Source organism: Dokdonella fugitiva (assembly GCF_014138265.1).
In the GTDB taxonomy this organism is placed as follows: Bacteria; Pseudomonadota; Gammaproteobacteria; order Xanthomonadales; family Rhodanobacteraceae; genus Dokdonella_A; species Dokdonella_A fugitiva_A.
The window spans coordinates 1-114,890 of the sequence record NZ_JACGXL010000007.1; the positions used below are offsets into that span (position 1 = coordinate 1).

Below are 114,890 nucleotides of genomic sequence, written 5' to 3' on the forward strand. Positions count from 1 at the left end.
TAGACGCGGCCCATGCCGCCTTCGCCGAGCACCGAGCGGATGAGGTAGGGACCGAGCTGCATGCCCGGTTCGAGCGCCGTGGCTTCGCCGCCCGGTGCAGGGCGGCCGAGGAATTCGGTGGCGTCGTTCGCGCCGGGTTCGTCGCCGTGCATGTCCGCCCCTGTCCGGAACCGCCGTGCGCGCAGTGTAGTCAGTGCCGGACGGAATGCCACCGCCGTCCGCCACGCTGGCGGCGAGTCGCGTAAACTCGCGTCCGGCGACGGCGCCCGCAGCGGACTCGCATGACTTCCCGCCACAACGATTCCAGCACCACCCAGCGACGCACGATCCGCCCGGCACGCGGTTTCGAGGCGCGCAGCGGTTCCGCCGCCTGCCTGGTCGTCCTGCAGGGGCAGCGCCTCGGCCAGCGCATCGACATCGGCGAGCAGGTCGTCACGCTCGGTCGCGCGCCCGAATGCGATTTCCAGATCATGGAGCGCAGCGTGTCGCGCCAGCACGCGCGGATCTGGAAGGAGCCGAACGGCTACCGCATCAAGGACCTCGACTCGACCAACAAGACGCTGCTCAACGACCAGCCGATCATCGAGGCCGAGCTCAAGGACGGCGACCACGTTTCGATCGGCGGCTGCGTGCTCAAGTTCATGGAGCGTTCGTCGGTCGAGGCGCGCTACCACGACGAGATCTACCAGCTCGCGACGATGGATCCGCTGACCGGCCTGTACAACCGCCGGCACTTCCTCGAGCTGCTCGAGCGCGAACTCGCGCGCACCGCGAGCCATCGCCGCATGTTGTCGCTGCTGATCATCGACCTCGACCACTTCAAGTCGATCAACGACCGCTACGGCCATCCCGCGGGCGACATCGTGCTCAAGCAGGTCGCCGCGACGCTGCAGGTGCTCGCGCGCGGCGAGATCCTCGTCGCGCGCATCGGTGGCGAGGAGTTCGCGGCGATGCTGCCCGAACAGGGCGTCGTCGACGCGAGCGCGTTCGCGCAGCACCTGTGCGAGTCGATCGCCGCACTCGACCTCGGCGAACAGGCCGGCGTGCGCAACGTGACCGTGAGCATCGGCGTCGCCGGCTGGAACGCCGAGGCGGCGACCGTCGCGGAACTGCTGCGCGCGGCCGACGCCGAGCTCTACCGCGCCAAGCAGGCCGGCCGCAACCGCGTCTGCGTCGCGGAACAGAGCGGCGCGTAGGGCGGGCTACAGCCCGCGCAACGCCATGATCGACGGAGCGGTGGGCCAGGGCCGACCTACGCCCACTCGGTCAGTCCCTCGATGTCGTACAGGCGCTTCCAGCTCGGGCGCGTCTTCACGCGTTGCGCCAGCGCGGCGACGTGCGGCCAGCTCGTCGCGGGCTTGGGCATGTTGCGCGACCAGCGCATGAGCATGGTCGCGTAGAAGTCGACGATGCCGACCGCGTCGCCGAGAATGTGCGGCCCGTTCGCGACGAGGTGCGCCTCGAGGCGGTCCCAGGTCGCTTCGATGCGGCGGCGCGCGAACTCCTTCGATTCCTTCTCGTGCTCGGCCGGCGCGAAGTCCTGTGGGTAGAACCACTGCCGGTACGCCGGCTGCAGCGTGTTGGCGAAGTGCACCATCCACTGCAGCCAGGTCGCGCGCTTCGCGTCGCCGGGCGGCGGCGCCAGCGCGGCTTCGGGATGGCGCTCGGCGAGCAGCATCAGCAGCGCCGCGCATTCGTACACCGGCGCACCGTCGACGATCAGCGTCGGCACCGTGCCGTTTGGGTTCAGGCGCAGGTACTCGGCGCTCTTCTGCGCGTTCGCATCGAGGTCGAGCTTGCGCAGTTCGTGCGGCGCGCCGATCTCGAGCAGCGCCTGGTGCACCGCCATGCTGGCGGTGCCGGGGGAGTAGTAGAGGATGTACATGCGAGGCTCCGGTCGACGCGAGGGCCGGCGGATTCTACCCGTGTGCGCGGCGCCTGCCGTCGTGCATGACGGCGGCCCTCGAAATCGGCGAAACTTGCACTCCTGCCTCACGATCCGGAGCAAGCATGGCCGTCCAGGAAGCGAAGGTGCCGGACATCGGCAACTACACCAACGTCCCCGTCATCGAAGTGCTGGTGAAGGTCGGCGACACGGTGACGCGCGACCAGGGCCTGGTCACGCTCGAGTCGGACAAGGCGACGATGGAAGTGCCTGCGCCGTTCGACGGCGTCGTGCGCGAGATCAAGGTCAAGGTCGGCGACGAGATCTCCGAAGGCACGGTCGTCGCGCTCGTCGAAGCGGCTGACGCGGGCGCGGCCAAGCCTGCCGCAGACGCGCCCAAGCCTGCGGAAGCGCCGAAGCCGGCCGCAGCCGCCGCGCCTGCACCGGCAGCGAAGAGCGAGCCGGTCGCGGCAGCACCCGCTGCGGCGGCGCCCGCGAGGAGCGACGCGGGCATGCCGCGCACGCCGCCGGTCGCGTTCGACGCGAGCGCGGTGATGCCGGACCAGGTGCCGTACGCGAGCCCGGCCGTGCGCGCGTTCGCGCGTGAACTCGGCGTCGACCTCGCGCACGTGAAGGGCACGGAGCGCAAGGGTCGCATCGCTAAGGAGGACGTGCAGAACTACGTCAAGGCCGCGCTCGCGGGTGGCGCGCCGCGCACGGCGGCCAGCACCGGCACCGGCGGTGGCGGCCTCAACCTGCTGCCGTGGCCGCAGGTCGACTTCGCCAAGTTCGGCGAGATCGAGACGAAGGCGCTGTCGAAGATCAAGAAGATCTCCGGCGCCAACCTCGCGCGCAACTGGGTGATGATCCCGCACGTCACGCAGCACGACGACGCCGACGTGACCGAGCTCGAGGCGCTGCGCGTCGCGCTCAACAAGGAGAACGAGAAGGCGGGCATCAAGCTGACCATGCTCGCGTTCCTGATCAAGGCGGTCGTCGCCGCGCTGAAGAAGTACCCGGATTTCAACGCTTCGCTCGACGCGAGCGGCGAGAACCTCGTGTTGAAGAAGTACTTCCACATCGGTTTCGCCGCCGACACGCCGAATGGCCTCGTCGTGCCCGTACTGCGCGATGCGGACAGGAAGGGCGTGATCGAGATCGCGCAGGAGACCGGCGAGCTCGCCAGGAAGGCGCGCGACGGCAAGCTCGGCCCGGCGGACATGTCCGGCGGCTGCTTCTCGATCTCCTCGCTCGGCGGCATCGGCGGCACCGCGTTCACGCCGATCGTCAACGCGCCCGAGGTGGCGATCCTTGGCGTATCGAAGTCGTCGATCAAGCCGCATTGGGACGGCGCCGCGTTCGTGCCGCGCCTGATTCTGCCGCTGTCGCTCAGCTACGACCATCGCGTCATCGACGGCGCGTCGGCCGCGCGCTTCACGACCTATCTCGGCCAGGTGCTCGCCGACATGCGACGCGTCTTGCTGTAACCATCCACGAAGGAGAAGGACACCATGTTGCGCACGTTCGCGATCCTGTTCACCGGGCTCTGTATTGCGGCGACCGCCTTCGCGGAGGCGCCGGGCAAGGTCGACGCCAAGACCGATCTCGCGATGCAGCTGATGGCCGTGACGAACCTCGATCGCACGATGCAGCAGATGGCCGATCAGGTGCAGGCGATGATGGAGAAGCAGTTCGAGTCGTACGGCAGTTGCCCTGCATCGAGCGCCGTCGTGCACGAGATGTCCGCGAAGATCGGCGAAAAGGTCACGGGCGTGCTGAAGTCGGACGCGATGAAGGTCGATATCGCGTCGGTGTACGCGGAGGTATTCAGCGAGGACGAGTTGCGCGAGACGATCGCCTTCTACAAATCGCCGCTGGGCCGCAAGCTGCTCGAGCGCATGCCCGACCTGATGCAGAAGTCGATGCAGATTTCGCAGGACCGCATGAGGGAGGTCATGCCCGAGATGCAGAAGCTCGGTGAGCAGTACGGCGAGCGGATCCGCGAAGCCGCGGCGACATGCGACGCCGAGGACACGACCGGCAAGGCGAGCAGCGACAAGAACTGAATCGATCCGGCGGCGCGTGCCGCCGGCGAACCACCGCGCGGCCTCGTTGGGCGCGACGCATGGGAATCCGCATGGCAAACACGATCGAAGTCAAAGTCCCCGACATCGGCAATTTCAGCGGCGTACCGGTCATCGAGATCCTGGTAAAGCCGGGCGACACGGTCGCCAAGGACCAGGGCCTCGTCACGCTCGAGTCGGACAAGGCGACGATGGAAGTGCCGTCGAGCGTCGCGGGCGTGGTCAAGGAAGTGCGCGTCAAGCTCAACGACGAAGTCGCCGAAGGCACGATCGTCGCGGTGATCGAGGCCGCCGACGCCGGTGCCGCGAAGACGGCGACGCCTGCGCCGGCGGCACCTGCCACGGCGGCAGCTGCGCCCGCACCCGCGAGTGCGCCAGCCCTTGCGTCGTCCGCGCCGGCGCCGAAGGCGTCTTCGGCGAGCGGCCGCAAGGCCGACGTCGAATGCCAGGTCGTCGTGCTCGGCTCGGGTCCGGGCGGCTATACGGCCGCGTTCCGTGCCGCCGACCTCGGCCAGGACACCGTGCTGGTCGAGCGCTACGCCGCACTCGGCGGCGTCTGCCTCAACGTCGGCTGCATCCCGTCGAAGGCGCTGCTGCACGCGGCGCGCGTGATCGACGAGGCCGCGCATGCGGCGGACTACGGCGTCGCGTTCGGCGAGCCGAAGATCGACCTGGAGAAGCTGCGCGCGTACAAGGACAAGGTCGTCGCGCAGATGGTCAAGGGCCTCGACGGCATGTCGAAGCAGCGCAAGGTGCGCGTCGTCGAAGGCACGGGCACGTTCGTGTCGCCGAACGAGATCGAGGTCGCGACGAAGGACGGCAGCAAGCTCGTGCGCTTCGAGAAGGCGATCATCGCCGCCGGTTCGCAGGCGCTGAAGCTGCCGGGCTTCCCGTGGGACGACCCGCGCGTGATGGATTCGACCGACGCGCTGCTGCTCGCCGACATCCCGAAGAAGCTGCTCGTCGTCGGCGGCGGCATCATCGGCCTCGAGATGGCCTGCGTCTACGACGCGCTCGGCAGCGAAGTCACCGTGGTCGAACTCATGGACCAGCTCATGCCGGGCGCCGATCCCGACCTCGTGCGACCGCTGCAGCAGCGCCTGTCGAAGCGCTATGCAGGCATCCACCTCAAGGTGAAGGTCGCGAAGATCGAAGCCGAGAAGAAGGGGCTCAAGGCGACGTTCGAAGGCGAGAAGGCGCCGGAACCGCAACTGTACGACCGCGTGCTCGTCGCGATCGGCCGCACGCCGAACGGCGCGAAGATCGGCGCCGACAAGGCCGGCGTCGTCGTCACCGATCGCGGCTTCATCCCGGTCGACCGCCGGATGCGCACGAACGTGCCGCACATCTTCGCGATCGGCGACCTCGTCGGCCAGCCGATGCTCGCGCACAAGGCGACCCACGAAGGCAAGGTCGCGGCCGAAGTCGCCGCGGGCGAGAAGAGCGAGTTCGTCGCGCGCGTGATCCCGTCGGTCGCCTACACCGATCCCGAGATCGCCTGGGTCGGCCTCACCGAAACCGAGGCGAAGAAGCAGGGCATCAAGGTCGGCGTCGGCAAGTTCCCGCACGCGGCTTCGGGGCGCGCGGTCGGCATCGGTCGCACCGAAGGCTTCACCAAGCTGCTGTTCGACGAGGCGACGCATCGCGTCGTCGGCGGCGGTATCGTCGCGCCGAACGCGGGCGACCTCATCGCCGAAATCGCGCTCGCGATCGAGATGGGCTGCGAAGCCGCCGACATCGGCCTCACCGTGCACCCGCACCCGACCCTGTCGGAGTCGGTCGGCATGGCGGCCGAGGTCTACGAAGGCACGATCACGGACCTGTACCTGCCGAAGAAGAAGTGACGTCCGTGCGGCGTGTCGCGCATGGCATGCTGATCATGCTGTTCGCGAGTGCTTCGGCGCGCGCGGAATGTTCGCACGCGTCGTATGAGGCGCTGCGCCCGCCCAAGTATCCGGCCGCAGCCGCAGCCGCCCATATGGAAGGCCGCGTGCTGGTGAGCATCATCGTTCACGCCGACGGCCGCGCGACGGATGCGTCCGTGCGCGAGAGCAGCGGCCACGACGAACTCGATTTCGCGGCGATGGACGCCGTTTCGTCCTGGCGCTACACGCCGCGCACCTGCGACGGCAAGACCATGGCCGAGGAGGTGTGGGTGCCGATCGAGTTCGACCTCGGCCGATCGCCGACGGTGGACGCGCCTCGCGACGCCGGCGGATCACCATCCACTACACGCGGCGCCCGCGGATACTCGCTCGAGCGGGACGAAACGCCGTTGCCGGGGGTGACGGCTCGGGCGACGCTTCAGTCGCTCCGACAGGACGCGGGGGTCGAGAGGGCGTTCACGCGAATGTTCGACTTGGAAACCACGAAGACCGTGTACCTATTGCGTCGCACGCGCGAAATGTACGAGGTGTTCGAATCGACCGAAGGAAACTGGAGTGTCGCGAACGGCGGGTCCCTGTTCGTCCTGCGCCTGCGCGATAGCGAGACGCATACGCTGTTGTATCGCGTGGCGTGCGAAGGTTCGAGCGTGTGGTGCGAATACGTAGAGCGGCGAGAGGTGGATTTCCTCGCCCGGAATCCACCACCACCGATGCCGCCGGCTCCCGATGAGGATGCGCACTGAGCGTGGGCTCGATCGGCGCTGCAGCCCGCGGAGTCGAGCACGCACGCGACCGTCCCTGCGAACTGCCGGCCACGCGGCGCGTGCCCGACCTACGAAGTCCTGCGCGGTTCGCTGTGCCGAGCCTGTCGAGCGTCAGCTCCGCGCCGGCGCGTACTTCGCGAGCTCGGCGTTGATCTTCGCTTCGTCGAAGCCGTTGATCTTCGCGCTGCCGATCAGGATCAGCGGCGTGCCGACGCCGCCGGCGGCCTTCCATTCCGCCGCGGCCGAGGCCGACTTCTCGATGTCGCGTTCGTCCCATTGCACGCCGTGCGCGGTGAACCAGCTGCGCGCCTTCGCGCAGTAGCCGCAGGTCGCAGTCGCGTACATCGTCACCTTCGGTGCGTGGATATCGCTGAGCGCTTCCTGCGCACCGACGCCGAACGTTCCGGCGCCGGCGACGAGCGCCAGCGCGAGCAGGGTTCTCCGCAACATCGCATTCCCTCCTGAGGGCGGCGCCGGCCGGCGCCGCTGCGCTTCTCAGAGGATGGACGCGGGCGATAGTTCCCGCGCACGCGTCAGCCGGTCTTGTCCTTGTCCTTGCCTTGATCCTTGTCGCGCGGGGCGGGCGCGGGACGCGGCGTCGGACGCGCCTCGGGGCGTGCCGGCGCCGGTGCCGGCCGCGTCTGCACCGGCGGACGTTGCGCGGCGGGCGGGCGCGTCTGCGCGGGCGGCCGCGCCACGGGCGGGCGTGGTTGCGCCGGCGGGCGCGTCACGGGCGGACGCGGCTGCACCGGCGGGCGCGGCTGCACGGGTGGGCGTGTCACCGGCGGCCGCGGCTTCGGCGGCGTGACCGGCGGCTTCGGGCGTTGCGGCGGCCGATGGCCGATCGGCGGTCGCGGCCGCTGCGGCGGGCGGTACACCGGCCGCCAATGGCTCCAGCGGTCGCGATAGCGGTACCACGAGCGCGTGCGGTAGTAGCTGTCCCAGTAGCTGGCGAACGTGAACGTGATGATCGGGATGCCGATGCGCGCACCGTATTCGGGCAGGTAGACGCGGCGGCCTTCGTAGTCGAAATCGAGATAGTCGCCGGCGACCCAGCCGCGATCGCCGTAGGCGATCACGTCGCACCAGAGGAAGTCGTCGATGCAGCCCTGCACCGCGAGCGGCGTACCGGGTGCGAGCGTGCGGATGCGTGGATAGCCGCTGTCGGGACCGGTGCGCAAGGTCATGCGCGTGGTCGTGTACGCATCGGCGGCGAGCGCCGGGACGGCGGCGATGCCGAGCAGCGCGAGGACGAAACCGAGCAGGCGTTTCATGCGCGAAACCCTCCAGGACGTCGAATACGGCCCGCCCACGATGCGCCGCCGCGCCGCCGCCGGCAAGCGGCGGCGCGCCAAATCAGCGTGCCGCGGCGTCGAACCCGTTGGCGAAGATCGCGTCGCCGCCGATCGTGCACGCGCCGGGCACCTGCGCGTGGGTGAGCGCGATGTCGTCGACGAACCAGCCCTCGCCGGTCTGCGCGGTGTCGGTGCGATAGAGCCAGCGCAGCTTCACGCTCTGGCCCGCGTAGACCGACAGGTCCACCTGGCGCTGCGTGAACGTGAACTGCGCGGTGCCGGTGAACGCGCCCGAACCCTGCGTGATGCCGCACAGCGAGCCGCCGTTGGTGATCGTGCCCGGATAGCCGCCCGCGGGGGTGAGGCGCGTCCAGGTGGTGCCGGCGTCGGTCGAGATGTCGACCACGCCGCCGTCCCAGCCCTGCTCGATGTCCCACGCGGTCCAGAACGAGAGCTGCGGCGACGTGCCCGCGCTGAGGTCGAGTGGCGGCGTGACGAGCGTGACGCAGAGGTTGTTCGCCGCGGTCGACCAGAAGCTCTGCACGCCGTCGTGCTTGCGCGCGGTCGACATGTGCCAGCCGGCGTGGTCGATCTGGCCGGGCGCGAGGCCCGTCGGCGAACCGACGCCTTCGGCGTCGAACACGGGATCGCCGGGCTCGGCGCCCGATGCGAACGTACCGTCGTGGTTGGGTCCGGTCGGCGTCGCCGACAGGCGGACGAGGTTGCCGTCCTCGCTGCCGTTCGCTGCGTCGCTCGCGCGCACGACGTAGTACTGCGGCGCGCCGCCGGCGACGACGTCGTCGGCGAAGGCGAGCGCATCGACATCCGCGGCGATGCGATGCGCGAGGTCGGGCACGAAGTCGGACTGGTCGGAGCGGTACACCGAGTACGACGCGGGTCCGCCACAGGCCGGCTGCGCGCCGGTCCAGGCGAGATCGACGCGGCACTGCGAGGTGCCCGCGTTGGTCGCTGCGGCGATGCCGGCGAACAGCGGCGGCGCGGTGCAGCTGCCGCTCGTCTGCGCCTCGACGCAGGTCGAGGCCGGTGCGGCGCAGCCGCCGGTCGCGTCGAGCGCGACGACGCGATAGCCGTAGGTGACCGCACCCGACGCACTCGTGTCGGAATAGCTGCCCGCGGCGAGGTGGTCGGCGATCGTCTCGAAATGGCCGCCGCAGCCGCCCTGCGCGCGCTCGACGCGATAGCTCGCGTCCGGCGCGGAGCCGCTCCAGGCGAGGTCGATGCGATGGTCGCCGTTCGGCGTAGCGCCGAGCGTCGGCACCGGCGGAGCGGTGCACAGGTGCGGATCGAGCACGAAGAAGCCTTCGTCGATGCCGGTCGCGATGACGTGGCCGCTGGCGGGGAAGCGGTAGTTGTTCCAGCTGCCGTTGAACGCGGCGCTGTTGCTCGCCGGGTACGTGTCGAAGTACGCGACTTCGCTGAGCCCGGCGGCGGACAGGTTGTCCATGCGCAGGATGCGCACGCCCGCCTCGTAGTTCGACTGGTAGACGTACTGGCCGTGCACGTACTGGTTGTGGTCGATGACGTCGAGCGCGCTGTCGTGGTGGCCGACCAGCACGGGCGCTTCGAGGTCGGACACGTCCCAGACGTAGGTGCGCGCGGCGTGGCCGAAGTTCGACTCGTCCAGTTCGTCGTCGACGAGCAGGTAGCGGTGGTCCTCGGTCAGCCAGCCCTGGTGCGGATAGGCGGCGCCGTCGTAGGTCACCGACGACAACGTCACCGGCGCGCTCTTGTTGCTCACGTCGACGATCGCGATCTTGTGCGTCGGTCCGTTCGAGTCGACGCAGATCTCCTTGCCGACGTGCGCGGTGTCGGGCCCCGCGTAGACCCAGCACTGCGATTCGTGCGTGTAGCCCGCGTCGTTGATGCAGCCGGCGAACGTCGGCGAATCGGGCACGTGGATGTCGATCATCTGCAGGCCGCCGGTGTGCGAATCGCCGGGGCAGGTGAGATTGCTGCCGGGCACGTAGGCGAAGCCGGTCGCTTCGTTGATCGAGATCGTGTGGCTGCTGCCGAAAGCGCCGTACCAGGCCGTTTCGGCGAACGTCTGCGCGGTCGTCACGCCACGCAGGGCGGCCAGGTCGAACACCTGCATGCCGTGGCCGGGGTTGTTGTCGCTGACCACGAACGCGTGGTCCTGGTAGACGCGCACGTCGCGCCAGATCGAACTGCCGGTACCCGCGTGCGTCGGCAGCTTGCCGAGGTAGGTCGGATGCGTCGGGTCGGTGAGGCGGTAGAAGGCGACGCCGTTGTCGGCGCCGATCAGCGCGTATTCGCTGCCGTCGGTGTCGGTCCAGCCCCACAGGCTGTTGGTGTTGCTCGCGGCGAACTCGGCCAGGGGGACGAACGCGAGCAGGTCGATGTTCGAGCACGGATAGGTGCCGGCCATGCCGTTCACGCACGGCGTCGCATGCATCGGCGCGAGCGGGCGCGGCGCCGACGGGCGTGCCGCACGGATCGCGGCCATCTCGCGTTGCGCGGCATCGGGCGCGGCGGCGGCCGTGGCGAGGGCGAACGGCAGCAACAGGAAGGCGCAGGATGCGCGCGGCGTGGACATCGGCTTACTCCCCAGCAAGGTCGGTCCGTGCCGGTCGTCGCGACCGGCGCAAGCGCGGGAGTCTAGCAGGCGCGGCCGCGGTCGACGTTCAGCGCGGTCGGCGCTTGTCGCCGCGCTCGGGCGCGACCGTGCTGTCGACCACGTCGTAGTGGCGCACGAGCGGTTCCATCTCGAGCAGGTAGTTCTCGTCCTCGGGGTAGTACACCGAGCGCTCGGGGTTCTCGCCGGCGAACGCGCGCACCGCGTCCATCGAATCCCACAGCGAGATCAGCACGATCTCGCTGTGCTCGCCCTGCAGGCGCCGCAGCACGGTGACGCCGCGGTTGCCCGGCGTCGCGGCGACGTCCTTGAGCAGGGTCTCGTCGAGATGGGCGATGTAGGCGTCCGCCCGTTCGGCCAGCGTGATGCCCCGCCAGATGCGCGCGATCATGTGCCGTCTCCGATGACGTCGCCGCCATCTTCGCACGGTCCGGGCGCTTTTCGTGACCGAGCCCGGACGACGACGCTAGCGACGTCGGGCGCAACTGCGGCCATAATGCGGTGGCCCGCCCCGCGGGCGCGGTGGAGGATCGGGATGGAATGGCTCGGCTGGGTGGTAGCGGTGCTCGTGGCCGGTGTCGCGGCATGGCTGTTGCGTGCATTGCGCACCGAACGCGGACGCAGCCACGAGCTCCTGTACGAGAAGATCGACCTCGAGAACGAGCTCGACGCCGCGCGCAGCAGCGCGCCGTCCGACAGCGCCGCGCACGCCGCCGCCCACGACGCGCTCGTCGCGGTCGCCAATCGCCTCGACGCGCCGCTCGGTTCCGCGCGCGCGCACCTCGAGGACGTCGACGCGCAGATCGCCGACTACCGCGAGCGCGTGCGCCAGTTCGACGCGGCCGTGCAGTACTGCCTGCAGCCGGTCGAGATGATCTTCGGCGCCGACAAGGCGACGCTCGACCAGCTCGTGAGCCACGTCGAGGGCGCGCGCCGCAAGCTGTTCGAAGCGCGCGCAACGCTGCAGAAGAGTCCGCTGCACCTCGCCAAGGGGCCGCTCGACGGCGGCCTTGGCGAGATCGACGTGCTCGCCGACTACGCGCGCGCGTTGCGCATCCCGCCCGCCGACGTCGCGCCGGCCCCGGCGCCGGCGCCTGCCGCCGACGAACCCACGCTCGCGTCGTCCTGAGGCGATGGCGGTCGCGCTGGTCCTCGGCGCGAGCGGCGCGATCGGCCGTTTCCTGCTGCCGCGGCTGGTGGTCGCGGGTGACGACGTGCTCGCGCTGAGCCGCGCCGTCCGCACGTCCGATGCGCCGCGATTGCACTGGCTGCGCGGCGACCTCGAGCAGGCGTTGCCGCCGTTGCCTGCGCTCGACGTGCTCTATAGCTGCGGTCCGCTCGACGCGTTCGCGCGTTGGTACGCGCGCGCGCCGATGCAGGCGGCGCGCATCGTCGCGATCGGTTCGATGAGCATCGAAAGCAAGCAGGCATCGGCCGATCCGCACGAACGCGCGCTCGCCGCGCGCCTGCACGACGCCGAACGATCGCTCGCCGCGACCGCGCGCGAGCGCGGCGCTGCATGGACCGTGCTGCGGCCGACCCTCGTCTACGGCGCCGGCGTCGACCACAGCCTGACGCCGCTCGTGCGCCGTGCGCGACACTGGCGCGTGTTCCCACGCGTCGCCGGCGCGCGCGGGCTGCGCCAGCCCGTGCATGCGGACGACCTTGCCGCGGCCTGCGTCGCGGTCGCCGCGCAGCCGCACTGCGCCGGCCGCGCCTACGCGCTCGGCGGTGGCGAGCGGCTCGCATTCGCCGCGATGCTCGAGCGCGTGCGCGCCTCGCTGCCGTTCCGCACCGTGCCGTTGCCCGTGCCGTTGCCGCTCGTGCGCGGCGTGCTCGCGCTCGCGCGCGCGGCCGGGAGCACGCGCCTGTCGCCCGCGCTCGTCGATCGACTCGGGCACGATCTCGTCGCCGACGATAGTGCGGCGCGCGTCGATTTCGGCTACGCGCCGCGGCCGTTCCGGCCCGATTCGGCGTGCTGGGACACGACCGTGCCGTTCAGCGGGGATTGAGACCATGTCGGTTATCGCTGCATCCCGGGGGTTTCCGATGAAGCAGTCCATGCGGTTCCTGTTCGCCCTGCTCGTCGTCGCGTGCGCGACCGCCGCACGCGCGAGCGACCTCGAAGACACCTGCGCGGCGAGCAGCAGCTACGACCTCGTCGTCGGCGCCGACGCGCTCGTGTTCGAACGCGGTGCCCCGGTGCCGCGACGGATCGAATGGCGCGACGGCCGCCTGCGCGTCGATGGCGCGGGCGTGACCCTCAACACCGAGGATGCCGATCGCCTCGCCCTGTTCGCGCGCGAGCTGCGCGCGCTGGTGCCGAAGGTGAAGGCGATCGCGCTGCGCGGGCTCGACCTCGCCACCGGCGTCGTGCGCGACGAGACGCGCCGGCTCGCCACGTCCGCCGCGACGCGCGCCGAGCTCGACCGGCGCATCGGCGAGCACGCGGCCGAACTGCGCCGGCGCATCGCGTTGAGCAACAGCACGCGCGACTGGCAAGCGGACGCGTTCGAGCGCGACGTCGCGGCATGGTCGGCCGACCTCGCGCCGCTGCTCGCCGCCGACGTCGGCCGCGGCGCGGTCACCGCCGCGCTCGACGGCGACCTCGACGCCGCGGTCGCGCTGCAGGTGCGCGCGAGCGAACTCGGCAACGGCCTGCAGCCGAAGATCGAGCGCCGCCTGCGCGAGCTGCGGCCGCAGATCCAGACGCTGTGCCCGGCGATCCGCCGCCTGCACGAGCTGCAGGACGGCGTGCGCGACGGCAACGGCCGCGCGCTCGACCTGCTCGAGATCGGCGCGGTGCGGCGCTGACCGCCCGCGCGGGCTTCGTCGCTACGCAACGGTATGCACGCGCGCGGCGCACGGCGCCGCGCATGCGCTTGTTGCAACGCAGCGGGTCGGATGCGCGCGTTTTTCGCCGCAGTGCAGCGTTGCCAACGCTCGTTTGAACGACCTAAGATGCGGAGCGCTTCACGCACCACTCGAGCAATCCAGGACGCCAGCCAGAAGGGGCATGCCCATGCAGGTTCGATCGATCACGACCGCGGCCGTCGCCGCGGCGTTGTTTGGCAGTTTGGCGGCGCACGACGCGCGGGCCTACGACTACACCGCGCCGGTGGTGTTCCACGGTACGGCGAGCTTCGACCCGGCCAACAGCGTCATTCCGTTCCCGAACAACCTGCTGCTGCTCGGCACGACCGACCTCACGCTCAACATCCCCGTCGCCGACCCGAACGACTACAGCGATCCGAAGGTCGCGATGAACGCGCTCGACGGCTTCGGCACGTCCACGCCGTGGTCGACCACGTTCAGTGCGCCGATCGACGCGGCCTCGCTCGCCGGCAACGTGCGCATGTTCGAGGTCACGTTGAGTGGCCCTGGCGGCGCCGTCACCGGCGTCGTGCGCGAACTCGCCTCGCCGGGTGAATTCGTCGCCGCGCTGTCGCCGTCCGACGTGACCCACAAGACGCTCGCGATCGTGCCGACCAAACCGCTCAAGCAGCGCACGTCGTACATGGCCGTGCTGACGAACGGCATCACGGCCGGCGGCAACGAGATCCGCGGCACGCTGACCTACCTGCTCTCGACCAGCCCGCACGCGCTCTGCGCGGGCGGCCACTCGACCAACCCGGCGCTGTCGGACGCGCAGGCGTGCCAGCTCGAGCCGCTGCGCCAGCTCAACAGCTCGCAGGCCGCCGCCGCGGTGTCGGCCGGCGTGCCCGCCGGGCAGATCGCGCTGTCGTGGGTCGCCACGACGCAGAGCATCACGCCGACGATGCAGGCGCTGACCGCGATCACGCAGGCGTCGCCTCCCGCGCCGACGCACGTCGCGCCGACCGGCAAGACGCTCGCCGACCTCGGCCTCGGCCTGCCGCCGGTCGCCGACATCTACATCGGCACGATCAGCCTGCCGTACTACCTGTCGGCGCCGAGCGCGTCGAACCCCACGGCGGCGCTGACCGGCTTCTGGCACGCGGCCGCAGGCGCATACATCGACCAGTGCGCGGGTTTCGGCCTCGATCCGACCTCGACCAACCTCACCGCGTGCAACCCGATCCCGGTCGCGACGACGACCGAGACCGTGCCGCTGCTGATGACCTATCCGAACGCGCATTCCGGCCGCACGATGCCCGCCGGCGGCTGGCCGCTCGTGATCTTCCAGCACGGCATCACGCGCAACCGCACCGACATGTTCGCGGTCGCCGGCACGCTCGCCGCGCAAGGTTTCGCGGTCGTCGCGATCGACCTGCCGCTGCACGGCCTGACCAGCACGACCAACCCGTTCTACGTCGGCAACACGCCGTTCGGCGCGATCGCGCACGAGCGCACGTTCGACCTCGACCTGTCCAACAACACGACCGGCGCGCCGGGTCCTGACGGTGTCATCGATCCGTCGGGCAGCTACACGATCAATCTCTCGAGCCTGCTCACCTCGCGCGACAACCTGCGCCAGGGCGAAGCCGACCTGCTGCAGCTCTCGCACGCGGCGTCGACGTTCCCGAACGTCGATGCGAGCCATGTCAGCTTCGTCGGCCAGTCGCTCGGCAGCATCGTCGGCACCGTGTTCCTCGCCAACGATCCGACCGTCGACGTCGGCCTGCTCAGCGTGCCGGGCGGCGGCATCGCGCGCATGCTCGATGCGTCGCCCGCGTTCGGTCCGCGCATCCACGCCGGCCTCGCCGCGGCGGGCCTGCAGCAGGGCACGCCCGACTACGACGCGTACTTCGTCGCGACGCAGACCATCATCGACTCCGGCGATCCGATCAACTTCGCCGGCAACGATACCTTGCTGGCCGGCAAGCGCCTGCTCGTGCACGAAGTCGTCGGCGGCGGCGACGTGCTGCCCGACCAGGTGATCCCGAACAGCGTGCCGGGCGCGCCGCTGTCGGGCACCGAGCCGCTGATCGCCGCGCTCGGCCTCGCGCCGATCGTCGGCACCACGCAGGATGCCGACGGCATCCGCGGCGCGACGCGCTTCCTGCAGGGCGAACACGGTTCGTTGCTCGATCCGACCGACTTCCCGGCCGCGACGGTCGAGATGCAGGGCGAGATGGCGAGTCTGCTCGTCACCGGCGGCGCTGCCGTGCAGGTGGCCAACCCGTCGGTCATCGCGACCTCGCCGTAAGGCGTCGCGCGATCGGGCGATCACGCAAGGGCGCGCTGCGAGGCGCGCCCTTGTGCTTCGTGGAGGCAGCATGCGCAGCGTCAACGACTGGTTCGGCAGCTACAGCGCGGACCACCAGAACCCGACCAACCGGCTCATCCACTGGATCTGCGTACCGGCGATCCTGTGGGCGGTCGTCGCGCTGCTGTGGCTGCTGCCGGTGCCGGCGTCGATCGGTCGCGCCGGCCTCTGGTGCGCGCTGATCATGGTCGGCGCGCTCACGTTCTACTGGCGCCTGTCGCGCCCGCTCGGCGCGGCGATGTTCGTCGTGTTCGTGCTGCTCGCACTGCTGACCGAGTGGCTGTACCGCGCCTTCGGCGGCCAGCAACTGCTGTGGCTCGCGATCGGCGTGTTCGTCGTCGCGTGGGTCGGCCAGTTCATCGGCCACCTCATCGAAGGCCGCCGGCCGTCGTTCTTCACCGACCTCGCCTACCTGCTGATCGGCCCCGCGTGGCTGACCGGCAAGGTCATGCGGCGCGTCGGCATCGCCTACTGAGCGCCTCCCGCGGGAGCGGCTTCAGCCGCGACGCCTCGCTCTCGCGCCGACGAAAGCGCAGCGCGCCTTCCTGCGCTCCCGCGGCGGCGTAGGGGGCGGGCCCCGGCCCACCGTCTTTTCTCTCGCGAACACTGCCGTGATGTCATGCGGTGGGCCAGGGCCCACCCTGCGGTGCGTGGCTCGCCGTTCGCTCAGTCGAGCGTGATGCCCGCCAGCCGCTGCAGCGCTTCCGCGTACTTCGCCGCGGTGCCCGCGATGACCTCGGCCGGTACGCGCGGTCCCGGCGCGGTCTTGTTCCAGTCGAGCGTCTCGAGGTAGTCGCGCACGAACTGCTTGTCGTAGCTCGGCGGGCTGATGCCGACGCGGTACTGGTCGGCCGGCCAGAAGCGCGACGAGTCGGGCGTGAGCATCTCGTCCATCACGTACAGCGTGCCGTCGGCGTCGGTGCCGAACTCGAACTTGGTGTCGGCGATGATGATGCCGCGCTCGGCCGCGTAGCCGGCCGCGTAGCGGTAGATCGCCAGCGTCGCGTCGCGCACGCGTTCGGCCATCTCGCGGCCGACGAGGTCGACCACGTGCGCGAAGCTCACGTTCTCGTCGTGGTCGCCGACCGCGGCCTTCGTCGACGGCGTGAAGATCGGCTCCGGCAGGCGCTCGGCCTGGCGCAGGCCCGGCGGCAGCGCGATGCCGCACAGCGAACCGTTCGCCTGGTAGTCCTTCCAGCCCGAACCGATCAGGTAGCCGCGCGCGATCGCCTCGACCGGCACCGGCTTCAGGCGTTTGGTGATCACGCTGCGCTTCGCGTAGAGCGCGACGTCGGTACCCGCGGGCAGCACGCTCGCGACGTCCTTGCCGGTCAGGTGGTTCGGCACGAGGTGAGCGGTCTTGCCGAACCAGAAGTTCGAGATCTGGCAGAGCATCTCGCCCTTGCCCGGGATCGGGTCGGGCAGTACGACGTCGAACGCGGACAGGCGATCGCTCGCGACGATCAGCAGTTCCGTCGGCGACAGCGCGTAGACGTCGCGCACCTTGCCGCGATGGACGAGGTCGAGGCCGGGCAGGTTCGATTGCGAGAGGACGGTCGGCACGCGCGCGTTCCACGGGTCGAAAGACGCCATTGTAGCGGCGCGCAGCGGCGGTCGGCCGGCCGCGCCGTGATCCGGCGGCCGCGCCGGGCAGCGCGCCGGCGCCGGTGGCGGCCAACGGTGCGCGCCGGCCCCGGCGACGCGTGCTGGTAGAATCGCGCCGTCCTTCCGCGCCGCCTTCCGACGTGCCGACACCCGTTCCGTTCCTTCCGAGCGCGCCCGCCGCGCAGCGAGCCGCGCGATGAGCTTCATCGGCAAACTGCTCGGCGCGCTGATCGGCTGGGGCCTGTTCCACAACCCGATCGGCATCGTCATCGGCCTGCTGCTCGGCCACTTCTACGACAGCGCGGTCGCACGCGCGCGCCCCGGCGCGATCGGCCGCGGCTTCGTCGAACCGCTGTTCGCGTTCGCGGGTGCGCTCGCCAAGTCCGACGGGCGCGTCTCGCAGGCGGAGATCGACGCGGCCGAGGCGTTGATCACCCGGCTCGGGCTCGATGGCGAGCACCGGCGCGCCGCGATCGAACGCTTCACTGCGGGCAAGCAGGCCGAGTTCAACGTGAATTTCGCGATCGGCGAACTCAGCGCCTGGTGCGCTAACCGGCGCGACTCCGCGTTCATCGTGCTCGACCTGCTGCTCGACCTCGTCTACGCCGAAGGGCCGCTCGCCGGTGCCAAGCTCGAGCTCGTGCGCCGCCTGTGCGCCGCGCTCGGCGTGCGTGAGCACGAACTCGCCGCACTCTCGGCGATGAAGGGCTACGGCGGCTGGCAGGGCGCGCGCGGCACCGGCGGCGCCGGCGATGCCGGACGTGCGCCGCCGCGGCCGTCACAGGTCGATCCGTACGCGGTGCTCGGCATCACGCGCGCGGTGAGCGACCGCGACGTCAAGCAGGCGTATCGCCGCCTCATGAGCAAGCACCACCCGGACAAGCTCGGCGACGTGCCGGACGAAGTGAAGCGTCGTTCCGAGCAGCGCGCGCGAGAGATCAACGCGGCCTACGAGCACATCAAGGGCGAACGCGGCATCACCTGAGCGCGCGTCGCCGCCTCCATCACGAACCAGGAAGCTCCGTCATGGCCAAGCAATCCCCGATCATCGCCCCGTCGATCCTGTCGGCGAACTTCGCGCGCCTCGGCGAGGAAGTCGACGCGGTGGTCGCCGCCGGCGCCGGCTGGATCCATTTCGACGTGATGGACAACCACTACGTGCCGAACCTCACGATCGGTCCGCTCGTCTGCGAGGCGCTGCGCAAGCACGGCGTGACCGCGCCGATCGACGTGCACCTCATGGTCAAGCCGGTCGACCGCATCGTGCCGGACTTCGCCAAGGCGGGCGCGAGCGTGATCAGCTTCCATCCCGAGGCGAGCGAACACGTCGACCGCACGATCCAGCTGATCAAGGACAGCGGTTGCCAGGCCGGCCTCGTGTTCAACCCGGCGACGCCGCTGTCCTACCTCGACTACGTGCTCGACAAGCTCGACCTCGTGCTGATCATGTCGGTCAATCCCGGCTTCGGCGGGCAGAGTTTCATCACCTCGGCGCTCGACAAGCTGCGCCGCGTGCGCGAGATGATCGACGCGAGCGGTCGGCCGATCCGCCTCGAGGTTGACGGCGGCGTGAAGCCGTCGAACATCGGCGAGATCGCCCGTGCGGGCGCGGACACCTTCGTCGCCGGCTCGGCCGTGTTCAACGAGCCCGACTACGCCGCGGTGATCGCGGCGATGCAACGCGCGATCGCCGCTGCCTGAGGAAAAAGAACCGCGCCGGGCCCGGGGGAGGGAAGGGGACGAAGCACCCGGCGCGGGGGGACAACCCGAGTTTTTTCCAGGGGAAACCGTGGTGGACGACCCTTGCGGGACGTCCGTGTTCGAGCGGCACGCATCCGTGACGCCGCCGCATCCTTGCGCTTTCCGCGGCATCGACGGCGGGTGCCGCCGATGCCGCAGGAGACCCTTCCGTGGGTCACGCGATGACCGTCGGCCGCGGCCGATGAATCAGATCGCTACCCAGGACGGCTCGGCGTCGCGTTCCGTCGCAGCGCTCGTGCAGGGCCGTTCGGCCAGGGCGGTCGGGGCGACCATCGCCTCGCCGCCGAGCCAGAGGAACTCGGCGATCGCGGCGGGGATCGGGTCGGCATGCGGTGCATCGCGGTGGCGGTCCATCGGTGTCTCCTTCGGCAAGGTGTCGGCGCGGTGCCTTCCAGGGCGATCCCGACCGGCATCGATCGGGCAGCGATCCATCCGTGGATCGCGACAGGCGGAGTGCAGGCGGAGCGGCTAGATGTGCACGGCGGCGAGCAGGCCGAGCAGCAGCGAGCCGAGCGCGAAGACGACGCGCAGGCGTTCGCGGGCATGCAGTTCGGCGTTCGGGTCGGGGCGGCGCGGGTCCATCGTCGGTCTCCGGTGCGGGTGTGCAGCTTCATTGCACCGCGCGCGCGAGGACGCACGCCGCCCGGATCGTGCCGCGATCGCGACGAGTTCTGGCAATCCGCGGGCAGCCGCGGCGCGGACGTTGCGTGTTCGCGGCGACGCTGCGTAAGCTCGCCGCGTCGAACCGGCACCGCGCCGGCGAGGTCGCTTCCAGGAGAGGAATCCATGCCGCGCAGCATCGCCATCGTCGAGGACGAACCGCTGATCCGCGCCAACTACGTCGAAGCGCTCACCCGGCTCGGCTACGAAGTGCGCGGCTACGCGTCGCGCGGCGACGCGCAGGCCGCGTTCACGCAGCGCCTGCCCGAGCTCGTGATCATCGACGTCGGCCTCGGCGACGAACCCGAGGGCGGCTTCGAACTGTGCCGCCACCTGCGCGCGCAGTCGGCGACCTTGCCGATCCTCTTCCTCACCGCGCGCGACTCCGACTTCGACGTGATCTCCGGCCTGCGCCTCGGCGCCGACGACTACCTCGCCAAGGACATCTCGCTGCACCAGCTCGCCGCGCGCATCAACGCGCTGCTGCGACGCATGGACGCGCTGCGCAAGCCGGTCGCGGCCGACAGCATCATCGAGCAGGGTCCGCTCAAGCTCGAGACCGAACGCATGCGCGTGACCTGGAACGGCGTCGAAGTCCCGCTGACCGTGACCGAGTTCTGGATGGTGCACACGCTCGTGCGCTTCCCCGGCCACGTGAAGAGCCGCGACCAGCTCATGCGCGACGCGCAGGTCGTCGTCGACGACGCGACGATCACCTCGCACATCAAGCGCATCCGCAAGAAGTTCATCGCGATCGATGCCGCCTTCGACGCGATCGACACGGTGCACGGCGCCGGTTACCGCTGGAAGCCGTGACCCGCCGCGGGCGCGCATGAACGATCTCGCCCGCGACCTCGCGTCGACGGCCCGCCTGCCGCTGCCGACGCGTGCCGGTGCGCTCTCGTTCTGGCTGCGCTCGCGCGCGTTCATCCTGCTGCGCGCGCTGCGCGACCTCGGTGACCGCTCGCACCGGGGCTGGCCGCGTGGCCACGCGCTCGCCGAGGCCGTCGTGCTCGCCGAATCGCGCACGCCGCTGTGGCGCGACGGCCGCGGCGACGAGTTCGCGCTCGTCGCCGGCAAGGTGCACAACCTGCGCGTGGCGCTGCGCGCGTTCGACGGTGTCGTCGTGCCGGCCGGCGCGACCCTGAGCTTCTGGCGCCAGCTCGGTCGCCCGAGCGCGCTGCGCGGTTTCGTGCGCGGGCGCGAGCTGCGCGGCGGCTGCATCGTCCCGGTGGTCGCCGGCGGCCTGTGCCAGCTGTCGAACGCGCTCGCCGACGTCGCCGCGCGCGCCGGCATCGCCTTCGTCGAGCGCCATGCGCACAGTGCGCGCGTCGGCGACGACGGCGCGATCGACGCGACCGTGTTCTGGAACTACGTCGACCTGCGCCTGCGCGCGGCGCACGCGTGGCGACTCGAAGTGCAACTCGGAGCCGACGAGCTCGTCGTGCGCGTACGCGCGGACATGCCGGTGCGTGCAGCGCCGGACGACGACGGTGGCGCATCGTTGCGGTCGCGCGCCGTACGCCCGCTGCGCGGCTGCCTCACCTGTGCGGAGGCGGCGTGTTTCCGCCACGAGCCGTCGCTGCGCGCCGCGCATGCGCGCGAAGCGTGGCTGCTCGACGCGTGGACGCCCGAGTTCGCTGCACATCTGGCGACGCGCACCGGCGCGGACGACGTCGATCGGCACGCGCCACCGACCGGCGCGCAATGGCGACAGCCGTGGCGATCGCAGCCGCGGACCTGGGCCGGCGCGCGCACGCTGCGCGCGGCGAGCCTGCGCCGACTCGCGTGGCTGCGCTGGAACGCGCACGCGCAAGGGCGACGGCAGGCCGCGATCGTCGACGGCGAACGCTGGATCGCCGCCGCCTTCGCGCGCCGGCTGCGACCGGAACACGACCGCCTCGTGCTCGCGCAGGGTGCGCTGCCGCACCTGCATCGGCTCGGCGTGCTCGGCGGGCGCCGCTACCGGGTGCTCGCGAACGCGTTGCCGATGGCGGAGATCGAACGTCGGCTCGACGCGGCTCGGCGCGACGCGGGCGAAGCCGCCGCGGCGACGCTCGCCGATTTCCGCGTCGACGCGGCGTTGCGCGAGGCGGAACGGCTCGCACTGCACGGCGCCGAGGCGATCGTGACCGCGCACGCGGAAGTCGCGCGCTACTGGCGCGCTCGCGGCGTGACCGTGCAACAGCTGTCGTGGAGCATGCCGGCGGTCGCGCCGCGCGGCGCCGTCGCGCGGCCCGGCGCGCCGCTCGTCGTCTTCGCGGCGAGTGCGCTCGCGCGCAAGGGCGCCTACGAACTCGCCGCCGCGCTGCGCGGCCTGCGCGTCCGCCTGCGCGTGCTCGGTTCGCGCTCGGCCGACGCGACGCTGTGGCAGGGCATCGAGGTCGAGCACGCGGGCTACGCGAGCGACTGGCTCGAGCAGGCCTGCGTCGTCGTGCTGCCCGCCCACGTCGAACACGCACCGCGTGCGTTGTTGCGCGCGCTCGCGGCCGGCGTGCCGGTGGTCGCGACGCCGGCCTGCGGCATCGATGCGACGCCGCACCTCGAGCTCGTGCCGGCCGGCGACGTCGAGGCACTGCGCCGGGCGATCATGGATCGCACCGTGGAGGCGCACTGACGATGTCGCTGCGCTTCAAGCTGCTGCTCGTCGCTCTGTCGACGCTCGCGCTGCCGTGGGCGGGCTGGCAGTTCGTGCGCCAGGTCGAACTGCTGCTGCGCCAGGGCCAGGAACAGGCGCTGCTCGCGTCCGCGGGCATGCTCGCCAAGACGGTCGAGGCGCGCGGCATCGCCTGGCCGCCGTCGGGGCCGGTGCTCTACCTGCAGCGCGCGTCCGAGCGAATCGTCGTCGACGGCTACGCCGACGACTGGAGCGGGTTGCGCCCGTACGCGCAGGCGCTCGGCCCGAGCCAGGACGCGCAGAAGCTGCGCGTGACGCTCGCACGCGACAAGGACACACTCTACCTGCTCGCCGAAGTGCGCGACGCGACGCGCGCGCGCTTCGACCCCGCCGATGCGCGCAGCGCGCTCGGCGACCACGTCGAACTGCTGCTCGTCGACGGCGGCGAGTCGCGCCGTTACCGGCTGACCAGTGCGGCGCCGGGGGCGTTCGACGCGCCGGCGGAAGGCGACGGCGAGCGGCTGCCCCCTCACCTGTCCGGCATGCTGCAGGAGGACGGCTCCGGCTATCGCATCGAGCTGCGCCTGCCGCGCGGCGTGATGCCCGAGCGCATAGGCCTCGCCGTGCGCGACTCGGCGCAGGCCGACGCGACACCGCCCGAGCCGCGCCGCCTGATCGCCTACGACGACGGCGCCGCGCGTTCGCTGCAGCCGCTCGTGCCCGCGCACACGCGCACGCGCCTCGTCGCCGCCGACGGCTGGCTCGTCGCCGACGCCGGCCGGCTCGACACCGCCGGCGTCGCCGCGCGCGACGCGCCGGGCGGCTTCGCCAACTTCGTCTACCGCGTGCTCATCGCGCCCGGCTTCGGCGGCTCCGCCGCGCTCGACGGCGAGCGGCCGCGCCTCGATGCGAGCGAGGTCTGGCAGGCGTTGTCCGGCGTGCCGGCGACGAGCTGGCGCGCGGTCGATCGCGGCGGCGCGGTCGTGCTCACCGCGTCGATCCCGCTGCAGTCGGCCGACGGCCAGCACGGCGCGCTCGTGCTCGAGCAGGCGAACCGCGCGCTGCCGCTGCTCGCCAACCGCGCACTGGTCGGGCTCGCCGGCTCGACCCTCGTCGCGCTGGCGATCGCGCTGGCCATCCTGCTCGCGTTCGGCGCTTCGCTGTCGCTGCGCATCCGTCGCCTGCGCAACGCGGCCGAGCGCGCGGTGCGGACGTCCGGACGTCTGGACGGGCCGATGCCGCTCGCCGACGCGTCGGATGAACTCGGCGACCTCGCGCGCAGCTTCGCCAAGCTCGTCGACGAAGTCGCCGCCTACACCGACTACCTGCGCACGCTCGCCTCGAAGCTTTCGCACGAACTCAACACGCCGCTCGCGATCGTCAAGTCCTCGCTCGACAACCTCGAGCACCACGACGTGCCCGCCGCCGCGCGGCCGTACCTCGCGCGCGCGCGCGACGGCGCCGAGCGGCTCGGCTCGATCGTCCGCGCGATGAGCGAGGCGAGCCGCGTCGAGCGCGCGATCGCTTCGGCCGAGGCGGAGGACTTCGACCTGCGCGCGCTCGTCGCCGGCTGCGCCGACGGCTATCGCGCGCTCTGCGACGGTCGCGAGCTGCGCCTCGAACTGCCGCCGGCGCCGGTGCCGTTCCACGGCGCGCCCGACCTCGTCGCGCAGGCGCTCGACAAGCTGTTCGACAACGCGTGCTCGTTCACGCCGCCGGGCGGCTGGATCGCGCTGTCGCTGCAGGTCGACGCGACCGGCGCGGTGGTGCGCCTCGCCAACCAGGGACCGTCGCTGCCCGCGGCGATGCAGGAACGCCTGTTCGACTCACTCGTGTCGATGCGCGAGGGCAGCACGCGCAGCGGCGGCACACCCCATCTCGGCCTCGGCCTGTACGTCGTGCGCCTCGTCGCCGAACTGCACCAGGGCCGCGCCGGCGCGGCCAACCTCGCCGACGGCGGTGGCGTCGTGTTCTCGATCGCGATGTCGGGCATGGTGCGTCGCCGCCTCGCCGATGGCGCCGTGTAGCGCCGCAGTCCTCAGCCTTCTGTGGGGGCGGCGGAAGCCGCGATGCTTTCGCAGGGCGGAACGAAGGGCATCGCGGCTTCCGCCGCTCCCACAATGCTCTGCCCGCTTCGAAGCCTCCCCCTTCAAGGGGGAGGTTTGGAGGGGGATGGTGTTTGCCATCGCGGGGTAATCGAGCGACACCGTCCCCACCCAACCCTTCCGTTGAAGGGGAGGGCCGAACACCTCGCGGCGCGCCAATGGAAGACAGTTGCTCCCACAGGGGCGGCGCGCGCGTTTGCCGCATCGCGGCGTGTCGTTTCGCGCGTTCGATGTCGTAATCACGGGTCATCCGCGGGACGGTCCCGCGCCCCTGGGGTCACCGCATGAAGCTTCCCGCCTCCGTCCTTGCCATGCTCTGCGCGGGTGCCGCCGCGAACGCGGCCGAACCCGTGACGAGCGGCGACGAGATCGACTACATGCCGTCGGTGATCCATTCGAGCGACGACGGTGCGCGCATCATCGTGTTCGAGCGCCTCGATCCGTCGACGTTCAACGGCGACCTCTGGATCACGCGCTCGACCGACGGCGGCGCGAGCTGGAGCACGCCGGCCGCGATCATCTCGAGCGCGGCGAACGAGCGCCATCCGTCGCTCGTGCAGCTCGGCCCGGCGAGCTATGCGCTGTTCTACCTCAAGGGCAGCGGCGGCCTCACCTCGCTGCGCATCTACCGCGCGACGAGCACCGACGGCGTCGCGTTCACCGAGCAAGGTGTCCTCGACCTCGGCTGGGCTGCGGGCGGCCAGTTCAACCCGCACGTGATCCGCCATCCGGGCGGCACGCTGACGATGAGCTACCAGTACAACAGCGGCGGTTCGTCGGGCTCGTACGTCGCGCAATCGTCCGACGGCGGCTCGACCTGGGACCTCCTGAAGACGCCGATCGCCTTGGGCAGCCAGCTGCCGCGCATCGCCTTCCGCGCGAGCGACGGGCTCTACCTCGCGAGCTACCAGGTCGGTGGCAGTGCGCTCTCGATGTACGTGAAGACGACCACGAGCGTGCACGACTGGAGTGCCGCGCCGCAGGATTTCGCGGTGGCGGGCAACAACCACGACTCGCTGCCGGTCGTCATGCCCGACGAGGCGTTCGCGCTGTTCTGGATCCGCGCGAACGGCAGCCAGTTCGATCTCGCCGTGCGCCGTTCCATCGACGGCGTGAACTGGGGCGATGCGATCGCGCTTTCCGACACGCCGGACGAGGACGACGTCGAACCGCACCCGCTCGTCGGCACGTCGCCGGACACGGTCGAACTCTACTGGGGGCGCGACGTGCCCGCGGGCAGCCTCACCTACGACATCGTGCGCGAGCCGCGCGCGGTCGTGGTCGACCTCATCTTCGCCGACGGCGTCGAAGCATCGTGAGTCGGTACCGTTCGATCGCACCGACGCGCGTGCGCGAATTCAAGGGGCGTAGTCGATGGCGTGGTCTTCCCACGCGGTGATGCGCCACTCGCCAGCGGACTTCGCCAGGGTCACGTCGATGCGGCGAGCGGCCATCGGTCGCTGCATCGACGCATGGTAGAGGTAGCGAAGCACGGTCGCCGTGGCCCTCACGCGTTGACCGGAGACGGTGGCGTCGCAGATGACCCAGGCGCCTTCGGGATACGAGGCTTCGAACGTCGTTCCGTTGAACATCGGCGATGCGCTCAACGCGCTGCAGGCTCCCATTCCGCTCAGCGAGGGGATGGCCCGGCCGTCGTCGCGCTCCAGTCGCGAACGGATGACGTCGTCGGGGAACGGTGGTCGCTTCGCTTTCACCTCGATGCGCAGGAGCGCCGGACCGTCCTTCGTTGCGCTCGCGTAGTCGATGTCGACGTCGACGCCGTCCTCGGTCCCCGGCATGCTCCTGGTGCCGACGCGCGCGTGCTTCCATTCGTGATCGAGGTACTTCCCGGGCGCATAGCCACCGAGGCAGGACAGGGCCGCACCGAAATTGCCGCCGGGAAACTCCGCCGACGAGTTCTGCAGCAGGTAGTCGCAGAACTTCGCGGCCGGCACGCTCCCGCCGTCCTCGCAGCGCCGCGAGGCGAGCACCGGTTGGCTCGCCGCTTCCGCACCGTCGGCGCAGCGCGGGCCCCAGTCGACGCACAGTTCGACGCGGGCCTCGTTCCCCGGCTCGATCGCATTGGCGAAGCGCGTCATTTCCGAGCACAGCGGCTCGCGCGCCGGTCGGATGCCCGTGCATCCGGATGCGAGGATCACCGACGACAACAACAGCAAGCGCGCAATCATGCGGCAATCCCCATCGTGGACGGTGGCCCCGCTGCCGTACCGGTGCGCATGCATCGGGGCCGGCGTCGCGCGGCCGCGCGCACCCTGTTATCTTCGAGGGCCGCCTTCTTCGCAGCATACATCGTGATCACGCAGGAAGAATTCGCCGCACTCGCCGAGCAGGGATACAACCGCATCCCGGTCGTGCGCGAGGTGCTTTCCGATCTCGACACGCCGCTGTCGGTCTACCTCAAGCTCGCCGACGGGCCGTATTCGTACCTGTTCGAATCGGTCGAGGGTGGCGAGAACTGGGGCCGGCATTCGATCATCGGCCTGCCGTGCCGGCGCGTGCACGTGCTGCGCGGGCGCACGCTGACGATCGAGGAGCTCGGCGAGGTGGTCGAGTCGCGCGAGCTCGACGATCCGCTCGGCGAGATCGAACGCATCCGCGCCGCGTACCAGGTCGCGAGCGTGCCGGGCCTGCCCGCGTTCAGCGGCGGCCTGGTCGGGCACTTCGGATTCGAGACGATCGGCTGGATCGAGCCGCGCCTCGCGCGCGCGGACAAGCACGACGAACTCGGCACGCCCGACGCGCTGCTCATGCTCAGCGAGGAAGTCGCGGTGTTCGACAACCTCAAGGGCCGCCTCTACCTCATCGTGCACGCCGATCCGGCGCAGCCGCAGGCGTACGCGCGCGCACGCCGGCGCCTCGACGAACTCGCGTTCCGCCTGCGCCATTCCGGTTCCGGCTATCCCGACGTGCTCGATCCGAAGGGGCTCGGCGAGGCGGACTTCGAATCGAGCTTCACGCGCGAGCAGTACGAGGCGATGGTCGAGCGCGCGAAGGAGTACATCCGTGCCGGCGACATCTTCCAGGTAGTGCCGTCGCAGCGCCTGTCGGTGCCGTTCCGCGCGCGCCCGGTCGACGTCTACCGCGCGTTGCGCGCGCTCAATCCGTCGCCGTACATGTACTTCGTCGACCTCGGCCGCACGCAGATCGTCGGCTCGTCGCCGGAGATCCTCGTGCGCCTCAAGCAGGGACGCGTGGTGGTGCGGCCGATCGCCGGCACGCGCCCGCGCGGGAAGACGCCCGAGGAAGACCTCGCGCTCGAGCAGGAGCTGCTCGCCGACACCAAGGAACGCGCCGAGCACCTCATGCTGATCGACCTCGGCCGCAACGACGTCGGTCGCGTCAGCCGGACCGGCAGCGTCAGGCTCACCGAGAGCTTCGTGATCGAGCGCTACTCGCACGTGATGCACATCGTCAGCCAGGTCGAAGGCGAGCTGCGCGACGGCCTGTCCTACATGGACGTGCTCAAGGCGACGTTCCCGGCCGGCACGGTGAGCGGCGCGCCGAAGATCCGCGCGATCGAGATCATCCAGGAACTCGAACCGCACAAGCGCAACATCTACGCCGGCGCGATCGGCTACATCGGCTGGAACGGCGATGCCGACACCGCGATCGCGATCCGCACCGCGGTGATCCAGGATGGACGCCTTTACGTCCAGGCCGGCGGCGGCGTCGTGTACGACTCCGATCCCGCGAAGGAGTGGGAGGAGACGATGAACAAGGGGCGCGCGCTGTTCCGCGCGGTCGCCCAGGCCGCCGGCGGCTTGTGAGCGCGCGCGGCGTCGAGGGCGGCGGAGGGCCGCCCTCGCGCTCGGCTGGCCTTCGATCTTCGTCGCCGCGCACATCCACGTCCCGCGGCGCCTTGTAGGTACGCCGGCAGCGGCGCACAATCGCCGCCACCTTCGCTATCGCGCGTCGCGAGACGCCGCAGGAGGTTGTGATGCACCCGAAGGAACGGCGCCTGCACGCGCAGCGACCGCCCGCGCTGCTCAAGCGCGAACTCAACGACGCGCAGTGCTTCGCCCTGACCGGGCTGGAACGATTCGGCTGGGAGCTGAAGTTCATCCGCCATCCGCTGTTCCAGGATCCGGTCGCCGTCGTCTTCGACGCCGAGCGCGGGGTCTACGCGGTGATCGAGCGCGACGGCTCGCTCAACGAGCGGGCGACGGTGGCGTTGCGGCATTGATCCGGTCCCGTCGACCGGCTTGATCGCGGCGTCGCCCGTGCGTCACGCTTCGCGCTTGCGCAGCCGCGACCGTCCATCGAAACGCTACGAAGCCCTCGCCGACGAGATCGAGGCGTCGATCCGTGCGGGCACGTTGCGCGCGGGCGACCGCTTGCCGTCGGTGCGCCAGGCCGCGGCGAGCCGCGGCGTGCACGCGTCGACGGTGTTCCAGGCCTACTACCGGCTCGAGGCGCGCGGGTTGATCCGCGCGCAGGCGCGTTCGGGCTACTATGTCGCCGCGGTGCCGCCGCCGGAGCTCGAGCACGTGTCGGCGCCGGAGGGCGAATCGATCGCGGTCGACGTCGGCGAGCGCGTGTTCGCGATCCTCAGGGCGACGATGCGGCGCGACGTCGTGCCGCTCGGCTCGGCGTTCCCGAGCCCGCTGCTGTTCCCGCTCACGCGCCTCGCGCGGACGATGGCCGCGACGGTGCAGCGGCTCGATCCGCGCGCGAGCGTCGACCACCTGCACCAGGGCAACGCGGCATTGCGCCGGCAGATCGCCTTGCGCTACCTCGTCGACGGTCTCGCCGTCGACGCAGAGGATCTCGTCGTCACCAATGGCGCGATGGAAGCGCTGCACCTCGCCCTCGCCGCGGTGACGAAGCCGGGCGACGCGGTCGTGGTCGAGTCGCCGACGTTCTACGCCGCCCTGCAGGCGCTCGAGCAGCGCGGCCTGCGCGCCATCGAGGTCGCCACGCATCCGCGCGAAGGCATCGAGCTCGGCGCACTTGCCGACGTGCTCGAACGGCAACGGCCGGCCGCGTGCTGGCTCATGACGAATTTCCAGAACCCGCTCGGCAGCCTCATGCCCGAAGCGAAGAAGCGCGAGCTCGTCGAGCTGCTCGCGCGCCACGACACGCCGCTGATCGAAGACGACGTCTACGGCGAACTGTACTTCGGCGCGCGCCGGCCGCCGCCGGCGAAGGCCTACGACCGCGCCGGCCTCGTGCTGCACTGCTCGTCGTTCTCCAAATGCCTCGCGCCGGGCTACCGCATCGGCTGGATCGCGCCGGGGCGCCATCTCGCGACGGTCGCGCGGCTCAAGCTGTCGACCACGCTGACCGCATCGACGCCGGCCGAAGCGACGATCGCGGCCTATCTCGAGCACGGCGGCTACGACCGCCACCTGCGCAAGCTGCGCCGCGCGCTCGCGCAGCAGCGCGACGCGATGCTCGCGGCGATCGCGCGGCATTTTCCCGCGGCGACGCGCGCGACGCGGCCCGAGGGCGGCTACTTCCTCTGGCTCGAGCTGCCGCCCGGCGCCGAGGCGCTGGACCTGCACCGGCGCGCGCTCGCGCAGTCGATCAGCGTCGCGCCCGGGCCGATCTTCTCCTCGCGCGCGCGCTTCGAGCGCCACCTGCGCCTCAACTGCGGCCATCCGCACGACGAACGCATCGAGGCCGCGCTGGCGACGCTCGGCCGGCTGGCGACGCTACCCTGACTGCGACAATTCGCGCAGGCTGATCCGGTCGTTTCGGCGCCAGCTGATCGGTATGCGACGCCCGCGCGCGGGTATCGTTCGCAGCAGTCCCATCGCACCGGAGCCGCCCATGGCTGGCAAGATCCTCATCGTCGCCGCGCTCGCCGCGATCCTCTACCAGCTCGGCGCAGGCCTGTATTTCATGATGGTCGACCACGGATCGACCGGCCGCACGGTGCGTGCACTGACCTGGCGCATCGGCCTGTCCGTCGGACTCATCCTCGTCGTCATGCTCGGCGTCGCCACCGGCTGGATCCAGCCGCACGGCGTCGCGCGGTAAGCGAGGATCGCGCGATGCCTCGCTGCCGGCCCGCAATCCTGTTCGCGCTCCTGTTCGCGCTGTCGCCGGCGTTCGCCGACGACGGCATCGCCGAGCGCCTCGCCGCGTGCGCGGCGTGCCACGGCGCGCTCGGCGAAGGCATGCAGGGCGCCGAGTACGTGCCGCACCTCGCCGGCAAGCCGGCCGGCTACCTGTTCGAGCAGCTGGCGGGTTTCCGCGACGGCCGGCGCGTGAATGCGTCGATGACCTGGCTCGTGCAGTTCGCCGACGACGCGTGGCTGCGCGAGATCGCCACGTACTACGCCGCGTTGCCGCCGCGCACGCACGCGGCCGACGCGGGCGCGGCACAGCTGACGCCGGAGCGGCGCGAACGCGCCGAGCGACTCGTGCGCGAAGGCGATCGCGAACACGGCGTGCCCGCGTGCAGCGCCTGCCACGGCCCCGATCTCGCCGGGCTCGAACCCGGCATCCCGGCGACGCTGGGTTTGCCTGCCGACTACGTCGTCGCGCAGTTCGGCCATTGGCGCAACGGCTCGCGCCGCGCGCGCGAACCCGATTGCATGCGCGAGGTCGCCCTCGCGCTGTCGCCGCAGGACATCCGCGCAGTGGCGACATGGCTGTCGCAGCAGTCGAATGCGGACGGCATCCGGCCCGCACCGGCCGGCGCATTCGTGCCGCCCGCGCGCTGCGGCGCGCTGGACGCGGAGGCCGCGCCGTGAGCCTGCGGCGCATCCTGTTCGCGCTTGCCTGCCTGCTGCTGCCGTGCGTGCTCGCCGCGCTCGCGCTCGCGGCCATGCTGTTCGCGCGCCAGGGCGGGATCGAGCCGTTCCGCATCCCGCACGGCGACCGCGCCGTCGCGACCGACGCGACGACGATCGCGCGCGGCGAGTACCTCGCGCGCATCGGCAACTGCCGTGCCTGCCACACCGCGCGCGGCGGCGCGCCGTTCGCGGGCGGGCGCACGTTCTCGACCGGCATCGGCACCGTCTACAGCACGAACATCACGCCCGATCCCGCACGCGGTATCGGCGACTGGTCGGCCGACGAGTTCGCGCACGTGATGCGCCACGGCGTGTCGCGCCGCGGTGCGCTCTACCCGGTGTTCCCGTATGCGCATTTCGCCAACGTCGCCGACGCCGATCTCGACGCGATCCTCGCGTACCTGCGCACGCAACCGGCGAGCGCGTCGACGCCGCCGCCGAACCGGCTCGAACCGCCCGCGGATTCGCGCCGTGCGCTCGTCGGCTGGCGCATGCTGCACTACCGGCCCGAGGCGACGCGCATCGACCCGAACGACCGTGGCCGCTATCTCGTCGATGGCCTCGGCCACTGCGCGATGTGCCACAGCGCGCGCGGCGAGCGCGGCTCGTTGCCGCCCGAAGGCCATTTCGCGGGCGGCCGCATTCCCGGTATCGGCTGGTACGCGCCACCGCTCGACCGCGTGCAGCTCGAGCGCTACTCGGAACAGCAACTGGCCGACTACCTGCGCACCGGCACGTCCGCGCACGGCAGCGCGTACGGGCCGATGGCGGAAGTCGTCTACGCGAGCCTGCGCGCGCTCACGCCCGGCGACGCGCTCGCGATCGCGCGGCACCTCAAGCAGGTCGAGCCCGCGCCGCTGCGCGCGACGGTCGGCAGCGAGGCGAACGACGACGCAGGCAGTCCTGGTGCGCAGGTCTATGCGCACGCGTGCGCCGATTGCCACGGCAAGGACGGCGAGGGCAAGCCGGGTGCTTATCCGCCGCTGCAGGGCTCGGTCGCCGCGACCGCACCCGACGCGACGAATGCGGTGCGCCTCGTGCTCTACGGCGGCATGCCGGTCACGACCGCGGGCGCGCCGCGTCCGCATTCGATGCCACCGTTCGTGCAGCGGCTCGACGCGAGCGAGATCGCCGCGGTCGTGAACCACCTGCGACGGCGCTGGGGTGCGCGCGATTCGCGCCTGACCGCGCAGGACGTCGAATCGATGCAAGGCATCGTGGTCGACTGAGCGCGCGCGATGAACGCCTTCTTCGAGACCGGCCTGTCCTTCATCCTGTTCCTGCCGACGTTCGCGATCGTCGGTGCGATCTACTGCGCGTGGCCACGCGCGCCGCGCGGCGCGATGCGCTGGCTCGCCGACCTCGCCGTACTCGCGCTCGCGGCTGCGGCGAGCATCGTCGCGATGCGCTGGGGCTTCGACGCCAGCACCGGCCGCGGCGGCCACCTGTGGCCGCAGATCGTCGCCACCTTGCTCGCCTACGGCGTGTTCCTCGCCGTGCTTGCGCTCGCCTGGCCGCTGCGTGCGCGCTGGCTGCGGCGCCGCCGGCGAATCGGCGTGCCTTAGGGCGCAAGCGACGGGTCCGGCGCTGCGCGCGTTGATTTGCCTGCCGTCCCGATCGTGCGCGGACCCCTGTGGGAGCGGCGGAAGCCGCGATGCTTCTCCCGCCCGTTCGCGCGACGAAGAGCATCGCGGCTTCCGCCGCTCCCACAGATCGCGCACCTCGCGCAGCGCGTGCGGGTTTTTCGGGCACGCCCGATGTGCTAAACATCGATCGCGCCGCGGTTCCGCGCGTCGCGGCGGCGATGCGCGCCGCCATCACGCACGCAGGAATCGCGCATGCCGCACAGCACTCCGCTCATCGCGACCCTCGTTTCCGCGTTCGTGCTCGCCTACGTCGCGGGCATGCTCGCGCAGCGGCTGCGCCTGCCGCCGATCGTCGGCTACCTGCTCGCGGGTGTCGCGATCGGTCCGTTCACGCCCGGCATCGTCGCCGACCAGGCGCTCGCGCCCGAGCTGTCGGAGATCGGCGTGATCCTGCTCATGTTCGGTGTCGGGCTGCATTTCTCGCTCGGCGACCTGCTCGCGGTGCGCGCGATCGCCTTGCCCGGCGCGGCCGTGCAGATCGCGATCGCGACCGCGCTCGGCATGCTGCTCGCATGGGCGATCGGCTGGTCGGCGGGCAGCGGCCTCGTTCTCGGCCTCGCGCTGTCGACCGCGAGCACGGTCGTGCTGCTGCGCGCGCTCGAAGAACGCGGCCTACTCGAAACGCAGCGCGGGCGCATCGCGATCGGCTGGCTCATCGTCGAGGACCTCGCGATGGTGCTCACCCTCGTGCTGCTGCCCGCGCTCGCGGGCCTGCTCGGCGGCACCGCGCAGGAGGGCGTGAACCTGTACGCCGCGCTCGGCCTCACGCTCGCCAAGGTCGCCGCGTTCGTCGCGGTGATGCTGGTGGTCGGCCGGCGCGCGATCCCGTGGCTGCTCGAGCGCACCGCGGGCACCGGTTCGCGCGAACTGTTCACGCTCGCCGTGCTCGGCATCGCCCTCGGCGTCGCCTACGCCTCGGCGATGCTGTTCGGCGTCTCGTTCGCGCTCGGCGCGTTCTTCGCCGGCATGGTGCTCAACGAGTCGAAGCTGAGCCACCAGGCCGCGCAGGAGTCGCTGCCGTTCCGCGACGCCTTCGCGGTGCTGTTCTTCGTCTCGGTCGGCATGCTGTTCGACCCGTCGATCCTCGTGCGCGCGCCGCTGCCCGTGCTCGGCGTGCTCGCGATCATCCTCGTCGGCAAGTCGATCGGTGCGTTCGCGATCGTGCGCGCGTTCGGCCGTCCGGCCGAGGTCGGCCTGACCATCGCGACGAGCCTCGCGCAGATCGGCGAGTTCGCCTTCATCCTCGCCGGGCTCGGCATCGAACTCGGCCTGCTGCCGAAGGACGGCCGCGACCTCGTGCTCGCCGGCGCGATCCTGTCGATCTGCGCGAACCCGCTGCTGTTCGTCGCGCTCGACCGCTGGCTCGCGCGACGCGATGCCGCCGCCGCGGCCGCGGCGCCGCGCGAACCCGACCTGCCGCCCGGGCCGCCGCTGCCCGAGCGCGACCACGTGATCCTCGTCGGCTTCGGCCGCGTCGGCTCGCTGGTCGGCCAGCGCCTGCACGACGAAGGCACGCCGCTCGCGCTGATCGAACCCGACGCCGACGCGGTCGAGCGCGCCCGCGCGCTCGGCATTCCCGCGCTGGCCGGCAATGCGGCCGCGGCCGAGCGACTCGCCGCCGTGCACGTCGCCGGCGCACGCGCGATCGTCGTCGCGATCCCGCAGGCGCTCGAGGCCGGCCAGATCATCCGCCACGCGCGCGAGGCGAATCCGGCGATCGCGGTGCTCGCGCGCGCGCATTCGGACGACGAAGTCGCCTACCTGCTCGGCTGCGGCGCCGACGCCGCGGTCATGGGCGAACGCGAGATCGCGCGCAGCATGTGCGAGTCGATCGACGGTCTCGCGCGCTGGTTCCAGCCGCGCGCCGCCGCCCCGGCCGCTCCCGACGCGGCCTGAGTGCGTAGCCGTCCATACCCGGGCGTGCTGCCGTTCGGCCTTATACTCGCCCTCCGGCCACCCGCCCGAGCGTGACGACCATTGGCGATGAAGGATTTCAGAATTGAGTTCCTGACGCGCGATGGGTACGTGTTCTTGGCTGCCGAAATCGCCTATCGAGAGCAAAGGATATGTCAGCTCTTTCGACGCGTGGAGGACGATGGCATCGAGATCGAAATCCTCGACGAGCGCTTCGAGCTGAAAGAGTCCGTTCTGCTGAGGTTTCCGTTGGAAGATTTTCTTTCGGTACTGGACCGTACCAAAGCGGAGCTGCTCGCTCTACGACTGGACAGACTGACGTAGTCAATGCTCGGACGCACTGACGTCGGTCGATTGAGAATGAACAAGGTGCGAGCTTTATGCTGTTGATGATCGACAACTACGACTCGTTCACGTTCAACCTCGTGCAGTATTTCGGCGAGCTCGGCGAGGACGTGCGCGTGATCCGCAACGACGAGATGACCCTGCCTGCGCTGCGCGCGCTGCGGCCATCGGCGATCGTGATCTCGCCCGGCCCGGGCACGCCCGACGACGCCGGCGTGTCGCTCGAGGTGCTGCAGCGGCTCGGCGGCGAGGTGCCCGTGTTCGGCGTCTGCCTCGGCCACCAGTCGATCGGCCAGGCGTTCGGCGGGCGGGTGATCCGCGCGAAGGAAATCATGCACGGCAAGACCTCGCCGATCCATCACGCGGGGCAGGGCGTGTTCCGCGGCTTGCCCGATCCGTTCGAGGCGACGCGCTACCACTCGCTCGTGGTCGAGCAGTCGTCGCTGCCGGATTGCCTCGAAGTCACCGCGTGGACCGAGCATGCCGACGGTTCGCTCGACGAGATCATGGGCCTGCGCCATCGCAGCCTGCCGATCGAAGGCGTGCAGTTCCATCCCGAATCGATCCTCACCGAACACGGCCACGCGATGCTGCGCAACTTCCTCGCGCAGGCGTTGCCGAAAGCGGCCTGACGCCGTCGCACCGGGGAGGGAGCGATGCACGCACGCCATGTCCTGTCCATTGCCGTCGCGAGCCTGCTGCTCGCGGCGTGCGCGACGAAACCTTCGCGCGAAGCGGCCTTCGAACTCGACGGCGACGCATCGGTGTTCCTGCCCGGGGTCGTCTCGTCGGAGTATTCGGAGATCCGCGCGGCCGTGAGCCCCGACGGCGCCAGCGTGCTCTGGGGCAGCACGAACCGGCCCGGCGGCGCGGGTGGCTGGGACATCTGGATGAGCCAGCGTCGCGACGGCGCGTGGAGCGCGCCGGTCGCGGTGGCGTTCGACACGCCCGCGAACGAATTCGATCCCGCGTTCGCGGCCGACGGCCGCAGCGTCTACTTCTTCTCCAATCGCGCCGGCGGCTACGGCGGCGACGATCTCTGGCAGGCCGCGTTCGATCCCGCGACGGCGACGTTCGGCACGCCGGTGAACCTCGGCGCGGGCGTCAACTCCGCCGGCGACGAATGGGCGCCGACGCCGTCCGCCGACGGCCGCACGCTGCTGTTCGCGACGAACGGCCGCGGCGGCGCGGGTCGCCACGACCTGTTCACGAGTACCTGGCGCGACGGCGCGTGGCAGGCGGCAGTGCCGCTCGCCGGCGAAGTCAACGGACCCGGCGACGACTTCGACGCGGCCTGGCTCGACGACGGCCGCGTGCTCGTGTTCGCGCGTTCCGACGACGTGGAGAACGCAGCGATCGCGCTCTGGTCCGCCGTGCGCGACGGTGATCGCTACGTGCGTGCGCAGCGGCTCGACGCGCGCGTCGACGTCGACGGCGGCTGGATCCTCGGCCCGTCGGTCGATCCCGCGCACCCAGGCATCCTGCTGTTCTCCGGCGAACGCGCGGGAGGGCAGGGGCGTGCGGACATCCATTCCATCCACTACCGCGTGCGCTGAGCGCGAGCAACGAAACCCGACCATGCCGATCACCCCGCAGGAAGCGCTGCAACGCGCCATCGAGCACCGCGAGATCTTCCACGACGAGATGGTCGAGCTCATGCGCCAGATCATGCGCGGCGAGGTCTCGCCGACGCTGGTCGCGGCGATCGTCGCCGGCCTGCGCGTGAAGAAGGAGACGATCGGCGAGATCACCGGCGCCGCGCGCGTGATGCGCGAGCTCGCCGCGAAGGTCGACGTCGGCGCGCCCGCGCACTTCGTCGACATCGTCGGCACCGGCGGCGACGGCGCGCACACGTTCAACATCTCGACCGCGTCGATGTTCGTCGCCGCGGCCGCGGGCGCGAAGGTCGCCAAGCACGGCAATCGCAGCGTGTCGTCGAAGTCGGGCAGCGCCGACGTGCTCGAGGCGCTCGGCGCGTCGATCGAGCTCGATCCCGCGCAGGTCGCGCGCTGCTTCGCGCAGACCGGCATCGGCTTCATGTACGCGCCGAACCACCATCCGGCGATGAAGGTCGTCGCGCCGGTGCGCAAGGAGCTCGGCGTGCGCACGCTGTTCAACATCCTCGGGCCGCTGACCAACCCCGCGGGTGCGCCGAACATCCTCATGGGCGTGTTCCACCCCGACCTCGTCGGCATCCAGGTGCGCGCGTTGCAGCAGCTCGGCGCGCGCCATGCGCTCGTCGTCTGGGGCCGCGACGGCATGGACGAGATCTCGCTCGGCGCGGCGACGATGGTCGGCGAACTGCGCGACGGCGCCGTGCGCGAGTACGTGATCGAGCCGGAGGACTTCGGCCTCGTGATGGCGTCGAGCCGCAACCTGCGCGTCGCGCACGCGCTCGAATCGAAGGCGCTGCTGCTCGAGGCGCTCGACGACACGCCCGGCGTCGCGCGCGACATCGTCCTGCTCAACGCGGGTGCGGCGCTGTACGCGGCCGACCTCGCCGGTTCGATCCAGGACGGCATCGAGCGCGCGCGCGCGGTCGTCGCGAGCGGCGCCGCTCGCGCGAAGCTCGATGCGTTCGTCGCGGCGACGCGCACGCTGGTCGCGGAGGGTCGCGCATGAGCGACATCCTGCAGCGCATCCTCGCGCGCAAGGCCGAGGAGATCGCCGAGCGCAGCGCGCGCGTGCCGCTCGCCGAACTCGCCGCGCAGGCCGCCGACCTGCCGCCCACGCGCGGCTTCGCCGCGGCGATCGAGGCGAAGCTCGAGGCGGGCCTGTCCGCGGTGATCGCCGAAGTGAAGAAGGCGAGCCCGTCGCGCGGCGTGATCCGCGCCGACTTCGATCCGGCGGCGATCGCGGCGAGCTACGCCGCGGGCGGTGCCGCCTGCCTGTCGGTGCTCACCGACACCGACTTCTTCCAGGGCAGCGAGGCGTACCTGCAGCAGGCGCGCGCGGCGTGCGCGCTGCCGGTGCTGCGCAAGGACTTCACCGTCGATCCGTACCAGGTCTACGAGGCGCGCGCGATCGGCGCCGACGCGATCCTGCTCATCGTCGCCGCGCTCGACGACGCGGTGCTGCTCGAGCTCGCGCTGCTCGCCGCCGAACTCGACCTCGACGTGCTGGTCGAAGTGCACGACGAGGACGAACTCGAGCGCGCGCTCGACGTGCCGGCGCCACTGGTCGGCATCAACAACCGCAACCTGCGCACGTTCGAGACCTCGCTCGACACGACCCTGCGCCTGCGCGGGCGCGTCGGCGACGGGCGCGTGCTCGTCACCGAGAGCGGCATCCACGCCCCCGCCGACGTCGCGCGCATGCGCGAGGCGGGCATCGACGCGTTCCTCGTCGGCGAAGCATTCATGCGCGCACCCGATCCGGGAGCGGAGCTCGCGCGCCTGTTCTTCGCACGCTGATGGGTTCGCCGATGGCCTGCATCGCGTCGCCCGCCGACGCGCCGGGCGGCGCGCGCCGCGTCGTGCTGTTCGACTTCGACGGCGTGCTCGTGCGCGGCGACTCGTTCACGCGCTTCATGCGAGCGCGCTACGCGAGCGCGTGGCCACGCGCGATTCCGTTGCTGCTCGCGGCGCCGCTGCTCGGCCTCGCCGCGACGACCCGGCGCGGCCGCCGCGCGCTCGAGCGCGGCCTCGTGCACTGGGGCCTGCGCGGGCTCGACGAGCGCGCCTACCACGCGCGCGCGCACGCGTTCGGGCGCAGCCTCGCCGACGACGCGCGCAACCTGCAGCGCGCGGCGTTCACCGCGCTGAGGCGGCATCGGCATGCGGGCGACCGCGTCGTCGTCGTCACCGGCTGCGAGCACGTACTCGCGCGCGCGATCCTCGACCACCTCGGCCTGCACGACGTCGAACTCGTCGCGTCGCGCTTCGCGCACGGCGGGGGCGGGCCGCGCATCGCCTGCCGCAACGTCGGGCGCGAGAAGCTGCGCCAGCTCGCCGCACTCGGCATCGAGCCGACCTGGGACGTCGCCTACAGCGATTCGCTGGTCGACCTGCCGATGCTCGGCGGCGCGGCCGAGGCGGTGCTCGTGAACGTCGAGACGGCGGGTTTCGAGCGCGCGCGCGCCGTGCTCGGCGAGCGTGTGCGGCGCGTCGATTGGTGGTGACGGCGCCGGCGCGTGTCGCGGACGGTGGGACTCCTGGTCGCACGCTCCGCGTCCGTGCACGTTTCCGCGAGGCAGCGTCCCGCCCTGTGCGCCGCGTCCGTTCAGGTCAAGGCCGGGGCGTGAGGTCGAGCGCGTAGAAGCGGGTACCGCTGATATGCGCGTCGCCGTAGGGCGGCGTTTCGACGAAGCCGAGGCGGCGGTAGAGCGCCTGCGCGGCGTTCATGCTCGCGAGCGTGTCGAGCCGCAGCTCGGCATAGCCCGCCGTGCGCGCGGCGTCGACGATCGCGCCGACCAGGCGCGCGCCGAGGCCGAGCCCGCGGCGCGCGTCGCGCACGTACAGCCGCTTCATTTCGCCGCTGCGCGCGTCGTGGCGGCGCAGCGCCGCGCATCCGGCGACCGCGTCGTCGACGAATGCGATGAACAGCGCGCCCTGCGGCGGCAGGTACGGCGCCGGCAGGCCGGCCGAGAAGCCCTGGTACTCGAGGTCGACGCCGATCGTCGCCGCGTATTCGCGGAACAGCGTGCGCGCGGTCGCGACGAGCGCGTCGTCGACCTGCCGCAGCACGATCGAAGGGGTCGCCATGACACGTTCCGTACGCCGGCGCGGCGGTTCGCCGCAGGGGAATCCTAGTGCGCCGCGGCCGCGCGCGGTAGTCTTGCGCGCTCGCTCCGAACGCAGTAACGTAAGCACTTACGTAATTGCCGACGGACCATCGATGTTCCTGCATGGGCAAGGCGAGCTCGCGCTCGGCAGCCGGCTCAAGGCGGTCAGCGAAAGCCTGTACGCGGCGGCCAACGTCGCGTATCGCGAAACGGGGCACGACCTCGACGCGCACTGGTTCCCCGTGCTGCGCTACCTGCAGGTGCGCGGGCCCGCCTCGGTCACCGAAATCGCCGCGGCGATCGGGCAGACACACCCGGCGGTGAGCCAGCTCGCGGCGAAGCTGCGCGCGCAAGGTTGGATCACGCGCCGCGCCGATCGCAGCGACGCGCGGCGCGGCGTGCTCGAACTGTCCGCCGATGCCGAGCGCAAGCTCGACCGTCTCGGTCCCGTCTGGTGCGCCATCCGTCGCGCGGCCGCCGCGGCGGCCGCGCGGGGCGGCGGTACGCTGCTCGACGCGCTCGGTGCATTCGAGGCGGACATCGCGAGCGGGCGCCTCGCCGCCGACATCCGCTCGCACCATGCGCGCCTGAAGAAGGCGAAGATCGACATCGCGCCGTACCGGAGCGACTGGGCGCCGCACTTCGAGCGCCTCAACGTCGAGTGGCTGCAGCGCTGGTTCACGCTCGAGGACGTCGACCGCGCCGTGCTCGGCGATCCGCAGACGCACGTGATCGAGCCGGGCGGCGCGATCCTGTTCGCGACGCTCGACGGCGAAGTGATCGGCACGTGCGCGCTGCTGAAGGAGGCGCCCGGCGTGTACGAGTTGTCGAAGATGGCGGTCGAAAGCGGCTTTCGCGGCTTCGGCGCGGGCCGCAGGCTGCTCGACGGCGTGATCGCCGAGTTCGAACGCCGGCGCGGCCGCACGTTGTTCCTCGAATCGAGCAAGCGCCTCGGTCCCGCGCTGCAGCTGTACGAGAGCGGTGGCTTCGTCCATCATCCCGCGCCGCGGCCGGGCAGCCACTACCAGCGCGCGGATGTCTACATGGTGTACGAGCCGGGGAAAACCGCCGGCCGGCGTGCGAAGGCGGCGCCGCGCAAGCACTTGCGCGTGGTGGGGCGCTGAGCCTACATATCTTCGCTACGCGTACGGCACCTGCAACGGCCGGTGCTCGAGTTGCCCTGCACGCTCCGCGTCAGAAGACGATGCGTTCGATCGCGCCGAGGTACTGCCAGGTGTCGCCGGCGCGAACGAAACGCGCGACCTCGCCGTAACCGTTCGGCCAGCCGCAGTGTACGGTCAACTGCGCGACCGCTTCGTCGGGGGAGCGCAACAGGAAGTCGCTCACATCGATGATGCAGGCCGGAGTCGCCGCCGACGTGCGCTCGCACCGATGCGTCGATTCCGTCTCGATGCATTCGCAGTCCTTCGGTCCGCCGATCGCGTGGTGAGCGGCGCCAGGGAGCCGAGCCCGCACTTCGTCACCCGGCACAGCGCCTTCGACGCCGACGCAGAGGTATGCATGCGGGAGGAGGGCGTCGGCGTCGAGCGCTGCATGCACGGCATTGCGGGCCGCTGCGACGTCGGCCGGCGTCGGCGGGTTGCGACGATCGTTGCAGCGATGGCCAGCGCGATGCCGAGCATGGGAAATCCCCGACCGACCCGTCGTGCCGGAGTCTAGCCTCCCTCGGAATGCCGCGCATGCACGGCACCCGCGCGGCGCCCGGCGTCGCAAGCCTCGCTCGTCGCGCCTCGGTCGTACACGCACAGCAGCGCGAAAAATCGATGGCGCGATACCGCACGCGCGGTATCGCGCCGAACCGGCGGCTCGCGCTTCAGGCGGGATCCACGACGACACCAGGCAGGAGATGGCCGTCGCGCCACGCGGCCGCGGCGTCGCGCAGTTCGAGCGCCGAGCGCAGTCCGAGCTTGTGCTTGAGTGCCTCGCGATGCGAATCCACGGTCTTGACCTGCAAGCCGAGTGATCGCGCGATCGCGCTCGGGCCCTCGCCCCAGCCGAGGCGTTCGAAGACTTCCGTCTCGCGATCGCTCAGTGGCAGGCGCGGCCTCCGGTGCGAACGGGCCACGGGACAGGCCTGGCAACGTTCCGCGCCGGCCCGTTCCTCCGTGCAGCGCGCTACGTGGGTGAGTCCGTCCGAAATTTCCGGCCAGGCGACGCGCTCGTTGAAGTAGCCGCACGTGCACTCGCGACCGAACGAGGGTCGCGTGCCGGAATGCGCGCGGTCGCCGACGATCACGACGCGCGGCACGCGATAGCGCGGGCGATGGAGCGCGCGCAGGGGTTCGACCAGCCGAAGGTCGAGAACGAGCATGTCGGGCTGCATTTCTTCGAGTGCGCCGAGTGCGTCCCGCGCCGTTTCCGACACGCCCACCAGCTCGACTCCGCGAAGGCCTTCGACCAGATGGAGGAAGCCGGTCAGCCAGATCGGGTTCGTCGAGGCGACGACCATCTTTGGCGTTCCTGGAACTCGATCCTGATGCAAATGATTGTGACGCATGCACGGCGCCCCCGGGGCTCATCTACGATAAAAATAACAGATAAATCAGTATCTTATAGATTATTCGACTATGAATAATTCCATTGTGCACGGGTGATTCTCCTAGGTGATTCACCGATTCCCTAGCTCCGCAGCCCGCCTGAAACTACAGCGATAATCACAATCCTTGCGCAGCCCCGTTGAGCATGCGGATGCGCATGGAGGCCGAGTGTAATCGTTTGCAGAGCACGCCGCCGGAGTTCGACGAAGGATGAGCATTTCGCCATCGCGGGAGGATGTCCCCCGGGAAGCCTTGCGTGCCTGGCAGCCCGAAGCCGAGCGCTACCTCGCTGCGCTCCTCGATCGCTCGGACGCCTTGCGCTTCGCCTGCATCGGCACGGCCGACGGACGCGTGCTGGCCAATGCGGCGCGTGCGAATGCGCATTCGACCGGCGACCGCATCGCGGCGATGACGAGTTCCCTCGTCGCACTGAGCGAGTCGTTCTCGAAGGACGCGCTGCGCAGCCATTGCACGCATTCGGTCGTGTCGACCGGCCACGGGGCGATCGTCGTCGTGCGCGTTCCCGAGCCTGCGCGCGGTTACGTGCTGTCCGTCGCCTCGGACGGCTCCGAGCTCATGGCGCTCACGCTTCGCTCGGCGCTCGATGGCGCGGATCGACTGGCACAGATCATCGGCGGTTTCGCGCCGCGCTGACGCCGCGCGGGCCACGCGTGTTTCCGCGGGCGGCGGTACCGCCCACTCAACAGGGGTAGCAGCACCATGGCAAAGATCAGTCTCGAACCACTCCGTTCGCTCGACGGCTACGTCGCCGCCGCGCTCGTCGACGCCGACAGCGGCATGCTCCTCGCCGGCGACGGCACGGGCGTCAACCTCGAACTCGCCGCGGCCGGCAATGCCGAGGTCGTGAAGGCCAAGCGCAAGGTGGCCAACAACCTCAAGCTCAACGACACGATCGAAGACATCCTGATCAGCCTCACCAAGCAGTACCACGTCATCCGCCCGCTCGAGTCGAACCAGAAGCTGTTCCTGTACGTCGTGCTCGATCGCGCGAAGTCGAACCTGGGCATGGCGCGCCACGAACTGCGCACGTTCGAGAAGTCGCTCGACTTCTCCTGACGCCGGGCTCCGCACACCCGCCGAAGAGATCGCTTATGCCGCTCGAACTTCGCTACGCGGGACTCGACACCGCCATGGAGCAGCGCCTGCGTCTGGCCACGCAGGCGCTCGCGGCACACCGGTTGCAGGCCCGCGCGGCCGCATGGGACGGCACGCGTTGCGATATCGTCGCAGCCGATCCGCACGATGCCTACGGGCGCCGCGTGATCGACATCGCGCGGCGCCGCGGTACGCCGGTACTGGAGATCGTCGAAGCCCTCGCGACGGTCGCTCGCCTGACGCGCGCCCTGCACGACCTGCTGTCGCGCGCAGCGCCTCCGTCGACGCAGAGCACGGCGACGGCGGCGCCGACCACCTCGGCATCGTCGACCCCGGCATCGTCACCGCTGCTGAAGATGGCGACGGATCCGACGCTGCGGGGCGCCGACGTCGAACTGCGGCGGGACGGCGCCGTGGTCTGGCTGCTCGCCTCCACGAGTCGCGTCGTGTCGGCGAGCGTGAGCGACCGCCTGCGCGCCTGCGAGCAGCTGGCGTCGAATGCGTGGTCGATCGCCGCGATCGGCGATCGGCAGCGTTCGCGGCCGCCGGGCGAGATCAGCGCCAGCCTCGACGCTTTCCTGTTGATGGGTGCATGGTCGGCGCGTGCGCATCTGCCGTCGTATCCCGACGACGATGTCGGCTTGCGCGACTGGCCCGATCTCGGCGCGGCCGGCACGATCGCCGAGGCCCTGGTCGTCGTGCAATCCCTCCAGCGCTTCCGCGGCACGCCGGAGCGGATCGCCCATCGCCATGGCCTCGCGCGCGCCGACGTCGACGCCTGCCTGTGGGCATTCCAGGCGGCTGGCCTGCTCGATCGAAGCGCGACGCCCTCCGCGGTGCCGCCACCCACGCGCCCGGGCGGCCTGTTCTCGCGTCTCGCGGCGCATTTCGGCTTGCGCGTCGCATGAGCCATCCGATGCCCGATACGGCTTCCGAATCCCTCGTCGCCAAGCTCGTGTTCGCGGGCCCGGTGGGCGCCGGAAAGACTACCGCGATCCGCAGCGTCACCGACAGCGAGCCGATCAGCACCGAGATGACGCTGAGCGAGCCGGCGATGGGCGAGAAGACCACGACGACGGTCGCCCTGGACTTTTCGGCGGCGACGCTCGACGACGGCACGCCGCTGCTCGTCTACGGCTTGCCGGGGCAGGAGCGCTTCGCGCACATGCGGCCGATCGTGCTCGAAGGCGCCTTCGGCGTCGTGGTGGTGCTCGACGGCAGCGCGATCGACATCGCCGATCAATGCGAACACTGGCTGCGCGAGATCCGTGCGCATCGCGCCGGCATGCCGATGGTCATCGGCATCACGCATACGGACGCGGTGGCGGAGTTCTCGCTCGGTCCGGTGCGCGCCGCCATCCGGCGTTGCGGTGCGCCGGTGCCGACGTTCACGTTCGACGCGCGTGATCGCGAGCAGGTGGCTCACCTGGTGCGCGCCTTGCTCGTCACGATGGAGTGACCCGCGTGGCGCACGAAGTCGTCGAACGATTGCGCGAGCGCGGCCTTCCGCTCCAGGCGAAACTCATCGAGATGCTCGACGAGCATCCGAGCCATCGCACGGAGCGGCGCGGCTGCGGCTATACGCAGGCGACGCGCTTCCTCTCGACCTTCGTCAATCGCCCCGCGAGTGCGCAGGATGCGAGCGACCTCGACGTCTTCGCCGACTGGCCGCTGCGCGAGACCGGCTACCTCGCGGCGATCATGCTCGCATCGGGCTGGCGCCCCGGTTGGCGGCGCGCGGACGCCGCGCCGGCGGACGTGCATGCGGGCGTGCGCCAGTACGGCGACGTGCTCGACGCGCTGCGTTCGCTCGGGCCGCGTCTGCGCGCCGCGGCGGGTGGGCTCGAGCGCACGGAGAGCCGCTTGTTCGCGGCGATGCTGCGCCAGGTGATCGAACGGGACGCGACCAGCATCGATGCCGTCGCGCCGATGCCCTGCAAGCCGGAGATCGGCAGCTGCTCGCAGGCGGAGGAATTCTTCCTCGAACTCGCACACGGGCGCGTGCGCCGCGGCGGCAGTGTCAACGTCGTGGTGGGCCGCGCCGGTATCCCGGTCATGATCGAGAAGATGAACCTCGGTGAATCGCATTCGGCGATCGTGCTCGAATCGATCGCGCTCGCAGGCGTGGACCTTCCGCCGGGGTCGTTGTGCGCGCTCGCGCACGTTGCCGGAGCAAGCGGAGCGCCCACCGCGAACGGAATGCGCCTCCCGCTCGACGCGATCGCGTCCGCGCGCTTCCTGCGCCTGACCACGCTCGCGGTAGCGCCGGTCGACCGCCAACGCGCCTTTTCGGCGCAGTTCGAGGCCCAACTCCGCTCGCGCATGCTGTCACCCGCGAGTACCACGCTCGACGACCTGCGCGCGTTCGCCCACGGCGAAGCGGCTCGCGCCGCATGAAGCTGGACGTCTTCTACGACGACGCCTACGCGCCGTCGGACGTGCCGAGCCTCGCGCGGCTCGGTGTCGCCGCGCGTGCGCTGCAGGACGCCGGCATCGCCGACCTGCACACGCCGCCCCCGTTCGATCCGCGGCTGCTGCGCGGCCTGCATACCGACGCCTACCTGGACGCTTTCGAGGCGGGACTGGAGCCGCTCGCATCCAGCCAGGGCATCCGCTGGAACGCACGCCTGCGCGATGCGACGTACGCAATGCTCGCGGGCCAGCTCGCCGCGGCGCGTCACGCGTGGTCGCACGGCCTGGCGATGAACCTCGCGCGGGGTTTCCATCACGCCGTACCGGAACGCGGCTCCGGCTTCTGCGCGCTGAATGGGCTTGCCTTGCTGGCGCACGTCTGGCCGACCATGAAGGTCTTCGTGATCGACTGCGACGAACACGGCGGCAACGGAACCGAGGAGTTCGCGGCCCGGTTGCCGAACCTCTACAACGCTTCGATGTTCGGTACCCGCTTCGGCTGTCTCGGCCACGAGCGTTCATGGCCGTACGAAGTCCGCCTGGCCCGTGACGGTCGCCGCGCGCACCTGCGGGCGCTCGCCGCGATCGAACAGCGGCTCGCGCGCGTCGCGCCGGATCTGGTGGTCTACCAGGCGGGCGCCGACAGCCACGAAAGCGATCCGAAGAACCGCAGCGGCTTCAGTGCGAGGGCCCTGGCCGAACGCGATCTGGCGGTGTTCCGCATGGCACGACGGGCCGGCGTGCCGCTGGTGTTCGTGGTCGCAGGCGGATATCAGCGCGCTGCCGACATCGCTCGCATCAACCTGACGACGGCGCGCTGCGCATTGCGCGTGTTCACGCCCCGCCGTCTCCGCTAGAACGCGGCGCAGACCGCGCCGCGCTCACGCAGCACCGCTTGCTGGTGGAACCGCTCGCGATAGGCAGCGACGACCGTGCGCAGCGCCACCTCGCTCGCGGCGTCGCGTGCGTGCACGATCACGACGAGCCGACTGGCCTCGCTGACCGGCGCACCGCCGTCGCCGAGCCAGTGGCCGCGCGCGTCGAGCGTCGTGTAGCCGCGCGGGAACGCGGGCGCGAGTACTTCGGCGTCGAAGCGTTGCCAGGCCGTTTCGTCGACCTCGCCGCCGCCGGGGATCGCGCGACCGAAGTAGAGCGTGTCGCGCAGCAGCGCCTGCTCGTCGCTGCGGCAGCCGAGCGGATGGTCGCGCGCCCACTCGACCTGGCAGCCCGCGAGCGCGGCGAGCGTGCCGGCGAGGCTGAGCCGTGCGAGTGCGCGCCGGCTCATCTGAGGTTGGCCTGGAACAGCTTGTGGATGCGCTTGTATTCGTCGAGCCACGAGTCGGCATGGGTGAAGCCGTGGCGGTCGAGCGGGTAGCCGGCGAGTTCGAAGTCGTCCTTGTGCAGCTCGATCAGGCGCTGGTAGAGGCGCACCGAATCCTCGAACAGCACGTTGTCGTCGATCATGCCGTGCGCGATCAGCAGCGGGCCGCGCAGGCCGTCGGCGAACTCGATCGGCGACGAGCGCTCGTAGGCGATCGGATCGAGCTGCGGCGTGTTGAGGATGTTCGAGGTGTACTCGTGGTTGTACTGCGTCCAGTCGGTGACCGGGCGCAGCGCGGCGCCGGCGCGGAACACCTCGGGCGCGCGGAACATCGCCATCAGGGTCATGAAGCCGCCGTACGAGCCGCCGTAGACGCCGACGCGCTGCGGGTCGACCGCCGCGTTCTGCTCGAGCCAGTGCACGCCGTCGACGAGGTCCTCGAGTTCGGGGTGACCCATCTGCCGGTAGATCGCCGTGCGCCAGTCGCGGCCGTAGCCTTCGCTCGCGCGGTAGTCCATGTCGAGCACGACGTAGCCTTCCTCGACGAGCAGGTTGTGGAACATCTGCTCGCGGAAGTAGTACGGGAACTGCTCGTGCACGTTCTGCGTGTAGCCGGCACCGTGCACGAACAGCACCGCGGGATGCTTCTTCGACGCGTCGAAGTCCTTCGCTTGGTAGAACTTCGCGTAGATCGGCTGCTTCACGTGCGTCGACGGCACCTCGACGATGCGCGGCTCGATCCACGTGCGTGCCTTGTAGGCGAGCGTGCGCGTGTCGGTGAGTTCGCGCACGGCGCCGCCGTCGATCGTGACGACGGCGAGCTGCGCGGGCACGTACGCGCCCGAATGCAGGGCGGCGACGCGGCTGCCGTCGGGCGACAGCGCGAACTGCTGCAGGCCACGCAGGTTCGTCACGCGCTCGAGCTTGCCGCCGGCGATCGCGACGCGGTAGACGTCGTAGCGGTACGGCGCTTCCGCGTTCGAACGCAGGTAGAACCAGCGCCCGTCCGGCGACGGCACCGGCGCCGACACTTCGAAGCGGCCGCTGGTCAGCGCGCTCGCCTTGCCGCCCGGCTGCTTCGCGTAGAGCTGCGCGTACCCGCTTTCCTCCGACACGTACCAGAGCGTGCGGTCGTCGCGTTCCCAGCCGAACTCGTTGAAGTTCCAGTTGATCCAGGCGGGATCGGTGAGGCGATGCTGGCCCACGAGCCTGGCGCGATCGAAGTCGACCGTGGCGATCCAGCGATCCTTGTTGTCGATCGCGCGGATCTGGATCGCCAGCGACGCGCCGTCCGCGCTCCACGCGATGCCGCCGCCACCACCGTCCTCGGCGTCGGCGACGATGCGCACCGCGCGCGTCTTCGGTTCGTCCTTGCCCTCGTCCTTCTTCGCCTTCGCCTTGGCGTCGTGCGAATCGGCGTCCTTCGTCGCGTCGAGTGCGCGCGTGCGCTGCGCGTTCTCCTCGCGCACCGCTTTCAGCGGGTCGTCATGGATGCCGGGCAGGTCCTCGCTCGCTAGCGCATGCTGCGCATGCCGTTCGAGGTCGAGCAGCACGAGCGACTGCGGCGCGGGATCGTTGCGGCCGACGCGCGTGCGTTCGTCCTCCTGCTCCTCGTAGCCGGACTCGGTCACGAAGCGCTGCAGCTTGCCCTGCTTGCCGCGCTCGTAGGCCTTCGGCGACGTGACCACGAGCAGCCAGCGGCCGTTCGGCGACAGCGACGTGCCTTCGATGCGGACCTCGTCGCCGAGGTAGAACGGCAGCGGCGCGCGGGTCGGATCGCCCTTGGCGAACTCTTCGCCGTGCTGCTTGCGCGCGTCGCGATCGGCCTTGTCCTTGCGCAGGGTCGAGAACCAGCGCAACTGGTCCTGGCCGAGGTCGTCCGGCTTCTTCGCTTCCGGATCCTTCTCCGCCTTGACGATCGCGGCCGGTCCGCCGATCGCACCGGCGATGTCGTAGCGGAACCACGCGCTGCCGACGCGGTACTGCAGGCTGCGACCGTCGGCGGAGAACTGCGGCGCCGCCTCCTCGTCCGGCGTGCGCGTGACCTGCACGAGGCGGCCGCTGGAGAGTTCGCGCAGGAACACGTCGCCGTTGCGCACGAACGCGGCGCGCGTGCGCGCGCGGTCGAACACCGCTTCGCCGCCGTCGGCGCCGGCCATCGCGGCCGGGTCGACGACCGCATCGCGCCCGTCGCCGAGGTCGATGCGATGGCGGTCGCGCACGGGCGAACCACTGCGCTTGAGGTCGTAGTAGACGCTGCGTCCGTCGACGCTCCAGTACGGGTTCTCGACCGGCGCACCGATCCAGTCCGGATCGGCCATCGCTTGCTCGAGCGTGATCGACGGGGCCGCCTCGGCGGGCGCGGCGGCGAAGCCGAGCAGGGCGACGAGGCAGGCGACGGCAAGACGATCCATACGAGGCTCCGCGGGCACGTAAAGCCCACAGGATAGCGGCTCGCGCCCGTCGCGTACCGGCCCGGAAGTAAGCGTCGTGCAAAGGGGGCGATCGTGGGCCCTTGGCAGTGTCCGGAAGCAAAAAAGCCTTCGACACGAAGGACACGAAGGAAAAGCCTAGAGCGAAAAAAGCCTGAAACACGGAGCACACGGAGCGCACGGAGAAAGCAAAGGCAGGAAAGCTTTTCATCTGAAAGCTGTTCCTCCGTGTGCTCCGTGTGCTCCGTGCTTCAATCTCTTCTTCCACTTCTCCTTCGTGTCCTTCGTGTCGAAGGCTTTGGCTTGGCTCCAGCTCCAGCTCCAGCTCTAGCTCTAGCTCTGGCTTCGGCTCCGAGCCCGCCTCAGCCGTCGAAGCCGTCCGCGAAGATCGAGTCGCCGCCGGCGCGGATCACGCGGATCGCGTCGATGCGCGCACTGCCGGCGCTGCCGTTGCTGAACGCCAGGTCGAGCATGCCGTCGCCGACGTCGACGTCGAAACGGCGCACCGTCGCGACGTCGGCGCCGACGCTCGCGATGATGTCGAAGTCGTGCAGCACGGTCGTGCCCTCGATCGCGACGTCGAAGATGCGCTGTCCCGCCGCGCTGTTGTACGTGTCGGCGAACTGCAGCTCGACCGTGTACGGACCGTCGAACACGGGGATGTGGTAGGCGAAGTTGCCGTAGCGCCAGTCGTTGTAGAGCGCGTCGTCGTCGCTGCCCGCGACCGCGTGCGTCGACACCTGGGTGCTGCCGCCGACGAACAGGCCGTCGGCCGCGTACGGCGTGCCGTCCGCGGCGACGTAGGCGCCACCGCCCGCATTGATCGCCGCGACGATGCTGCCTGGCTGCGGCGGCGGCCCGGTACGCGTCACGCGCAGGCTGTCGTTGAACGTCGTGTGGCCGCCCCAGGCCGCGTGTCCGCTCGGCGTCGTCGCGGTCACGCGCAGGAGGTTCGCGCCTTCGACGAGCGAAATGCCGTCCGCGCTCCACGCCGTCGTGCCCGTCGCCGCGCCCGATGCACCACCCGCGCGATCCCAGTCCACCGATTCGATCGGCTCGCCGTCGTTGTCGGCGCTGCCACCGAGGTCGATCATCGGGTCTTGCGTCGACCATGCGCCCGCGGCGGTCGGCGCGGTGATGCGCAACACCGGCGGCAGCGGCGAACCCGAGCCGCCGCGCACCTGAGAGACGAGCCACGGGAACAGCAGCGGGTGCGCGTAGGCGACGCTCCAGATGCCGTGGCCGCCGCTGTCGTAGCGCGTATAGACCGTGTTCGCGCCGGCGTTGCGCAGCGCGGCGACGAGGTTGTCGGACCCGTCGACGCCGACCGTCGGGTCGTTCGCCGCGTGGAAGAACCACAGCGGCAGGCTCGCCACCGCGGCCGCCGCGTTGGTGTCGCCGTTGCCCGACATCGGCACCGCGGCGGCGAAGCGGTCCGGTTGCGCGGTCACCGCGCTCCACGTGCCCATGCCGCCCATCGACAGACCCGTCACGTATACGCGGTCGGGATCGATGTGATACGCGGCCGCGACCTGGTCGACGAGGCCGATCGCACTGGCCAGCGTCGCGCCGCTCCACCAGCCGTCGGTCGGGCATTGCGGCGCGATCATGAAGACCGGCTGCAGCGCGAGCTGCGCGTCGCCGAGCAGTTGCAGCGCGCCGTTCGCGTTGTTGCCGAGCTGCGCCTCGTTGTCGTTGCCGCGTTCGCCCGCGCCGTGCAGGAACAGGACCAGCGGATACGCCTGCGCGTCGTCGTAGCCGGGCGGCACGAAGTAGCGGAACGGCAAGTTGCTGCCATCGGTCGCGTGGCCGTAGAGGAAGTCGGCGGGCGAGGTCGCCGCGGCGCTGCCGGCCGCGAGCAGCGAGAACACGGTTGCGAAGAAGCCGGTTCGGGCGGACATGGCGAGCGTCGGCCTTGCGCGGGAGGGGGCGCAGGCACGCTAGCACAGGCGTCCCGTGCAATCCGGCACTGCGTCGCAGCCGCGCCGCTTGGCAAACCCGCGCCGCACGGGCAGCCTACGCGCCTCACCGTGCCGGAGCCTGCCGTGACCCTGTTGCCTTGCGTCGAAACCGAAACCGCCGCGAATCCGACCCACGCGGTGATCTGGCTGCACGGCCTCGGCGCCGACGGCAACGACTTCGCGCCGATCGTGCCCGAACTCGTCGACCGCGCCTGGCCGCCGCTGCGTTTCGTGTTCCCGCACGCGCCGGTGCGCCCGGTCACGATCAACGGCGGCATGCGCATGCGCGCGTGGTACGACATCAAGGGCGCGCGCATCGAGGACAAGCAGGACGAGCCCGGCATCCGCGAATCGATCGGCCAGCTCGATGCGCTGATCGCACGCGAAGGCGAGCGCGGCATCGCGCCCGCGCGCGTGCTGCTCGCGGGCTTCTCGCAGGGTGGCGCGATCGTGCTCGCCGGCGGCGTGCGCCATGCGCAGCGCCTCGCCGGCATCGTCGCGTTGTCGACCTACCTGCCACTGCTCGAACGCACCGCGGCGGAACGCAGCGAGGCGAACGCGGGCGTGCCGGTCTTCATGGCGCACGGCAGCCACGACCCGGTCGTGCCGGAGCCGCTCGGCGCGGCGGGCCGCGATGCGCTCGCCTGGCTCGGCTACGCGGTCGACTGGCACAGCTACCCGATGGCGCACCAGGTCTGTGCGCAGGAGATCGCCGACCTGCGCGCGTGGATCGGCGCGCGCCTCGCCTGATCGACCCCGGCGGATCTTGGTAATGTAGGAGCGGCCTCCGCCGCAATGGCGTTCGTCGCCCTGCGGAGGCCACGAACGCGCAGGCGAGGGGGATGCGGTGCGACAGGGCAGCACCACCACGACGACCACGGCCACGCCGAACTGGCTGCCGCAGTTCTGCAGCGGTCCGACGCTGTTCGCAGTGATGGTCGTCGCCGAACTCGTCGCGCTCGTGATCGTGCTCGTACCGGACGTGGCCGAACGCGGCTGGCTGCCGCGCCTGGGTGTGCTCAGCGTCTACGTGCAGTGGCTCGCGCTGCTCAACGCGGTCGTGCTCTGTTCGATGCGCGTGTTCCTGCAGCGGCTGCCCGAGCGCGCCGGCTTCGTCACCGCGTGGGCGATCGGCGTCGCGGTCACGGCGCTCGGCAGCGCCGTCGTGCTGCGCCTCGACCAGGCGCTCGGCCTGCGCCTGACCGCGCCGGTCGGCGAGGGCGCGCGCTTCGTGTTCGTCAACGCGGCGATCTGCGCGCTGATCGCCGCCGCGCTGCTGCGCTACCTGTTCGTGCTCGAGCGCTGGCGCGAGCGCGTGCGCGCGGCGGCGAAGGCACAGGTCGACGCGCTGCAGGCGCGCATCCGGCCGCATTTCCTCTTCAACAGCATGAACACGATCGCGAGCCTGATCCGTTCGCGGCCGGCCGACGCCGAACGCACGGTCGAGGACCTGTCCGAACTGTTCCGCGCCGCGCTCGGCGCCGACGACGGCCACGGCACGCTCGGCGACGAGCTCGATCTGGTCGGGCGCTACCTCGACATCGAGCGACTGCGCCTTGGCGATCGCCTGCGGGTCGAGATCGACGTCGACGCCGCGCCGCGCGCGTTCCGCCTGCCGCGCCTGCTGTTGCAGCCGCTCGTCGAGAACGCGATCTACCACGGCATCCAGCCGCGCGCGGAAGGCGGCACGCTGCACCTGCGTGGACGGCCGCTCGGCGCCGGCATCGAGATCGTACTGACCAATCCGTTGCCGCCGCACGCGCCCGTGCGCGGCAACGGCGTCGCGCTCGCCAACATCCGTGCGCGCATCGAGTACCATTTCGGCGCGCGCGGCGAGCTCCGCGTGGAACCGGGACCCGACGTGTACACCGTGAGCGTGCGCCTGCCCGAGGCAGCTGTCCGATGAGAGCGCTGGTCGTCGACGACGAGCCGCTGGCGCGCGAGCGCATGCGCGCGCTGCTCGCCGAGATCGGCGACGTCGAGGTCGTCGGCGAGGCCGGCAACGGTCGCGACGCGCTCGACGCGGTCGCGCGGCTCGCGCCGGACGTGCTGCTGCTCGACATCCGCATGCCGGTCATGGACGGCATCGAGGCGGCGCGCCACCTCGGCGCGCTCGAAGCGCCGCCTGCGCTGATCTTCTGCACCGCCTACGGTGACCACGCACTCGCCGCGTTCGACGCGAACGCGGTCGACTACCTGCTCAAGCCCGTGCGCGCCGATCGCCTGCAGGCGGCGCTCGCGAAGGCGCGACGCTGGAGCGGCGAGGAAGCGAACAGGGTCGAACACGCGCTCGGCGCCGACCGCACGCGTACGCACCTGTGCGCGCGCGTGCGCGGCAGCCTCGTGCTCGTGCCGGTCGCCGAGGTCGCCTACCTGCTCGCCGAAGACAAGTACGTCGTCGTGCACCACGCACGCGGCGAGGTGCTCATCGAGGAACCACTGAAGGCGCTCGAGGAGGAGTTCGAGGAGCGCTTCGTGCGCATCCACCGCAACTGCCTCGTCGCGCGCGCGAAACTGACCGGCCTCACGCGCACGCCGGACGGGCGCCTGTTCGCCAACGTCGAAGGCGTGACCGCGTCGCTCGAGGTGAGTCGCCGCAACCTGCCCGCGCTGCGCAAGCTGATCCGTACCCTATGAAGAAGACCCTGCGCATCGCCACCCGCCAGAGCGCGCTCGCCCTGTGGCAGGCCGAACACGTCGCCGCGCGCCTGCGCGCGCTGCATGCGGACCTCGCGGTCGAGCTCGTGCCGATGACCACGCGCGGCGACGAGATCATCGACCGGCCGCTTGCCGCGATCGGCGGCAAGGGCCTGTTCCTCAAGGAGCTGGAAGTCGCGATGCTCGAGCGGCGCGCCGACATCGCGGTGCACTCGTTCAAGGACGTGCCGATGGAACTCGAGCCCGGCTTCGCGATCGGCGCCGTGCTCGAGCGCGCCGATGCGGCCGACGCCTACATCAGCAACCGCTGGCCGCGCCTCGCGCAGCTGCCGCGCGGCGCGCGCGTCGGCAGCTCGTCGCTTCGCCGGCAGTCGCAGCTGCGCGCGCTGCGGCCCGACCTCGAGCTCGCCGACCTGCGCGGCAACGTCAACACGCGCCTCGCCAAGCTCGACGCGGGCGACTACGACGCGATCATCCTCGCCTGCGCGGGCGTCGAGCGGCTCGGCCTCGGTACGCGCATCGCCGAGCGGCTCGCCGCACCGGCCTGGCTGCCCGCGGTCGCGCAAGGTGCGATCGCGATCGAGTGCCGCGCCGGCGACGCCGACGTGCTCGATCTCGTGCGCGGCCTCGACGACGCCGACACGCATCGTTGCGTCGCCGCCGAGCGCGCGATGAACCTCGACCTGCACGGCAGCTGCAACGTGCCGATCGCCGGCTACTGCGTCGAAACGGAAACCGGCCTCGCGCTGTGGGGGCTCGTCGGCGACGCCGCCAGCGGCCGCGTCATCCGCGCCGAAGCGCGAGGTCCGCGCGATGCACCGGAAGCGCTCGGCCGCGAGGTCGCCGCATTGCTGCGCGAGCGCGGCGCGGACGAGATCCTCGGGGCGGCGTGAACGGCGGCAAGCGGAAAGCGGAAAGATTGAAACACAAAGGACACGAAGGACACGAAGGACACGAAGGAAAAGCAGAATCAAGGTAAAAGCTTGAAACACGGCGCACACGGAGCACACGGAGGAAAAGCTTTCATAATGAAAAGCTCTTCTCGTCTTTGACTTTCTCCGTGTGCTCCGTGTGCGCCGTGTTTCAAGCTCTTCCTCTCCTTTCGCTTTTCCTTCGTGTCCTTCGTGTTTCAGGCTTTGGCTTTTCGAGGCCCGGCGCCGCGTGCGGCGGCGCCGGTGAGAGACGATCAACCGCCGCCGAAGTTGTAGACGAGGTTGGTCGTGATCAGCTGGTCGGTCTTCTTGATGCCGGGCGCGACGTCGGAGTTGTGGCGCACCTGGTAGCCGGCCTTGAGCGCGAACGACTTGTTGATCGCGACCTGCAGGCCCGCGTCGTTCTGCAGGAACGTGTTGTCGCTGCCGGCTTCGACGAGCAGCGTGTCGATGAACGACGTCGTCTCGGTGAACGCGTGCTTGTAGGCGACGAGGCCGCGGCCGACGACTTCACCTTCGGAGTCGAACGAGTGGCGCACCGGCGCCGGCGGATCGCCCGCCGTTTCCGGGCCGAGCACGTCGACCGGCTTGTAGCGCTTGTAGCCGGGGCCGATCTCGACCGACAGCTCGTCGCTGGCGTTCTTGAGCACGGTGTAGCCGTAGCCGAGCGACACGACCGCCTGGTATTCGAACGGCGAGAAATCGTCGTTCTCGTAACGCAGCGCGCCGACGAGGTAGCTGCGCTCGTCGAACTTGTAGCCGACCGACGCGCCCGCTTCGTAGCGGTTCGCGGTCGTCTCGTAGTTCTTCACGTTCTGGATCTGGCCGTCGGCGCCGACCGTCGCGACGGTGATTTCACCCTTGCTGCGCAGCGCGGTCAGGTAGAAGTTGTCCTTCCACTGGTCGTCTTCCTTCTTGAACGTGAGCTTCGCGTTGAGGTTCTCCGACTTCGCGTTGCCGCGCGCGGCGGCGAAGCCGAGCTCGCCCGCACCCGACCAGCCGTCGTCGGCGAATGCGCAGGCCGGCAGCGCCGCGAGCACGGCGGCGGTCAGCAGGATCTTCTTCATACGTGTTCCTCTCTCCTCGGGGACATGAAAAAGGCCGCATCAGCGGCCCCGGGGAGCGGATGGTAGGCAGATGCATTGAATCGGGCGTGAACGTTGGTGACCCTGCGGTCAACTTTGGTGTCGACGCGGCCGCTCAGCGCTGGTAATAGGCGGTCACCGCGTGCTTCGCCTCGGCGAAGAAGAGCCAGCGCTCGACGAACAGGCCGGCGAGGCCGCTCGCGAGCGCGCACGCGGCGCACGCGATGCGCAGCGACGGCAGCATGAGCGCGAGCAGAGCGAGGGCGACGGGCGCCGCGAAACCGAGGCCGAGGGTGATCCCGCGCAACCTTCGCGCGTGCTTGCGCGCGAGCACGAAGCCCATTTCGTGCAACAGGTAGTTCTCTTCGGTGTGCGGTTGCTCGAACGAGCGCACGTCGCCGAATCGCGCGAGCCCGGTCGCATGGTTTGCGTCGATGGGCGGCTGACGATCGATCGCATGCCAGTAGCGCACCTTGAGCAGCGCCGACGCGACGGCGACGCCGGCGACCGCGGTCTCGAGGGAGCGTCCACCGGGAGACGCGTCGACCATCGGCCAGAGGCAGAGCAGGCCACCGTACAGGCCGAACAACGCGTAGCCCGGGACCACCAGGGGCTGGCTCCATGCGCGGATCGTCGCGAGGCTCGCGTAGATGTGCGCGGTGCAATACACCGTCGCGAATGCTCCCGCGATGAGCGCAGGTGCGGCGACGCGTGCGGCGGCCGCGGGCGCCGCCCCGGACGCGGCGCCGGTCAGCAGCATCGCCGGCACGAAGGTCGCGATTGCAGCGACGCCTTCGCGCGACAGCCACGAGCTGCGCCATTGCGACAGCGCGCGCCACGCGCGCGCAGGCTTGCCGAGATGGCCGAGCGAGCTCAGCAGGCCGACGCCGACGAGCACCAAGCCGAGCAGCAGGGCGGTGACGACGAAGGACGGCCAGGGCGGCCCGTCCCCTCCCATGCGCGAGAGCGTGAGTACGATGCCGAGCAGGAACCACAGCCCGTAGCCGGTGCCGGACAAGACCGTGAACGCGATGATCGAGAAGGTCGGTCGCATCGTCGTCGTCTCAGCGCGACAGCACGCGGTCGAGCCAGCGCAGCACGCCGGGCAGTTGCGCGGTGTCGAGCGACTCCGTCGGCGCGGCCTTCGTCTTCGCGTCTGCGCAGCCGTCGCGACGCGGTCGCGGCGGCAGGTAGCGGTTGACCGGCTTGTAGTCGTACTCGGGCATGAGCGCATAACCCTCGCGCTCGGCGACGAGCTTCGACACCGGCGAGTTCGCGTCGCCGAGGTCTCCGAAATGGCGGGCGCGCGTCGGGCAGGCCATCACGCAGGCGGGCTGGCGGTCGGCTTCGTCGAGCGTCTCGTTGTAGATGCGGTCGACGCAGAGCGTGCACTTCTGCATCGTGCCGCGCTCCATGTTGAACTCGCGCGCACCGTACGGGCATGCCCACGCGCACAGCTGGCAGCCGATGCACTTGTCGGCGTCGACGAGCACGATGCCGTCCTCGGCGCGCTTGTAGCTTGCGCCGGTCGGGCACACGGTCACGCATGCGGGCGTTTCGCAATGCAGGCAGGACCGCGGGAAATGCACGGTGAGCTCGCGCGTGCCTCGCCCGGTCGCTTGTTCGACCGCGTAGCTGTGCACGCGGTTGAACCAGACACCGTTCGGCTGTGCACCGTACGGGTCCGCGTCCGGCAGCGGGCCGAATTCGCCGCCGTCGTTCCATTCCTTGCACGCGACCGCGCACGCGTGGCAGCCGACGCAGGTGTCGAGGTCGATGACGAGGCCGAGCTTCTTCGCGGTCGGCGGCGGCAGGGTGGTCATGGTTGCAGCGGCCAGAATATCGGAATGAGGAACATCGACAACGCGCAGAACATCGCGATCAGCGGGATGCCGACCTTCATGAAGTCGGTGAAGCGGTAACCGCCCGCATAGTAGACCATCGTGTTGGTCGGATAGCCGACCGGCGTCGCGAACGAGGTCGCCGCAGCGAACGCGACCGCGACGATGAACGGTCGCGCGTCGGCGTGCACCGCGTGCGCGACCGACACCGCGATGCCGACCATGAGCACGACCGACGGGTTGTGGCCCATGAGCTCGGTCAGCAGTGCGGTCAGCAGGTACACCATGAGCAGCGCGCCGAGCGGGCCGTGCGAGCCGATCAGCTGCATGCCGCCGTCGACGAGCGCCTTCGACAGGCCGCTGCTCTCTATCGCGGTGCCGAGCGGCAGGATCGCCGCGAGCAGCACGATGATCTTCCAGTCGATGCCGGCATAGAGGTCGCGCGTGCCGTAGCAGCCGGCGATCGCCATCGCCACCGCGCCGGCGATCGCGGCGACCGGGATCGGCAGCGCGTGCAGTCCCGACAGCGCGACCACCGCAGCCATGATCGCGATCGCGGCGATCGCACGGCGCGGCGTGCGGCGCACGTCGTCGCGCTCGCTGAGCACCACGAAGCGCTCGTCGTTGCGCACCGCGGCGACCGATTTCTCGTCGACGAGCAGGAGCAGCACGTCGCCGCCGGCGAGGCGCACGTCCCTGAGCGCGTCGCGCAGCACTTCGCCGCGGCGGCGGATCGCCAACGCGATCGCGTCGTACTCGCGCGAGACGTCGACGTCGCCGAGCGAGTGGTACTCGATCGCGCTGTCCGGCTTGACCATCGCCTCGACCAGCACGCGCGTGCGGCCGTGCTCGGGTCCGTAGCGGTCCTCCGGGTCGATGTCGAGCTGGGCGCGCGTGCGCAGATCCTCGATCTTCTCCCAGTCGCCGCGCACAAGCAGCACGTCCCCCGCGGCGAGGCGCTGCTCGCGCGGCGACCACAGGTGCTGCTCGCCGCGCAGCAGCTCGAGCGGGTAGACGCCATAGCCCTCGCCGAGCTTCGCCGCGGCGATCGTCTGACCTACCAGTGGCGAGCCCTCGCGCACGCGCAGCTCGGTCACGTACTTGCCGAGTTCGGTGTCGGCCGTGCCCTCGGCCGGGATGTGCCGTGGCAGCAGCCAACGGCCGACCAGCATGAGGTAGGCGATGCCGACCAGCGCGAGCAGCGCGCCCATGCGCGTGAACTCGAACACGCCGAAGGCCGGCAGCCCGTGCTTCTGCGCGAGGCTGTCGGCGAGCAGGTTCGACGAGGTGCCGATCAACGTGCACACGCCGCCCATCTGCGCCGCGTACGCCATCGGCAGCAGCACGCGACCGGGCGGCGTCTTCGTGCGCGCGCACACGCGCAGCGCGAGCGGCAGGAACGTCGCGACGAGCGCGATGTTCTTCACGAACGCACCCATCGGCGCGATCGCGAGCATGAGAGCGAGCGTGAGCAGCCACGGCCGGCGTACGCGCGCGAGCAGGCGGCCGAGCGGCTCGAGCGCGCCCGAGCGCTCGATGCCGAGGCTGAGCGCGAACATCGCCGCGACGGTCATGGTCGCCTCGTTGCTGAAGCCCGCGAGCGCCTCTTCGGTCGAGACGAGGCCGAGCACGACGAGCAGCACGAGCACGATCAGCGCGACGAGGTCGATGCGCACCTTCTCGCTCGCGAACAGCGCGATCGCGCCGAGCACGATCGCGAGCGTGGTCCACGCGGCGCCGCTCATCCGGCGTTCCCGGCGAGCTCGATGCGGTGGCCGGCGCGCCGCGGTTCGGCATCGCGCTCGATGCGCACGCGCAGGTCGAACCACGCGGCCTGGCCGGTCACGGGGTCGGCGTTCGCGTAGCGCGCGCGGCCGTCGCGGTCGCGCAGCGATTCGTCGATGAGATGGTTGAGCAGGAAGCCGTCGACGTTCTCGGGCGCGTCGGCGGCGAGCTTCCACGCGCCCTTGCGCTTGCCGATCGCGTTCCAGGTCCAGACCGTGCCCGGCGCGGTGCCCGCGTGCGTGCGCGCCTGCACGCGGATGCGCCCGCGCGGCGCGACGAGCCAGATCCAGTCGCCGTCGGCGACGCCGTTGTCGGCGGCGGTGTGCGGGTTGAGATAGAGGTAGTTGCGCGTCGCGATCTGCCGCAGCCAGCGGTTCTGCGAACCCCAGGCGTGGTACATGAACATCGGCCGCTGGGTGATCGCGGCGAGCGGGTAGTCCTTCACCCCCTCTCCCGCTTGCGCGAGAGGGCCGGGGCGAGGGGAGTCTTGCGACGACGCTTCCCCCGATCCGCCTTCGGCCGCTTCCCCCGCGAGCGGATAGTGGAACGGCAACGGATCGAAGTAGCGCTCCACCCGCGCGCGATCGCGCTCGGGCGGCTGCATCGCGCCGTGCCCGCGCGCGGCGAGGCGGAAACGCTGCAAGGTCTCGGCGTAGAACTGCAGCACGATCGGCTGGGTCGAACCGACGAACGCGAGCGACTTCGCCCACTCGAGGTAGTCGCGGTTCGCCATCTTGTAGTAGCGCCCGGCCGCGGGTACCGCGCGGTGCCAATGGCAGCCGTGCTCGACGTAACGCGCGAGCTGGTCCGGGTTCGGCGTGCCGACGCCGTCGTGCGCGCCATCGGCGCCGCGCCAGCCGGCGAGCAGGCCGACGCCGGGTGCGCGTTCGTGCTCGACCATGTACTGCGCGTAGCCGCGCGGATACTTCGCGGCGCCGCGTTCGTCGACGAGGCCGGGGAGGCGCAGGCGCGCGCCGAGATCGAGCAGCACGTCCTGGAACGGACGCACGTCGCGGTCGAGCGACACGACCGGCTGGCGGATCGCATCGCTCGCGCCGTCGGCGTCCGAGATCGGCCGGTCGAGCAGGCTGATGCAGTCGTGCCGTTCGAGGTAGGTCGTGTCCGGCAGCACGAGGTCGGCGAACGCGACCGTTTCCGAGTCGTACGCGTCGGCGTAGATCAAGTGAGGGATGCGATATTCGCCGCTCGCGGGATCGCGCTCGCACAGCATCGCGCGCGTCGCGCTCGTGTTCATCGCCGAGTTCCAGCCCATGTTCGCCATGAACAGGAACAGCGTATCGATGCGGTACGGGTCGCCCGCGCACGCGTTCGCGATCACGTTCTGCAGCATGCCGTGCGCGGCGAACGGGTGTTGCCACGAGAACGCCTTGTCGATGCGGCGCGGCTCGCCGTGCGCGTCGACGACGAGATCCTCGGGCGCGTGCACGTAGCCGAGCGGACCGGCGTCGAGCGCACCGGTTTCCTTGCGCGCCTTGCCGGGGCGGTTCGGTGGCGGCGCGGATTTCGGATAGGGCGGCTGGTAGCGGAAGCTGCCCGGCGTGTCGATCGCGCCGAGGATCATCTGCAGCAGGTGCAGGGTGCGGCAGGTGTGGAAGCCGTTCGCGTGCGCGCTGATGCCGCGCATCGCGTGCATCGCGACGGGGCGGCCGATCATCTCGGCGTGTTCGCGGCCCCAGGCGTCGGTCCAGCGTTGCGGCAGGCGGATCGCCTGCTCGAACGCGACCTCGGCGAGTTCGCGCGCGAGGCGGCGGATCGTCCCCGCGTCGACTCCGCAGGCGTTCGCGACCGCATTGGGCGCGTAGTCGGCGGCCATGTAGCGCTCGGCGAACAACTGGAACGCGGGCACGGCCGCGCGGCCGTCGGCGAGCCGCGCTTCGCCGACGACGAGCGGGGCGATGCCGATCGCGTCCGCACGCACGATGCGCGCCTGCGCATCGTCGCCGCGTGCGGCGCACAGCGCGTGGCCGTCGGCATCGCGCGCGACCATGCCGTCGTCGGCCGCGCCCGGCGCGCGGATCACGAGGTGGTGCGCGTTGGTGTAGCGCACGAGGTAGTCGAGGTCGATGCGGTCGGCGTGCAGCAGCTCGTGGATCAGCGCGCCCGCGAGCAGGCCGTCGGTGCCCGGATTGATCGGCACCCATTCGTCGGCGATCGCCCCGTAGCCGGTGCGCACCGGGTTGATCGCGACGATCTTCGCGCCGCGCGCCTTGAGCTTGCCGAGGCCGAGCTTGATCGGATTCGAATCGTGGTCTTCGGCGACGCCCCACAACATGAGGTAGCGCGTGAGATCCCAGTCGGGCTCGCCGAATTCCCAGAAGCTGCCGCCGAGCGTGTACATGCCCGCCGCGGCCATGTTGACCGAGCAGAAACCGCCGTGCGCGGCGTAGTTGATCGTGCCGAACTGCTGCGCCCACCAGCCGGTTAGCGCCTGCGACTGGTCGCGTCCGGTGAAGAACGCGAGTTCTTCCGGGTTGCGCGCGCGGATGTCGCCGAGCCATTGCGCCGCGAGCGCGAGCGCTTCGTCCCACTCGATCTCGCGGAACTCGCGCGCGCCGCGTTCGCCGACGCGCAGCAGCGGCTTCGACAGCCGTGCCGGCGAGTAGTGCTGCATGATGCCGGCCGAGCCCTTCGCGCAGATAACGCCGCGGTTGACCGGGTGCCGCGGGTTGCCGTCGATGTAGCGGACGCGGCCGTCATCGAGGTGCACGCGGATGCCGCAACGGCACGCGCACATGTAGCACGTCGTCGTCTTGACGGCGTCGCCGGTCGGCTTGTTGAGATCGAGGCGGGCGTGCGGCATGGCGAGATGGTAGCGGATGCATCATCGGGCCGTGCACGACATGCCGCGCGAGGCGGGCGCCGCCGCGCAGCGCGTGCCGCTCGCGTGCGCCGGCCGAGCCTTCCGTCGCCGGCGGCGCGGCGCGATGATGGCACCGCGCACCGCGCGAGGGGAGGGGAACATGGACCAGCCAGCGGGCGGCGGCCACGCCGCGGTCGGCGAGCGGCTGTACTCGGCGTTCGTCGTGCTCGTCACCAACGCGATCCCGATCTACGGCGTGATCCGCCTGCACTGGTCGGTCGCCAACGTGCTCGTGCTGTTCTGGATCGAGAACCTGCTCGTCGCCGTGTTCACCTGCCTGCGCATCGCGGTGCACCGCGCGCTCACGCGCAAGCGCGGCCATTGGCGATCGGGCCAGCTCGGCGCCGCGTCGAGCGACGCGGTCGGGCGCGGCGCGACCCTGCTCGGCGACTACGCGACGATCGCGTTCGTGTTCACCTTCGCGCACGGCGTGTTCGTGCTCGCGATCACCTTCATCCTCGGCCACAACCTGCCGAACGAGCCGAACTGGCACTTCTCGTTCGACGCGTTGCGACAGGGCGCGCTGCTGCTCGCCGGCGTGCTCGGGGCGGCCTTCCTCGCCGACCTGCCGGGCATGCGCGGGCGGCCGTTCGCGTGGATCCGCCTCGTCGTGCAGCAGCGCATGGGACGCGTGCTCGTGCTCCATCTCGCGATCATCTTCGGCATGATGGCGATGGGTGCGACGAACTCGGCGCTCGGCCTCCTGTTCGTGCTGATCGGCCTCAAGACACTGTGGGAGCTCGCGACGACGCGCGCGCCCGCGCCGATGCCGGACCAGCCGCCCGCATGGGCGCTGCGCCTCGGCGAGCGCTTCGGCAAGGACAAGGGCGGTGCCGAAGGTTTCGCGCGCGAGTGGAAGCGCGATGCGGAGGCGTCGCGCCGCCGCGCCGCCGAAGACGAGCAGACGATGCCCGTGTAGCGCGAGGAGAGCCGCATGGCGGCGCGTCCCGCCGCTCGCTCGCGATCGTGCCCGCGCGCGCCGCGCAATCGGCGGCACGCACGTCCGCGCGTACCGCCCGCGCACGCGGCCTTACGGTGCGTCGATGCGGATCGACGGGTCGTCGAAGCCCGAGTAGCGCACGCGCGTGGTCGCCGTGTGACCCATGAAGGAGCCAGTCGACTCGATCTGGATCGGCAGCCCGCTCTTCTGCGAGATCCACGTCTTCGCATCCGATTTGAGCGGCTTCGTGACGGTGTACGCGTAGACCTTCGCCGCCTCGCCGTCGACCGTCTCGTCGCCGATCGCCTGCACGGTCATGCCGCTCTCGACCTCGGCGAGGAAATCCTTGTTGCGGTACTGCGCGACCTTCTCGCCGATGCCGGGCACCGGCATCGGCGTGAGCTTGCCGTTCATGTCGAGGTACATCGTGTCGCCGACGACGAGGCTCTGCGGGCCTTTGGCAGGCTTGATGCGGTAGCGGTCCGGTGCGACGAACTCCATCGTCGACACGACGCCGCCGTTCTTCACGTCGGTCACGCTCGCGCGGAAACTCTTCGCCTGCAGGAACTTCGCGAACGCGGCGTGCAGCTCGTCCTTCGGCGCGGCACCGGCCGCGCTGCTGGCGAGGCCGAGCGCGAGGGCGGCCAGCATCTTCGGGATCTTCGACATCGAACGCTCCTTGGCATGGATGAAGAAAAAAGTGGCGAACCGGATACCTCGTACCGCCGCCCGCGCACGCCGCGGCGACGTGTGCGATCCTTCCGGGATCGCCGCGGCCCCGAGGTCGCGCATCCCGTTCCGGACGCCCGCCATGGACCGCTACGAACGCATCCTGACCCTGCATCGTATCCTCAAATCGGCGCGCTATCCCGTGTCGTTCGCGCGCCTCAAGGACGAGCTCTCGTGCTCGCGCGCGACGCTCTACCGCGACATCGCGTTCCTGCGCGACGCGCTCGGTGCGCCGATCGAGTACGGCGAGGACGAGTCGACCTTCCGCTACGCGGCCGACGAGGCGGAGCGCTTCGAGCTGCCCGGCTTGTGGCTGACCAGCGAGGAGCTCGCTGCGCTGCTCGCGCTGAACGAGCTGCTCGGCCGCGCCGATCCCGGCGTGCTCGCCGGCGCGCTGGCGCCGTTCCGCGCGCGCATCGAACGCCTGCTGTCCGACCATGCGAGCGGTCGCAGCCTGCCGGTCGAACGCATCCGCGTGCTTGCGAGCGGCTCGCGCCGGCTCGACCAGGCGACGTTCCGCGGCGTGGCCGGCGCGCTGCTCAACCGCACGCGCCTTAGGTTCCGCTACCGCGCGCGCTCGACCGACGCGACCACCGAGCGCGTCGTCTCGCCGCAGCGCCTCGCGCACTACCGCGACAACTGGTACCTCGACGCCTGGGACCACAGTCGCGACGCGCTGCGCAGCTTCGCACTCGACCGCATCCGCGATCCGCAGCCTCTCGAAGAAGCCGCGCTCGATCGCGAGGCGGGCGAGCTCGACGCGCACCTCGCTTCGAGCTACGGCATCTTCTCGGGTGCGCCGAAGGCGTGGGCGACGATCCGCTTCTCCCCGCACGCGGCGCGCTGGGTTGCCGACGAGCACTGGCATTCGCAGCAGCAGGGCGAACGCCTGCCGGACGGCCGCTACGAATTGCGCGTGCCATACTCGAACTCGCGCGAGCTGCTCATGGACGTGCTCAAGTACGGTCCCGACGCCGAAGTCGTCGCGCCGGTGAGCCTGCGCGAGGAAATGAAGATCCTGCTGCAGCTCGCGCTCGGCGCGTATGGGGGTGCGCCGACATGACCGGAGAGCCGACCGCGCTGCCCGCGCCCCCGTCCGATGCGCCGCCCGGCATCGACATCTCGCTCGTGCTCGGCTCCGGCGGCGCACGCGGCTACGCGCACATCGGCGTGATCGAGGAGCTCGAGGCGCAAGGGTTCGCGATCCGCTCGATCGCCGGCAGCTCGATGGGCGCGCTCGTCGGCGGCATGCACGCGGCGGGCAGGCTCGGCCGGTACCGCGAATGGGTGCGCCCGCTGCAGCGCCTGGACGTGCTGCGCCTGATCGACTGGACCTTCCGCGGCGGCGGCTTCATCAAGGGCGAGCGCGTCAGCGGCATCCTGCGCGAGATGGTCGGCGACCTCCTGATCGAGGACCTCGCGATCCCCTACACCGCGGTCGCGGTCGACCTCGACGCGCAGCGCGAAGTGTGGTTCTCGCGCGGGCCGCTGTTCGACGCGATCCGCGCCTCGATCGCGATCCCGACCGTGTTCCGTCCGCACCACTACCAGGGCCGCCTGCTCGTCGATGGTGGCCTGCTCAATCCATTGCCGATCTCGCCGACCCTGCGCGACCTCACCGACGCGACGATCGCGGTCGACGTCAACGCGCCGGCCGAGCCGCTCGATGCCGCGCACGCCGACGAGGATCGCGGCAGCGGCGGCCAGGCGACGCCCGAGCACCTGCCGGACGGCGCCAAGCCGGCGCCGGCCGATTTCGCCGGCAGCGGCCGACGGCGCCGGTTCGCCGCGTTCGTCGACGCATTCGTCGAGCAGCGCGAGCGCCGTGCCGCGCCGCACGAGCCGGGTGCGCTGGAGCTGTTCGCGCGCTCGCTCGACGTCGTGCAGGAGACGATCACGCGCCTCAAGCTCGCCGCGCAACCGCCCGACCTGCTCGTGACGATCCCGCGCAACGCCTGCGCGTTCTACGAGTTCCATCGCGCCGAGGAGCTCATCGAGATCGGCCGCCGCCGCACGCGCGAGGCGCTCGCGCGCTGGATGCCGACGCGTGCGCCGCGCTGACGGTCGATCCGCAGGCGCCGGTCCGTGCTCCACGCCGTAGCCGCCGGCGATGATTTTTCCGCCCGGATGTTCGCCCGGTCGTCGTTTTCCGTTTCTGGTATCGGAGCGCCGCTTTTCGCGGCGCCGGAGCGAAGCCATGAAGCGACCCGTTTCCCGCCTGCTGTGCGTTGCCCTGCTGCTCGCATCGACCGCCGCGGGAGCGGCCGGCGCCAGCTATTTCCGGTTCGACAAGCTGCGCATGGACATCAAGCACGCCTACGCGGTCATGCACGAGGAGCGCAGCGGCCCTGCCCAGGTCTACCTGTTCCTCACCAGCGATCCGATCGACGTGCAGAAGGTCGCCGACGCGTTCGACCCCGGCAGCGAGGTCAACGAGCAGACGCACGGCAAGCCGGGCGGCTACGTGCGCATCTGCGTCACGCCGGAAGGCAAGGAATGCGGGCTGTACTTTTCGCACGACCAGCCGAGCGAGTCGTTCAACATGTCCGGCTCGGGCGAATTCACGTTGCCCAAGCGCACGCCGACGCACCTCGAAGGACGCTGGGTGATGACCGAGCCGGACGACTTCTTCGGCAAGACCTACGACTTCGACATGCCGTTCGCCGCCGACGTGACCGCGGCGACCGCCGGTACGAAACTCGGCGTCGACGGCGGCGAACCCGGCCGCGCCTATTCGGCCTACCTCGCCGCCCTCGCCAAGGGCGACCTGCCCGCGTTGCGCAGGATCCTCGGCGAGTCGGCGCGATGGCGCCTGCCGGAGGACGACGAGAACGAGTCCAAGCAAGGCCTCAAGGACCTGCGCGACGGCAAGCCGGTGTCGGTGAAGATCCTCTCCGCGGTGCAGCGCGGCGACCACGCGGTGCTGCGCGTCGAAGGCGTCGACCGCGACGAGATCAAGCGCGCCGGGCGCGTGCTCATGGCGAAGGGCGAGAACGGCTGGAGCGTCGAGACGGACGATCTCGGCAGCGTGGACTGAGCGTCACGCGGTACGCGACGGCTCCGGTGCGACGCCGGAGCCGCGTCGCGGTGCGCTGTATATTCGCCACGACAGGACTGGGGGAGGGTAGTCCATGATGAAGCGCCGCACGGCGCTGTTGCTGGCCTGCTTGCTCCACGTGCAAGGCGCTCGAGCCTTCTTTGATCGCCCCTGGATCACTCCGGCGTCGCCTCTGGCTTCCGAACCGGTGTCCGTAGGCGTCCATGGAGGGGGTTGCGACGCCATCGCGGAGCGAGCCGGGTTTCGGCAGGTAACCCAGGTCGGGAACGCGATTCGCATCCTGGAGTATGGGCACCACTGGGACTTCCAGGAATTCTGCATCTACGATCCCGCGACGGTGACCCATCGAATAGGTACGTTCCCACCCGGGGAATACACACTCACCGTCGAGTTGATCCACAACGATGGCGTGCCGGCACCGGTCGTCGCGACGCTAGGAGTCCTGGCTTTCACGGTTTCCGGGCAGACCGTGCTTGCATCTGCGGTTCCAGCGACGACCGCTCGTGGAAGTAGTGTGCTGCTCATATTGTCGTGACGATGGGCTTTTCTTTCTGAGAACTCGGAGAGCGGCGTAGGAGATTTCGGCACAACGCCGAAGGCTTGTCACGATTTCATCCTACAGTTGTGGCATAATGAAAAATTAATTCGCGCAGGTTCTCACTGCGTCGGATCCGAAGCGATCACGCCGATTCTGCGGGGTTCGGGGCGCCAAGCTCCGGCGCGTAGCCATGCGCGCGATCAGGGGACAAGAACGTGCTGATGGAGTGTTGCTGCATGCGCAGGATCGATCGGGAGCGGGTAGTTTTCATGAATGGTGCCGGGAAGGGCATCGTTGCATCGCTGTTGTTGCTGGTGGCGGCCTTCGTGCCTCCTGCCGCGCGCGCGGACATCGTGGCCGCGCCCGACACGTCGATCTGCCCGAGCACGGGCACGCCTCCCGTCATTCCCGGCACGACGCCGGGAGCTCCGGGCACGTGGGCCAATCCGGACCGCGCCGGCGAAGGCTGGAACTTCTACTACTTCGACAACGCCACGAAAGTCATCGCGACGCTGTATACCTACGATGGGAGCGGAACGCCCGTATGGCTGACCACGCCGGTCGTGGCGATCACCCGCAATGCGAACAACGAGCAGACGTTCTCTGCCGAATTGCAGAAGAAGACGTATTCGTACCCGGCGCAGGCGCAGTCGTCGCAGGACGTGGGCTCGGTCGCCGTCACGTTCGTCCGTGATTCGACGACCCAGGCGGCCATCCGGTGGAAGTGGGATGTCGTCGGGACGCAGAACATCAACGAATGCCTCTACGACTTCTTCCGTGACGCTCCGCCGGCGTCCCAGCCTCCGGAGTCCTCGACGGATGTGGGCGAAAGCTACACCGGCCTGTGGGGGGTCGCCGTGTCCCGGCAGGCCTGGGGCATGAGCTACACGTTCGGCATCGATTCGCAACCGGTCTATGCCGAAGTAGCGGACGTGCATTTCTTCGATGGCCTCGGCCAGCCTGTGTGGCTCAGCGGTCAGAACCAGTCCGCTGTAGCACCGCAGACGAGTGCCACGAACATCCCGTTGTTCTACGTCAGGGCCAAGCGGTCCGTCTATCCGATCGGCGGGACGTGCAACGGCAACGACTACTGCCTGAGCATGCTGGCATTGTCACCGACGCAAGGGCCGGCGCAAGGCGCGATGACGCGCACTTTCGACGGGCCGGCCAGCGGCAGTGTCGCATTCGCGGTCAATATCGCGGCAGCATCCACGGGAACCGGGCGAGCATTGGTATTCCCCCCCCCCGGCAGTGGAATCATGTTCCCCCAGGCGCTCGCGAAGGTGGACCAGGCCAACGAGGTATTCGTTTCGACGCCGCTCTGCCAAGCGCCCGTAGGCGAGAACATGTGCGGATTCGAGGTCAGTTGGAACGGGATCGAGGGCTCGAACAGGTTGTGGCGATACGACATCAACGCCGCGCAATACAGCAGCTCGTCGATTGGAAGCGGCGCCGTTGGCACGATCTCCGAAGCGCTGCCGGTCGGTTCCTTCGTCAACTACGAACTGCGCTCGAGTGCGGGCGCCGTTCTTGGTCGCTCCTCGTCGGTGCGTGTAGTCGCGGCGCCACAGGAGCCGGGTGCGGCCGTACCAAGCGATCCGCAGCTGGCGGCGACGCCTGCGCGCGACATCGAGTCGGATCGCGTCGGATCGACCGCCGGCCAGATTTCCGTCGACCAGTCCGGCAATGCGCAATATCGCATTCCGCTGCTGACGCCGCGCGGAGCGGGTGGCCTCACGCCGGATCTCGCGCTCGTCTACAACAGCGGTTCCGGTGACGGCCTGCTCGGATACGGATGGCAGGTCCAGGGGTTCTCGGCGATCACCCTTTGCCGGCGCGCACCGGAACACGGCGACGGCCCCGACTCGACCGGCGAACTCACCACCAATCCCGCTTCATCGGCGTATTGCCTGGACGGACAGCGCATGATGCTCGTGTCGAGCGGCAACGGTGCGCTCGGTGCGGTCTACCGCCTGGAAAACGACAACGCGACGAAGATCGTCGTCGAGCGTGCGGACACGACCGACGGCCAAGGCAGCTCGACCTACATCGTTCCCACGATCTTCACCGTCTATTCCAAGGACGGAACGATCCGCCGGTACGGGCTCGGTGCGCGCCTGCGCCAGCCGACGGGCACGGGTGGCGTGACCCTGGTGTGGTACCAGTACGAGTTGCGCGACGCGAACAACAACGTCGTGAACTACAACTATTCCACGCCGTCTCCGGCGGTCGTCGGCAATGCCGCCCTGGTTCCGCAGTCGATCGTCTATGCCGGCGGCGAGATCACGTTTTCGACGACGCCACGACCGACCGCGCAGCAGGTCGCCGCCTATCAGGGAGGCATCGCCGTCACGAGCCAGGCCGTGTGGCTGACGGGGATCACGGTCAAGGCCAGCGGCGTGACGCTGCGCACTTACAAACCCGCCTATGACGAAACGCGGGAACTGGTCAACCCGTCGCTGCGGGCGATGACGTCGCTGCAGGAATGCGGTGGATCCGGAACAAACGAGGTCTGCTATCCGGCGACGCGCTTCGACTGGGCGCCGATCGACGCCTGGCTCGCGACGACACCATCCACGCAGACGCGCGCTGGCGCGGATTCCTTCTTCCACGCCGTGGCGGACGCGGTCAAGTTCGGTGATTTCGACGGCGACGGCCGAACCGACACGCTGTTCCTGCATTGCGACGACAGTTCTTGCGACTATCGCGACTTCTTCGTCGGGTACTCGGCCCCTTCGACGGCGAGTGGCATCGGCCTGAACTTCTCGAGCGTGTGCGGTGGCACGCCACCGTATGATCCGAACGGCACCTGTCCGCAGTTCAGCAAGTTCCTCAGCACGTCGAAGGGCTGGCAGACGATCGACTACAACGCCGACGGGCGCAGTGACCTGCTGATGCTCGAGCCAGTATCCGGTCGCGGCGACGTTCCTCCGTATCGGGGCGTGGTCTGGCAGAGCGGCGCCGGCAACGTGATCGGCGCCGCGGCGGCGAATCCGTTCACGCAGAAGATTCTTAACATCGCCCGCAATCCGCAGACCGGAGTGACGGGTCCGATGCAGTTCAATGGCAAGGTCGAGCTGCTGAATGCCGATTTCGACGGCGATGGCATGCCGGATCTGCTGACGGTCGGCAGCGGCGGCGGGGCGGCGAATGCCGGCGCGCAGGTCTGGTTGCTCAAGGCGACCGGTACGCCGGGCCAGCCGTATGTGTACCAGGGGCCGTACCAGTTCGTGCCGCGCATCGGCGGCAGCGATGCGCTGTGCGGCTTCGTTTCCTATGCGACGCAGTCCTTGCGCACCGCCGATTTCAACGGGGACGGCAAGGCCGACCTGGTGATGCGTACCGGCCGGATATGCACCGCGGGGACCAGAGGTGACGGCACGGACGATACCCAGCTCGTCGATTCGGCGACGTTCGACGCCGCCGTCGAGGACCAGCCGAAGTATCTGGAAGTGTTCAAGGCCGGCAAGGTCGAGGGCTCGTACTTCGTGTTCAATCCGCTGGCCAGCCTCTCGTGGACGATCTGCGAGGGGCAGTGCACGCAGACCACCGGTCCGCTGAAATACGTCATGGAGGATGCGAGCTTCCAGGTCGCCGACATCAACGGCGACGGGCTCGCCGACGTGCTGTTCCCCGGAGCCCCGGTGAGCAACAACGCCACCGTCTGGTTGTACGAGATCAACCAGAACGGCACCCGTGGCCCCTCCACGTGCGCCGTCCTCGCGTCGCCCGGCCCCGGTTGCGCGCAGACCGGCGGTGCCCAGCAAACGCAGCTGGGCGACTACGACGGCGACGGCAAGGCCGATTTCTGGACGGTCGAAGCGATGTCCGGCTCCAACAAGTCGGTCGTTCACCTGTGGTCCGGCAACGCATTCTCGTCGACGCAAACGGTCACGGCCATGCAGGTCGGCGATCTGTCGACGAGCTGGTTGGGCTATCTCGTCGACATGGACGGCGACGGAACGCCGGACTCGCTGCAGATCAATCCGATCGATTCGCATGGTGCATGGCAGGTGACGCGCACGTCCGCGCACCACAAGGTGCGCAATGTCATCAGTTCGATCACGTCGGGTCTCGGTGCGCTGACGGCAATGGACTACGCGCCGATGACCTATCGCTCGGTCTACTCGCGCGAAACCAGCGCGCCGTCCCTGACGACGGCGGCCGGTTGGCACACTCCGGTGCAGGACGTGACGACGCCGCGCTTCGTCGTCCAATACCTGGACAGCAGCGTCCCGGTGGAAGGGCAGGTCAACGCACTGAGCACGATCCGCTACCGCTACTCGGGCTACAAGATGCAGGGGGGTGGGCGTGGATCGCTCGGCTTCCGCGAGATCATGTCGATCGACGCGCAGACCGGCCTGCAGACGATCACCACGTACAACCAGGTCTTCCCGTTGCTCGGCACGCCGACGCAAACGCGGGTCTACACCGCCGGTGAAACCGTCGACACGCTGTGCGCGTCTCCCGGAAGTCCGGACGACGCGGCCTGCATGTTCCGCCTGCCCCTCGGCAACGTGACCGGCAGCCAGTTGATGATCAACGAAGTCCAGGACAACTGGGCGTGGCACGTGTACGGCGCTGCTTCCGACAACACGCCGCTGGGCGGAGCCGCGCCGGTGTTCGTCTACAAGCAGCGATCGCTGACGCGCAAGTACGATCTGGACGGCGGCCTGCTGTCTTCGAACCGCGTGTACTCGACGTATGAGCCGAGCCGTGCGGAATTGCTCGCGGTCGACACCCTCGACTACTCGTCGGCGAACCAGTCGTCGACGAACGTCATGCGCGAAGTGACGACGACCAATACGTACGAACAGGACGTGGATGTGGCGCCGTCCGCCGCGAACGCCTACGTCGCCACCTGGCACGTCGGACGGCTGACGAGCACGACCACGACGTCCTCCGCCTCCGGCCTGGAAGGCGTCGTGGCAGCGACCTATCCGACGCGCAAGTCCTCGTTCGAATACGACCCGACGACGGGACAGCTCCTCAAGGAGCGCGTGGAGGCCGGCGGCCCCGCCGACCAGGCCCTGTCGACGCACCACCTGTACGACACCTACGGCAACGAAACGAAGACGGTGACGTGCGCCGACAGCGTCGCGGGATGCAGCAGCGCGCTCACGGCGGCATCGATGACGTTCCAGCCGACCGACCCGAACTGGGTGCAACGGTACAAGCGAACGAACTATCCCTCCGGCATTTACGCGAATGCGGTGTTCGAACCGTTCAGCAGTGGATCCGCCGCAACGGAATACCAGACGCTGAAGATCGACGGCCGCGATGCATTCGGCAACGTCACTGACAGCACGGACGCCAACGGGCTGCGCACGGTCAGTGCCTATGGGCCGATGGGGCGCTCGTACTTCACGGCCACCAACAGTGGCGGTGCTTCGACGACGACGTATCGCTGGTGCATCGGGTATGGTACGGTCGCGGTGACGTGCCCGGCTGGCGCCGCATACCGCGTCGACTTCAACGCGTCCGTCGGTGCGACGACCGCGCGCGCGCCGCAATCGTGGACGTACTTCGACGTGCTCGCGCGACCGATGCTCCGGGTGACCCAAGGTTTCGCGGCGACCGAGTACATCGCCGTGAAGACGACCTACGACAACCTCGGTCGCGTCTATCGCGTCACCGAACCGTATTTCACCTACGCGCCGGCGTCGGCGCAGATCGGCAATGCGGTCAGCGGGACCTTCTACGCCACCGCATCACTGTACGACGTGCTGGGCCGTCCCAAGACAGTCACGCATCCGAACGGCAAATCGACGACGTACAGCTACGCGCACGACGGCGCCGGTCTGCCGACGACGAAAGTCACGCTGCCGATCAACAACGCGAGCTCCGGCGTCGCTGAAACCCGGACGCAGACCGCCAACCACGTGGGCCAGGTCGTCACGGTCACCGACGCGCTCGGCTCGACGCTGTCCAACACCTACGACGCGAACGGCAATCTCGCGCAGACGACGCGTACGGGATGGGACGGCAAGTCCGCCACCACGACGATCGGCTACGACGCCGTCGGGCGAAGGAAGAGCCTGGCCGATCCCGACAGCGGCAGCTGGAACTACGCCTACAACGCGCTCGGCGAACTGGTGAAGAGATGGAGCTCGACGAGCTGCGAGAAGACGCAGTACGACGGACGCGGCCGAGCGTATGCACGCTCCAGCTACGCGAACGGGACGTGCACGTCGACGGCGGAGACGACCGCGACGTGGTCGTACGACACGGCGACCAGCGGTCGCGGCGTCGTCTCGGTCGCGAGCGGTACCGATGGCGGGATCCCCTATGCGCGGCAGCACTACTACGACGGGTTCGGCCGCCTGCGGGAACTGGACACGACGATCAGCAGCGGCACGACGGCGTCGTACTTCGAGAAGAGTACCTACGACGAATTCGGCCGCCCGTTCCAGACGCTGTTCTGGGGAAGCGGCATTCCGGAGACCGGTGAGCTGTACCAGTACAACGCGCAGGGTTATCGCGAATACGTCCGCGATGCCGAGTACCAGTTGACCGGCCAGGCCTATCAGCAAGTGCTGGCGATGGATGCGCGCGGCAACATCAAGTCCGAGCAGCGCGCCGGCAACACTGCGCTCACGACCACGCGCACCTACCGTCCCGACACCGGCTGGCTCAGCGACATCGCCACGTCCGGCGGGGTCGTGCAGCAGCTCCACTACGACTACGACGCGCTCGGCAACATGGTCGGCCGCAACGACACCAGCGGGGGACTGCCCGGCGGCGCCGCGCATACGTTCGAGACGTTCGCGTACGACGCGTTGCAGCGCCAGACGACCGCGAAGTTCATGCAGCCCAACGGGGCGGTTGCGACGCTTTCGTCGAGCGAATACGACAGCTTCGGCAACATCAAGACGACCAACGGCAATGCGAGCACGTACGCCTACGGCGGACGTGGTGCCAGCTGCACTGCCTCGGGCGAAGTCGCCGCAGGCCCGGACGCCGTCGTCACGCTCGGAACCAACACCTATTGCTACGATGCGCGCGGCAATCAGACGCGCACGTTCGATACCGCGAACAGCGTACGCCTCGTCAAGCGCAAGCAGACCTACACCTCGTACGACGCGTTGCGCACGAGCGATCTCGCCAACATCTACACATCGCACACCACGAGCTGGGCGTACGGACCGGAACGCCAGCGACTCGTGCGTTCGGACTACACCAATCCGAACGGCACGGGCACGCCCACGGTCACGCACTTCGTCGGCAGCGCGGAGATCACCACCGCCCCGGGCAGCACGCAACGCGTAGTCAAGCGCTATGTCCCCGGCATGGTGCTGTCGCAGGTGGTCGCGAACAACTCGACGGTCAACCAGCAGCACGAGTTCCTGTTCACCGACAACCTCGGGTCGACGCATCGGATCACCGACGACAACGGCAACGTGCTCGGACCGAACGGCACGCAGGCGTTCACGCCCTTCGGCAGCCGCGCCGATCCCAACTACGGCACGACGATGGATCAGGCCCCCTGGTTCGGATTCGACGCGTCGCTGACCCACCACGGCTTCACAGGCCACGAGATGATGGACGAGACCGATCTCATCCACATGAACGGCCGTGTCTACGATCCGCGCCTCGCGCGTTTCATCCAGGCCGACCCGTTCGTCCAGGACGCCGGCAACCTGCAGAGCTACAACCGCTACAGCTACGTCCTCAACAACCCGCTCACGACGACCGACCCGACCGGTTACTGGGGCCACCGCCAGCAGGGCTACGTGCGCACGGTGGCGGCGATCGCGGTCACGCTGTACACGGGCTACTACTACGGTTACGGCGCGGGCGCCGCCGCGGCGCCGGCCGAGGCCGCGACCGGAACGATCATGTCCGGCTTCATCTCCGGATTCATCACGTCCGGAAACCTGCAGGGTTCCGTGCTCGGTGCCTTCGATGCGGCCCTGAACTTCGGCATCGGCTCGACGTTCTCCGAAGGAAGCTGGGGCAACATCGGCGCGCATGCGCTCGAAGGCGGCGTGCTCGAGCACCTGCGCGGCGGCCGCTTCGGCCACGGCTTCGTGACCGCCGGCCTGACCGCGACGATCACGCCGATCGAAACCGGCCATCCCTACGCGGACGGAATCGAGATGGCGATGATCGGCGGCACGATCTCCGCGGTCACCGGCGGGAAGTTTGCAAACGGCGCGCTGACGGCGGCGTTCGAATATGCCTACAACCACGAGCTGCACAAGCAGGAGGACAATGGCTTGTGCGATTCTGAATGCCTGGATGAGCTCGAAGCGAAGCAAAACAAGAGAGTCGAGCAGTTCAAGCAGGATGCTCAAACTGTCGCGAAGGTCGGTAGGACCATTGGCGATGGGATGGATATTGCTGTAACTACCGTAGCGGTTCCCGAGAGTGCCCTCGCGCGCCTATTCAGTGCGACGAAACGTCTACTGGGTATAACGGAGGCAGGGGGCAAGGCATCGAAGTACCTCGATACTACTTTGCGTGGAAGTCGATACGCCAATCGGACCACCGATGTCTCGATCGTGGATTTTGAGAAGAATCTCGTCGAGAGCGGTTGGGCCCGTTCCGTGTCACAAGATGGCAAGGTCATACTTCTTGAGAAGGATGGGGCGAGATATACACTTCGCGAGAACGCAAAATCCACGGGCGGCCCCACCGCGGAGTACTTCGCGCCCGGAGCTGATAAGCCGTTGAAGATCAGGCTGGGGCAGGACGAGAAGCCATGAATGAGACGCCCGACCATATTCTTGCGGATGGTGAATTCGTCAAGCTCAAGGCGTTGTTGAGTTCGGTGGTCGATCCGAATTGCGAGCTCCCCGATTCTCCATTTCACAGCCGTCTCGAACATCGCAAGTTCGAGGAATTTGATTGGGCTATGAGCGCAGACGCATGGGCATCTTTGTGTTCGCTTGCTGCTCGATCAGGTGATTCTTGGATTCTCGTGGCAGTTCTGGACCCAGATCCCGTTACCTACTACAAAGCAGAGTTCGGCTACTACAATTGGAGCATGGTGCCCACGTCTGTAACGGGCGAGCAATACCGGCGGGTCCTCGACACGCATCCGCGGGAGAGGCCGGCCGATTCCATGTTCGTGAATTCCTCAGTCGTCGTGTGGACTTCGCCTGCCGCGAAATGGGCAATATGGGGGGAACGCCGAACTGGACTTTGCGTATTGGCTGCAGAAGAGCCGGACTATGGCGTGGACTGGAAGGGTCTGGAATGGGCGATGGAAATCGCCAATCTTGAGCAAGGCGCTGCATTCGCCGAACGGTTCGCGAAGCAATTCGCCGACGCATGAAGCGCGCTTCGACAAAAAAGGGCCGGCATTGTGCCGGCCCTTTTTTTGCGAATTGGCCGCTGACCGCCGTCAGCCGCGCTTCATCGCGCCGAAGAACTCGTCGTTGGTCTTCGTGTTCTTCATCTTGTCGAGCATGAACTCCATCGCGGCGAGCTCGTCCATCGGATGCAGCAGCTTGCGCAGGATCCAGATCTTCTGCAGCTGGTCCGGGTCGATCAGCAGTTCCTCGCGGCGCGTGCCGGAGCGGTTGATGTCGATCGACGGGTAGACGCGCTTCTCGGAGATGCGGCGGTTCAGGTGCACTTCCATGTTGCCGGTGCCCTTGAACTCTTCGTAGATCACCTCGTCCATCTTCGAGCCGGTGTCGATCAGCGCGGTCGCGATGATCGTCAGCGAGCCGCCTTCCTCGACGTTGCGCGCGGCGCCGAAGAAGCGCTTCGGGCGCTGCAGCGCGTTGGCGTCGACGCCGCCGGTGAGGACCTTGCCCGACGACGGCACGACCGTGTTGTAGGCGCGCGCGAGGCGGGTGATCGAGTCGAGCAGGATGACCACGTCCTTCTTGTGCTCGACCAGGCGCTTGGCGCGCTCGATCACCATCTCGGCGACCTGCACGTGGCGCACGGCCGGTTCGTCGAACGTCGATGCGACGATCTCGGCGCGCACGCCGCGCTGCATCTCGGTGACTTCCTCCGGACGCTCGTCGATGAGCAGGATGATCAGGTGCGCTTCCGGATGGTTGTGCACGATCGCCTGCGCGACGTTCTGCAGCATCATCGTCTTGCCGGCCTTCGGCTGCGAGACGATCAGGCCGCGCTGGCCCTTGCCGATCGGCGCGACGAGGTCGAGGATGCGGCCGGTGATGTCCTCCGACGAGCCGTTGCCGCGCTCGAGGTGGAACGCCTTGCGCGGGAACAGCGGCGTGAGGTTCTCGAACAGGACCTTGTTCTTCGACGCTTCCGGCGGCTCGCCGTTGATGTGGTCGACCTTCAGCAGCGCGAAGTAGCGCTCGCCTTCCTTCGGCGGGCGGATGCGGCCGGTGATGTAGTCGCCGGTGCGCAGGTTGAAGCGGCGGATCTGGCTCGGGCTGACGTAGATGTCGTCGGGGCCGGCGAGGTAGCTCGCGTCGAAGCCGCGCAGGAAGCCGAAGCCGTCCTGCAGGATCTCCAGCACGCCTTCGCCGTAGATGCCGCCGCCGGCGCGCGCATGCGCCTTGAGCACGAGGAAGATGATGTCCTGCTTGCGTGCGCGCGCGACACCTTCCTGGATGCCGAGGGTCTCGGCGAGCAGGAGCAGCTCGGCCGCGTTCTTGCGCTTGAGTTCATTGAGGTCGATCAGCGGGCCGTTGCCGCCGCCGTTCTTCGACTCGTCGAATTCCTCGTCGTCGTACATGCCGCTGCGGTTGGCCTGCGGATTGTTGCCGCCGCCACCGCCGCCGCCGTGGCGGTTGCGCCGGTCACGCCGGCCGCGGCGACCGCCTTGGCCGCCCTGGTTCTGGCCGCCGGGGTTCTGTCCGCCACCGGCGTTCGGGTTGCCATCGCCGCCGTCGCCGCCGGCCTGGTCGTTGTTCGGGTTGCGCGCCTCGGCGTTCGCCGGCGCTGCGTCCTGCTGCGGTTGCTGCTGCTGTTGGCCGCGCGGGCCACGTTGCCGGGGCTCGGGACGGCCTTCGGCGGCGGCGCCTGGGCCGCTATCGTTCGTTTCGTTTTCGGACACGGGCAATCCTCGCTGGGCGCCGTAGTGAATCTGGGAGGGATGGGAGATCGAAGGAGAAGCGGGCGGAGCAGCGTGGGCTCCGGGCGCTGGGTTTACGTTAGCACCGCCGTTTGCGGGCGTCCAGCGGTGAAGCGGGTGATCATCGGCGATCCGGGATTTCGGGATTCGCGAAAACGCGTGCGCGCAAGTGCGCTGCGTTCACGAATCCCGAACCCCGCCGGTTCAGGCGATCGCCTTGTCGATGATCTGCGCGAGCTGGGTCTTGCTCACCGCGCCGATCTGCGTGGCCTGCACCTTGCCGTCGCGGAAGATCATCAGGGTCGGGATGCCGCGCACGTTGTAGTTGCGCGGGGTCTTCTGGTTGTGGTCGATGTTGATCTTGGCGACCTTGAGCTTGCCCTGGTAACTCTGGGCGAGGTCGTCGAGGATCGGCGCGATCATCTTGCACGGGCCGCACCATTCGGCCCAGAAATCGACGAGCACGGGCTCGCTGGACTTGAGGACCTGGTCCTCGAACTGGTCATCGCTCACGTGCGCAATGTGTTCGCTCACGGGACTACTCCAAAAAACAAGGGATTGGACGCGACCGCGCGCTTGGGGCGGCGTTCCGCTACACTTATGCGGTTGCGTCGGTGCAGACGGGACTTGCGAAGGGGGTGCGGAAGCACGACCCATTTGAGCCCAAACGGTCGACTGGCGCAAGTTGGGGACGCCGTCGCGCCTTTGCAAGAGCGGGCCAGCGCCGCCATCCGGCCGCCCGTGCGCCGCGTCCAGCCGGCGCTCCAGCAGGATCCATCGCGCCCCAGGGTGCGGGAATCGCAGGGGGCGCCTCATCGCCATCCTAGTGGTTCACTCATGTCCCAGCACCCAATAACCGACATCACCTTCGAAAGCTTCGACCTCCACCCGACCTTGTTGTCGGGCCTGCACGCCGCCGGCTTCACGCGCTGCACGCCGATCCAGGCGCTGACCCTGCCGCTCGCGCTCGCCGGGCGCGACGTGGCCGGCCAGGCGCAGACCGGCACCGGCAAGACCGGCGCGTTCCTCGTCGCCGTGCTGAACCGCCTGCTGACCAAGCCCGCGGTCGCCGATCGCAAGATGACCGATCCGCGCGCGATCATCATCGCGCCGACGCGCGAACTGGCGATCCAGATCGACAAGGACTTCCGCAACATCGGCCGCGACACCGGCCTGCGTTCGGCGCTCATCTACGGTGGCATCGACTACGACAAGCAGCGCGAGATGCTCAAGGCCGGCTGCGACATCATCATCGCCACGCCTGGCCGCCTGATCGACTACCTCAAGCAGCACGTGTTCACGTTCAACGCGATCGAGGCGGTCGTGCTCGACGAGGCCGATCGCATGTTCGACCTCGGCTTCATCAAGGACATCCGCTTCCTGTTCCGCCGCATGCCGCCGCGCGAGCAGCGCCAGAGCATGCTGTTCTCGGCGACCTTGAGCCACCGCGTGCTCGAACTCGCCTACGACCACATGAACGAGCCGGAGAAGCTCACGGTCGAGGCCGACAACGTCACCGCCGACCGCGTGCGCCAGCTCGTCTACTTCCCGGCCAAGGAAGAGAAGCAGCCGCTGCTGATCAACCTGCTGTCGCGCATCGACGCGCATCGCAGCATCGTGTTCATCAACACGAAGATTGCCGCGGAGAAGATCACGCGCGCGCTCGAGAAGCACGGCTTCACCGTCGCGACGCTGTCCGGCGACGTGCCGCAGGCGAAGCGCGAGCGCCTGCTCGGCCGCTTCCAGAAGGGCGAGATCGAGATCCTCGTCGCCACCGACGTCGCCGCGCGCGGCCTGCACATCCCCGACGTCTCGCACGTGTTCAACTACGACCTGCCGCAGGACGCCGAGGACTACGTGCACCGCGTCGGCCGTACCGCGCGCCTCGGCAAGGAGGGCGACGCGATCAGCTTCGCCTGCGACCTGTACGCGATGAGCCTGCCGGACATCGAGAGCTACATCGAGCAGAAGATCCCGACTGCGCCGATCACGCCCGACCTGCTCGTCGTGCCGCCGCCGCGTCCGCGCGCGGCGAACGCGAGCGCCGCGCTCAGCGCCGAGGAAGAAGCGGCGGACGATGCGCGCAACACCGCGGGTCCGCCGCCGAAGAGCGGCAAGCCCGCGCGCGCCCCGCGCTCGCGCGACGAGCGCGGCGGTCCGCGCGAACATCGCGGCGAGCGCGAGCGCAGCGGGGATCGCGAGCGCAGCCGTCGCGACCGCGGCGCCGCCAAGCCGGCCGCCGCGCCCGGTGCCGCCGCCGCGACGACGGTGGCGTCGAATCCGCCGCCGGCGACGCCGGCCGGTGCCGCTGCACTGGACGGCGATGCACTGCGCAAGCGCCGCCGTCGCGGTGGTCGTGGCCGCAACAAGCACCGCGAAGGCGCCGAGAATGCAACGACGGCCGCGCCGCAGAGCGGCCAGCGCGGCGCACCGCGCGGCGAGCGCGGTGGCCAGCCCGCGCAGCGCAGCGGTTCGCAGCCGCAGCGCATCGTCGAGCGCAAGCCCCATCCGCATGCGGCGGCCGCCGCTGCCGCCGCCGGCACGCCGAGCGCCGCGCATCCGCCGAAGCAGGGCTTCTTCCGCCGCATCATGCGCATGTTCACCGCGCGCTGAGTCGTCCGCGCGCGTCGATTCGTCGACGCGCGCCTCGCGCATGCCGGCGCCACGGCGGCCGGATGCGGTGCGGCGATTCGAGCGTCGCGGTCGCGCACACGTGCGTTCCCAGGCGTGAGTCCAAGAATCGCCGGCGCCCTCGCGCCGGCGAGCGCGGTTCAGCGCGCGTCGATGTCGCGGCGCAGTGGCTGCATGAGCCGGAGATAGCCTTCGCCACCCTTGCCGGCGGCGACGAACAGGCCGGTGGCGCGGTCGAGGTCGGCGCGCGCCTCGCCGACGCGCCCTTGCGCGTACCGCACGCGTGCGCGCGCGCGGCAGGCACCGCCGAGCAGGATCCGGTTGCCGGCGTAGTCGGTCTCGGCGACGTCGAGCGCCGCCTGCGCCATCGCGTCCGCGTCGGTGAAGCGTGCGGTGTTCACGTAGATTTCCGCGAGCGACGTGCGCACGGTGACCGCGAGCGGGCTGCGTTCGCCGCTCTGCGCGCGCGTGATGCGCCAGGCTTCCTCGACCAGCGGCACGGCTTCGCCGGCGCGGTCGAGCCGGTTGAGCGCCACGCCGAGGTTGTTCAGCGACGCGGCGAGTTTCGTGGTTTCGCCGTAGAGCGCACGCGTCGTCGTGGTGACGCGGCGGTAGTCCTCGAGGCTGCGTTCGTTGCGGCCCATCATCAGGGCCGCGTTGCCGCGGCTGTTGAGCGCGGCCATGCCACCGTCGGAGTCCGCCTGGCCGAGGTGCTCGAAGATGCCGAAGCTGTCGTTCGCGGCAGCCTCCGCTTCCTCGTAGCGACCGACCTGGATCAGCGCGTTCGCCAGCGTGTTGTGGAGATTGCCGGTCTCGAAGTCGTCCGCGCCGATCATCGCGCGCCGTTCGACGATCGCCGAGCGCAAGGTCGCGATCGCCTCGTCGACGCGGCCTTCCGCGCGCTCGACCTTCGCCTGCGTCGAACGGCTTTCGTTGAGGAGCGCGCCGCTGCCCGCGTGCGCGCTCCAGTACGCCTGCGCCTGGTCGAGCAGTTCGCGCGCGCGCGCGGCGTGGCCGCGCGCGAGTTCGACCTGGGCGAGGTTGTAGCGCGCGCTCGCCCGTACCTTCGGGTTCGCGTCGATGCCGGGCCAGGCGAGCAGGCGCTCGAGCAGCGGCGTGGCGCCTTCGACGTCGCCGAGCTGAAGGTAGAGGTCGCTGAGCATCAGCGCGGTGTTCTGCCCCGTTTCGGGCTGCTCCCGGAAGACGTCGAACAGCCGTTCGGCGCCGGCGCGGAACACGCCGCGCACGTCGACGCGCGTCACGTCCTTCTGCGCGGCCGCGTCGCGGAACATGAGCATCAGGTACTGGCGCATGCCGTCCGAGCGCTTCGCTTCGGCGACGGCTTCGTCGCGCTGGATGCGCGCTTCGCGCGCCTGCCAGATCGCCGCCGCCATGCCGGCGACGATCGCGAGCGCGGCGAGCAGGGCGAATGCGACCGCGACGCGGTTGCGCGCGACGAACTTGCGCAGGCGGTAGCCGATCGCGTCGCCGGACACGCGCACCGGGGCGCCGGCGAGCCAGCGCGCGAGGTCGTCGGCGAGCGCGTCGGCGGTCGCGTAGCGGCGAGCGGGTTCCTTCGCGAGCGCCTTGTCGACGATGCGCGCGAGGTCGCCGCGCACCTCGTTGCGATAGGCGGCAGCGTTGCTGGTGCGCGCGGCGAGGCGTTCGGCGGGCGTCGCCGAACCGGCTCGGTGGATCGCCGTCGCGAGCGGCGTCGGCGGCGTCGTGCGCACCGCGTGCGCGGCGGCGAGCAGGTCGCCGCGCTCGACCGCGATCGGCAGCGTGCCGGAGACGAGTTCGTAGAGCAGCGCACCGAGCGCGTAGACGTCTGTGGCGACGCCCGCGGGCTCGCCGCCGAACTGCTCCGGCGCGGCGTATTCGGGGGTGAGCGCGTAGCGCTGGCCGAGCGTCGTCGCCGGCGCCACGTCGTCCTCGTCGCCGCCGACCAGGCGAGCGATGCCGAAGTCGAGCAGGCGGATGCGCGCGTCGTCGTCGACGAGCACGTTCGCGGGCTTGAGGTCGCGATGCACGACGAGTTGCGCATGCGCGTACTGCACCGCGGCGCAGACGTCGAGGAACAGGCGCACGCGCGAACGCACGCCGAGGCGACGCGCGTCGCACCAGCGCGTGATCGGCGCGCCGCGGACGAATTCGAGCGCGAACCAGGGCCGGCCGTCGGACGCGACGCCGCCGTCGATGAAGCGCGCGAGGTTCGGATGCGACAGGCGCGCGAGGATGCGTCGCTCGCGCAGGAAGCGCGCGCGGATGTCGTCGAAATCGAAGCCGCGGCGGATCAGCTTGAGCGCGACCTCGTGCGCGAAGTCGCCGCCCTCGCGCACGCCACGGTAGACCACTCCCATGCCGCCGCGCCCGATGCGCTCGACCAGGCGGAATGCGCCGAGCATCGTGCCGAGCAGGCTGTCGCCTGCACCCGCGTCGCCGGCCGCGCCCGCGTCCTCGTCGTCGGCGTCGAAGGCGCTGCGCAGCAACGACTCGACGCGCGCGCGCAGGGCCGCATCGCCGCCGCAGCGCTGGTCGAGGAAGCGTTCGCGCTCGATGCCGGCGTCGGCGTCGAGTGCGTCGCGGAAGATGCGCACGACGTCGCGTTCGGCGTCGTCGTCGCCACTCATGCGGCGCCCGGGCCGTGCGCGCGTGCGCGCATCACGTCGCCGGCTCCAGGCGTTCGCGCAGCCATTCGCGCGCGGCGATCCAGTCGCGCCGTGCGGTACGCTCGGCGATGCCGAGCGCGGCGGCGACTTCGGCGACGTCGAGGCCGACGAAGTAGCGCAGTTCGACCACCTTCGCCATGCGTTCGTGCGCGCGCTCGAGCGCGTCGAGCGCCGCGTCGAGCGCGTCGAGGTCGGTGCCTTCCGGGATCGGCAGCTCGAGTGCCGCGGCGAAATCGTCGCGTAGCCAGCGCCCGCCGCGTTTGTCGGTCGCCGCCATGCGCGCGCGATCGACCAGTACCTGGCGCATCATGCGCGCGCTCGCGTTGAGCAGGTGCGAAGTGTCCTCGAACGCCATCGGCGCACGGCCGAGCAGGCGCAGAAGTACGTCGTGCACGAGCGCCGTCGTCTGCAGCGTCGCGTGCCCCGGCGTCGCGCGCAGCACGCCGGCGGCGATGCGGCGCAGGTCCGCGTAGACGAACGGCAGCAGGCGGTCGAGCGCGCGCGCGTCACCCGCACGCCACTGCTGCAGGTAACGCGTGACGCTGTCGTCGGGCGCCGCCATGATGGCGGAACGGTAGCGCGCGTCGCGGGCGGCTGTCACGCGCGCGCCGCGCCGCGCGCGCCGCCGCGCGCACCATCGTCCGCCGATGCATTCGAACGGTCGCTGGTCGCGCCGCCTCATTCCGCGCCGTAGCGGAAGATCGTGTCGTCGGCGATACGCTGCGGCAGGTAGCGCGAGGTCGCGAACATGCGGCTGCTCGAACCGTCGCGCGCCCAGCCGGCCGCTACGAACCCGTCGCCGTCGGCGACGATGTCGGTGTAGTTCGCGTCGCCGGTCGCGATGCCGTGCACCTGGAAATCGCCGATCGCGCCGCTGTGCGCGTCGAGCACGGTGAGCTCGGGCTGGTCGACGAGGTTCGGCTTCCAGTGCCCGGCGACGCCGATGTCGTTGCCGCGACGCGCGAGCGCGAGCGGCGTGTCGTCGCCGAGGTCGACCGTGCAGGTCGAGCCGCAACCACCCCACAGCAGCTTGCCGGTGCCACCGAACTCCGCCACCGGCGCGCTGCTCGCGTCGACGCGCAACAGGCCCGTGCCGCGACTGTACTGGCGCGAGACGTCGGCGAGCAGGTAGATATCCTGCACGTAGCTGGGCGGGAAGCCGCCGACCGCATGGAAATCCGTGTCGATCGCGACCGCTTCGTCGTCGTGGTCGCTGCCGGCGTCGTCGAACGGATAGCAGCGCACGCCGCTGCCGTTGAACGCGCTGCGCAACTGGCCGCTGCCGGTGAACGCGGCGATGCACGGATCGTGGTCGCCCGCGGTGTCGTACTTCTTGGTGAACGCGACGTAGAACGGCGGGTCGACCAGCACGACCAGGCCCGCTTCGTGGGCGATGTCGATGCCGCTGATCGGGCACTTGCCGCCGAGCGCGGCGGCCGAACAGGCGCTCGTCGACGTGGGCAGTTCGAACGTCGACGCACCGCCGTTGCCGAAACCGGTGTCGAGGTTCGGCACGCCGTTCGCGTCGATCGCGTAGCGCGCGGTCCAGAAGCGCGTCCACAGGCCGCCGGCCGAGTTGCCGGCGACGAGCGTGAGGCGGCCGTTGCTTGACACGTCCATCGCGAGCGGCACGTTGTAGACGTCGTCGTCGAGGCGGATGAACCACCAGCCGCGGAAATCGCCTGCTTCGGAGAATACGATGATCGCGGCCTGGTACTTGTCGAGGCCGTTGCTCGCGCGATAGGTCTGCGTGGCGAGCACGTAGAGGTTGCCGCCGTAGCGCTTGATGTCGGCCACGCCGGTGAGTTTCGGATCCGGCGTGGCGGTGTTCGGGAACACGATGTACTGGTTGCCGTAACGCGCGTACGCGGCCGGGATCGACGGCCAGGTCTGTCGCCGGCCGGACGGGCTGTAGCGCACGAGTCCGAGCTGGTCGTCGCCGTTGATGACGACCGTACCGGCGACGACGACGTCGCCGTCGGCGAGGCGCACGAGCCTGCGGCCGTCGTAGTAACCCGGACTGCCCGCGAAGCGATCGATCGACACGCCGTCGTCGGCGAAGAACCGATCGTAGGCCCAATCGTCGACCGCGAGCACGTACGGTTCGTAGGCGGGCGCATCGGCGCCCTTGCCGACCTCGACGGCGGCAGCCGGCAAGGCGGCGAGACCCGCAGACAGCGCGAACAGCACCCGCGCGAGCGGGCCGGGTGATCGGAACATGGCGCAATCCTCCATTCGTGAGCGATCGGCGCGCCTGCATCGAAGCGGAGGGCGGCGCCTGCCCGGGATACGTGGAATGCGCGCAGGAACGGCCATCGCGTTGGAACCGCGGCGTCGGACCGCCCTGGCGAGGGGCGCGTTTGCTACGCTTGCACGCCGAAACGACCGGACCCGTCGATGTCGCCGTTCCGCCTCGCCAACGACCGCAGTCGCACCGCCGAACGCGCGGCGATGCTCTGCTGCGCGCTGCTCGCGGCGCTCGCGGCGTGGTTGCTGCTGCGCTTCGTCGGGGCGCTGCTGCCGGGCGATGCGGCGCCACCCACGGATGCGGTCCCCGCGGGCACCGCCGCGATCACGCCCGCGCGCACGTCGGTCGCGCGCTGGCACCTGTTCGGCAATACGCCGCAGGCGGCGAGCGGCCCGAGCACGACCTCGCTGATCCTGCGCGGCACGCTCGCCGACGCCGATCCGAAGGCGGGCATCGCGGTGATCGCCGACGCCGGCAAGGGCGAACGCAGCTGGCGCGTCGGCGAGGAAGTCAGCCCCGGCGTGCGCCTCGCGCGCGTCTACGCCGATCGCGTCGTCGTCACGCGCGACGGCAGTGAAGAGACGCTGACGCTGCCACGCGACAGCGACCTGCGGCCGGCCGCCTCGCCGCGCGGCGCGACCGCGCCGGGTGCGAATGCCCGCGCGGGCGCGTCGGCGACGAATGCGTCGCCGGGCACGACCCCCGCGGCGCAGGCCGTGCGCGCGCCGAACGGCCTGCAGGCGCAGGTCGAGCGCCTGCGCCAGAACCCGGCCGAACTCATGAAGCGCGTGCAGGTCGTGCCCGTGCTCGCCGACGGACGCCTCACCGGCGTGCGCGTATCCACCGGGACCGACGTCGTGCTGCTGAACCAGCTCGGCTTCCAGCAGGGCGACGTCGTCACCGCGGTCAACGGCACGCCGGTCGATTCGATCGAGCGCGGCCAGCAGATCATGTCGAGCCTCGGCAGCGCGAGCTCGGTGCGCGTGACCGTCCTGCGCGCGGGCAAACCGACCGAAATCACGGTCGGCCTGCGATGATGCCCCGCGTGAACCCACTCGCGCCTCCAACAAGGAACCCCACGTGATGCGTCGATTCCTCGTGCCGGCGATCGCCGGCGTCCTCGCCGCGCTGTCCGCTTCCGCGCAGACCGTGCAGGGCGCGGCCGCGGAGGCGCCGGGCCACACCACCACCGCCGACGGCCGCCACACGCTCAACCTCAAGGACGCCGACATCCAGGCGCTCATCGCCACGGTCAGCGAGATCACCGGCAAGAACTTCATCGTCGGGCCGAACGTCGAAGGCAAGGTCACGGTGGTGTCGGCGCGGCCGATGAAGCCGGACGAGATCTACGACGTGTTCCTGTCGGTGCTGCGCGTGCACGGCTTCGCCGCGGTGCCCGCGGGCAGCATGATCAAGATCGTGCCGGAAACGATCGCGCAGCAGGACGGCTCGACCGGCGTGAACGGCCTCGGCACGCGCGCGGCCGACGAGCTCGTCACCGAGATCGTGCCGGTCAAGCACGTCTCGGCCGCCGAACTCGTGCCGATCCTGCGCCCGCTGATGCCGCAGGGCGGCCAGCTGGTCGCGCATTCGAGTTCCAATTCGCTGGTCGTGTCCGACCGTGCCGGCAACGTGCAGCGCCTCGCCGACATCATCCGGCGCATCGACACGGTGTCCGACGCCGAAGTCGAGATGATCCCGCTGCGCCACGCCAACGCGGCCGAACTCGCGCGCACGCTGACCATGCTCGGCGACGACAAGAACGCCGCGGCGAACGGCGAGGCGGCGCGGGTGTTCGCCGACACGCGCACCAATTCGATCCTGCTCGCCGGGGCGAAGAACGGTCGCCTCAAGATGCGCGCGCTCATCGCGCACCTCGACACGCCGGTCGACAACGGCGGCGACACGCAGGTGATCTACCTGCACTACGCCGCCGCGAAGGACCTCGTGCCGATCCTGCAGGGCGTCGCGGCCACGCTGACCGGCATGGCGCCGCCGACCGCGGCGAAGACCGGCGAAGGCGCCTCCTCGGCGGGCGCGTCGCCGGCGACGATCCAGGCGCACGCGGAGACGAACGCGCTGATCATCAGCGCGCCGCCGGCGATCTTCCGCTCGCTCGCCCAGGTCATCCGCCAACTCGACATCCGCCGCAACCAGGTGCTGATCGAGGCGGTCATCGCCGAGGTCGCCGACCAGACCGCGAGCGAACTCGGCGTGCAGTGGCAGATGCCGCTCGGCAAGGACGGCCAGCACGTGATCGGCGGCACCAACTTCACCGGCACCTCGCCCGGCAACAACATCATCGCCGCCGCGCAGAACCCGCTCGGCGTCGGCAACGGCCTCAACCTCGGCTACATCGACGGCAGCGTCACGATCGGCCGCAACACGATCTTCCAGCTCGGCGCGCTCGTCACCGCGCTGCGCGGCGACGGCAAGTCGAACATCCTGTCGACGCCGTCGGTGCTCACGCTCGACAACCAGGAAGCGGAGATCAAGGTCGCGCAGGAAGTGCCGTTCCTGACCGGCCAGTACTCGACCAACGCGGTGCAGGCGACCACCACCGGTACGACCAACGCGGGCATCACCAATCCGTTCCAGACGATCGAGCGCAAGGACGTCGGCCTCGTGCTCAAGGTGAAGCCGCAGATCAACGAAGGCGAAGCGGTGCGCCTGGACATCCACCAGGAAGTGTCCTCGATCGCGCCGACCGTGAGCGGCGCGGTCGATCTCGTCACCAACAAGCGCGAGCTCACCACCAGCGTGCTGGTCAAGGACGATTCGCTGCTCGTGCTCGGCGGCCTCATCGACAACGAGGCGAAGGACAACGTGCAGAAGGTGCCCGCGCTCGGCGACATCCCGCTGCTCGGCAACCTGTTCCGCTACCGCACCAACGACCGCACGAAGAAGGACCTCATGGTGTTCCTGCACCCGAAGATCCTGCGCGACGCGGTGACCGAGGCGGCGGTGTCGAGCGAGAAGTACAACTACATGCGCACCGAACAGCTGCAGATGCGCCAGCAGGACTGGCCGATCACGCCGCGCTCGGAACGCCCGATGCTGCCCGAGGTGCACGACTTCCTCGCCAGCCCGAGCCTCGACGGCCGCCCCGGCCTCGCCGATCCGCAGCCGCCCGCGGAGCGCAAGCCGTGAGCGAAGCGGCGCGCCCGGCGCGGCCTTCGTTCGGCTACGCGCGCCGGCACGGCGTCGCGCTGACCGGCTGGAAGGACGGCGCCGCGGAGGTCGCGTGCCGCGTCGGCGTGCGCAACGACGCGCTGGCGGAACTGCGCCGCCACCTGCGTGCGCCGCTGCACTTCACCACGTTCGCCGAGAAGGACTTCGAGCGCCTGCTGCGCCAGCTGTACGAACAGGGCGACGATGCGCGCGCGATGGTGTCCGACCTCGACGAGCGCATGGACCTCAAGGCACTCGCCGACGAACTGCCCGAGCCGGAGGACCTGCTCGAGAGCGACGACGACGCGCCGATCATCCGCCTCATCAACGCGCTGCTGACCGAAGCGGTCAAGGAAGGCGCGTCGGACATCCACATCGAGCCGTACGAAAACCGCCTCGTCGTGCGCTTCCGCATCGACGGCGTGCTGCGCGAGGTGCTGAGCCCGCAGAAGGCTATCGCATCGGCCGTCGTCAGCCGCATCAAGGTCATGGCCAAGCTCGACATCGCCGAACGGCGCCTGCCGCAGGACGGCCGCATCGGCCTGCGCATCGCCGGCCGGCCCGTCGATGTCCGCGTATCGACCATTCCCGCCGGCCGCGGCGAGCGCGTCGTGCTGCGCCTGCTCGACAAGCAGGCCGGCAAGCTCGACCTCGTCCAGCTCGGCATGGACGACGCCGTGCGCGCGAAGCTCGAGGATCTCATCGCGCGCCCGCACGGCATCCTGCTCGTGACCGGCCCGACCGGCTCGGGCAAGACGACCACGCTGTACGGCGCGCTGCTCAAGCTCAACGACGCGTCGCGCAACATCATGACGGTCGAGGACCCGATCGAGTACTACATCGACGGCGTCGGTCAGACCCAGGTCAACACGCGCGTCGACATGACGTTCGCGCGCGGCCTGCGCGCGATCCTGCGCCAGGACCCCGACGTCGTCATGGTCGGCGAGATCCGCGACCTCGAAACCGCCGAGGTCGCGGTGCAGGCGTCGCTGACCGGCCACCTCGTGCTGTCGACCCTGCACACGAACTCGGCGATCGGCGCGGTCACGCGTCTGCGCGACATGGGTGTCGAACCGTTCCTGCTGTCGTCGTCGCTGATCGGCGTGCTCGCGCAGCGCCTCGTGCGCGTGCTCGATCCGGCGACGCGCGAGGCGTACGCGGCGACGCCGGCCGAACTCGCCGCGTTCGGCAAGCCGGCCGACCTGCAGGCGACCCTGTACCGCCCGCGCGCCGACCTCGCCGCGCAGGGTCGCGCGAGCGGCTACAAGGGCCGCACCGGCATCTACGAACTCGTCGCGCTCGACGACGCGCTGCGCCGCCTCGTGCACGAAGGCGCGTCCGAAGCCGACCTCGAGCGCCACGCGCGCACGCGTTCGGCGTCGATCCTCGAGGACGGCTGGCGCAAGTGCGTCGCCGGCATCACCTCGACCGAGGAAGTGCTGCGCGTGACGCGCGAGGAATGACGCGCGGCGCAGGTCGCGCCGCAGCTCGCGAAGCGCATCGCGGCCACCACGCTACGACGGCGTCGTCGCACAGCGTGCCGCGCATGCGGCGGGGCGATCGACACGTGGCTCGCGCTCACTTCAAGCGAAGACCGACCGCGCCGGCGGGATGGATCACGGCGCGCGGCGCCGGATCCACCGTCGCCGTCGGATCACGGCTGCTGCGGTTGCTCCGCCCAGCGGTGGCAGGAGGACTCGGGCAGCGGCATCGGGCCATCGCACTTCGTCAGGCGATGGTTGAACGTGGCGCCGTAGTTCGACAGTCGCCCGGGCAGCGCATCGGCGTTGACGATGTTGTACGCCATGAAGCCCGATACCGCGGAACCGAACATGCGGCGCGCATCACCGACCATCATCCACGGCCCCGTGAATCCCGGAAACGCCGTGCGCAGGCGCAGCAGTCCCGCATCGGGGCCGACCAGCAGGCGCGTGGCGAACTGCGAATCGAGCAGGCTCGCATCGTCGGCGCCGTGCGCGATCGTCAACACGTTCACGGCGTCGTTCGGCAGCGAGACGCTGGTGCGCAGGCTCTGCGGGGCCGGCTGGACGCCCGCACCTTCGCGATCGAACAGGTCGACATCGAAGGAACCGTTCGTGACGGTGGCGCCGACGCTGCCTGCGACGAGATTCGCGTACGCCGGGTCGAGGTAGAAGCGCCGCGTGGGGTAGCTGACGATCCAGTCGGTGGTCGCGCCGAGGCCCGGGTCGACGAGGTAGTCGTTGGCGACCGTGTCGGACAGGAACAGCACGGTCACGGCGTCGATGCCCGTCGGCAGCGTCGCGGTCTGCGGAGCGCCGCCGTTCGAGCTGCCACTGCTTTCGGAGAAGTAGTAGGCGGTCTTGCTCGCCTGCGCGAGCGAAGGCAGCAGTGGCCCGCTCGCGGGCATCAGCGCCACGTCGGTGAAGTCGGCGATCGCGTCGGCGTTGTAGGCGTAGTACTCGCCGCCGGCGACGTCGATGACGGCGGCCGACCCCGACAGATCGTTGTACGCCACGCCGATGTCGCTCGCGAGCGAGCCGGGCAGGTTCGCGCAGCCCGGCGGCGCCGCACCTGGCGTCGCCGGCGTGATCGCGATGGCGGTCGGCGAACCGTCGGTGATGCTGCCGCCGGCGATGACCTCGATCGCGCCCTCGCGCGTGCGGCCGATGCCTTGCGGCGCATTGGCCGGCAGCGTGCCGGTGCCGTCGTAGCCGGAGGTCGTGAAGCGCACGCCCTCGGCCGGGATCGCCGGCACCGTGCAGCTGCGGTCGGCGGTGCGCAGCATGGGCGCAGTATCCGGCGAGGTCTGGTAGATCGCGGCGGTCCAGGTGTCGTACGGCGCGAGGTAGACGTCGAGATCGAGCACGGGGCGGCCGTGCAGCGCGTCGAGGAAGCGCACCTTCGCGACCGTGCCGACCTTCGACGTGCTCGCCAGCGTGAAGTACGTGTCGTGGCCGCCGTTGACGGTGTAGTAGGGGAACCAGAGCGCTTGTCCGTGGCCACCGGCGTCGAGGCGCATCGCGTGGGCGGACGTCGCCAGCAGCAGGGTGGCGGCTGCGGTCACGAGCTTCTTCTTGTTCTTCTTGATCATCACGTCACTCCGGAACATGTGGAATCGGCAGCGTAGCGCAGAACGCGGTTGCGCGACTGCGCGAAAGGCGTGACGGTGGCGTTACGCGGTCGCTGCGGAGCTCCGGTCGCCTAACCGGCCGCCGTCGGTTTACTCTCTGCGGAGCGGCGCAGGCCGCGATGCTTTTCCGCATCCCCCGAAGAGAGCATCGCGGCTTGCGCCGCTCCTACATACCTGCATCATTTCGCTCGTCGTCACACGGAACCGCAGCCCGATGCCCGCATTCGCGTACCAGGCGCTCGACGCCGCCGGCAAGACCCAGCGCGGCGTGCTGCAGGGCGATACCGCGCGCGCGGTGCGCGGGCTGCTGCGCGAGCGCGGGCTCAACCCGCTCAGCGTCGACGAGGTGCGCGAGGGCGCGCCCGGCGACGGCGCGATGCGCTTGCGGCGAGGGCTGTCGGGGACGCAGCTCGCGCTGCTCACGCGCCAGCTCGCGACCCTGATCGGCGCCGGCTTGCCGATCGACGAGGCGCTCGGTGCGTTGTCCGAGCAGGCCGAGAACGAACGCCAGCGCGCGCTCACGATGTCGTTGCGCGCGCGCGTGATGGAGGGCGCGAGCCTCGCCCAGGCGATGGCCGAGTTCCCGGACGCGTTCCCCGACATCTTCCGCGCGAGCGTCGCCGCGGGCGAGCAGTCGGGTCGGCTCGACGGCGTGCTCGGGAAGCTCGCCGACTACGCCGAGGCGCGCGACGCGCTCGGCCAGAAGATCCTCGCCGCGCTCGCCTACCCTCTGCTGCTCACGCTCGTCGCGCTCGCGGTCGTCGCCGGCTTGCTCACCTGGGTCGTGCCGCAGATCGTCGGCGTGTTCCAGAACCTGCACCAGGCGCTGCCGCTCGCGACGCGCGTGCTGATCGCGCTGTCGGCGTTCCTGCGCGCGTGGGGCTGGCTCGTGCTGCTCGTGCTGCTCGCCCTCGTCGTCGCCGGTCGCGTCGCGCTGCGCGGCGAGTCCGCGCGCGCGCGCTGGCACGCGTGGCAGTTGCGCCTGCCGCTGGTCGGCCGGCTCGTGCGCGCGGCCAACACCGCGCGCGCGACGCGCACGCTCGCGCTGCTCGCCGGCAGTGCGGTGCCGCTGCTCGATGCGCTCGGCATCGCCGCGCAGGTCGTGTCGAACCTGCCGATGCGCGAGGCGTTGAAGCGCGCGGCGATCAAGGTGCGCGAAGGCGGCGCGTTTTCGCGCGCGCTCGGCGAGAGCGGCCAGTTCCCGCCGGTCGCGTTGCGCCTGATCGCGAGCGGCGAACGCTCGGGCGAGCTGCCGCGCATGCTCGAGGAAGCCGCCGCGCAGCAGCAGCGCGAACTCGACCGCTGGCTGACCGCGCTGACCGCGGTGCTCGGTCCCGCGGTGATCCTCGTGGTCGGCGCGATCGTGCTGTTCATCGTGCTCGCGATCCTGCTGCCGATCTTCAACCTCAACCAGATGGTGAAGTGACGGCGTGCCGCATGCCGGCGCGGGTCGCCGGGCGGAGGAAGCGGGAGGTCGTGCGCCGGTCGGCAGCGGGCGGGGCGTAGTGGGTCGCGGATCGGGCGTTGCGCTCGACGTGCCGAGCCTAGTTCCCGGGATGCCGGCAAATCTGCGCCACCCCTCGAGCGTTTTGCCTGGCGTGCCGAGCGGAATGCTCCGACGATCGAGCGCCGTGCTCGACATGCCGAGCCCGTTTCCCGGACCGCCGAGCGATGGGTTTCACCGGCCGAGCGTTTTTCCTCGGGTGTCGAGCGGGTTGCTCCACCGATCGGGCGTTGCGCTCGACGCATCGAGCGTCGTGCCCGGGCGATCGAGCCCATCGCTCGGAGCGCCGGGCGTTGCGCTCCACGCGTCGAGTGGAGAAGGCCGAGGGCCGGGCGGAGCGCCCGGACGATCGGGCATCGAACCCCGAGGGACGAGCGTCGCGCGCCACGGAACGGGCGGCGTGCTGCAAGTCCCGGGCGTCGAACGACGCGGGCGGCATGTCGCGCGCGAAGCGCAGGGTGCCGACCACCGCGAGCCGGGCATGCGCGCGTCGAGCGAACGCACGGCGGCGAAACCGCGATCGTCACGGGCCATCGCGATGCCGGCGGCTTGTATGCTTGCGCGCATCGCCGGACTTCCACGATCCTCACGTCCTTCCACCGTCCACCCCGCGCCGCATGATCCGCTTCGACAACGTCAGCAAGCGCTACCTCACCGGGCTCGACGCGCTCGCCGAGGTCAGCTTCGAGATCGAGGCCGGCGAGATGGCGTTCGTCACCGGCCATTCCGGCGCGGGCAAGAGCACGTTGCTCAAACTGGTGAGCCTGGCCGAACGGCCGACGCGCGGCTACGTCACGGTCAACCAGCGCGAACTCGCGCGCGTGCGCCGGCGCGGCATCCCGCAGCACCGGCGCGGCATCGGCATGGTGTTCCAGGACCATCGCCTGCTGACCGACCGCAGCGTGTTCGACAACGTCGCGCTGCCGCTGCTGATCGCCGGCACGTCGCGCACGGAGACGGCCAAGCGCGTGCGCGCGGCGCTCGACAAGGTCGGCCTGCTCGCGCGCGAGAAAGCGTCGCCGCTCGCGCTGTCGACCGGCGAGCAGCAGCGCGTCGGCATCGCGCGCGCGATCGTCGCCAAGCCGCCGCTGATCATCGCCGACGAGCCGACCGGCAACCTCGATCCGCAGCTGTCGCTGGAGATCATGAACCTGTTCGCCGAGTTCGGTGCGGTCGGCACGACCGTACTCATCGCGAGCCACGACTTGCTGCTGCTCAAGCGCATGCACAAGCGCGTGCTCGTGCTCGACCACGGTCGTCTCGTCGACGACTACCGCCCGGTGCGCGCCGCATGAGCGCGCAGGCCGAGCGGCGAACGGCGCCGCCCGCGAAGAAGGGCGCCGAGCCGCGCGGGCCGCGTGCTCCGGTCGGCGAGCGCCTCGCCGCCTGGCGCGACCAGCATTTCTTCAGCTTCTTCTCGAGCCTCGGCCGGCTCGCCGCGCGACCGTGGGCGACCCTGTTGACCGTGCTCGTGCTCGGTTTCGCGATCGCGCTGCCGCTGCTGTTCTGGGTCGTGTTCGACAACGCGCGCGAACTGTCCGGGGGCCTGCGCGAGGCGCGCGAGATCACCCTGTTCCTCAAGCCCGCGCTCGACGCGCGGCACGCCGACGCGTTCGCCGCCGAGCTGCGCCGGCGCGACGACGTGGCCGCGGTGCTGCTGCGCACGCCCGAGCAGGGACTGGCGGAGTTCCGCGACCTGTCCGGCTTCGGCGAGGCGCTCGACGCGCTGCAGTCCAACCCGTTGCCGAGCGTGCTCGTCGTCACGCCGCGCGACTCCGGCGCGAGCGAAGATCCGCCGCTCGTTGCGGCGATGCAGGCGGACACGCGCGTCGATCTGGTGCAGTATGACGCGGCGTGGCGGCGCAAGCTCGGCGGCATCCTGCATTTCGGCGAGCGTGTCGTCGCGGTGGTCGCGGTGCTGCTCGCGCTGGCGACCCTGCTCGTGATCGGCAATACGGTGCGCATGGATATCCAGGCGAGGTCGGCGGAAATCTCGGTGATGCAGATGATCGGTGCGAGCAACGGCTTCGTGCGCCGGCCGTTCCTCTACGCGGGTCTGTGGTACGGCCTGCTCGGTGCGGTGTTCGCGCTGCTCGTCGTGGTCGTGGTCGAGGTCGCGCTGGCCGAACCGGTCGCGCGCCTCGTCGAGAGCTACGCGAACCGCTTCGCGCTGCACGGGCTCGACCCCGGTGTCGCCGCCGCGGTGGCCGCAGCGAGCGCATTGCTCGGCTGGTGCGGTGCGTGGATCGCGACCGCGCGCCACCTCGCCGCGGGGCGTCCGGCATGAGCGGCGACGTTTCGCTGACCCGGCACATCTCCAGCGACGAGCCGCGCGTGCTCGTCGTCGACGGTTCGCGCGTCGTGCGCCAGCTGATCGAACGCGTGCTCAAGACGGAGCTGCCGAACGCGGTCGTGGTCGGCTGCGGCAGCGGCGCCGACGCGCAGCGCCATCTCGCCGACGGCGTGATCGACCTCGTCACCACCGCGCTGCGCCTGCCCGACATGGACGGGCTCGAACTCGCGCGCCTCGTGCGCGAGAGCGGCAACCAGGCCTACATCCCGGTCATCGTCGTCTCCGGTGACGTGCAGGAGCGCCTCGTCGCGCGAACGCTGTCCAGCCACGTCACCGACTACTTCGACAAGGCGCTCGGCTTCGACGCGCTCGCCGCGTTCATCCGCGGCTACGTCAAGCCGGCCGAGCAGATCGAAGGCAACGTGCTCTACGTCGAGGACAGCCGCGTGGTCGCGCTCGCGACGCGGCGCATGATGGAGAAGTGCGGCTTCAAGGTCGCCCACGTCGTCAGCGTCGAGGACGCGCTCGCCCTGCTCGAAACCTCGCGCGCGCAGGGCAAGGGTCCCGGCACCGACCTCGTCCTCACCGACGTCAACCTCAAGGGCGAGCTCAGCGGCGGCGACCTGCTCGAGCGCATCCGCGGCCAGTTCGGCTATCCCAAGGGCGAGCTGCCCGTGCTCGTGATGACCGGCGACGACAACCCCGCGAACCAGGCCGGCCTGCTGCGCGCGGGCGCGAACGACCTCGTGCACAAGCCGATCGAGGAGCGGCTGCTCGTCAACAAGCTGCAGTTCCAGTTGCGCGTCGCGCGCCGCGTGCGCGAACAGGCGGGCGCGTCGGCGTGAGCGAGGACCGCGTCCGGCTGGAGCCGTCGTGGAAGGCGCGCGTCGGCGCTGCGCTCGAGCAGCCCGCGATGCTCGCGCTGTCGGAGTTCCTGCGCGCGGAGAAGCGCGCGGGCAAGGTCATCTATCCCCCCGGCCCGCTGATCTTCGCGGCACTCGACACGACGCCGTTCGATCAAGTCCGCGTCGTCATCCTCGGGCAGGACCCGTACCACGGCCCGGGTCAGGCGCACGGCCTGTGCTTCTCGGTGCCGCCCGGCGTACCGCCGCCGCCGTCGCTCGACAACATCTTCAAGGAGATCCAGCGCGACCTCGGCATCGCCCGGCCCGACCATGGCTGCCTCGTGCCGTGGGCGAAGCAGGGCGTGCTGCTGCTCAACGCGGTGCTCACGGTCGAGCGCGGCCTCGCCGGCTCGCACCAGAACAAGGGCTGGGAAGGCTTCACTGATCTGTGTATCGACGCGCTCAACCGCGAGCGTGACGGCCTCGTGTTCCTGCTCTGGGGCAGCTATGCGCAGAAGAAGGGCGGCCTGATCGATCGCCAGCGCCACCTCGTGCTCAAGGCGCCGCACCCGTCGCCGCTGTCGGCGCATCGCGGCTTCATCGGCTGTGGCCATTTCTCGCGCGCGAACGTGTACCTGCGCCAGCGCGGACACGCCCCGATCGACTGGCGCCTGCCGGAGCGCACGGCGCTCGAAACCGGGGCGATGCCCTCCGCGTGAGCGGCCCGCGGGCATGACCTTCGCCACTGGCCTAGCAAAATCAGCGAGTTAGCATTTCGGTGCGGGACACACTGTTTCGCTGCCGCTAACGCTATTTAGAAAACTTCCTAGTACAATACCGCCAAGTTCAGTAATGGGCCGGCGGGATCGCCAGTCCGGAACTCTGGCCGTTCTTAGCACTCCAAGGAACCGAGTGCTAAAGTGGGTAGCAGTGAGGAGTCCAGACGAATGAGCAATACCTTGGTCGCCAGCCAATTCCCGGTGCCGAGTGCGGTCGGAAGCCTCGACGCGTATGTGAATGCGGTCCACCAGATCCCGATGCTGAGTCAGGACGAGGAGCAGGACCTCGCGCGCCGTTTCAATGAAAACAACGATCTCGACGCCGCCAAGCGGATGGTGCTGTCGCACCTGCGCTTCGTCGTGCATGTCGCCCGCGGCTATTCGGGCTACGGCCTGCAGGTCGGCGACCTCATCCAGGAAGGCAACATCGGCCTCATGAAGGCGGTGAAGCGCTTCGACCCCGACCACGGCGTGCGCCTGGTCTCGTTCGCGGTGCACTGGATCCGCGCCGAGATGCACGAATTCATCCTGCGCAACTGGCGCATCGTCAAGGTGGCGACGACGAAGGCGCAGCGCAAGCTGTTCTTCAACCTGCGCAAGTCGAAGAAGCGCCTCGGCTGGATGAACGCCGAAGAGGTCAACACGGTCGCGAAGGAACTCGGCGTGCCGGCGGCGACCGTCATGGAGATGGAAGCGCGCCTCAACGGCCGCGACGTCGCATTCGACGCGCCGGTCGATGCCGACGAGGAAGAAAAGCCCGCACCGGCGGCGTTCCTGATCGACCATGCGGCCGATCCGTACGGCCTGGTCGAGAGCGAGTCGGAAGAAGAGTCGAGCCTGGACACCTTGCAGCGCGGCCTGCTGCGCCTGGATGCGCGTTCGCGCGACATCATCCAGCGCCGCTGGCTCAAGGACGGCGAGAAGGCGACGCTGCAGGAACTCGCCGACCAGTACGGCGTGTCGGCCGAGCGCATCCGCCAGATCGAGGCGAACGCGATGAAGAAGATGCGCGCCCTGTTCGAGGCGTGAGCATCGAACACGATGCGTGATCGAAGAAGGGCGGCCCACGGGCCGCCTTTTTTTTTTGCGTCTTGCGGCGACGGTGCGCGTGCCGATAATCCCCCGATCGGCCAGGAACGCGACGGATCGGCAAGCATGTACCGCATCACCCTCGCCTGCGACGGCATTCCGCTGGATCTCGGTGCAGCCGCGGCGGCCGACATCGCCGAGGAATTCACGCACCGGCCGTGGCACCGCGACGTCACCTGCGAATGGGACGGCACGCGGCTGATCCTGCGCGGCGACAACGACCACGACGCGACCGGCGCGGCATTCGCCGAGGAGTTCTCCGACGCGATTTCAGCCTGTGTCGCCGGTGGCTCCGACGGTGCGATCAGCCTGCTTTCGGTCGAAACCCTCGCGGATTGACGCGGTCGCGTCGCCTTCGCCACGCGATCGTCACGCCTGTCGCCGCGCTGTCACGCCTCGAAGCCGTTCGCAAAGATCGCGTCGCCGACCTCCCACGCGCCGATGTCGACGGCCGCGCCGACGACGCGCTGCGCGCCGTCGAGGTCGACGGGAATGTCCGTCGTGAACGCCGAGTTGCCGGCGTCTCGCGCAGGCGAATCGCTGCGCAGATGAAAATCGCCGGCGCCGACGAACGACGGATCGGCCTGCACGGTGCCGGTGCCCGGCGTGAAGTCGTCGGTGCCGTTGCCGAACACGAGGTCGTGCTCGTTGGCGAAATCCGCGCCCGCAGCGGCGCCGATGATGACGCCGCGTGACGCGTTGTCCGCGACGAGCGTGTTGGCGAGCGTGCCGGTCAGGCTCGCGCCTGCCCCCTTGCTCGCGATGAAACCGGTGTCGTTGCCGACGAGCGTGTTGCCGAACACGTCGGCGTGCAGGGTGCCCGCGCTCGCGAGCAGCGAGACCCCGCCGGGCTGCGGGCCCGTGAAGTCGATCGCTCCGGTCACGAGATTGTTGAGCACGCGCGCATCGAGCGTGCCGCCCGCGCCATCCTGCACGAGCACGATGCCGCCGTTGTAGCCCGCCGCGGCAATGCGATTGTTCCGCAGCAGCAGGTCGGCGACGCCCGCGACGTTGCGCGCGCGGATCGCGCCGTACGTGCTCGATGGCCCGCCGTCGCCGACCGTGTTGCGTTCTATCGTCGCGATCGTCGGCCCGGGCAGGTCCTCGATGCCGATCGCGCCGATGTCGTCACCGCCGAGGAAGCCGAGGCGGATGTCGTTGTCGACGATGGCGACGTTCACCGGCCCGGTCGGCGTGGCGCCGAACGTGGTGACGCGGATCGCGGTGAAGTTGGCGTCGAGGCCGCCGGCTTCGACGACGTTGTTGCGGATCGTCACGCCGAACGCGCCGCTGCCGCCCTGATAGGCCGTGATCGTGCCGTCGCGGACGGTCAGGCCTTCGATCACGATCGCAACTTGCGTGTTCGCGCCGAACGCGTCGATGACGTCGGTGGACTGGCCCGCCTGCAGCACCGGCGAGAAGCCCGCCGCGGCGCGCAAGGTCAAGCTCTTGCCGAAGATCTCGAGCGATTCGTTGATCGGCCCGTCGCTCGCGACCTCGACGACGTCGCCGGCGTCGGCGCCCGCAATGCACGCCTGCAGCGTGGTCGCGCACGGCGCCGTGCCGGGCCAGGTCCGCGTCGCGGCGTCGGCCGGCGCGATCGACGCGAGGGCGAGGGGAAACAGCATCGACGGCAGGGTCCGCCGTGCGACGTGGCGGAGGGTGCAGGGGGACATGGCGCGCCTCTCGTGACAGCGAGGCCCCGGGGAACGCCGTCCGGCGGAAGACACGGACATTCGCGCGCCTCGTCAGCCCGCGCGACGCGCGTTACCCTCGGCGGATGACCGCGACCGGTTTCGAATTCGGCGAGTACCGCTTCCTGCCGTCCGCGCGCGAGCTGTGGCGCGGCGCGCGCCGCGTGACCTTGCCGCGCCGCACGTTCGAATGCATCGAACACCTGCTCGCGCATCGCGATCGGGCGGTCGGCCGCGACGAGCTCGTCGCGGCGGTGTTCGGCCGTTCCAACGTCTCCGACGCGCAGCTCGGCCAGATCGTGCTGCGCGCGCGCCGCGCGGTCGGCGACGACGGCAACGTGCAGCACACGATCCGCACGATCGCCGGCTACGGCTATCGCTGGGTCGCCGACACGGGCGAGATCGAAGCCGACGCGCGCGACGCGGGCACCGACGCTGCCGCGCCGTCCGCGCGCGGTGCATCGAAGCCGCGGTCGCGACGCATCGTCGTCGCCATCGCGCTCGTCCTCGCCGTGCTCGCGCTCGTCGCCGCGCTGCTGCTCGCGCGGCGTGTCGCGCCGCCGGTGGCGACGCACGGCATCGCGGGCAGCGAAACGCTCGCCGTGCTGCCGCTGCAGGTCGACGGCCTGCGCGAGGACGCGTGGGTGCGCCTCGGTGCGATGGACCTCGTCGCCGAGCGCCTGCGCCAGGCCGGCCTCGCGGTGCCGCCGAGCGAGAACGTGCTCGGCCTGCTCGCCGCGCCGGCGACGGACCCTGCCGAAGCCGGCGTGCGCGGCGCGACCGGCGCGCGCTACCTCGTGCGCGGCCGCGCGCACCACGACGCCGGTGGCTGGCGCGTCGATCTCGCGGCGGAGCCCGAGCACGGCATCGCGATCCCGGTCACGTTCGCCGCGCACGACGCGATCGACGCCGCACGCGGCGCGGGCGACCTGTTGCTCGCCGCACTCGGCCGGCGCGCGCCGCCGAATGCGCGCGAATCCGATGCGGCGCTCGACGAAACGCTGCAGCGCGCGCGCGCAGCGATGCTCGCCAACGAGCTCGACACCGCGCGCGAGATCCTCGGTGCGTCGCCGCAGCTCGCGGCGCAGCCGGCGCAGCTCGCCTGGCGGCTCGCCCAGGTCGACCTGCGCGCGGGCCGCCTCGACCGCGCCGAGGCCGCGCTCGACGACGTGCTCGCGCAGCCGGCGACGCACGCCGACACGCGCCTGCGCGCCGACGTGCTGATCGCGCGCGGCGCGACGCGCGTGCGCCGCGGCGCGTTCGACGACGGCGGCCGCGACTTCGACGCCGCGCTCGCGCTGCTCGGCACGCACGGCTCGCTCGCGCGTGGCCAGGCGCTGCTCGGTCGCGCGAACAGCCGCGTCGCCGCGCATCGCTACGACGAAGCGCTCGCCGACTTCGGCGCCGCGCGCGTAGACCTCGAAGGCGGCGGCGACACGCTCGGCGTCACGCGCGTCGATGCGAACCTCGGCATGCTCGAGCTGTACCGCGGTCGTCCCGCGACCGCGCTCGACTACCTGCCCGGCGCGGCCGACCGCTTCCAGTCGTACGGCGCGCTGCACGAACTGCTGCTGACCCTGACCGGCATCGTCGAGGCGCAGCTCGCGATGCTGCAGCGGGACGAAGCCTGGGCGACGGTCGAGCGCGCATCGGCATTGCGCGAGCGCATCACCGATCCCGACCAGCGCGTCGACCTGCTGCTCAATCGCGCGCAGGTGCAAGCCGGCGCGGGCCGTTATCGCGAAGGCGGCGCCGCCCTGCAGCAGGCGGCGGCGATCGCGATGTCGGGCAACCGCGTGCTGCAGGCACGCCTGCGCGCGCTCGAAGCCGATCTCGCCGCGCGCGAGCAGCGCTGGGACGACGCGGCGCGAGCGGCCGCGGGGGCGCTCGCGGAGTGGCCGGCATCGGGTGCCGACGGCGATCGCAGCGCGGTCGTGCGCGTGCAGCAACGCGCCTTGCTCGCGCTCGGCCGCGACGACGCGGCGCGCGTACTGCTCGATCGCTCACGCGAAGCATCCGTCACCGCGGCGACCGAGCCCGGCGTGGTCGACGACGCCCTCGCGATGGCCGAGTGGTGCATCCACCTGCACGACGGCGGTTGCGCGGGCGCCTGGCTGCAGCACGCGGCGGCCAGCGCGGACCGGCGCGGCGTGCCCGCCGAGATCGTCGCGGTCGCGGCGGTGCAGGGGCCGTTCCTGCTCGACGCCGGCGCGCGCGACGCCGCGGTCGCGGGGATCGGCCGCGTCGCGCCGTGGGCCGCGCGCGACTTCGACAGCGCGCTGCTGCAGTTGCGGCTGTTCCGCAAACTCGGCCCGCGCGAGGCGTGGTTCAACGCATTGCGCCAGGCGCAGGCGCTCGCCGGCGAACGCGAGATCCCGGCCGCGCTGCTCGCTCCTCCGGAGCCTGCGGCCACGCCCTGAATGCATTCGTCATGCACCACGGACGCGCTCGTCATGCGCTTGGAACGCGCTTGGAGTGACGCTGCGTCGGCATGAACCGAAGCTGGCGGCACACACCGACTGCCGGAGCCGTCCATGATCGCGTCACCGTCGCCCGCTCGCCCGTCCCTGCGTCCGCTGTGCGCGGCGTTGCTGCTCTGCGGCGCATCGGGCGCCCTCGCCGACACGGTGACGCTGATCGAGCTGCCCGCGCCCGAGGGCTACGCGGTCGCCGGCGTCAGCAACATCACCGCGGACGGCACGGTGATCGGCGTCGTCTACCCGGACGGCTTCGTCGTGCGCTGGCAGCCGGGCGCCACGCCGGAGGTACTCGGCGGCGGCCTGACATTCACGCTCGACAACATCACGCCGCTGATCTCCAAGGACGGCAGCGCGATCGCGACGACCGGCTACTTCGACGACGGCGGCGAAGCGCCGGTCGCAGCGCCGGAACTCTGGACCGGCGGCACCGATTGGGCGCGCATCGGCGGCGCGAGTGCGACGCTCGGCAACGCATCCGTGTTCGGCGTCTCCTACGACGGCAGCGTGCTGACCGGTTCGGCCGAGCCCGCGGTGCCGCCGCCCGAAGGTCCGTGGCCGCAGCTGCCGTGGTCGTGGACCGCGGCCGGCGGCCAGGTGCCGCTCGCGCTGCCCGTGGACGGCTTCAGTGCGCAGGCGTGGGCCGCGTCGAACGACGGCCGCGTCGTCGCCGGTTTCGGCGAACCCGCGCCGGACGACTTCACGCGCTACGGCCTTCGCTGGGACGACGGCGTGCCGAGCTGGATCACCGACGGCAACGGCCAGCGCGTCGGCCAGGCGATCGGCTGCAACAGCGATTGCTCGGTCATCGTCGGCGCCGGCGTCGAGAACGGCCTCGGCGATCCGCGCGCGTGGCGCTGGCGCGCAGGCATCGGCCTCGACTACCTCGACCTGCCCGAGGGCGCGCAGGCGGGCGCGGTGACGTACGCGTTCGAATCGAGCGAGGACGGCGACGTCGTCGTCGGCAGCTACGTCGTGTTCGACCCGAACCTCGGTCCGACCAACCACGGCTTCTACTGGACCGCCGCGGACGGTCCGCAGGACATCACCGCGTTCCTCGCCGGCTGGGGCATCGAGTTCGGCGCGTCCGACTGGGTCGACCTGCTCGTCAACGGCGTGACGCCGGATGGCCACACCTTGCTGCTGAATGGTCTCGATGCGAACTACCTGCGCCGGCGCGCGGTCGTGCAGATCGCGCAGGACGACTGGATCTTCGCCGACGGCTTCGAGGGATTCGGCCCGCTGCGCGCGCGCTGACGCGCGCAGTCTTCAATAGAGGTCGACCGGGTCGACGTCGATCGACCAGCGCACGCGGCGCTCGTCCGGCAGTGCGCGCACCGCGTCGAGCCAGCCGGGCAGGAACGCCTGCAGCGTGGAGCGTTCGTCGGCCTCGACGAGGATCTGCGCGCGCCACGCGCCGGCACGCCGCGGCATTGGCGCGGCGAGCGGACCGTGCAGCGTCACGCCGGGCGCCGCGGTCGCGGCCGACGCGGCCGCTCGGAGGAACCGGTCGAGCTCGTCCTGTTGCGGCGCCTCGGCGCGCAGCAGCGCGAACTGCGTGAACGGCGGCAGGCCGGCGCTGCGGCGTTCCTCGAGCAGGCGCGCGGCGAGCGCGCGATAGCCGCCGTTGAGCAGCACCCCGAGCAGCGGATGCGCGGGATCGTGCGTCTGCAGGATCACCGTGCCGGGCCTGTCGGCGCGACCGGCGCGACCGGCGACCTGCACGACGAGCTGGCCGAGCCGCTCGCCGGCGCGGAAGTCGACGCTGTACAGGCCTTCGTCGACGCCGACCACCACGACGAGCGTGAGGTGCGGCAGGTCATGGCCCTTGGCGAGCATCTGCGTGCCGACGAGGATGCGCGCGCCGGCTTCGGGCAGGCTGTCGAGCAGCGCGTCGCGCAGGCGCCGCCCGCGCGTGGTGTCGCGATCGACGCGCACGACCGGCACGCCGGGGAATTGCGCGCCGAGCGCGTCCTCGAGCCGCTCGGTACCTTCGCCGAGCGCGTGCAGGGCGAGCCCCGCGCACGACGGGCACGCGTTCGGCACGCCTTCCTCGTGGCCGCAGTGATGGCAGCGCAGGCGATGCTCGCGCTTGTGCAGGGTGAGCGCGCGCTCGCAGTCGGGACAGCGCGCGCTCCAGCCGCAGTCGTGACAGAGCAGCACGGGCGCGTAGCCGCGTCGGTTGCGGAACACGAGCACCTGCTCGCCGCGGCCGATGCACGCCGCGATCGCCTCGATCGCGGGCGCGGCGAGGCCGTGCTGCAGGCGCTGGCGACGCAGGTCGACCACGCGCAGCGCGGGCGGTTGCGCGCGGCCGGCGCGATGGTCGAGGCGGAGCGGGCGGTAGCGCTGCGCGTCGACGTTGGCGAGGCTCTCGAGCGACGGCGTCGCCGAGCCGAGCACGATCGGGATGCCGAGCGCTTTCGCGCGCACCACCGCGAGGTCGCGCGCGTGATAGCGGAAGCCCTCCTGCTGCTTGTACGAGGCATCGTGTTCCTCGTCGACGACGATCACGCCGGGCCGCGCGAGCGGCACGAGCACGGCCGAGCGCGTGCCGAGCACGAGCGGCGCTTCGCCGCGCGCCGCGGCGAGCCAGGCGCGCGCGCGCTCGACGTCGCCGAGGCCCGAGTGCAAGGCGGCGACATCGATCCCGAGGCGCGCGCGGAAGCGCCGCAGCGCCTGCGGCGTCAAGGCGATCTCCGGCACGAGCACGAGCGCCTGGCGGCCGCGTGCGAGGCAGTCGCGGATGATCTCGAGGTAGACCTCGGTCTTGCCGCTGCCGGTGACGCCGTCGAGCAGGAACGGCGCGAAGCCGCCCGCGGCGGCGATCACTGCGGTCGCGGCGTCCTGCTGCGCGTCGTTCAGCGGCGGGCCGGCGACGGCGGCCGCCGCTCGCGCAGGCGCGGCGAGCCGGCACGCGGCGATCCAGCCGCGCGCGAGCGCGTTGCGTCGCGCGGCGGCGCCGGCCAGCGCATCGAGCTGCGCCGTCGCGAGCGGGCCGTCGGCGAGCGCTTCCAGCAGCGCCGCGATGCGCGTGCCGCGGCGCGGCGCGCCGTCCGCGAGCGCCGTGGCGCCGGCGGGGGTGAGTTCGACCGCGGCGATGCCCGCGGCGGGCAGCGCACGGGCGTTGCGCAGGCTCGTCGGCAACGCCGCGAACAGCACTTCGCCGAGCGGATGCTGGTAATAGCGCGCGGCCCAGCGCAGGCTCGCGAGCAGCTCGCCGCCGAGCAGCGGTGCCTCGTCGAGCACCGCGCCCGCGACCTTGAGGCGCGCCTCGTCGAGGGTGGACCCGTCGACGCGCTCGGCGACGATCCCGACCAGCTCGCGCCGCCCGAACGGCACGCGCACGCGGCAGCCGACGGCCGCCTCGGCGGCGCCTTCGCGGTAGTCGAACAACGTGTGCAACGGGACGGGCAGGGCGACGCGCAGGATCGAAGTCATGGCCGGCGGATGGCGGAAAACCCGCGCAGGATGCAGTGTAGTCCGGGCGACGGCAGCACGCCGGACCGCTTGCGGTCGGTTTCTCACGTAACCATCAGAAAAACCCCCTAAGTCACCATGGCTATGGGGAAAACATGCTTATCCACAACATGTGTGGATAACTCTGTGGATCACTGCGTCGCGAGCCCTGCGCGAGGCGCGAAACCAAGCCGTGCGATACAGGTTGGTGAAAGTTTAATCAATCTGTAATGCGCGTTTACATTCAATGGCTTACGTGCGGTTGCCAGCGTATTCGCGGGATTCGCGCGTGCGCACGCAGCATGTTCGGCCCGGCCGCGAGTGGCTGTGTACAACCGCTTGACACGGGCGGAGCCTGTCGTTCCGTGAGTACGGCTGCGGATGGGGCGTCAACGGACTCATCGCGGCTGCGTTGGACCCCACGAAAGCCCCCGGAAAGGCCACCGCCCGATGCTTCCCGCTTCCTGCCTGATGGCGATTCCCGACGAGCGCATGACCGACGACGCCCGGCGTCTCGACGATTCGCGCGCGATCGAGCGTTTCCTGCGCACGGTCGAGCGGCGGGCGCTGCGCATGGCCGAACTCGCGACGCGCCAGCGCGAGGACGCGATCGACCTCGTCCAGGACGCGATGTTCGGCTTCGTGCGCAGCTACGGTGCGCGCGACGCCGGGGAATGGTCGCCGCTGTTCTGGCGCGTACTCGACAGCCGCATCCACGACTGGCACCGGCGCCAGCGCGTGCGCGGACGCTGGTTCGCCTGGCTCGACCGCCGCGACGAGGACGGCGACGACCCGCTCGCGGCCGTGCCGGACGCGCGCGAACCCGGCCCGCTCGCCCGGCTCGCCGACGGCGAGGCCGCGCTCGCGCTCGACGCGGCGCTGCGCGCGCTGCCGTTGCGCCAGCGCCAGGCGTTCCTGCTGCGCATGTGGGAAGGGCTCGACGTCGCCGCCACGGCGACCGCGATGCGCTGCAGCGAAGGCAGCGTCAAGACGCATCTGTCGCGCGCGCTCGCGAACCTGCGCAACCGCCTGGAGGCGCACCGATGACCACGCCGCCGCGTGAACCCTGGCTCGACCGCTCGCTCGCGCTGCTCGAGCAGTCGGCCGAATCGCTCGATGCGGCGACCCTGTCGCGCCTCAACCGCGCGCGCCAGGCCGCCCTCATCCAGCCACGCCAGCGCCACTGGCGCATCGGCCTCGTGCTCGCCGGGGCGACCGCGGTCGCGCTCGCGATCGGCGTCGGCCATCGCGGTTTCGCACCGACGCAGCCGCAACCGGCGGACCATGCGGCCGCGGCCGACGGCCGCACGCTGGATGCGCTCGCCGCCGACGACGACAGTCTCGAACTCACCGAGGACCTCGACTTCTATGCCTGGCTCGATGCCCAGCAACACGACGTCGACGGCTGACCCGCGCCGCGCCCTGCGCCTGCTGCTCGCCGCCGCGCTCGCCTGCGGCGTCGCGCACGCCGAGCCGCCGGCGGCGCCTGCCGAACCCGCGCGCATCGAATGGTCGCGGCTCGCGCCGGCGGAGCAGGGCGTGCTCGCGCCGATGCAGGCGCAGTGGGGCACGCTCGCGCCGCGGCAGCAGCAACGCCTGCGCGATGTCGCCGCGCGCTGGCAGGCGGCGCCGCCGCTGCGGCGTGCGCTGATCGAGCGGCGCATCGCGCGCTGGGCCGCGCTGTCGCCGGCGCAGCGCGGCGATCTCGCCGCGCGCTACGAGGCGTTCAGCCGCTTGCCGCCGGAGCAGCAGCAGGACCTGCGCGAGGCGTTCCGGCGTTTCCGTGCCTTGCCGCCGGAGCAGCGTGCCGCGCTGCGCGAACGCTACGACGCGATGTCGCCGGAAGAACGCAGCGCGTTCGTCGCGGGCGTGCAGGCCGAACGTCGATCCGGCGGCTGGCAGCGACTGCTCGCCGACGTGCCGCCGGCGGAACGGCTGCCGCTGCGCGCGATGTGGCAGTCGCTCACGCTCGACCAGCGCCATGCACTGCGCCGCTACGCGCGCGGGCTGTCGGTCGATGCGCGCGCGGACCTGCGCAAGCGCTTGCTCGCGATGACGCCGGCGCAGCGAGACGCGTACATCGCGAAGTTGTCCGTGCCGCCGTAGGCCGGGCCTTGGCCCACCACTCGCGTAAGCGAATGACGTTCGCGAGATGACATCCGGTAGGCCAGGGCCTGCCCTACGCGATCGTGAGGCTCGCGATCGCCGCGCCGGCGAGGCCGAAGCCGAGCAGGAACAGGTAGCAGAAGCCGACCACGCAGAACTTGAAGGTCGTCATGAACCAGCCCTGGCGGTAGACGCGCTTGGCCATCAGGAACAGGTAGATCGGCAGCCACGTCCACACCGCCGCGCGCAGCAGGTTCAGCACGGGCAGGGCCCAGTGCGCACTCGTGTCGGCCCAGCCGATCAGCAGGTGCAGCAGCACCACGAGCAACAGCGACATGAAGATGAACGCGTGGCTGTGCAGCGCGACCATCAGGTGCTCCATGTACAGCCTTCGCTTGAAGATGTAGGCGATCTTCAGCAGCAGCGCGAACAGCGGCATCAGCACGAACAGCGTCTGCGGCAGCACCGAGAACAGACGCGCGATCGCCTCGCCGGGGTGCTTGCGCGCGGCGTTGATGTTGTCCTTGGCGTGGTGCGCCATCGAATTGAGCTTCGTGTTGACGAACGCGGGCAGCCAGCCGATCGCGATCGGATGCGCGACCGGATCCCACGGCGTGCCGTCGATCGACAGCGTGCCGCCGTCCTCGTCGTCGGCGTCGGGATCGGGCGGCGCCGCGTGGCCGGCGGCGACCGCATCGTCGCGGCGCTTGAGCCAAGCGATGCGTTCCTCGGCCTTGTGGCGCACCTCCGACTCCGCCTTGTCGACCTTGGCGACGGCCTTGGCGCGATTGCCGGTGGCCGCGCGCGCGGTCGCGAGCCCCTGCAGCGCGGCCTGCAGGCGCGTGTCGACCTCGGCCGCGGTCTGCGCGCGTTCGATGCCGCCGTTGTTGCCTTCGCCGACGAGGTTGAAGTTCGCGTCGTCGAGGTCGAGGCTGAACTGGATCGCGAAGAACGAGATCACGCAGAGGAAGAAGAACAGGCGGAACGGCGTCACGTAGCGCGTGCGCCGGCCGGCGAAGTATTCGTTGGTGAGGAAGCCGGGTCGCAGGTACAGCGGCAGGATGCTGCGGAAGATGCGCGAATCGACGTTGAAGATCGTGTCGGCGACGTCCGCCATCACGCTCGCGAGATGGCGGATCATGCCCTTCTCGGGTTGCCCGCATGCGTAGCAGAACGGCCCGTACATCGGCGCGCCGCAGTTGCCGCAGTGCTTGGGCGGCGCGGCCGGCGCCGAGGGTGCGCTCACCGCGGCTTGCGCGGCGGCCGTTTCCGTCGCTTCTTCATGATTCATGCGTCGGGCGGCTCCGTCGATCGAAGTGGCGGCGCCGCGTCGCGCGGCGGGCGGAGGCACGCGTGCTCGGCTAAGATGCCGTGCACAGGTTCCCCGATGCCGACCATTTTACATCGCCACCGGCCGCGTCTCGCACGCGAGCTGAAAGAGATGCTGCGCCTCGCGGTGCCGCTCGTGCTCGGCCAGCTGTCGGCGATCGGCATGAACCTCATCGATGCGCTGCTCGCCGGGCATCTCGACGCGCACACGCTCGGCGCGGTCGCGGTCGGCGCGAGCGTGTGGTCGCTGGCGATCGTCGCCGCGATCGGCGTGATGATGGCGCTGCCGCCGTCGGTCGCGCAGCTCGCCGGCGCCGGCCGCCGCGAGGCGATCGGGCCGCTGTTCCGCCAGGCGGTCTGGCTCGCGCTCGTGCTCGGCCTCGTGCTCGGCGTCGCCGTGCACGTGGGCGGCGCCCTGCTCGTCGCGCGCATCGGCATCGACGCTGCGCTCGTGCCCGACGTGATCCGCTTCCTGCACGCGGTCGCGTGGGGCGCGCCCGCGCTCGCGCTGTTCTTCACCCTGCGCGGCCTCGGCGAGGGCATCGGCCTGACCCGGCCGACGATGTACTTCAGCATCCTCGGCCTCGTCCTGCTCGGACCGATCGGCTACGTCTTCATGTACGGCCGCCTCGGCCTGCCGTCGCTCGGCGCGCAGGGCAGCGGCATGGCGACCGCGCTCGTGCTCTGGCTCGAGATGATCGCGTTCGCGCTCTACGTCGCGCGCAGCCGCCACTACCGCGACCTGGACCTGCTCGCGCGCTGGGAGCGGCCGAATCCGCGCGCGCTCGCCGAGTTGCTGCGCATCGGCGTGCCGATGGGCGTGACGCTGTTCATGGAGGCGAGCCTGTTCGTCGCGGTCGCGCTCGTGATCGGCACGCTCGGCACCGATGTCGTCGCCGGGCACCAGGTCGCGCTCAACGTCGCGTCGGTGTCGTTCATGGTGCCGCTCGGCCTTGCGATGGCGACGACCGTGCGCGTCGGCCACGCGGTCGGTCGCGGCGACGCGCAGGGCGTGCGCGACGCCGGCCTCGTCGGCATCGGCCTCACCCTGCTCGCGCAGGCCGTGTCGGCCGGCGCGATGCTGCTGCTGCCGCGGCCGATCGCGATGCTCTACACCGAAGACGCGGCGGTCGTCGCGCTCGCCGCGCAGCTGCTCGTGCTGGCCGGCCTGTTCCAGTTCTCCGACGGCATCCAGGTCGCCGCGAACGGCGCGCTGCGCGGCCTCAAGGACACGCGCATCCCGATGCTCATCACGACGTTCGCGTACTGGGGTGTCGGTATGCCGGTCGGCTGGTGGCTCGCGTTCCCGCACGGGCTCGGCGCGCGCGGCATGTGGATGGGCCTGATCGCCGGGCTCAGCATGGCTGCGGTGTTGCTGTCGTGGCGCTTCTGGAAGCTCGCGCGCCGTCCGTTGCCCGGCGGCGCACCCGGCGTCGGCGCGCCGCCGCCGGCATTCCATTGATCGCGGCGGCCGCACTCCGCCGATGCGCCTGAATGACGCCGCGATCGTAGCGGCCATGACGGAAGCGCCATGCCCGCTGCGGGCGGATGCGGTAGGCTGATGCCATGCCTGCCGCCCTGCGCGGCACCGAGGATTCCCGATGTCCAGCCAGCAACCCGGCGTGATCCGCCGTTTCTTCCGCGGACTCTGGGACGCGCTGAATTTCACGCGCCGTCTCGTCTTCAACCTGATCTTCCTGGTCGTATTGCTCGCGTTCTTCGGCGCGTTCTTCGCATCGCGTCCGCTGCTCGCGCCGCGCACCGCGCTCGTGCTCGATCCGAGCGGCGCGATCGTCGAGCAGTATTCGACCGATCCGACCCAGCGCGCGCTGTCGAACGTCGCCGGCAACGAGTCGCCCGAAGTGCAGTTGCGCGACCTGCTGCGCGCGATCGACGCAGCGGCGAAGGATTCGCGCATCGAGCGCATCGTGCTCATCCCGGACGAGATCACCGGCCTCGGCCTCGCCACCGCGCGCGAACTCGGCGCTGCGCTCGACCGCTTCAAGGCGAGCGGCAAGGAAGTCATCGCGGTGTCCGGCGGCATGGGGCAGAACGAGTACCTGCTCGCCGCGCACGCGAACCGCATCCTGCTCGATCCCGAGGGCGCGGTGTTGCTCGAGGGTTTCGCCAACTACCGCAGCTACTACAAGGACGCGCTCGACAAGCTCGGCGTCGAAGTGCACCTGATCAAGGTCGGTACATTCAAGTCGGCCGCGGAACCGTACGTGCTGAGCCAGGCGTCCGACGCCTCGAAGGAGGCCGACGCGTACTGGATGGGTGGCATCTGGCAGGAGTACCTCGGTGAAGTCGCGGCGCTGCGCAAGATCGACGCCGCCGCGATCGCCGACGACATCGCGCACTACGACCAGCGCGTCGCCGCGCACGAGGGCGACCTCGCCAGGCTCGCGCTCGAGCAGAAGCTCGTCGACCAGCTCGCGACGCGCGCGGAAGCACGCGAGCAGCTGCGTTCGCTCGGCGCCGCCGAAGGCGACGAAGGGTTCCGCCAGGTCGGCTTTCGCCAGTACCTCGCCACGCTCGCGCCGGCCAACCTGCCGCACGTCGGCAGCGACGTCGCGGTCATCGTCGCGCAGGGCGAGATCGTGCCGGGCGACCGCCCGCCGGGCATGGTCGGCGGCAAGTCGACCGCGCAGCTCGTGCGCGCCGCGCGCGAGGACGACGGGGTCAAGGCGATCGTGCTGCGCGTGAACTCGCCCGGCGGCGACGCCTATTCGTCGGAACTGATCCGGCGCGAACTCGCGCAGGCGCGCGAGGCGGGCAAGCCCGTCGTCGTGTCGATGGGCGACGTCGCCGCGAGCGGCGGCTACTGGATCTCGATGGCGAGCGACGAGATCTGGGCCGAGCCGAACACGATCACCGGGTCGATCGGCATCTTCGGCCTCATCATGACCGTCCCCGACACGCTCGCCAAGCTCGGCATCCACACCGACGGCGTCGGCACGACGCCGCTCGCCGGCACGCTCGACATCCGCCGGCCGCTGTCGCCGCAGCTCGAGGCGATCATCACGAGCGTGATCAAGCGCGGCTACGGCGAATTCATCGGCAAGGTCGCGCAGTCGCGCGGCAGGACGCCGGCCGAGATCGACGCGATCGCGCAGGGCCGCGTGTGGAGCGGCGCGCAGGCGAAGGAGCGCGGACTCGTGGACAAGCTCGGCGGGCTCGACGACGCGATCGCCGCGGCGGCGTCGCGCGCGAAGCTCGGCGACCACTACCAGGTGCGTTACGTCGAGCGCGAGATGACCACCTGGGAACGTTTCGCGCTGAGCTTCAGCGACAGCGAGGCGATGGTGCGCCTCGCGCGCTGGACCGGCGTGCGCGTCCCCGCGGGCATGTTCGCCGGCAACGAGCTCAACCAGCTCGCGGGCGTGCTCGAATCGCTGCGCGGCAAGCGCTATGGCGCGTTCGCGCATTGCTTCTGCGAGCTGCACTGAGCGAACAGCGTGCGCGCGGCGCGACACGCTCCTGCAGACGCCCTGCCGGCTGCTCCCCACGGGCTCCCGTGGCGTGATCTCGGGCGCTAGCGCAGCGACGCGTTGATCTTCGCGAGCGTCGCCGCGCCCGGGCACAGCGCCTTCGCGTCGAGCGTGTTGAACGGCGCGGCGACGGTGTTGAGATGCCCGTGCAGGTCGTGCGCGGCGCTGTCGACGTAGAGCAGGCCGGTCACGACTTCGCCCTTCGCCTGGTGCGCGTTGACGTAGTTCATCGCGGCGACGCGGTCGGTCGGGTCGTGGCTGGCGTCGAGCTTGCGCAGGCGCAGCACGCTGCCGTCGTGCTGCTCGACCTCGACGACGTCGCCCGGCGCGACGTCGGCGGTGATCTCCGCTCGCGGCTCGATGAAGTCGAGGCGGTTGACCGCGTCGTTGTGCTCGCGCACGTACTCGTAGCTCTTGGTGCTGCCGGCGTGGTTGTTGAACGCGACGCACGGGCTGATCACGTCGATGAACGCGGCGCCGCGGTGCGCGATCGCGGCCTTGATGATCGGCACGAGCTGCTGCTTGTCGCCGGAGAAGCCGCGCGCGACGAAGCTCGCGCCGAGCTGCATCGCGAGGCCGACGAGGTCGATCGGCGCGTCGCTGTTGGCGACGCCCTTCTTCGACACCGAGCCCTGGTCGGCGGTCGCCGAGAACTGGCCCTTGGTGAGCCCGTACACGCCGTTGTTCTCGACGATGTAGACCATGTTCACGCCGCGACGGATCGCGTGCACGAACTGGCCCATGCCGATCGAGGCGGAGTCGCCGTCGCCGGACACGCCGAGGTAGATGAGGTCGCGGTTGGCGAGGTTCGCGCCGGTCAGCACCGAAGGCATGCGCCCGTGCACGGTGTTGAAGCCGTGCGACTGGCCGAGGAAGTAGTCC

The 114,890-nt window shown here is 70.3% G+C and carries 96 protein-coding genes (1 of these 96 running past the window's edge); 66 read left to right on the forward strand and 30 right to left on the reverse strand.

What is annotated here, in order from left to right:
• Window positions 1-281: 281 nt before the first annotated feature.
• Window positions 282-1,196, forward strand: coding sequence for a diguanylate cyclase (locus FHW12_RS18185; RefSeq protein WP_182532483.1), 915 nt, complete (start codon window positions 282-284; stop codon window positions 1,194-1,196).
• Between the two features lie 56 nt (window positions 1,197-1,252).
• Here the strand turns inward: FHW12_RS18185 and FHW12_RS18190 are convergent, their stop codons facing one another.
• Entirely contained in the window at window positions 1,253-1,849 is a 597-nt protein-coding gene (locus FHW12_RS18190; protein ID WP_428993632.1) for a glutathione S-transferase family protein, read from the reverse strand.
• Here FHW12_RS18190 and aceF point away from each other — a divergent pair.
• The 4 genes from aceF to FHW12_RS18210 all read left to right on the forward strand — a co-directional run bounded on the left by aceF (window position 1,741) and on the right by FHW12_RS18210 (window position 6,598).
• Complete coding sequence (gene aceF / locus FHW12_RS18195; protein ID WP_428993633.1) at window positions 1,741-3,372, forward strand: dihydrolipoyllysine-residue acetyltransferase; 1,632 nt, start codon at window positions 1,741-1,743, stop codon at window positions 3,370-3,372. The genes FHW12_RS18190 and aceF overlap by 109 nt on opposite strands.
• A gap of 24 nt (window positions 3,373-3,396) precedes the next feature.
• A complete protein-coding gene (locus FHW12_RS18200) occupies window positions 3,397-3,951 on the forward strand; it encodes a DUF2059 domain-containing protein (protein WP_182532486.1) in 555 nt (184 codons plus the stop codon).
• Between the two features lie 71 nt (window positions 3,952-4,022).
• Window positions 4,023-5,813: a dihydrolipoyl dehydrogenase gene (gene lpdA / locus FHW12_RS18205; protein WP_182532487.1), complete on the forward strand. Its 1,791-nt coding sequence runs from the start codon at window positions 4,023-4,025 to the stop codon at window positions 5,811-5,813.
• A gap of 26 nt (window positions 5,814-5,839) precedes the next feature.
• On the forward strand, window positions 5,840-6,598 hold the full coding sequence (locus tag FHW12_RS18210; protein WP_182532488.1) for an energy transducer TonB: 759 nt from the start codon (window positions 5,840-5,842) through the stop codon (window positions 6,596-6,598).
• Between the two features lie 132 nt (window positions 6,599-6,730).
• Here FHW12_RS18210 and FHW12_RS18215 read toward each other — a convergent pair whose 3' ends face one another.
• The 4 genes from FHW12_RS18215 to FHW12_RS18230 form a co-directional block, all read right to left on the reverse strand.
• Window positions 6,731-7,069: a glutaredoxin family protein gene (locus tag FHW12_RS18215; protein ID WP_182532489.1), complete on the reverse strand. Its 339-nt coding sequence runs from the start codon at window positions 7,067-7,069 to the stop codon at window positions 6,731-6,733.
• A gap of 83 nt (window positions 7,070-7,152) precedes the next feature.
• Window positions 7,153-7,893 (reverse strand): SH3 domain-containing protein, encoded by a 741-nt coding sequence (locus FHW12_RS18220; protein ID WP_182532490.1) that lies wholly within the window; start codon window positions 7,891-7,893, stop codon window positions 7,153-7,155.
• An 82-nt stretch (window positions 7,894-7,975) separates the two neighbouring features.
• Complete coding sequence (locus tag FHW12_RS18225) at window positions 7,976-10,489, reverse strand: choice-of-anchor B family protein (protein ID WP_182532491.1); 2,514 nt, start codon at window positions 10,487-10,489, stop codon at window positions 7,976-7,978.
• Window positions 10,490-10,577: 88 nt separating this feature from the next.
• Window positions 10,578-10,919 (reverse strand): antibiotic biosynthesis monooxygenase family protein, encoded by a 342-nt coding sequence (locus tag FHW12_RS18230; RefSeq protein WP_182532492.1) that lies wholly within the window; start codon window positions 10,917-10,919, stop codon window positions 10,578-10,580.
• A gap of 144 nt (window positions 10,920-11,063) precedes the next feature.
• Between FHW12_RS18230 and FHW12_RS18235 the strand changes: the two genes are divergently transcribed.
• The 5 genes from FHW12_RS18235 (at window position 11,064) to FHW12_RS18255 (ending at window position 16,191) form a co-directional block, all read left to right on the forward strand.
• On the forward strand, window positions 11,064-11,657 hold the full coding sequence (locus FHW12_RS18235) for a hypothetical protein (protein ID WP_182532493.1): 594 nt from the start codon (window positions 11,064-11,066) through the stop codon (window positions 11,655-11,657).
• Window positions 11,658-11,661: 4 nt separating this feature from the next.
• On the forward strand, window positions 11,662-12,540 hold the full coding sequence (locus FHW12_RS18240) for an SDR family oxidoreductase (RefSeq protein WP_182532494.1): 879 nt from the start codon (window positions 11,662-11,664) through the stop codon (window positions 12,538-12,540).
• Window positions 12,541-12,589: 49 nt separating this feature from the next.
• Window positions 12,590-13,342, forward strand: a complete 753-nt coding sequence (locus FHW12_RS18245; RefSeq protein ID WP_182532495.1) for a DUF2884 family protein — start codon at window positions 12,590-12,592, stop codon at window positions 13,340-13,342.
• Window positions 13,343-13,550: 208 nt separating this feature from the next.
• Entirely contained in the window at window positions 13,551-15,656 is a 2,106-nt protein-coding gene (locus tag FHW12_RS18250; protein WP_182532496.1) for a lipase, read from the forward strand.
• 70 nt (window positions 15,657-15,726) lie between these two features.
• Entirely contained in the window at window positions 15,727-16,191 is a 465-nt protein-coding gene (locus tag FHW12_RS18255; RefSeq protein WP_182532497.1) for a DUF962 domain-containing protein, read from the forward strand.
• Window positions 16,192-16,382: 191 nt separating this feature from the next.
• Here the strand turns inward: FHW12_RS18255 and FHW12_RS18260 are convergent, their stop codons facing one another.
• Window positions 16,383-17,279 carry a phosphoribosylaminoimidazolesuccinocarboxamide synthase gene (locus FHW12_RS18260; protein WP_182532498.1) on the reverse strand — a complete coding sequence of 299 codons (897 nt, stop codon included), beginning with the start codon at window positions 17,277-17,279 and terminating at the stop codon, window positions 16,383-16,385.
• A gap of 238 nt (window positions 17,280-17,517) precedes the next feature.
• Here FHW12_RS18260 and djlA point away from each other — a divergent pair, with 238 nt between their 5' ends.
• Window positions 17,518-18,306: a co-chaperone DjlA gene (gene djlA, locus FHW12_RS18265; protein ID WP_182532499.1), complete on the forward strand. Its 789-nt coding sequence runs from the start codon at window positions 17,518-17,520 to the stop codon at window positions 18,304-18,306.
• A 41-nt stretch (window positions 18,307-18,347) separates the two neighbouring features.
• Window positions 18,348-19,022, forward strand: coding sequence for a ribulose-phosphate 3-epimerase (gene rpe / locus FHW12_RS18270; protein WP_182532500.1), 675 nt, complete (start codon window positions 18,348-18,350; stop codon window positions 19,020-19,022).
• Window positions 19,023-19,268: 246 nt separating this feature from the next.
• Here the strand turns inward: rpe and FHW12_RS18275 are convergent, their stop codons facing one another.
• Window positions 19,269-19,436: a hypothetical protein gene (locus FHW12_RS18275; RefSeq protein ID WP_182532501.1), complete on the reverse strand. Its 168-nt coding sequence runs from the start codon at window positions 19,434-19,436 to the stop codon at window positions 19,269-19,271.
• A 432-nt stretch (window positions 19,437-19,868) separates the two neighbouring features.
• On the opposite strand from FHW12_RS18275, the gene pdsR reads away from it, so the two are divergent.
• From pdsR to FHW12_RS18295, 4 genes are all read left to right on the forward strand, one after another.
• The gene (pdsR, locus tag FHW12_RS18280) at window positions 19,869-20,558 is read left to right on the forward strand and encodes a proteobacterial dedicated sortase system response regulator (RefSeq protein WP_182532502.1); all 690 of its coding nucleotides are present in this window, start codon (window positions 19,869-19,871) and stop codon (window positions 20,556-20,558) included.
• A gap of 16 nt (window positions 20,559-20,574) precedes the next feature.
• Complete coding sequence (locus FHW12_RS18285; RefSeq protein ID WP_182532503.1) at window positions 20,575-22,359, forward strand: VanW family protein; 1,785 nt, start codon at window positions 20,575-20,577, stop codon at window positions 22,357-22,359.
• A 2-nt stretch (window positions 22,360-22,361) separates the two neighbouring features.
• A complete protein-coding gene (locus FHW12_RS18290; RefSeq protein ID WP_182532504.1) occupies window positions 22,362-24,386 on the forward strand; it encodes an ATP-binding protein in 2,025 nt (674 codons plus the stop codon).
• Window positions 24,387-24,748: 362 nt separating this feature from the next.
• Window positions 24,749-25,783, forward strand: coding sequence for a sialidase family protein (locus FHW12_RS18295; protein WP_182532505.1), 1,035 nt, complete (start codon window positions 24,749-24,751; stop codon window positions 25,781-25,783).
• Window positions 25,784-25,822: 39 nt separating this feature from the next.
• On the opposite strand, the gene FHW12_RS18300 is transcribed toward FHW12_RS18295, so the two are convergent.
• Entirely contained in the window at window positions 25,823-26,653 is an 831-nt protein-coding gene (locus tag FHW12_RS18300; RefSeq protein ID WP_182532506.1) for a hypothetical protein, read from the reverse strand.
• 123 nt (window positions 26,654-26,776) lie between these two features.
• On the opposite strand from FHW12_RS18300, the gene trpE reads away from it, so the two are divergent.
• The 14 genes from trpE to FHW12_RS18370 all read left to right on the forward strand — a co-directional run bounded on the left by trpE (window position 26,777) and on the right by FHW12_RS18370 (window position 39,253).
• Window positions 26,777-28,252 carry an anthranilate synthase component I gene (gene trpE / locus FHW12_RS18305; RefSeq protein WP_182532507.1) on the forward strand — a complete coding sequence of 492 codons (1,476 nt, stop codon included), beginning with the start codon at window positions 26,777-26,779 and terminating at the stop codon, window positions 28,250-28,252.
• Between the two features lie 170 nt (window positions 28,253-28,422).
• Entirely contained in the window at window positions 28,423-28,668 is a 246-nt protein-coding gene (locus tag FHW12_RS18310) for a hypothetical protein (protein ID WP_182532508.1), read from the forward strand.
• 37 nt (window positions 28,669-28,705) lie between these two features.
• Window positions 28,706-30,148, forward strand: a complete 1,443-nt coding sequence (locus FHW12_RS18315; RefSeq protein ID WP_310735281.1) for a PLP-dependent aminotransferase family protein — start codon at window positions 28,706-28,708, stop codon at window positions 30,146-30,148.
• 109 nt (window positions 30,149-30,257) lie between these two features.
• Window positions 30,258-30,467 (forward strand): twin transmembrane helix small protein, encoded by a 210-nt coding sequence (locus FHW12_RS18320; protein ID WP_182532510.1) that lies wholly within the window; start codon window positions 30,258-30,260, stop codon window positions 30,465-30,467.
• Between the two features lie 14 nt (window positions 30,468-30,481).
• Window positions 30,482-31,186: a c-type cytochrome gene (locus tag FHW12_RS18325; RefSeq protein WP_182532511.1), complete on the forward strand. Its 705-nt coding sequence runs from the start codon at window positions 30,482-30,484 to the stop codon at window positions 31,184-31,186.
• Window positions 31,183-32,457: a cytochrome c gene (locus tag FHW12_RS18330; RefSeq protein ID WP_182532512.1), complete on the forward strand. Its 1,275-nt coding sequence runs from the start codon at window positions 31,183-31,185 to the stop codon at window positions 32,455-32,457. Before FHW12_RS18325 ends, FHW12_RS18330 begins: the two co-directional genes overlap by 4 nt.
• Before the next feature lie 9 nt (window positions 32,458-32,466).
• The gene (locus FHW12_RS18335; protein ID WP_182532513.1) at window positions 32,467-32,793 is read left to right on the forward strand and encodes a hypothetical protein; all 327 of its coding nucleotides are present in this window, start codon (window positions 32,467-32,469) and stop codon (window positions 32,791-32,793) included.
• Between the two features lie 273 nt (window positions 32,794-33,066).
• A complete protein-coding gene (ybaL, locus tag FHW12_RS18340; RefSeq protein WP_182532514.1) occupies window positions 33,067-34,770 on the forward strand; it encodes a YbaL family putative K(+) efflux transporter in 1,704 nt (567 codons plus the stop codon).
• 87 nt (window positions 34,771-34,857) lie between these two features.
• A complete protein-coding gene (locus FHW12_RS18345) occupies window positions 34,858-35,112 on the forward strand; it encodes a hypothetical protein (RefSeq protein WP_182532515.1) in 255 nt (84 codons plus the stop codon).
• Window positions 35,113-35,168: 56 nt separating this feature from the next.
• Entirely contained in the window at window positions 35,169-35,765 is a 597-nt protein-coding gene (locus FHW12_RS18350; RefSeq protein ID WP_182532516.1) for an anthranilate synthase component II, read from the forward strand.
• Window positions 35,766-35,789: 24 nt separating this feature from the next.
• A complete protein-coding gene (locus FHW12_RS18355; RefSeq protein WP_182532517.1) occupies window positions 35,790-36,689 on the forward strand; it encodes a TolB family protein in 900 nt (299 codons plus the stop codon).
• Window positions 36,690-36,711: 22 nt separating this feature from the next.
• The gene (gene trpD, locus FHW12_RS18360; RefSeq protein ID WP_182532518.1) at window positions 36,712-37,755 is read left to right on the forward strand and encodes an anthranilate phosphoribosyltransferase; all 1,044 of its coding nucleotides are present in this window, start codon (window positions 36,712-36,714) and stop codon (window positions 37,753-37,755) included.
• Window positions 37,752-38,546 carry an indole-3-glycerol phosphate synthase TrpC gene (trpC, locus tag FHW12_RS18365; protein WP_182532519.1) on the forward strand — a complete coding sequence of 265 codons (795 nt, stop codon included), beginning with the start codon at window positions 37,752-37,754 and terminating at the stop codon, window positions 38,544-38,546. Before trpD ends, trpC begins: the two co-directional genes overlap by 4 nt.
• Before the next feature lie 11 nt (window positions 38,547-38,557).
• Window positions 38,558-39,253, forward strand: a complete 696-nt coding sequence (locus FHW12_RS18370; protein ID WP_259393145.1) for an HAD family hydrolase — start codon at window positions 38,558-38,560, stop codon at window positions 39,251-39,253.
• A gap of 106 nt (window positions 39,254-39,359) precedes the next feature.
• Here the strand turns inward: FHW12_RS18370 and FHW12_RS18375 are convergent, their stop codons facing one another.
• Window positions 39,360-39,836, reverse strand: coding sequence for a GNAT family N-acetyltransferase (locus FHW12_RS18375; RefSeq protein WP_182532521.1), 477 nt, complete (start codon window positions 39,834-39,836; stop codon window positions 39,360-39,362).
• 133 nt (window positions 39,837-39,969) lie between these two features.
• Between FHW12_RS18375 and FHW12_RS18380 the strand changes: the two genes are divergently transcribed.
• Entirely contained in the window at window positions 39,970-40,980 is a 1,011-nt protein-coding gene (locus FHW12_RS18380) for a bifunctional helix-turn-helix transcriptional regulator/GNAT family N-acetyltransferase (RefSeq protein ID WP_182532522.1), read from the forward strand.
• A gap of 70 nt (window positions 40,981-41,050) precedes the next feature.
• Here the strand turns inward: FHW12_RS18380 and FHW12_RS18385 are convergent, their stop codons facing one another.
• Window positions 41,051-41,203: a hypothetical protein gene (locus FHW12_RS18385; protein ID WP_182532523.1), complete on the reverse strand. Its 153-nt coding sequence runs from the start codon at window positions 41,201-41,203 to the stop codon at window positions 41,051-41,053.
• Window positions 41,204-41,690: 487 nt separating this feature from the next.
• Complete coding sequence (locus FHW12_RS18390) at window positions 41,691-42,326, reverse strand: response regulator transcription factor (protein ID WP_182532524.1); 636 nt, start codon at window positions 42,324-42,326, stop codon at window positions 41,691-41,693.
• A 340-nt stretch (window positions 42,327-42,666) separates the two neighbouring features.
• Between FHW12_RS18390 and FHW12_RS18395 the strand changes: the two genes are divergently transcribed.
• The 6 genes from FHW12_RS18395 (at window position 42,667) to FHW12_RS18420 (ending at window position 46,799) form a co-directional block, all read left to right on the forward strand.
• Window positions 42,667-43,068: a roadblock/LC7 domain-containing protein gene (locus FHW12_RS18395; protein ID WP_182532525.1), complete on the forward strand. Its 402-nt coding sequence runs from the start codon at window positions 42,667-42,669 to the stop codon at window positions 43,066-43,068.
• 66 nt (window positions 43,069-43,134) lie between these two features.
• Window positions 43,135-43,491, forward strand: coding sequence for a roadblock/LC7 domain-containing protein (locus FHW12_RS18400; RefSeq protein ID WP_182532526.1), 357 nt, complete (start codon window positions 43,135-43,137; stop codon window positions 43,489-43,491).
• A gap of 35 nt (window positions 43,492-43,526) precedes the next feature.
• A complete protein-coding gene (locus FHW12_RS18405; protein WP_182532527.1) occupies window positions 43,527-44,438 on the forward strand; it encodes a hypothetical protein in 912 nt (303 codons plus the stop codon).
• Between the two features lie 8 nt (window positions 44,439-44,446).
• Complete coding sequence (locus FHW12_RS18410; protein ID WP_182532528.1) at window positions 44,447-44,989, forward strand: GTP-binding protein; 543 nt, start codon at window positions 44,447-44,449, stop codon at window positions 44,987-44,989.
• 5 nt (window positions 44,990-44,994) lie between these two features.
• The gene (locus FHW12_RS18415; protein ID WP_182532529.1) at window positions 44,995-45,927 is read left to right on the forward strand and encodes a hypothetical protein; all 933 of its coding nucleotides are present in this window, start codon (window positions 44,995-44,997) and stop codon (window positions 45,925-45,927) included.
• Between the two features lie 41 nt (window positions 45,928-45,968).
• Window positions 45,969-46,799, forward strand: coding sequence for a histone deacetylase (locus FHW12_RS18420; protein WP_182532530.1), 831 nt, complete (start codon window positions 45,969-45,971; stop codon window positions 46,797-46,799).
• Here FHW12_RS18420 and FHW12_RS18425 read toward each other — a convergent pair.
• The 3 genes from FHW12_RS18425 to FHW12_RS18435 form a co-directional block, all read right to left on the reverse strand.
• A complete protein-coding gene (locus FHW12_RS18425) occupies window positions 46,796-47,227 on the reverse strand; it encodes a DUF3574 domain-containing protein (RefSeq protein ID WP_182532531.1) in 432 nt (143 codons plus the stop codon). The two genes, FHW12_RS18420 and FHW12_RS18425, sit on opposite strands and share 4 nt — an antisense overlap.
• Window positions 47,224-49,677 carry a S9 family peptidase gene (locus FHW12_RS18430; RefSeq protein ID WP_182532532.1) on the reverse strand — a complete coding sequence of 818 codons (2,454 nt, stop codon included), beginning with the start codon at window positions 49,675-49,677 and terminating at the stop codon, window positions 47,224-47,226. The genes FHW12_RS18425 and FHW12_RS18430 overlap by 4 nt, the downstream gene beginning before the upstream one ends.
• A 380-nt stretch (window positions 49,678-50,057) precedes the next feature.
• Complete coding sequence (locus tag FHW12_RS18435; protein WP_182532533.1) at window positions 50,058-51,596, reverse strand: malectin domain-containing carbohydrate-binding protein; 1,539 nt, start codon at window positions 51,594-51,596, stop codon at window positions 50,058-50,060.
• Between the two features lie 144 nt (window positions 51,597-51,740).
• Here FHW12_RS18435 and FHW12_RS18440 point away from each other — a divergent pair, with 144 nt between their 5' ends.
• From FHW12_RS18440 to hemC, 4 genes are all read left to right on the forward strand, one after another.
• A complete protein-coding gene (locus FHW12_RS18440; RefSeq protein ID WP_182532534.1) occupies window positions 51,741-52,406 on the forward strand; it encodes an alpha/beta hydrolase in 666 nt (221 codons plus the stop codon).
• Window positions 52,407-52,503: 97 nt separating this feature from the next.
• Window positions 52,504-53,562: a sensor histidine kinase gene (locus FHW12_RS18445; RefSeq protein ID WP_310735282.1), complete on the forward strand. Its 1,059-nt coding sequence runs from the start codon at window positions 52,504-52,506 to the stop codon at window positions 53,560-53,562.
• A complete protein-coding gene (locus FHW12_RS18450; protein ID WP_182532535.1) occupies window positions 53,559-54,293 on the forward strand; it encodes a LytR/AlgR family response regulator transcription factor in 735 nt (244 codons plus the stop codon). Before FHW12_RS18445 ends, FHW12_RS18450 begins: the two co-directional genes overlap by 4 nt.
• Window positions 54,290-55,207, forward strand: coding sequence for a hydroxymethylbilane synthase (gene hemC / locus FHW12_RS18455; RefSeq protein ID WP_182532536.1), 918 nt, complete (start codon window positions 54,290-54,292; stop codon window positions 55,205-55,207). Before FHW12_RS18450 ends, hemC begins: the two co-directional genes overlap by 4 nt.
• 293 nt (window positions 55,208-55,500) lie before the next feature.
• On the opposite strand, the gene FHW12_RS18460 is transcribed toward hemC, so the two are convergent.
• The 5 genes from FHW12_RS18460 to FHW12_RS18480 form a co-directional block, all read right to left on the reverse strand.
• On the reverse strand, window positions 55,501-56,313 hold the full coding sequence (locus tag FHW12_RS18460) for a DUF481 domain-containing protein (RefSeq protein WP_182532537.1): 813 nt from the start codon (window positions 56,311-56,313) through the stop codon (window positions 55,501-55,503).
• 133 nt (window positions 56,314-56,446) lie between these two features.
• Entirely contained in the window at window positions 56,447-57,385 is a 939-nt protein-coding gene (locus FHW12_RS18465; RefSeq protein WP_182532538.1) for a dimethyl sulfoxide reductase anchor subunit family protein, read from the reverse strand.
• A 10-nt stretch (window positions 57,386-57,395) separates the two neighbouring features.
• A complete protein-coding gene (locus FHW12_RS18470) occupies window positions 57,396-58,154 on the reverse strand; it encodes a 4Fe-4S dicluster domain-containing protein (RefSeq protein WP_182532539.1) in 759 nt (252 codons plus the stop codon).
• Window positions 58,151-59,917 (reverse strand): SLC13 family permease, encoded by a 1,767-nt coding sequence (locus FHW12_RS18475; protein WP_182532540.1) that lies wholly within the window; start codon window positions 59,915-59,917, stop codon window positions 58,151-58,153. The genes FHW12_RS18470 and FHW12_RS18475 overlap by 4 nt, the downstream gene beginning before the upstream one ends.
• Window positions 59,914-62,778 (reverse strand): molybdopterin oxidoreductase family protein, encoded by a 2,865-nt coding sequence (locus FHW12_RS18480; protein ID WP_182532541.1) that lies wholly within the window; start codon window positions 62,776-62,778, stop codon window positions 59,914-59,916. The genes FHW12_RS18475 and FHW12_RS18480 overlap by 4 nt, the downstream gene beginning before the upstream one ends.
• A gap of 160 nt (window positions 62,779-62,938) precedes the next feature.
• Here FHW12_RS18480 and FHW12_RS18485 point away from each other — a divergent pair, with 160 nt between their 5' ends.
• Window positions 62,939-63,757: a DUF6498-containing protein gene (locus FHW12_RS18485; RefSeq protein ID WP_182532542.1), complete on the forward strand. Its 819-nt coding sequence runs from the start codon at window positions 62,939-62,941 to the stop codon at window positions 63,755-63,757.
• A gap of 111 nt (window positions 63,758-63,868) precedes the next feature.
• Here FHW12_RS18485 and FHW12_RS18490 read toward each other — a convergent pair whose 3' ends face one another.
• Entirely contained in the window at window positions 63,869-64,447 is a 579-nt protein-coding gene (locus FHW12_RS18490) for a hypothetical protein (RefSeq protein ID WP_182532543.1), read from the reverse strand.
• A 142-nt stretch (window positions 64,448-64,589) separates the two neighbouring features.
• Between FHW12_RS18490 and FHW12_RS18495 the strand changes: the two genes are divergently transcribed.
• The 6 genes from FHW12_RS18495 to FHW12_RS18520 all read left to right on the forward strand — a co-directional run bounded on the left by FHW12_RS18495 (window position 64,590) and on the right by FHW12_RS18520 (window position 77,383).
• Complete coding sequence (locus tag FHW12_RS18495; protein ID WP_182532544.1) at window positions 64,590-65,570, forward strand: helix-turn-helix transcriptional regulator; 981 nt, start codon at window positions 64,590-64,592, stop codon at window positions 65,568-65,570.
• Entirely contained in the window at window positions 65,567-66,568 is a 1,002-nt protein-coding gene (locus FHW12_RS18500; RefSeq protein ID WP_182532545.1) for a patatin-like phospholipase family protein, read from the forward strand. The genes FHW12_RS18495 and FHW12_RS18500 overlap by 4 nt, the downstream gene beginning before the upstream one ends.
• A 136-nt stretch (window positions 66,569-66,704) precedes the next feature.
• Window positions 66,705-67,544, forward strand: a complete 840-nt coding sequence (locus FHW12_RS18505) for a hypothetical protein (protein ID WP_182532546.1) — start codon at window positions 66,705-66,707, stop codon at window positions 67,542-67,544.
• 94 nt (window positions 67,545-67,638) lie between these two features.
• A complete protein-coding gene (locus FHW12_RS18510; protein WP_182532547.1) occupies window positions 67,639-68,100 on the forward strand; it encodes a hypothetical protein in 462 nt (153 codons plus the stop codon).
• A gap of 272 nt (window positions 68,101-68,372) precedes the next feature.
• Window positions 68,373-76,811, forward strand: a complete 8,439-nt coding sequence (locus FHW12_RS18515) for an FG-GAP-like repeat-containing protein (RefSeq protein ID WP_182532548.1) — start codon at window positions 68,373-68,375, stop codon at window positions 76,809-76,811.
• Window positions 76,808-77,383 (forward strand): hypothetical protein, encoded by a 576-nt coding sequence (locus tag FHW12_RS18520; protein ID WP_182532549.1) that lies wholly within the window; start codon window positions 76,808-76,810, stop codon window positions 77,381-77,383. The genes FHW12_RS18515 and FHW12_RS18520 overlap by 4 nt, the downstream gene beginning before the upstream one ends.
• A 69-nt stretch (window positions 77,384-77,452) precedes the next feature.
• On the opposite strand, the gene rho is transcribed toward FHW12_RS18520, so the two are convergent.
• Window positions 77,453-79,243, reverse strand: a complete 1,791-nt coding sequence (gene rho, locus FHW12_RS18525) for a transcription termination factor Rho (RefSeq protein WP_428993634.1) — start codon at window positions 79,241-79,243, stop codon at window positions 77,453-77,455.
• A gap of 72 nt (window positions 79,244-79,315) precedes the next feature.
• The gene (trxA, locus tag FHW12_RS18530) at window positions 79,316-79,645 is read right to left on the reverse strand and encodes a thioredoxin TrxA (protein WP_131996449.1); all 330 of its coding nucleotides are present in this window, start codon (window positions 79,643-79,645) and stop codon (window positions 79,316-79,318) included.
• Window positions 79,646-79,948: 303 nt separating this feature from the next.
• Between trxA and rhlB the strand changes: the two genes are divergently transcribed.
• Window positions 79,949-81,724 (forward strand): ATP-dependent RNA helicase RhlB, encoded by a 1,776-nt coding sequence (gene rhlB, locus FHW12_RS18535; protein ID WP_182532550.1) that lies wholly within the window; start codon window positions 79,949-79,951, stop codon window positions 81,722-81,724.
• 158 nt (window positions 81,725-81,882) lie between these two features.
• Here the strand turns inward: rhlB and FHW12_RS18540 are convergent, their stop codons facing one another.
• From FHW12_RS18540 to FHW12_RS18550, 3 genes are all read right to left on the reverse strand, one after another.
• Window positions 81,883-84,372, reverse strand: a complete 2,490-nt coding sequence (locus tag FHW12_RS18540) for a serine/threonine-protein kinase (protein WP_182532551.1) — start codon at window positions 84,370-84,372, stop codon at window positions 81,883-81,885.
• 31 nt (window positions 84,373-84,403) lie between these two features.
• Window positions 84,404-85,012, reverse strand: coding sequence for an ECF-type sigma factor (locus FHW12_RS18545; protein ID WP_220484539.1), 609 nt, complete (start codon window positions 85,010-85,012; stop codon window positions 84,404-84,406).
• Window positions 85,013-85,089: 77 nt separating this feature from the next.
• Window positions 85,090-86,631, reverse strand: coding sequence for a hypothetical protein (locus tag FHW12_RS18550; RefSeq protein ID WP_182532552.1), 1,542 nt, complete (start codon window positions 86,629-86,631; stop codon window positions 85,090-85,092).
• A gap of 177 nt (window positions 86,632-86,808) precedes the next feature.
• On the opposite strand from FHW12_RS18550, the gene FHW12_RS18555 reads away from it, so the two are divergent.
• The 3 genes from FHW12_RS18555 to gspE are packed head-to-tail and all read left to right on the forward strand — an operon-like array spanning window position 86,809 to window position 91,293.
• Window positions 86,809-87,696 (forward strand): type II secretion system protein N, encoded by an 888-nt coding sequence (locus FHW12_RS18555; protein WP_182532553.1) that lies wholly within the window; start codon window positions 86,809-86,811, stop codon window positions 87,694-87,696.
• Window positions 87,697-87,742: 46 nt separating this feature from the next.
• Window positions 87,743-89,809, forward strand: a complete 2,067-nt coding sequence (gspD, locus tag FHW12_RS21435) for a type II secretion system secretin GspD (protein ID WP_259393159.1) — start codon at window positions 87,743-87,745, stop codon at window positions 89,807-89,809.
• Window positions 89,806-91,293: a type II secretion system ATPase GspE gene (gene gspE, locus FHW12_RS18565; RefSeq protein ID WP_182532555.1), complete on the forward strand. Its 1,488-nt coding sequence runs from the start codon at window positions 89,806-89,808 to the stop codon at window positions 91,291-91,293. The genes gspD and gspE overlap by 4 nt, the downstream gene beginning before the upstream one ends.
• 191 nt (window positions 91,294-91,484) lie before the next feature.
• Here the strand turns inward: gspE and FHW12_RS18570 are convergent, their stop codons facing one another.
• The gene (locus tag FHW12_RS18570; protein ID WP_182532556.1) at window positions 91,485-92,903 is read right to left on the reverse strand and encodes a hypothetical protein; all 1,419 of its coding nucleotides are present in this window, start codon (window positions 92,901-92,903) and stop codon (window positions 91,485-91,487) included.
• A gap of 253 nt (window positions 92,904-93,156) precedes the next feature.
• Between FHW12_RS18570 and gspF the strand changes: the two genes are divergently transcribed.
• The 7 genes from gspF (at window position 93,157) to FHW12_RS18605 (ending at window position 99,791) form a co-directional block, all read left to right on the forward strand.
• Complete coding sequence (gene gspF, locus FHW12_RS18575; RefSeq protein ID WP_182532557.1) at window positions 93,157-94,368, forward strand: type II secretion system inner membrane protein GspF; 1,212 nt, start codon at window positions 93,157-93,159, stop codon at window positions 94,366-94,368.
• Between the two features lie 695 nt (window positions 94,369-95,063).
• Window positions 95,064-95,741: a cell division ATP-binding protein FtsE gene (ftsE, locus tag FHW12_RS18580; RefSeq protein WP_182532558.1), complete on the forward strand. Its 678-nt coding sequence runs from the start codon at window positions 95,064-95,066 to the stop codon at window positions 95,739-95,741.
• Complete coding sequence (ftsX, locus tag FHW12_RS18585; protein ID WP_182532559.1) at window positions 95,738-96,733, forward strand: permease-like cell division protein FtsX; 996 nt, start codon at window positions 95,738-95,740, stop codon at window positions 96,731-96,733. The genes ftsE and ftsX overlap by 4 nt, the downstream gene beginning before the upstream one ends.
• Complete coding sequence (locus FHW12_RS18590; RefSeq protein ID WP_182532560.1) at window positions 96,730-97,584, forward strand: response regulator; 855 nt, start codon at window positions 96,730-96,732, stop codon at window positions 97,582-97,584. Before ftsX ends, FHW12_RS18590 begins: the two co-directional genes overlap by 4 nt.
• On the forward strand, window positions 97,581-98,303 hold the full coding sequence (gene ung, locus FHW12_RS18595) for a uracil-DNA glycosylase (RefSeq protein WP_182532561.1): 723 nt from the start codon (window positions 97,581-97,583) through the stop codon (window positions 98,301-98,303). The genes FHW12_RS18590 and ung overlap by 4 nt, the downstream gene beginning before the upstream one ends.
• 228 nt (window positions 98,304-98,531) lie before the next feature.
• Window positions 98,532-99,392, forward strand: a complete 861-nt coding sequence (rpoH, locus tag FHW12_RS18600; RefSeq protein WP_182532562.1) for an RNA polymerase sigma factor RpoH — start codon at window positions 98,532-98,534, stop codon at window positions 99,390-99,392.
• A gap of 126 nt (window positions 99,393-99,518) precedes the next feature.
• Window positions 99,519-99,791 carry a hypothetical protein gene (locus FHW12_RS18605; RefSeq protein WP_182532563.1) on the forward strand — a complete coding sequence of 91 codons (273 nt, stop codon included), beginning with the start codon at window positions 99,519-99,521 and terminating at the stop codon, window positions 99,789-99,791.
• A 50-nt stretch (window positions 99,792-99,841) separates the two neighbouring features.
• On the opposite strand, the gene FHW12_RS18610 is transcribed toward FHW12_RS18605, so the two are convergent.
• Window positions 99,842-101,128: a choice-of-anchor Q domain-containing protein gene (locus FHW12_RS18610; RefSeq protein ID WP_182532564.1), complete on the reverse strand. Its 1,287-nt coding sequence runs from the start codon at window positions 101,126-101,128 to the stop codon at window positions 99,842-99,844.
• Between the two features lie 104 nt (window positions 101,129-101,232).
• Between FHW12_RS18610 and FHW12_RS18615 the strand changes: the two genes are divergently transcribed.
• Complete coding sequence (locus FHW12_RS18615) at window positions 101,233-103,566, forward strand: winged helix-turn-helix domain-containing protein (protein WP_182532565.1); 2,334 nt, start codon at window positions 101,233-101,235, stop codon at window positions 103,564-103,566.
• 114 nt (window positions 103,567-103,680) lie between these two features.
• A complete protein-coding gene (locus tag FHW12_RS18620) occupies window positions 103,681-104,880 on the forward strand; it encodes a hypothetical protein (protein WP_182532566.1) in 1,200 nt (399 codons plus the stop codon).
• Window positions 104,881-104,892: 12 nt separating this feature from the next.
• Here FHW12_RS18620 and FHW12_RS18625 read toward each other — a convergent pair whose 3' ends face one another.
• Window positions 104,893-107,064, reverse strand: a complete 2,172-nt coding sequence (locus FHW12_RS18625) for a primosomal protein N' (protein WP_182532567.1) — start codon at window positions 107,062-107,064, stop codon at window positions 104,893-104,895.
• A 510-nt stretch (window positions 107,065-107,574) separates the two neighbouring features.
• Between FHW12_RS18625 and FHW12_RS18630 the strand changes: the two genes are divergently transcribed.
• From FHW12_RS18630 to FHW12_RS18640, 3 genes are read left to right on the forward strand one after another with little or no spacing between them, the layout of a single operon-like run.
• Window positions 107,575-108,129, forward strand: a complete 555-nt coding sequence (locus FHW12_RS18630) for an RNA polymerase sigma factor (RefSeq protein WP_182532568.1) — start codon at window positions 107,575-107,577, stop codon at window positions 108,127-108,129.
• Window positions 108,126-108,491, forward strand: a complete 366-nt coding sequence (locus FHW12_RS18635; RefSeq protein ID WP_182532569.1) for a hypothetical protein — start codon at window positions 108,126-108,128, stop codon at window positions 108,489-108,491. Before FHW12_RS18630 ends, FHW12_RS18635 begins: the two co-directional genes overlap by 4 nt.
• On the forward strand, window positions 108,463-109,188 hold the full coding sequence (locus tag FHW12_RS18640) for a DUF3106 domain-containing protein (protein ID WP_182532570.1): 726 nt from the start codon (window positions 108,463-108,465) through the stop codon (window positions 109,186-109,188). Before FHW12_RS18635 ends, FHW12_RS18640 begins: the two co-directional genes overlap by 29 nt.
• Window positions 109,189-109,261: 73 nt before the next feature.
• On the opposite strand, the gene FHW12_RS18645 is transcribed toward FHW12_RS18640, so the two are convergent.
• Window positions 109,262-110,479 carry a DUF3667 domain-containing protein gene (locus FHW12_RS18645; RefSeq protein WP_182532571.1) on the reverse strand — a complete coding sequence of 406 codons (1,218 nt, stop codon included), beginning with the start codon at window positions 110,477-110,479 and terminating at the stop codon, window positions 109,262-109,264.
• A 96-nt stretch (window positions 110,480-110,575) separates the two neighbouring features.
• On the opposite strand from FHW12_RS18645, the gene FHW12_RS18650 reads away from it, so the two are divergent.
• Both FHW12_RS18650 and sppA read left to right on the forward strand, forming a co-directional pair.
• Window positions 110,576-111,979: an MATE family efflux transporter gene (locus tag FHW12_RS18650; RefSeq protein WP_182532572.1), complete on the forward strand. Its 1,404-nt coding sequence runs from the start codon at window positions 110,576-110,578 to the stop codon at window positions 111,977-111,979.
• A 139-nt stretch (window positions 111,980-112,118) separates the two neighbouring features.
• Window positions 112,119-113,966, forward strand: coding sequence for a signal peptide peptidase SppA (gene sppA, locus FHW12_RS18655; RefSeq protein WP_182532573.1), 1,848 nt, complete (start codon window positions 112,119-112,121; stop codon window positions 113,964-113,966).
• Window positions 113,967-114,052: 86 nt separating this feature from the next.
• Here sppA and FHW12_RS18660 read toward each other — a convergent pair whose 3' ends face one another.
• On the reverse strand, window positions 114,053-114,890 hold the 3' portion of the coding sequence (locus FHW12_RS18660; RefSeq protein ID WP_182532574.1) for a 2-oxoacid:ferredoxin oxidoreductase subunit beta. Its footprint extends 218 nt past the window's final position; the window shows 838 of its 1,056 coding nt (coding positions 219-1,056); its start codon lies beyond the right edge, outside the window — the gene reads right to left on this strand; the stop codon is at window positions 114,053-114,055.

Coding starts and splice junctions, on each gene's coding strand:
- FHW12_RS18185 (WP_182532483.1), top strand. CDS start 282: ATGACTTCCCGCCACAACGATTCCAGCACCACCCAGCGACGCACGATC.
- FHW12_RS18190 (WP_428993632.1), bottom strand. CDS start 1,849: ATGGCGGTGCACCAGGCGCTGCTCGAGATCGGCGCGCCGCACGAACTG.
- FHW12_RS18200 (WP_182532486.1), top strand. CDS start 3,397: ATGTTGCGCACGTTCGCGATCCTGTTCACCGGGCTCTGTATTGCGGCG.
- lpdA (WP_182532487.1), top strand. CDS start 4,023: ATGGCAAACACGATCGAAGTCAAAGTCCCCGACATCGGCAATTTCAGC.
- FHW12_RS18210 (WP_182532488.1), top strand. CDS start 5,840: ATGCTGATCATGCTGTTCGCGAGTGCTTCGGCGCGCGCGGAATGTTCG.
- FHW12_RS18215 (WP_182532489.1), bottom strand. CDS start 7,069: ATGTTGCGGAGAACCCTGCTCGCGCTGGCGCTCGTCGCCGGCGCCGGA.
- FHW12_RS18220 (WP_182532490.1), bottom strand. CDS start 7,893: ATGAAACGCCTGCTCGGTTTCGTCCTCGCGCTGCTCGGCATCGCCGCC.
- FHW12_RS18225 (WP_182532491.1), bottom strand. CDS start 10,489: ATGTCCACGCCGCGCGCATCCTGCGCCTTCCTGTTGCTGCCGTTCGCC.
- FHW12_RS18230 (WP_182532492.1), bottom strand. CDS start 10,919: ATGATCGCGCGCATCTGGCGGGGCATCACGCTGGCCGAACGGGCGGAC.
- FHW12_RS18235 (WP_182532493.1), top strand. CDS start 11,064: ATGGAATGGCTCGGCTGGGTGGTAGCGGTGCTCGTGGCCGGTGTCGCG.
- FHW12_RS18240 (WP_182532494.1), top strand. CDS start 11,662: ATGGCGGTCGCGCTGGTCCTCGGCGCGAGCGGCGCGATCGGCCGTTTC.
- FHW12_RS18245 (WP_182532495.1), top strand. CDS start 12,590: ATGCGGTTCCTGTTCGCCCTGCTCGTCGTCGCGTGCGCGACCGCCGCA.
- FHW12_RS18250 (WP_182532496.1), top strand. CDS start 13,551: ATGCAGGTTCGATCGATCACGACCGCGGCCGTCGCCGCGGCGTTGTTT.
- FHW12_RS18255 (WP_182532497.1), top strand. CDS start 15,727: ATGCGCAGCGTCAACGACTGGTTCGGCAGCTACAGCGCGGACCACCAG.
- djlA (WP_182532499.1), top strand. CDS start 17,518: ATGAGCTTCATCGGCAAACTGCTCGGCGCGCTGATCGGCTGGGGCCTG.
- rpe (WP_182532500.1), top strand. CDS start 18,348: ATGGCCAAGCAATCCCCGATCATCGCCCCGTCGATCCTGTCGGCGAAC.
- FHW12_RS18275 (WP_182532501.1), bottom strand. CDS start 19,436: ATGGACCGCCACCGCGATGCACCGCATGCCGACCCGATCCCCGCCGCG.
- pdsR (WP_182532502.1), top strand. CDS start 19,869: ATGCCGCGCAGCATCGCCATCGTCGAGGACGAACCGCTGATCCGCGCC.
- FHW12_RS18285 (WP_182532503.1), top strand. CDS start 20,575: ATGAACGATCTCGCCCGCGACCTCGCGTCGACGGCCCGCCTGCCGCTG.
- FHW12_RS18290 (WP_182532504.1), top strand. CDS start 22,362: ATGTCGCTGCGCTTCAAGCTGCTGCTCGTCGCTCTGTCGACGCTCGCG.
- FHW12_RS18295 (WP_182532505.1), top strand. CDS start 24,749: ATGAAGCTTCCCGCCTCCGTCCTTGCCATGCTCTGCGCGGGTGCCGCC.
- FHW12_RS18300 (WP_182532506.1), bottom strand. CDS start 26,653: ATGATTGCGCGCTTGCTGTTGTTGTCGTCGGTGATCCTCGCATCCGGA.
- FHW12_RS18310 (WP_182532508.1), top strand. CDS start 28,423: ATGCACCCGAAGGAACGGCGCCTGCACGCGCAGCGACCGCCCGCGCTG.
- FHW12_RS18320 (WP_182532510.1), top strand. CDS start 30,258: ATGGCTGGCAAGATCCTCATCGTCGCCGCGCTCGCCGCGATCCTCTAC.
- FHW12_RS18325 (WP_182532511.1), top strand. CDS start 30,482: ATGCCTCGCTGCCGGCCCGCAATCCTGTTCGCGCTCCTGTTCGCGCTG.
- FHW12_RS18335 (WP_182532513.1), top strand. CDS start 32,467: ATGAACGCCTTCTTCGAGACCGGCCTGTCCTTCATCCTGTTCCTGCCG.
- ybaL (WP_182532514.1), top strand. CDS start 33,067: ATGCCGCACAGCACTCCGCTCATCGCGACCCTCGTTTCCGCGTTCGTG.
- FHW12_RS18345 (WP_182532515.1), top strand. CDS start 34,858: ATGAAGGATTTCAGAATTGAGTTCCTGACGCGCGATGGGTACGTGTTC.
- FHW12_RS18350 (WP_182532516.1), top strand. CDS start 35,169: ATGCTGTTGATGATCGACAACTACGACTCGTTCACGTTCAACCTCGTG.
- FHW12_RS18355 (WP_182532517.1), top strand. CDS start 35,790: ATGCACGCACGCCATGTCCTGTCCATTGCCGTCGCGAGCCTGCTGCTC.
- trpD (WP_182532518.1), top strand. CDS start 36,712: ATGCCGATCACCCCGCAGGAAGCGCTGCAACGCGCCATCGAGCACCGC.
- trpC (WP_182532519.1), top strand. CDS start 37,752: ATGAGCGACATCCTGCAGCGCATCCTCGCGCGCAAGGCCGAGGAGATC.
- FHW12_RS18370 (WP_259393145.1), top strand. CDS start 38,558: ATGGCCTGCATCGCGTCGCCCGCCGACGCGCCGGGCGGCGCGCGCCGC.
- FHW12_RS18375 (WP_182532521.1), bottom strand. CDS start 39,836: ATGGCGACCCCTTCGATCGTGCTGCGGCAGGTCGACGACGCGCTCGTC.
- FHW12_RS18380 (WP_182532522.1), top strand. CDS start 39,970: ATGTTCCTGCATGGGCAAGGCGAGCTCGCGCTCGGCAGCCGGCTCAAG.
- FHW12_RS18390 (WP_182532524.1), bottom strand. CDS start 42,326: ATGGTCGTCGCCTCGACGAACCCGATCTGGCTGACCGGCTTCCTCCAT.
- FHW12_RS18400 (WP_182532526.1), top strand. CDS start 43,135: ATGGCAAAGATCAGTCTCGAACCACTCCGTTCGCTCGACGGCTACGTC.
- FHW12_RS18405 (WP_182532527.1), top strand. CDS start 43,527: ATGCCGCTCGAACTTCGCTACGCGGGACTCGACACCGCCATGGAGCAG.
- FHW12_RS18410 (WP_182532528.1), top strand. CDS start 44,447: ATGCCCGATACGGCTTCCGAATCCCTCGTCGCCAAGCTCGTGTTCGCG.
- FHW12_RS18425 (WP_182532531.1), bottom strand. CDS start 47,227: ATGAGCCGGCGCGCACTCGCACGGCTCAGCCTCGCCGGCACGCTCGCC.
- FHW12_RS18430 (WP_182532532.1), bottom strand. CDS start 49,677: ATGGATCGTCTTGCCGTCGCCTGCCTCGTCGCCCTGCTCGGCTTCGCC.
- FHW12_RS18435 (WP_182532533.1), bottom strand. CDS start 51,596: ATGTCCGCCCGAACCGGCTTCTTCGCAACCGTGTTCTCGCTGCTCGCG.
- FHW12_RS18450 (WP_182532535.1), top strand. CDS start 53,559: ATGAGAGCGCTGGTCGTCGACGACGAGCCGCTGGCGCGCGAGCGCATG.
- hemC (WP_182532536.1), top strand. CDS start 54,290: ATGAAGAAGACCCTGCGCATCGCCACCCGCCAGAGCGCGCTCGCCCTG.
- FHW12_RS18460 (WP_182532537.1), bottom strand. CDS start 56,313: ATGAAGAAGATCCTGCTGACCGCCGCCGTGCTCGCGGCGCTGCCGGCC.
- FHW12_RS18465 (WP_182532538.1), bottom strand. CDS start 57,385: ATGCGACCGACCTTCTCGATCATCGCGTTCACGGTCTTGTCCGGCACC.
- FHW12_RS18470 (WP_182532539.1), bottom strand. CDS start 58,154: ATGACCACCCTGCCGCCGCCGACCGCGAAGAAGCTCGGCCTCGTCATC.
- FHW12_RS18475 (WP_182532540.1), bottom strand. CDS start 59,917: ATGAGCGGCGCCGCGTGGACCACGCTCGCGATCGTGCTCGGCGCGATC.
- FHW12_RS18480 (WP_182532541.1), bottom strand. CDS start 62,778: ATGCCGCACGCCCGCCTCGATCTCAACAAGCCGACCGGCGACGCCGTC.
- FHW12_RS18485 (WP_182532542.1), top strand. CDS start 62,939: ATGGACCAGCCAGCGGGCGGCGGCCACGCCGCGGTCGGCGAGCGGCTG.
- FHW12_RS18490 (WP_182532543.1), bottom strand. CDS start 64,447: ATGTCGAAGATCCCGAAGATGCTGGCCGCCCTCGCGCTCGGCCTCGCC.
- FHW12_RS18495 (WP_182532544.1), top strand. CDS start 64,590: ATGGACCGCTACGAACGCATCCTGACCCTGCATCGTATCCTCAAATCG.
- FHW12_RS18500 (WP_182532545.1), top strand. CDS start 65,567: ATGACCGGAGAGCCGACCGCGCTGCCCGCGCCCCCGTCCGATGCGCCG.
- FHW12_RS18505 (WP_182532546.1), top strand. CDS start 66,705: ATGAAGCGACCCGTTTCCCGCCTGCTGTGCGTTGCCCTGCTGCTCGCA.
- FHW12_RS18510 (WP_182532547.1), top strand. CDS start 67,639: ATGATGAAGCGCCGCACGGCGCTGTTGCTGGCCTGCTTGCTCCACGTG.
- FHW12_RS18515 (WP_182532548.1), top strand. CDS start 68,373: ATGAATGGTGCCGGGAAGGGCATCGTTGCATCGCTGTTGTTGCTGGTG.
- FHW12_RS18520 (WP_182532549.1), top strand. CDS start 76,808: ATGAATGAGACGCCCGACCATATTCTTGCGGATGGTGAATTCGTCAAG.
- rhlB (WP_182532550.1), top strand. CDS start 79,949: ATGTCCCAGCACCCAATAACCGACATCACCTTCGAAAGCTTCGACCTC.
- FHW12_RS18540 (WP_182532551.1), bottom strand. CDS start 84,372: ATGAGTGGCGACGACGACGCCGAACGCGACGTCGTGCGCATCTTCCGC.
- FHW12_RS18550 (WP_182532552.1), bottom strand. CDS start 86,631: ATGTTCCGATCACCCGGCCCGCTCGCGCGGGTGCTGTTCGCGCTGTCT.
- FHW12_RS18555 (WP_182532553.1), top strand. CDS start 86,809: ATGTCGCCGTTCCGCCTCGCCAACGACCGCAGTCGCACCGCCGAACGC.
- gspD (WP_259393159.1), top strand. CDS start 87,743: ATGCGTCGATTCCTCGTGCCGGCGATCGCCGGCGTCCTCGCCGCGCTG.
- FHW12_RS18570 (WP_182532556.1), bottom strand. CDS start 92,903: ATGATCAAGAAGAACAAGAAGAAGCTCGTGACCGCAGCCGCCACCCTG.
- gspF (WP_182532557.1), top strand. CDS start 93,157: ATGCCCGCATTCGCGTACCAGGCGCTCGACGCCGCCGGCAAGACCCAG.
- ftsE (WP_182532558.1), top strand. CDS start 95,064: ATGATCCGCTTCGACAACGTCAGCAAGCGCTACCTCACCGGGCTCGAC.
- ftsX (WP_182532559.1), top strand. CDS start 95,738: ATGAGCGCGCAGGCCGAGCGGCGAACGGCGCCGCCCGCGAAGAAGGGC.
- FHW12_RS18590 (WP_182532560.1), top strand. CDS start 96,730: ATGAGCGGCGACGTTTCGCTGACCCGGCACATCTCCAGCGACGAGCCG.
- rpoH (WP_182532562.1), top strand. CDS start 98,532: ATGAGCAATACCTTGGTCGCCAGCCAATTCCCGGTGCCGAGTGCGGTC.
- FHW12_RS18605 (WP_182532563.1), top strand. CDS start 99,519: ATGTACCGCATCACCCTCGCCTGCGACGGCATTCCGCTGGATCTCGGT.
- FHW12_RS18610 (WP_182532564.1), bottom strand. CDS start 101,128: ATGTCCCCCTGCACCCTCCGCCACGTCGCACGGCGGACCCTGCCGTCG.
- FHW12_RS18615 (WP_182532565.1), top strand. CDS start 101,233: ATGACCGCGACCGGTTTCGAATTCGGCGAGTACCGCTTCCTGCCGTCC.
- FHW12_RS18620 (WP_182532566.1), top strand. CDS start 103,681: ATGATCGCGTCACCGTCGCCCGCTCGCCCGTCCCTGCGTCCGCTGTGC.
- FHW12_RS18625 (WP_182532567.1), bottom strand. CDS start 107,064: ATGACTTCGATCCTGCGCGTCGCCCTGCCCGTCCCGTTGCACACGTTG.
- FHW12_RS18630 (WP_182532568.1), top strand. CDS start 107,575: ATGACCGACGACGCCCGGCGTCTCGACGATTCGCGCGCGATCGAGCGT.
- FHW12_RS18635 (WP_182532569.1), top strand. CDS start 108,126: ATGACCACGCCGCCGCGTGAACCCTGGCTCGACCGCTCGCTCGCGCTG.
- FHW12_RS18640 (WP_182532570.1), top strand. CDS start 108,463: ATGCCCAGCAACACGACGTCGACGGCTGACCCGCGCCGCGCCCTGCGC.
- FHW12_RS18645 (WP_182532571.1), bottom strand. CDS start 110,479: ATGAATCATGAAGAAGCGACGGAAACGGCCGCCGCGCAAGCCGCGGTG.
- FHW12_RS18650 (WP_182532572.1), top strand. CDS start 110,576: ATGCCGACCATTTTACATCGCCACCGGCCGCGTCTCGCACGCGAGCTG.
- sppA (WP_182532573.1), top strand. CDS start 112,119: ATGTCCAGCCAGCAACCCGGCGTGATCCGCCGTTTCTTCCGCGGACTC.